Source organism: Vibrio sp. PID17_43 (assembly GCF_002608565.1).
Lineage (GTDB): Bacteria > Pseudomonadota > Gammaproteobacteria > Enterobacterales > Vibrionaceae > Vibrio.
Map to the genome: position 1 here is coordinate 1 of NZ_LIXM01000007.1, position 115,343 is coordinate 115,343.

A 115,343-nucleotide genomic window follows, 5' to 3' on the forward strand; every position below is an offset into this window, starting at 1 on the left:
CCGGATATGGACCGGACTAGAAAAGATAAAGGCGTATGAATTTCTCCATACGCCTTATGGAATTTGGTGGCCCCTCCCAGACTTGAACTGGGGACCAATCGATTATGAGTCGACTGCTCTAACCACTGAGCTAAGGGGCCTTGTTAGGTCAACGATTATAGGGGAAGCGTTGCAAGGTGTCTAGCCACAAGGTAGGGAAATTGCGCTTAGTTTTTATTCGCTTAGCACTGCAAATAATAAAAAAGGTGACCTAAGGTCACCTTTTTGATGCAAATTACTGCGATTACTCGTCTAGGAAGCTGCGCAGAGTCTCTGAACGGCTTGGGTGACGCAGTTTACGTAGTGCTTTCGCTTCGATCTGACGGATACGTTCGCGAGTAACGTCGAACTGCTTACCCACTTCTTCTAGAGTGTGGTCAGTGTTCATGTCGATACCAAAGCGCATACGAAGAACTTTTGCTTCACGTGGCGTTAGGCCTGCAAGTACGTCTTTTGTTGCCATTTTCAGGCTTGTCGCCGTTGCGGAGTCTAGCGGCAGTTCTAGTGTCGTATCTTCGATGAAATCACCTAGATGCGAATCTTCGTCGTCACCGATTGGTGTCTCCATTGAGATTGGCTCTTTAGCGATTTTCAGTACTTTACGAATTTTGTCTTCTGGCATTTGCATACGCTCTGCCAGTTCTTCCGGTAGCGGTTCACGGCCCATCTCTTGTAGCATTTGACGAGAGATACGGTTTAGTTTGTTGATCGTTTCGATCATGTGTACCGGAATACGAATCGTACGTGCTTGGTCCGCGATTGAACGAGTGATTGCCTGACGGATCCACCACGTTGCGTAAGTCGAGAACTTGTAGCCACGACGGTATTCGAACTTATCTACCGCTTTCATCAGACCGATGTTACCTTCCTGGATCAGATCCAAGAACTGTAGACCACGGTTGGTGTATTTCTTAGCGATAGAAATTACCAGACGTAAGTTCGCTTCAACCATCTCTTTCTTCGCACGGCGAGCTTTCGCTTCACCGATAGACATACGACGGCTGATGTCTTTGATACTTTGTACTGTTAGAGACGTTTCCTCTTCAATCATCCTTAGTTTGGTGATTGAACGGCGGAGATCTTCTTCACTACGCTTGATCTTCTCAGCGTATGGCTTATCTGATGCTAACACTTCATCTAACCAAGCTTGGTTTGATTCGTTGCCAGTAAATAGCGCGATGAACGATTTCTTCGGCATTTTGCCGTATTCAACCGCCGCTTTCATGATCAAACGTTCTTGAGTACGAACGCGATCCATAGCGGTACGCAGTTCATTCACAAGGTGATCGAACTGTTTTGGTGTTAGACGGAATTCTTTGAATACGTCTAGCATCAATTCGTTAGCAACGGTCGCTTTCGGGCTGTCATAGCCGTGTTCGTTAATTGCTAGCTGAAGGTTTTGGTACGTGCTGCGTAGCTGGTTGAATTTCTCAAGCGCTAACTCTGGGTCAATACCAACATCTTCTTCAGATTCGCCTTCTGAATCGTCGTCGCCATCCTCATCTTCATCGACATCTCCGTCGTCTTCATCTTCTAGTTGAGATTCAGACAGTTCAGAGCCGATGTGCGTTGCCGTTGGCGCAGTTGTATCTTCTGCGTCAGGATCAACAAATCCAGAGATTAGGTCAGTAAGACGCAGTTCTTCTGCTTGAACTTTATCAAACTGTTCAAGAATGTATGGGATAGTGCCAGGGTATTCCGCAACAGACGATTGAACTTGGTTAATACCTTCTTCAATACGTTTTGCGATATCGATTTCGCCTTCGCGTGTTAGTAGTTCTACAGTACCCATTTCACGCATGTACATGCGAACTGGGTCTGTTGTACGACCAATTTCACTTTCTACGCTAGAAAGTGCAGCAGCAGCAGCTTCAGCTGCATCTTCATCGGTAATATTTGTGTCATCGTTCAGTGCGAGATCATCAGCATCAGGAGCAGTTTCTACTACCTTGATACCCATATCGTTGATCATCTGAATGATATCTTCTACCTGTTCTGAATCTACGATTTCAGCAGGTAGGTGGTCATTTACTTCGGCGTAGGTCAGATAGCCTTGTTCCTTGCCTTTAATAACAAGTGACTTTAGCTGTGACTGCGGATTTTGATCCATAGACGGTATCCAACTTCGTAATCTGGTGAAGGAATCAGTATGCGAAATGCAAACCACTTACTATAACAAATTAAATTGTTGCTGACTAATTAATCAGGGTTACGCTTTCAAGTCTCTCATGATTAAATCTTGAAGCTCCCTTTTTTCTTCGGTTGATAAACCGACACTTCTTGCTTTGGCCTGCAGGTTTTCAATTTGTTTTTCTACACACTGGGCAATAATTTTGTCCAGTGAGTCAAAAAATATTTCTTCTTGATTGTCTTCATCGAGGGGAATATCCCAGCTCGCAAGACGAGACAGAAGGGTCTCATTCTGGTTGTTACGCCAATGCTCTAATAATTGGCCTGTATTGATATGGGGATGCGCCTGACATTTATCAAGTACATCAACAAATAAACTTAGACCTGGTATGGATAACTCTCTAACGGTAGAGAGATCCGGTACCATTTGAGCATAGCTCGGATTTTGAATAAGTAGAGCGATAACCTCGCGCATTGGAGTACGTTTAATCTCCTTGTGCGGTTGAGGTCGAGATTCACTGCTCTTTCTACGTGATTGACGCAGGTTGTTGTCAAAGCCCGTGCGCTCATCAAGCAGTTTTTCAAGTAACTCCTGAAAGTATGGGTCAGGAATTTTGTCTATCAAGGCACTGGCGTAAGCTCGCAGTGCTGATTTCCCCTCATGGTTACCCAGATTGATTTGGTGCAGTTCAATCAGGTTATCAAATAGGTAGCTTGATAGCGGGGTTGCTTGCTCAATCTGTTGTTCAAATGCCGCTTTGCCATATTTACGAACATAGCTGTCCGGGTCTTCACCGTCAGGCAAGAATAAGAACTTCAGAGTGTTGCCTGTTTTTAGGTACTGAAGTGCGTTCTCCAATGCGCGCCAAGCGGCTTCTTTACCGGCGCGGTCACCATCGTAACAACAGACAACGGTGTTGGTTTGACGAAACAGCAGTTGAACGTGGTCGCCAGTAGTGGAGGTACCCAGCGAGGCGACAGAGTAATCTATGCCATATTGCGCAAGTGCTACAACATCCATATACCCTTCAACCACCAAGATTCGTGGTGGCTCACGATATGCCTGTAATACTTCATAAAGGCCGTAAAGTTCTTTGCCTTTATGAAAGATTGGCGTTTCTGGTGAGTTAAGGTATTTCGGTGTGCCATCGCCAAGTACGCGACCACCAAAACCAATCACTCGGCCACGACGATCGCGAATAGGAAACATAATACGGCCACGGAAGCGGTCGTAACGGTTGCCTTTATCGTTTTCAATCAACATGCCGCCAGTGACGAGCATGTCCTGATTGTCTTTTTGTTGGCCGAAGTTTTTACGTACCAAGTCCCACTCATCAGCGACGTAGCCGATGCCAAATTTCTGCACTATTTCACCAGACAGTCCGCGATCTTTTAGGTACTCAATGGCCACTTTGCTGGCTGGCTGTTTGAGTTGATTGCGATAAAACTGAGCAATACTGCCCATTAAATCGTAAAGACTGCGTTTTTCACTGCTGTTGGCTTGTGGGCCGGAATTCGATGGGCCGCTACCACCGCTGCGTTGTTCACGTGGTACATCCAAACCAAGATAAGAGGCCAGTTCTTCAATGGCTTCGACAAAGTCTAAACGTTCGAACTCCATGATGAAGTCGATGGCATTACCGTGCACGCCACAGCCAAAGCAGTGATAAAACTGTTTCTCTTGGCTTACGCTGAATGAAGGGGTCTTTTCGTTATGGAAAGGGCAACAAGCGCCGTAGTTTTTTCCTTTTTTCTTAAGTTTTACGCGTGCGTCGATGATATCGACAATATCAAGCCGAGCTAGGAGGTCATCAATAAAACTACGTGGGATGTGTCCAGCCATAAAACCTAACAAAAAAAGAAAACAGTGAGCAGAGAGATGGAACCAGCTTGAGAATGGCTGATTGTCTTCCATTCATCCAGATACAAACAAGCCGTGCGCTCCAAAGGATAGCACGGCTTGCTGCAATTGGGTGGGGTGTTAAGCTAATTTAGCGCGAACTAAACCGCTCACTTTACCCATATCTGTACGCCCTTGAATTTGCGGTTTCAGAACGCCCATTACTTTGCCCATGTCTTGCATGCCAGCTGCGCCAGATTCAGCGATTGCATTCTCGATAAGAGTTGCAACTTCTTCATCGGTCAGTGGTTGAGGCATAAAGTCCTCAAGAACGGTAATTTCTGCTTGTTCCGCATCAGCAAGATCTTGACGACCCGCTGCTTCAAATTGCGTGACAGAGTCGCGACGTTGTTTAACCATTTTGGTCAGCACAGCAATAATGTCGTCATCGTTCAGAGTAATCTGTTCGTCAACTTCACGTTGCTTAATTGCTGATAGGGCTAAACGAATAGTACCAAGGCGCAATTTGTCCTTGGCTTTCATCGCTAATTTTTGCTCTTCTTTGAGTTGATCAATCAGAGCCATAACTAAATTCCTACCGGAGCTCAGTTATTAGTACAGGCGAACGCGACGAGCGTTTTCGCGAGCTAGCTTCTTAGCGTGACGCTTTTGAGCTGCTGCTTTAGCGCGTTTGCGAACTGTAGTTGGTTTTTCGTAGTGCTCACGACGACGCACTTCAGAAAGGATACCTGCTTTTTCGCAAGAGCGCTTGAAACGACGTAGTGCAACGTCGAACGGTTCGTTTTCACGTACTTTAACTACTGGCATATGCCTTTCACCTCAGGGGTTATTCGTTAACGCTGGCATTCAATGGACCAAATCACAAATGTTTGATCACTTACCAGCTTGATCAAAAATGGTGCGGAATTTTAATCCGATCACTACAGCTTTGTAAAGTGTTTTATCGCTTATTGTCTGTACAAAATTTGTTTGAAGTGGAAAGGCAGGGTAATATGACGCTCAAATTTCCCCTAGACAGAAAACATACTGAGAAAACCATGCGCATTATCGGTATTGAAACCTCTTGTGACGAGACGGGCATCGCGATTTATGACGATGAGAATGGTCTGTTGTCACACAAGTTGTATAGCCAAGTAAAGCTACATGCAGATTACGGTGGCGTTGTGCCGGAACTGGCTTCACGTGACCACGTTAAGAAAACGATTCCTCTTATTAAAGAAGCGCTAAAGGAGGCCAATCTAACCCCGAAAGACATTGATGGTGTGGCGTACACCGCTGGTCCAGGTTTAGTCGGTGCTCTGTTGGTTGGCGCGACCATTGGTCGTAGTATCGCTTACGCTTGGGGAGTGCCAGCGGTGCCGGTTCACCATATGGAAGGCCATTTGCTTGCTCCTATGCTAGAAGACAATCCACCGCCATTTCCATTTGTGGCGGTATTGGTGTCGGGTGGCCACTCTATGATGGTGGAAGTAAAGGGCATTGGGGAATACAAAATCCTCGGCGAGTCGATTGATGATGCAGCAGGTGAAGCTTTCGATAAAACTGCGAAGCTGATGGGCTTGGATTACCCTGGTGGACCGTTGCTATCCAAGCTGGCAGAAAAGGGCACGCCGGGTCGCTTTAAGTTCCCACGCCCAATGACGAACGTACCCGGTTTGGATATGAGTTTCTCTGGCTTGAAGACCTTTACTGCGAATACCATCGCGGCAAATGGTGATGACGAGCAAACTCGTGCTGATATCGCGTTAGCATTCGAAGAAGCGGTATGTGCAACGCTGGCAATCAAGTGTAAGCGTGCACTAGAGCAAACAGGCATGAAGCGTATCGTGATTGCTGGTGGTGTCAGTGCGAATCGTCGTCTGCGCGCAGAGCTTGAGAAGCTAGCGAAGAAAATCGGTGGTGAAGTGTATTACCCACGCACTGAATTCTGTACCGACAACGGGGCGATGATCGCTTATGCTGGCATGCAGCGTTTGAAGAATGGTGAAGTGGCTGATATGTCTGTAGAGGCGCGTCCTCGCTGGCCAATCGACCAACTAACGCCTATTGCGTAACGGCGATTAAAGTGAATGGTTAATGCGAAAGGTCTCTGAAATAAGAGGCCTTTTGTTTATGTTTCTTTGGAACATGATTTTGGTGATGGAACGGTTCATACCAAAAGAAAATGGAAATATGCATGAATAAATTTGAAATTGAAGGCCAGCAACTTGCTTATTTAGATATCGGCGAAGGTCCGGTGCTGTTGTTTGGTCACAGTTATTTGTGGGATAGCCAAATGTGGGCGCCTCAAATTGAAGTATTAAGTCAATCTTATCGTTGTATCGTGCCGGACTTATGGGCGCATGGCGAATCAGAAGCCGCCCCAGTGTCAACCCACTCTTTGGTGGATTACGCTCAGCATATGTTAGCGTTGATGGATCATCTCGAGATCGAACAGTTCTCTGTTGTTGGGTTATCTGTTGGTGGAATGTGGGGCGCAGAGTTGACATCACAAGCGCCGCAACGAGTGAAGTCATTGGTACTGATGGATACGTTTATCGGCCTTGAGCCGGAAGTGGCGCATAAGAAGTATTTCGCCATGCTGGATACCATCAGTCAAGTTCAGGCAGTTCCTGCGCCTATCGTGGATGCTGTGGTGCCTCTGTTTTTTGCCAATGATGCGGAGCAAACCAACCCTGAGATGGTATTGTCGTTCAAACAAAGCCTTGAAAATCTGAAAGGTGAGCGTGCGGTTGAAGTTGCTCGCATTGGTCGAATGGTGTTTGGTCGCCGTGATGTGATAGAAGACTCTGAAATGTTTGCTTTGCCAACCTTAATTGCGGTAGGTCGTGAAGATAAACCACGCCCGGTATTTGAGTCTTACTTGATGAGTGACTGCATCACTGGCAGTAAGTTAGTAGAAATTCCGCAAGCGGGCCACATTAGTGCGTTAGAGCAGCCAGAATTTGTGAATCAGATGCTATTGGACTTCCTAAATCAAGTACATGCTTAATTTCACCCTATGCATTTAACGCTTTAAATAAAGCTCGGCATTACGCCGAGTTTTTTTCTGCCAACTTCTTCTCACCGATTTTAGGCTCTTCACCAGACAACAATCGGCGTATGTTTTGGTGATGCTTAAACACAATCAAACAGCACAGCATGGCGACAGGCAATGTGTATTGTGGTTTGAACATCCAAGCGTAAAAAGGGGTCACCAACACCGTGACTAAGGCTGCGAGGGAAGAGTAGCGGAACAAAATGGCCACAGATAGCCAAGTGAGCATCACAAGGCCGGTTAGATCTAAACCGATAGGTGCGATCGCGCCCAATGCGGTCGCGACGCCTTTACCACCTTTAAAATGGAAGAAAATCGGATACATATGGCCTAAGCAGGCGGCAATGGCAATAACGCCAAGGATAATTGGGTCGATACCCAAGAAGTAACCACTCCAAACAGGAATGGTGCCTTTGAGCATATCGCACAGCAATACAGACACCGCAGCGCCTTTACTACCAATGCGCAAGACATTCGTGGCTCCTGGGTTATTGGAGCCGACTTTGCGTGGGTCTGGCAGTTTTAGTAAACGACAGATCAAAACCGCACTGGAGATCGAACCCAGCAAATAGGCAGCCATTGTCATTATCAGTGCCAGTGCGTCCATAGAAGTCCTTGATGGATTGGAAATTAATGCTCAGTTCCCGCGTAGTTGCTATCATAGCGCGAATCGGTGATGAGCAAAATCACTCTCTGCGATAGAGCTTGCATAATAGTCGTTCTTGTATATAAAGAGTCGTCGCAGTTTATACCCAAGTAACTTTTTATTTCTAAGTGTTTTGCTCACGAGCACTTAGGTTGCTTCGGTATAGAATATTACGATCAAATTACCCTTATCGGGTATCCGACCTCTGGGATTAAAGGACATAAGATGGCCCTAGATAAAGTATTTATTGAGCAGTTAGAAGTGATCACCACGATTGGTGTGTACGATTGGGAACAGCAAATTAAGCAAAAATTAGTACTAGATATCGAAATGGCACACGATAATAAGCCCGCGGGTAAAAGTGATGACGTTCAAGATGCGCTTGATTACTCACAAGTGAGCCAAGCGGTACTCAATCATATTGAAAATGGTCGTTTCTTATTGGTAGAGCGCGTTGCAGAAGAAGTCGCAGAGTTGATCATGCAACGTTTTTGTGTGCCTTGGGTAAAAATTCGTTTAGCGAAACCTGGCGCGGTACCTCAAGCACGCGCCGTTGGCGTGGTGATTGAACGAGGTCAGGCATGGTAAAAGCTTATATCGGCGTTGGTACCAATATAGATAGAGAGCAGCATTCGCTTGCCGCTTATCAAGAGTTACAGCAGCTTGGAACGAATCTCCACATATCGCCGATATATGAATGCGAGCCAGTTGGCTTTAGCAGTCAGAATTTTTATAACTTCGTGATCAGTTTTTCCACGGAGTTATCACTCGACGTGTTAAGTGACCGCTTACGCGAGATTGAGTTTAAGTGGGGACGCGAGAAAAATGCGCAAAAGTATCAGGATCGAACCTTAGATCTCGATATCGTTTTGTTTGGTGATTGTATTTCGCAGCAAAAACCTGAGCTGCCTCGCAGTGATATATTCAAATATCCTTTTATCACAAAGCCCTTGTATGATCTGGAACCTTATTTGGTGATCCCCGGAGATGGGCGCACTGTTGCCGATATCTGGCAGGCGATGCAGCCTACAGGAACGCTCAGACCAGTTTCTTTTTCACTTTAATTTTGAGTTATTTACATGAGTTACTTTGAAGCTTTTATCTTGGCTCTGATTCAGGGGCTGACAGAGTTTTTGCCAATATCCAGCTCTGCGCACTTGATCCTGCCTTCCGCTATTTTGGGTTGGGAAGATCAAGGTTTGGCGTTTGATGTTGCCGTTCACGTCGGTACCTTGATGGCAGTAGTGATCTATTTCCGCCAGGAAGTGATCACGCTATTTCAAGCGCTGTTTGCATCGATCTTTAAAGGCGATCGCAGTAAAGAAGCCAAACTTGCATGGATGATCGTGATCGCGACGATCCCGGCGTGTGTGTTTGGCTTGTTGATGAAAGACATCATCGAGGTTTACCTGCGCAGCGCGTATGTGATCGCGACCACAACCATCATTTTTGGTTTACTGCTTTGGTGGGTGGACAAGAACGCAGAGCTAGTAGCGGATGAGTACCAAACGGGTTGGAAGAAAGCGTTATTTATTGGTATAGCACAAGCGTTGGCGATGATACCGGGTACTTCTCGTTCAGGAGCTACCATTACCGCAGCACTTTACCTAGGCTTTACTCGTGAAGCGGCAGCACGTTTCTCATTTCTAATGTCGATCCCAATCATCACTTTGGCTGGTGGTTACTTGGGTATGAAGCTAGTGACCAGTGGTGAACCTGTGCATGTTGGCTTCTTGCTGACGGGTATCGTGACTTCATTTATTAGTGCCTACATCTGTATCCACTTTTTCTTGAAGATGATTTCACGCATGGGCATGACGCCATTTGTGATTTACCGTCTGATTCTAGGTTTTGGTTTGTTTGCAATCTTACTGAGTGCATAACCAACCGATCTATCAAGAATCCCGGATGAATTGAAAATGCCCACTCAGCTGAGTGGGCATTTTGGAGTCACTTATGTGGGGTGGATTCGGGATTATTTAGTGCAACGTTGACCGCTTCAATACGACGTTTTTCCTGTTCGTCACGGATTGCCGGGCCTTTGAACCCATCCTGGATAATGGCCTGAACATTAATAGATACCGCTGCTTGATAGGCACGCATAAACAACGCCGCTTGCGGGTAAGATTCACCTTCCAACCCTTTACGGCCTGCGTGGTCGGCTTGGCAGCAAATCAAGATGTCTTGCAAGCGTTCGGGCTTTCGCCACACATCAAATTTGTTAAGAATCTTGATGATAGTTTGTGGTTTGAGTTCGGTGGCGCGGTGGATATTGGAGTGTTGTTCGCACACCATTAAAGCGAGATCGCGAAACTCATTTGGCACGCGAACTCGTTCACATAGTCGCTTAATTAACGTTAAGCCGGTATGGCAATGCATCTTATGACTTGGCCATTCGCTTTTCGGTGTGACACCTTTACCTAAGTCATGCACTTGCGCTGCAAAGCGAACCGGCAGTGAATGGCTTAGTTTTGCTGCTTGCTCTGCGACCATTAAGGTGTGAATGCCAGTATCAATCTCAGGGTGCCACTTTTCAGGCTGAGGTACACCAAATAGAGCATCGATTTCTGGTAAAACAACGGCTAAAGCGCCGCAGTTTCTGAGTACAGACAGAAACACATCGGGACGAGGCGTTGAGAGTGATTTGTACCACTCTTGCCACACACGTTCAGCGGTGAGTGTACTCAGTTCACCAGAGCTCGTCATCTCCTCCATCAGTTGCATTGTTTCTTCCGCGACGGTAAAGCCTAGGTCTGACAATTTAGCTGCAAAGCGAGCAACTCGCAGAACGCGCAACGGATCTTCGATAAATGCATCGGAGACATGACGCAGTACTTTTGCGGTGAGATCTCGTTGACCACCGTATGGGTCATACAGTTTGCCGTCGTCATCCATCGCCATCGCATTAATGGTGAGATCGCGACGGATAAGGTCTTCTTCGAGTGTCACATTTTGATCAAAGAAGCATTCAAATCCCGTGTAACCAGCACCAGATTTTCTTTCGGTTCGTGCAAGTGCGTGCTCTTCTTTATTTTTAGGGTGAAGGAATACAGGAAAATCTTTACCAACGGCCGTGTACCCCTGGGCAAGCATGATCTCTGGTGTCGCACCAACCACTACCCAATCTTTGTCATAGCTGTTAATTCCGAGTAACTGATCTCGGACGGCGCCACCTACTAAATAAACTTGCACGAATTACCTCTTAATTTATCGATATGACGTTGGACATTGTAGCAAGCAATGGTACTTTTCTTTACTCCTAAGAGCAGATGCGCTGTGGTTTCGCCCATATCTGACTCTATGCGACCGTTTTTTAGCTGGAGATCCTAATGTATAAGGACTTTTTCGGGTTTGTTGAACTGCCATTTTCGATCGTTCCAAACTCGCGTTATCTGTACCTGAGCCAACGCCATAAAGAGGCCATTACGCATCTTCAGGCGGGGTTAGGCGATGGTGGTGGTTTTGCCATGCTGACAGGCGAAGTCGGGACAGGTAAAACGACGGTCGCAAAAGCGATGTTGGCGAACTTAGATGAAAACACCAAAGCGGGCTTGATTCTCAACCCTACATTTTCTAGCCGTGATCTACTAGAAGCCATCTGTGATGAGTTTAACGTAGCGTATCCACAAGATGCGACATTAAAGCAGCTTAACCAAACGATTCATGGCCACCTGCTGGACAATCACAAGTTCGGCAGGCAAACCCTGTTGGTCATTGACGAAGCTCAGCACTTGGCTGCGGATGTGTTAGAGCAGTTACGTCTGCTGACCAATCTAGAAACGGACACCAGAAAACTACTCAAAGTGCTACTGGTGGGTCAGCCAGAGCTACAACGTTTACTGCAAACCACTCAGCTGCGTCAGCTTGCGCAACGTATTACCGGACGTTACCACTTACTACCGCTGGATGAGAAGGAAACAGTAGATTACATTACTTTCCGTCTGCATACAGCCGGTGGTGACAAGCAACTGTTTGACCGCAGTTCAACCAAATTGATAGCGAAGTACAGCCACGGCATTCCACGCCTTATCAATCTGATTTGTGATAAGTCGCTGAATATGAGTTATTACAAAGGCAATGTGGTGGTCGATAAGCAGACGGTGCATCAAGCTTGTGAAGAAGTGATGCAGTTTCAAGCGGATATTTACCAACAAGATAAACCCGTTCAGAGTTTCGAATGGCCAATGTGGGGATCGGTGGCCGTTGGCATATTGGCCGCGTTGGGCATTGGGTGGGGAGTAACGCAGCAGGTGTCACTTAAATTGCCTTTGGCGACTAAGCCCGTCGAAGTTGCTCAAGTGGTCCAGCACATAGCCTCCCCAATGGTGAATGAACAATTGACGAATGAGCAGCGCGATACTTTGTTGGAGCAGGCACAATCGAGTTTAGTGGTAAACGAACTTTATAAACTATGGGGTTATCAGGCTTCGGTGCGTGATAACTTATGTTTGTCAGAGCCGCAATCGACCATGCGCTGTGAACGAAAAATGGCGACTTGGGCGCACTTAGTCCAACAGAATCGCCCTGTGATTCTAGAGCTTAACTACCAAGGCCAAGTTGGCTACGTCATTTTGTATGCGATTGGTGATAACAAAGTCGAAGTACTCAATGGCAGCCAACGTCTACGTTTGCCAGTTTCATGGCTTAAACCGTTGTGGCAAGGCAATATCATTGAGTTATGGCAAGCGCCACTTAAAGAGACATTACGTTTGGATATGCAGGGTCCAGCCATTGAAGTATTAGATGAACTGTTAGCCCAAGCCGTTAATGAACAGCCGCTGGAGTCCGATATTTTTGATCGCGCTTTAAAAGAGCGCGTCGAACTGTTTCAACGTTGGCAAGGCATTGCGGTTGATGGCATTGCAGGTCAGCGTACATTAGAACGCTTACAACAGAGCATACAGCCCAATGCACCAGTGTTAGAGAAAATCCGCGGGGAGGAAGCATAATGCTGATGATGAAACATGTAGGGCTCTTCCTGTTACCTGTCAGTTTAACCGCAGTTGGCGTAGCCTGGTATCTGGATTTATTTGCTCAGGCATCGCCAGAACCAGTTAGGGTGACGCAAGCTGCCCCTGTGGTTGAAACCGCGCCAGTGGTCGTAAAGCAGACGTTTGAAAGTTTAAGTTATCCAGAAACGCCAATGCTTGCTCATTTGCCACGCGAATGGCCAACGGCAGAGCTACCAAGCGATATGGGCACTTTTAACGACGCACAATACACCAGTCATGAAACCGTACCAGGCGAGTTGACTCTGTTAGAACGCCCTCATCAGGCAGGGAAAAATGCGTTGGATCTATCGCTTGATGATCTTGACCTTTCCTCGTTAGCTCCAGATTTGGCGTTAAAAGTCGAAAATGCATTGGCCAATACAGAGCAACCAGATAGCGCCTCTGTCCAAGTGAACGATTTAGAACGTAACGCGCAGCAATGGTATGGACGTTTGCCTGCACTAAACCTGCAAACCCATATGTACGCCAGTGATATCAAGCGCCGCTGGGTGAAAATCAACAACGTAGAGTATCTTCAGGGTGATGTCGTTGATGGGCAAGTAACATTGAAAGAGATTCGGCCACAAGCGGTGATTGTCGAGTTCCAAGGTGAGCAGATTCGAATCCCAGCACTCTATGAGTGGAAAGGGTAATCTCGTTACTTGAATTGCAAATAGAAAAAAGCCAGTCGAATATCGACTGGCTTTTTTATTCAATCAGCGTTGGTGATTATGCCCAACCTGCTGGCGATTTCTTTCTACGTGGAATGAGAAGAGGAAGAATCAAACCAAACAGAAGGCCAAGGCCTGCCACACCACCACCGTAAGTGAAGTACTTCAGCAGCATGTCATCTTTTTGCGTGTCTAGCTTAGCGCGGAGTTCGCGGTTTTCTGTTTCAACAGATGTTAGCTGGTCGCTGATCTCTGAGTATTTCTTCTCTAGATCAGAAATTTGTTGGCTGCGCGTTTCTAATGAGGTGACGAGACCCGCTTTTTCTGTGTCTGAGTTGTGGCGTGCGTTTGCCAGTTGCTCTTTCACTTCTTTCAGTTCTTTCTCTACGCGAGGAAGACGAATCGCCATGCTCTCTTGGTTAGTAACAAACTTGCTTTGAACCCAGCCTGTACGACCACGAGCGTCACGAACTTGTGTGTATCCCGTGTCTTTGTTTGTTTGGAGAAGTTGTACTTTTGTGCCTGCGTTAACACTGCCCATAATACGGTAAGTGTTGTTTGGACCAGAGTGCATAAAAGTGAATAGGTCATCAGAAATGTAACGGTCTGCCGCTAGTGCTGCTGGCGCCGCTAGCAAAGTAAACAAAACTGTGATGAATAGTTTTTTCACAATAAATCCCTTAACGATTTTCTTGGATACAGCTTTGGCACCGATTGGAGCCGGAAATAGACGAATATTATGCAGTTTCAAACTGCGGTGCAACAAAGAAGGGAGGCAAAGCCTCCCTTTCTGTGCGTTTGAGTCAATAATGACAAAGCGCTTACATTGTATTGACGTAGAGCTTTACACCAAAGCAGTCTTACGCGAACATCGCTTGGATGCCGTAGAAGAACACAACCGCCAATAGCGCACCTGCTGGCAGTGTCACAATCCAAGATGCTACGATGTTACGTACTACGCCTAGGTTAAGTGCTGCAATACCGCGAGCAAAACCAACACCTAGAACTGCACCAACAAGGGTTTGTGTGGTAGAGATAGGTAGACCAGTACCTGACGCGAGAACTACCGTACATGCAGTTGCTAGCTGAGCGGCAAAACCACGGCTTGGTGTCAGTTCAGTGATACCGGTGCCAACCGTTGCCATTACTTTGTGACCAAGTGTTGCTAGACCAACGACGATACCGAAACCACCTAGAGGAAGAATCCACCATGCGATGGTGCTTTTCGCTGTGACTTCACCCATGTGTTCAACAGTCGAAACAACCGCAGACAGTGGACCGATCGCGTTAGCTACGTCGTTTGAGCCGTGAGCAAATGCCATCGCACACGCTGTGATAACCATCAGTACGCTGAAAATGCTTTCTACGCCAGCAAAACCGTGGTCTTCTTCGCGGTTAGCAAATTTCTTCTGAATGTAGAAGTAACCACCGGCCATTACCACTGCAGATACGATAGCTGCCCACATCCACGCTTCGCCATTGGTTAGGTGCAGGCCAACGTGCTTTAGACCTTTCTTGATCGTTACCAGTGCAATCACCATGGTAGTGATGAACATGTAAACTGGTACGAAACGTTTCGCGTTGATCAGCGGGTTTTCAGTATCAAAGATCAGGCGCTGTGCACTGACGAAAATGAGGTAAGCAAAGAAGCCTGAAATAACAGGTGTAATGATCCAGCTACCAACAATCCCTTGAACGCTGCTCCAGTCAACGGCTTCTGTACCGACAGACACACACGCAAAACCGATGATTGCACCGATGATTGAGTGAGTGGTAGATACAGGCCAGCCCATGTAAGAAGCAAGCAATAGCCACGTACCAGCAGCAAGAAGCGCTGACATCATACCGTAGACAAGAATGTCTGGTTGGCTAGCAAATAGAGATGTTTCGATAACACCTTTACGGATAGTGTCGGTTACTTCACCACCTGCAAGATATGCACCCGCAAATTCGAAGATCATCGCAATGATGATCGCTTGTTTTACGGTTAGCGCTTTTGAGCCGACTGATGTACCCATCGCATTAGCAACGTCATTCGCGCCAATACCAATTGCCATCATAAAACCAAAAATCGCTGCAACAATAATCAGGACAGTGCCGTAGTTCGCAAGGATATCCATCGTAGTACCTAGTTGTTTTATAACAAGCGGAGCAAAATTTTACGCGCATCAGTCCATAAGACGGTGAAAATAATCATCGTCCATCTGACAGGCGTTAGTCGTGCTCTTCGTTATGTCGTTAACTTATGTTTTAAGATCGAGATAGCATGACTTCCAAACGAGCACCTACGCGCTGCGCTTGGTCGGCAATACCACCTACCCATTCAAGAATCTTGTACAAGAACATGACATCAATAGGGTTCAATTCAGATTCAATCGCCATCAATTGTTGGCGCAGTTCAATCTGCATTGTATCGGTGTCATCTTCAATTTCGTCCAACTGATGAATCATTTCAGCAACGAGCGTTACTTCGCGGCCTTTGAAGCCGGTCTCTAGCAGTTCATCAAGTTCATTAATTACTTTTTGCGCCTGGTTAGCAGCATCAAGACAACGTTGAACGTAAGCGAGGAAGTTTGGTTGGAGAGTCTCAGGAATGACAAGCTGACGACCATATACACGGCCAGCAATGTCTTTTGCCAAGTTAGCAAGTTTGTCCTGCTGAGTCAGAAGCTCAAGCATGTCAGTACGGTCTACTGGCAGGAACAAACCGCGAGGCAGTTTTAGACGGATCTCACGCTTTAGCACGTCCGCTTCTTTCTCTAGATGAGAAATTTGAGCACGGATTTCAGATGCTTTTTCCCAGTCACCTTTTGAAGAGACTTCAAAAAATTTAACTAGGTGTGAACAACATTCGTTGACACACACAACGTGGCGTTGCAAAGGCTTAATAGGGGACTTTGCAAATAACCCCATAATTGTATTTACTGGCATGGTCATTCAACCTAATAGCTATAACCTTAAAAAAACATACACCATTTCTTGGCGAAATGTTGAACGGATGGCTATAAAGGCGCGCATGGTAACGCATAAAATGGCTCTTTAAAACTGTTTTAGATCATCATTCCGTTGATATTTCTTTCTTGCCGAGTGGGAAATTAGGCAATATCCTGTTTCTATCTGCTTTGAAAGGTATAGCTATGGAAACCGAGATAGAACTGAAGTTTTTTGTTTCTCCTGAATTTTCAGAAACTTTAAGAAACAAAATTTCTGAAACAAAAGTTCTTCAGCACAGTTGTCGTGACTTGGGTAACACTTATTTTGATACGGCTGATAAATGGCTACGAAAGCACGACATTGGTTTAAGAATTCGTCGCTTTGATGATGTATTTATTCAAACAGTAAAAACCACTGGGCGCGTTGTTGCTGGCCTTCATCAAAGACCAGAATACAACGCTGAGCACACGAGTAATAAGCCAGAGCTCACACTTCACCCATTTGATATTTGGCCAGTGGGGAAAGACGTTGCGACGTTACAATCTGAGCTTAGCCCTCTCTTTTCTACCAACTTTACTCGTGAACAGTGGTTGATTGGTATGCCTGATGGTAGCCAAATTGAAGTGGCTTTTGACCAAGGTGCAGTGATCGCCCAAGGTGAAGACGGAGAAGAGAAGCAAGATTCTATCTGCGAAGTCGAGCTAGAACTAAAATCGGGTCAAACTGATGCGCTATTTACCCTAGCTCGCAGCCTATGTGAGACGGGAGGAATGCGCTTAGGTAACTTGAGCAAAGCGGCTAAAGGTTATCGTCTTGCCTCCGGTTACTCAGGAGACGAGGTTAAACCACTGGCTTTAGTCAACACCAGCACGACGGACACGGTAGAATATTGCCTCATTAACTCATTAGAGCATGCTCTATCGCATTGGCATTACCACGAGCAAATTTATACTGAGCGCGATTGCGTTGAGGCATTGCGTGAAATCGCGAATGCAATCCGTTTTATTCGTCAAACGTTGACGATCTTTTCCAGTATAGTGCCACGCCGTGCCAGTGCAATCTTACGCCAGGAGCTCAAGTGGTTGGAAGAAGAGCTTGTGTGGTTAGATGAACATGCCCATTTGGAAGAGCTGTTAGATGATAAAGGAAATGTGCTGCGAAAATTGGATGCACGTAAGTTCCTTGTCTCTGAATTGACCGCTCAACTTGAAGAGTTACCGAGCCGTGAAGAAGTGCTGACGTTATTGAGTTCCGCACGTTATACCGGATTGTTGCTTGATTTAAGCCGTTGGATCTTAACCCGTGGTTGGCAGCCATTCTTGGACGAAAAAGCGCGCGAGAAAATGTCGAGTAACATCCAGCCATTTTCGGTGGCGCAGCTGGACCGCACGTGGGCAGAGCTGATAGAGGCTTTTCCTTCTGAGCGTGAGCTATCAGCACAAGACTATGTGGATCAGCGTTATCGTTTATTGCGTAACCTCTATACGGGGATTGGTTTTGCGAGCTTGTATGACGCTGAAGAGCGTAATAGCTTTCGTTTACCTTGGGCGGATTTAGTCCATGGTATTGATGATCTACTGATGCTTAATCACTTGTTGCCATTGGTTGGTATGCTTGAGGGGGAAGAGCAAGAGCAGTTAGAGCGCTGGCTAACCCGCCAAGAGCGCTCCATCTTGCATGCGATGGATCAAACGCGCGCCATCAGTGTTGAAGTTGAGCCGTATTGGCAAGAGTAATGATAAATAAAAGAGAATAGGTCCTTTGGGGCCTATTTTTTTGTCTGTTGTTTTTGCTCTTGCAGCGCCTGTTCGATGCTTTGCAGTCGATTTATGATCTGTTCCTGCTTATCAAGAACCGCTTCCAATGCCTTCTCTTTGTTCTTCAAGCGGTGATCTTGCTGCTCAGTCTGTGCAGTGAGAATTGAAGTAATTAAACCCGAAATCATACCAAAGATGCCGACACCACATATGATGATCAGCACCGCGAGCAGTTTACCTGCCGTCGTGATGGGATAATGGTCGCCGTAACCGACCGTTGAAATCGTCACAAATGCCCACCACAAGGCATCGGCACCAGTCTGAATGTTCGCCTCTGGGTTTTTCCCTTCGATAAACAGCATGGCGCTGGAGCCAAGCGTAATCAACACCACCATCAGTAACAAGATGGAAGCCAGAGTGGTTTCTCTGCGGTTGCGCTTTAACTGGATAAGGATATGTTTGGAAGAGCGTAGCATCAGTATCACACGTAAAATATGAAACAGGCGAGCGAAGCGCAAAGGCTCAACCATTGGGATGCTCGCGACAAAATCGATCCAGTGATGTCTCAAAAACTGCCTGCGATCTGTGGCTCGGATCAAATCAATGCTGATCTGCAGTATAAAAATGCTACAGATTATAAAATCTAGACCGATAAGCACTTGACGGGTTTCGTGATCAATTGGGAAAAACAATAGGCCAGAGATCACAAATAGTGCCATAAAAGACAATATTAGTGATAGCAGCCCCATCGGTTTTGTGCTGTTTTTGATATCATTGTTTTTCATACGAAGCTCAAAATAAATCGCGTAATGAAAGCTAAGCGCGAAGGTAAGTATAAGTAATATAAAGACTCGGTGGAGAACTGACAATGGAAAAGCTGGCATTTAAGCCGTGGGAAAGGGTGATATCCGACATCAAACTCGTACCTAAAATGGTCATGTTGATGGTCTTCAGTACGATCTTGATTGTGTCGAAACAATTATGGGACGCGAATACTTTTTATAATGCCCTTCTTGCCGCAACCCAGAATGAGCAAGTGGCTCAACAACACTACGATGCTTACCTAACTCAAGTCGCCTGGCAAACGGCGATATTAATTGCTGTGTTTTTGGTTTTGTTACTCGCAGCGGCACGAGTGATGCTGCGCCAAACTCAATACTTGAGTGATGCGATTAAACTGATGGCGAGTAAAGATCTCTCGGTTTCATTCGGCATGGACTGTAAAGATGAATACGGTGATGTGGCTCGTGAACTAGAGAAAACGCGTCGTCAATTGCATGATGTGATTCAGTTACAAGTCCATGCTTCTGATGAGTTAGCCACGTTAACAGAAGTGATGACACTAAGCATGTCAGAAACGAAAGAGTCGGCTCAAGATGAGTTTAACGAGATAGACCAGCTGGCTACCGCCATGAGTGAGATGTCTTCTACGGTTCAGACGGTAGCGGAACACGCTCAAGTCGCTTCTTCTCTGACGGAGCAAGCCTCGACTCAAGCGGTGACTGGACAGAAATTCTTGCAAAGAACGATGTCTAAGATGAGCGAACTCTCTTCCGATATCTCTTCCTCTGCGAATGCCGTTAATCAAGTTGAAGAGCGTGTTGAAGCGATTGGTAGTGTCGTTGGTACGATTCAAGGTATTTCTGAACAAACCAATTTACTCGCGTTGAATGCCGCGATTGAAGCGGCCCGAGCAGGAGAAGCAGGACGTGGCTTTGCCGTGGTAGCGGATGAAGTTCGTAACCTAGCGCAGCGCACTCAGCAAGCCACCATTGAAATTCAAGAGATGATCTCTCAATTGCAAACCAGTGCAGAATCGGCTGTTGAGTTGATGGAGAAAAGTGTCGTGGAAGCGGCAGAAGGCGTTGAGTTGGTGTCGAATGCTGGCACGGAGCTCGATGGCATCGTTGGACAGGTGACTCAAATTAACGACATGAACTTCCAAATCGCAACCGCATCGGGCCAGCAAAGCAGCGTGGCAGAAGAGATGAGCCAGAACTTAACCAATGTTCGTGAGCTTGTCGAAGCCTCTGTTGTGGTGATGACTGAGTTACTTGAAACCTCTGAAATGATGCAAAACAATGCGGGTGAGCTAGATAGGAAGATTAAATCTTTCCAAGTCTAAGCCTGACAACCATTGATTAAACGCCCACAAACCTTTTGTGGGCGTTTTTATTTACCCTAACTCTGGTATAAATAGAGGGGGCTTTCAAACAAGGAAGAAAAATGCAACTGCCTTCGTCACTGATTTCTGTTGCCGATTCAGCGCTTCAATATGCAGAACAAGCGGGATACACCCAGCAATGGCCAACCGAAATTGCTGAGCAATTTCATTTCGTCTCTGGTTTAAGTAAGTTCATCACGGAGACGGTTCATCGAGATGAGAAGCTTGCCCAAGCGTTGCCAACCATGTTGGCCGAAAACAGTCGACTACACGCTTATCGAGCGCATCTCGCTGCATTATTAGCCGAGTGCCAAGATGAAATGTCAGGACACCGCGTGCTGCGCCAATTTCGTAATCGTGAAATGGTCTATATCGCATGGAAAGATTTCACCCACACTTGGACGTTAGAAGAATCATTGAGTCATCTGTCCCAATTAGCAGAAGCGATGATTTTCGAAACCTACCAATGGCAATACAAGATCTGCTGTAACGAGTGGGGCACGCCAACCAATGCCGAAGGTGAAGCGCAACCGATGCTGATCATCGGCATGGGTAAGCTCGGTGGTGGAGAGCTGAACTTCTCTTCTGATATCGATCTGATTTTCACTTACCCAGAAAACGGTGAAACTCAAGGTGCACGACGCAGTATTGCCAATGCGCAGTTCTTCACTCGTTTGGGACAACGCATTATTAAGGCACTCGATCAGCAAACCTTTGATGGCTTCTGCTATCGCGTTGATATGCGTTTACGCCCATTTGGTGAGAGTGGTCCATTGGTGATGAGCTACGCGGCGTTGGAAGACTACTACCAGGAACAAGGCCGGGACTGGGAGCGCTATGCGATGATCAAAGCGCGTGTCATGGGCTGCGAAATGTACCCGCAATACCAAGAACTACGCCAAATGTTGCGTCCATTTGTGTTCCGCCGCTACATCGACTTTAGTGCGATCCAATCGTTGCGCCGTATGAAGTCGATGATCAGCAGTGAAGTGCGCCGTCGAGGATTAAATAACAATATTAAGTTGGGGGCGGGCGGCATTCGCGAGATCGAGTTTATCGCCCAAGTATTCCAACTGATTCGTGGTGGCCGCGAACCCTCATTGCGAGGGCGTGGTTTGTTAGAAACGCTGCGGGCAATTGGTGAATTAGGTCTGCTAACAAAAGTGGAAGTCGAACATCTAAAGTTGGCCTATAAGTATTTACGGCAGTTAGAAAACCTGTTGCAAGCGATGGCGGATAAACAAACCCAAACCTTACCCGATAGTGAGGATGAACGCTTGAAGTTAGCGATAGCGATGCGTTTTGCTCATTGGGACGATTTAGCGGCTCAAACCCAACAGCATATGGCCAATGTGCACCATGTGTTTGAATCTTTGATTGGTGATGACGAAGAGGACGAAACCGAAGCAGTTGCGCGCCATTTTCATGAGTTATGGGACATGGCGACGAAGCAAGACGTGATTGAGCTTGTTCTGCAACAAGACATTAAAGTTGAGAGGTCCGAAGAACTCGCCAAGATCATCATGCAGTTCAAAGCCGATCTGGCGAAGAAAACCTTAGGGCCACGTGGTCGTGAAGTACTGACGAAGCTAATGCCGAAAGTGTTCTCTGCGGTATTTGCACACCCGGATGCGCAGTTTGGTTTGCCACGCGTATTGCATTTACTGCATAACATTTGCACTAGAACCACCTATTTAGAGTTGCTGGATGAACATCCTGCGGCGCTGGTTCAGCTCGTGCGCTTGTGTACCGCAAGTCCGATGATTTCTGAACAGTTGTCTCGATACCCGATCTTGCTTGATGAGCTGATTGATCCGCAACATTTGTATAATCCTATCCCGCTCGATAGTTACCGGACGGAGTTACGTGATTTTCTTGCTCGTATTCCTGAAGATGATATGGAGCAGCAGATGGAAGCACTGCGTCAGTTCAAGCAAATCTGCATCTTGCGCATTGCTGCCGCAGACATTGCGGGAGTGTTACCCGTAATGAAAGTGAGTGACCACTTAACCTACCTCGCAGAGGCTATTGTCGAAGCAGTAGTAAGCCAAGCATGGCTACAAGTATCGGAAAAATATGGAGAGCCAACACACGTCAAAGATCGTGAAGGCAAAGGCTTTGCAGTGATTGGTTATGGCAAAGTGGGGGGCTGGGAACTGGGTTACAACTCCGATCTCGATATTGTGTTCATGCACGATTGCCCAGTAAATGTGTACACCGATGGCAAGAAAGAAATTGATGGGCGTCAGTTCTACCTTCGCCTAGCGCAGCGCATCATCCATATTTTCTCTACCCGCACCGCATCAGGTATTTTATACGAAGTGGACACTCGATTACGTCCCTCTGGCGCTTCAGGTTTGCTGGTTAGCCCAACCGATGCGTTTGATGATTATCAGCATCAAGATGCGTGGACGTGGGAGCACCAAGCGTTAGTGCGCGCTCGCATGATTTATGGTGATGACCCGCTAGCAATCGCTTTCCACAACACTCGTCACGATGTTCTCTGCAAAGAACGAGAGCAAGAGATACTGAAGAAAGCGGTAGTGGAGATGCGTGAAAAAATGCGTGACCATCTTGGTGGAAAAAAAGCGGGACGTTTTATGCTCAAGCAAGATCAAGGTGGCATTACGGATATTGAGTTTCTCGCCCAATACTTGGTCCTTAACTACAGTCACACTAAGCCGAAGTTAACGCGTTGGTGCGACAATGTGCGTGTCTTTGAGACCTTGATTGGTCAAGGCGTGATGGACGAAGATCAAGCGATGCAACTCACACGTGCCTATACATCAATGCGTGACGAAATTCATCGACGTAATTTGCTTAACTTGGACGCGGACGTCGCTGAAGATAAGTTTGTTGCAGAAAGAGAGTGGGTGAAGCAAGCTTGGAATCAATGGCTTGCCTAAGTACAAGGTTCTGCCTAGATAAGGGCTGTGTTAAACTCACCATGATTTAATTTTTGGAGACCAATAATGAAACCAATTCTACCTGATTACAGCAGCGCTGGTGTGCTCATCATCGGTGATGTCATGCTAGATCGTTACTGGTATGGCCCAACGGGACGAATCTCTCCTGAAGCGCCTGTGCCTGTTGTAAAAGTAGAAAACAATGAAGAGCGCCCGGGTGGTGCTGCGAACGTCGCGATGAACATTGCCTCATTAGGTGGGCACGCTCACATTGTTGGTCTGACGGGCATGGATGAACCGGCGAAGGTACTAACGGAAACGCTAACGTCTTTAAAAGTAAAGTGTGACTTCGTCGCATTACCTGAATACCCAACTATCACCAAACTGCGTGTGATGAGCCGTGGTCAACAGTTGATCCGTTTAGATTTTGAAGACAAGTTTGAAAACACCGATCCTGAACCTGTGCTGTCACGCATGGAAATGGCGTTGCCTAACGTGCAGGCGGTGCTCCTGTCTGACTACGCAAAAGGCTCTTTAGAGCATGTTCAGGCTTATATCCAAAAAGCTCGCGCGGCGAACGTGCCAGTATTCATTGACCCGAAAGGTGTTGATTTTGAACGCTACCGTGGCGCAACGCTGCTGACACCAAACATGAAAGAGTTTGAAGATGTGGTCGGTAAAGTGAAGTCGGAACAAGACCTGGAAGAAAAAGCCCTTGCGCTGGTTGAAGAGTTTGACTTTGAAGCTTTGTTGGTCACACGCAGTGAAAACGGCATGACATTGATTCGTCGTGGTCAGAAGCCATTCCACCTGCCAACACAAGCAAAAGAAGTGTACGACGTGACAGGTGCAGGCGATACGGTGATTTCTGTATTAGCATCGTCAGTCGCTGCGGGTAAATCCTTTGAAGAAGCGTGTGCACTCGCAAATGCTGCTGCTGGCGTCGTGGTGGGCAAACTTGGTACCTCAACGCTGTCTGAGATTGAATTGGCAGAAGCGGTTCACGGTAGCCAAGACACCGATTTTGGTGTGATTTCGGAACAAGCATTGATTGACGCGGTGAAGAAAGCGCGCGCGAAAGGTGAGAAAGTGGTCATGACCAACGGTTGTTTCGACATTCTTCATGCGGGGCACGTTTCCTACCTAAATCATGCTGCCCAGCTCGGTGACCGTCTGATTGTTGCGGTGAATACGGATGAGTCTGTTAAGCGTTTGAAAGGTCCGGGCCGTCCTGTAAACCCGACGGATCGCCGTATGGCGGTATTGGCTGGACTTGGCGCAGTGGACTGGGTGGTTCCATTCAGTGAAGATACGCCACAGCGTCTGATTTCCGAAGTACTGCCAAGCTTGCTTGTAAAAGGTGGCGACTACAAACCAGAAGAGATCGCTGGTGGTAAAGAAGTGGTTGCTGCTGGTGGTGAAGTGCGCGTCTTGAACTTTGAAGACGGCTGCTCAACTAGTGAAATCATCAATGCGATTAAAGGTGGTAAAGGGTAAGTTTTTTCTCGCTAACCTAATGAGTAAAGGTCGCTTTTGAGTGACCTTTTCTTTTTTGTGGCGCTGAACTAGAAACGAACGCGATGTGATCCTCCCCCTTTTTAAGGGGGGGAGTTAGAGGGGGTTAATGTCCGAAGAGCGGCCCCCTCCCTAACCCTCCCCTTAGAAAGGAGAGGGAACAAACTTTGAACCCAGTGATAATTAAAGCGTAAAAAACGCCAGCGAGAAAACTTACCGGCATTTGTTCATTTCAACCTGATGTTTAGCTTGCTGGCTTTAGGCCTGCGTCAATATCGAGTATATCTTGCTCGCTCAGTGTCCCCACCGCTTGGCGTAGTTGCAGAACGCTTAAGATGTAGTTGTAACGTGCATCAGACAGGTTTTTGTTTGCATTGTACAGACTTTGAGTTGAATCTAGTACGTCAACGATAGTACGTGTACCCACATCAAAGCCGGCTTCTGTTGCTTCTAAAGCGGCTTTAGCAGAAATAACCGTTTGTTCGTAAGCTTTTAGCGCACCAATCGAGGCGTTGATGTTGTTATTCTGTGCACGAACATTGGAGACGACACTGCGGTATTCTTTTTCTAGATTTTCACTCGCAGAGACGTAATTGAATTCAGCCTGTTTTGTCAAAGAGGTGATTTTGCCACCAGTGTATAGCGGGACAGCAAGATTGACGCCTACATTGAAATTATTGGTCGTACCATCACTGTCGTCACTTTGAGAAATATCAGCATAATTGTAGCCACCATCTAGCGATAGCGTCGGCAGGTGACCAGAACTTGCAAGTGCGATGTTTTCGCGTGCAATATCTTGTGCTATGCGTGTTGATAAAAGGCTTAAGTTTTTGCTTTTCGCTTCATCGATCAGCGCATTGATAGGGGTGTTCGAAGGGCTAGCTGAGAAGCGTTTAGTATCAAGCTGATCCAGTGTTTTTGGTTCTTGTCCTGTAATTTCACGAATGGCTTCATAACTATTGAGTAGATCATTTTGAGCTAGAATTTCATTTGCTAATACAGAATCATACTGCGCTTGTGCGTCATAAACGTCAGTGATTGCTGATAGACCGACTTCAAAGCGCTGTTTAGTCTGCTCTAACTGGCGGCCAACTGCGGCTTTTTCCGCACGTACAAAGCCAAGGTTATCTTGAGCACGCAGTACTTCGAAATACGCTTGTGATACACGAAGGATTAAACCTTGTTGGGTCGCCGCGTATGACGCGTCGGCCTCGCGTGCCGTTTTTTCTGCGATATCAAGGGTTATCCAAGACGTACGGTTGTAAAGCTCTTGAGATAAAGCGACACCAGCAGACAATGTGTTTTTGTCATTAGAGCGATTATTTCTGACACTATCTAAATCGGTATCTCCGCGAGTTAAATTATATCCCGCCGTTAGATTGATTTGTGGTAACAGGGCACTGCGGCTAGATGTGATAGCTTCAAATGCCGCATCACGTTGTGCAGCAGCACTAAGCAGTTGTGGGTCATTTTGTTTGGCTAAGTCATAGATCTCAGTAAGAGAGTCAGCCCATGCAGACGTGCTCATGCTACCTAGCGCTGCACTAATAAATAGTGGAAGCAGTTTTTTCATTTTCCATTCCCGCGGTCAATAGATTGTTTAATTCTCAGTAGTTTAACTCAATTTGAGCGATATTTACTCTAAACATTGTACTTTTTTACACATAACCATCCAGCTGTACGATAAGCATTTAATGAATAGGTTTAAAATAATTTATAACTATTGTACAAAAAGTTGAGCCAAGTCCTTTGAGCATGCGAATAAGAATGAGTAAACTACAAGATTCACTCTGAGAGGTGTTCGATGCAACAATGTGACAAGCAACAGAACGAGTTTACCCCACAAGATGTGGACATAATCTCAAAGGAAACCGTCTTTAAAGGCTTCTTTAAAATGGTGAAATACCGTTTTAAGCATAGATTATTTGCTGGTGGTTGGAGCGGTATTGTTGAGCGAGAAATGTTCGAACGTGGGCATGCGGCAGCGATGCTACCGTATGACCCGGTGACGGATCAGGTTGTGATCATTGAACAGATTCGCGTAGGGGCATTAGAGCATCATTCCCCATGGCAGTTGGAAATTGTGGCTGGCATGATTGATCGTGAAGAATCAGCTGAAGACGTCATTCGTCGTGAAGCGGAAGAAGAAGCGGGTATACAAGTGAAGCGGATTGCAGCGGTAACCTCTTATTACCCTTCTTCTGGTGGCTGCTCTGAAAAACTAGATGTTTTTGTCGGCGAGGTCGATGCATCTAAAGCGCATGGCATTCATGGTTTAGACTATGAAGATGAAGACATTCGAGTCCATGTGATCAGTCGCGAAAAAGCGTATCAATGGGTGAAAAGTGGAAAATTTGAAAATGGTGCATCTATCATTGCTTTGCAATGGTTGCAATTAAACCACCAAGAATTGAAAACACAGTGGGGATAAGCCCCATCGATGGAGAGTAAGTAATGGTGCAAGTGGCGGATAAACAGCGATATCATGTCGACTTAGCGGGTCTGATGAGAACATATGAGACTAACTATGCTAAGCTCAACGCGCTGCTGCCTGCTTGTGCCGAAGTGGGTGATGTTCGTTGCTATCAGGCTGCAAACATGGTTTATCAACTGACCGTGAATGAAATCACAAAATACACCACGGTTGTTGAGATATGTCAGAGTGATGACACACCAGTATTTCCTTTACCGAAGATGTCTGTCAGGCTTTATCACGATGCGAGAGTCGCTGAAGTCTGCTCGAGTGGAGATTTCTCTCGCATAAAAGCTAAATATGATTATCCCAATGATCAGCTGATGCAAAAAGATGAAAAGCATCAACTTAATACCTTCCTTGGCGAATGGCTGACGTTTTGTTTACGAAGTGGTATCAGTAGGACACCGCTTGCTTTCAATTAATCATCACGCCTTCACGGGAAAAATAATAAAAAACAATATAGTGGACGAGTCAGGTTTTCATTTTGCAATCATCGAGTGACAGCATCAAACTACTACAAATTACGGATACTCATCTGTTTGCCGCAGACGAGGGAAGCTTGCTGAGCGTAAGAACCGCCGATAGTTTTACCTCCGTGGTACAAGAAGTTCAACACCGTCAGGTGCCGTTTGACTATATTTTGGCAACAGGTGACATTTCACAAGATCATAGTGCAGAGTCCTATCAGCGTTTTGCTGAGGGAATTGCTCCGCTAGAAAAAGACTGTTTCTGGCTGCCGGGCAATCATGACTACAAACCCAATATGGGCAGCATACTGCCTTCTTTGCAAATACAATCGGTAGAACATCGACTTCTGGGGGAATGCTGGCAGTTGGTTCTATTGGATTCACAAGTCGTGGGTGTACCACACGGTCGTTTGAGCGACCAGCAATTGTCGCTACTAGAAGAAAAGCTAACTGAAAATCCGCAGCGGTACACTTTGGTGCTATTGCATCATCATCCACTTTTGGTTGGCAGTGCTTGGCTTGATCAACATACGCTTAAAGACGCGGAAGCATTTTGGCAAATTGTTGAAAGGTTTGAGAATGTGAAAGGCATTTTGTGTGGCCATGTTCACCAAGATATGAATGTTCTCCATAATGGCATTCGAGTGATGGCAACGCCTTCGACTTGTGTGCAGTTCAAACCAAACTCCGATGATTTTGCGCTTGATGTACAATCACCAGGATGGCGTGAGTTAGAGCTGCATCGCAATGGTGAGATAACCACGCAAGTCAGTCGCTTAGCAGATGGCTTGTTCTTGCCTGACTTTTCTTCCAACGGATACTAATCAACTATCATGCCCGAACCTTATGTTCGGGCTTGCTTTTCGTGTGAGGCTTTTATGAGTAAACCCTCGTTATTATTGTACATCCATGGTTTCAATAGTTCGCCGCTCTCAATGAAGGCAAACATCATGAAAGCATTCTGTGAGCAACATCGCCCAGATATCAAGGTCATTATTCCTCAGTTACCGTGTTTTCCTCTGCAAGCCGCTTTGTGTTTATTAGAGATCATTGATCGACATAAACAAGACTACAGCATCGGTGTCGTTGGCAGCTCATTGGGCGGTTATATGTCGACATGGCTGAACGCTAAGTTTGGTTTTCGCGCAGTGGTAGTTAACCCGGCAGTTAAGCCATATGAGCTTTTATTAGATTACTTAGGTGATCAAACCAACCCATATACGCACGAAAGCTATACACTTGAAGCACATCATATTGACGAATTAAAAGCTCTTGATGTACAAAGCATCGCGTCACCTCAATCTTTCTGGTTGTTACAACAAACAGAGGATGAAGTGTTGGACTATCGCCAAGCAGTAGAAAAGTTTGCTGATGCTAAGCAAACGGTAGAAGAAGGCGGTGATCACAGTTTTGTTGGATTTGAACGCTATCCTGCGCAAATCATTGAATTCCTAAAACTGTAAATTGAAGAGGCGATGGGCATAGGCTCATAGTTTTTATTGATATATCCAAGCGTTTCTTGACATAGACGGCATGCTTTCCGACTATGTTTTGCCGAAAAAATCTTAAGGGTATGAAGCCCTGACTACTTTGTTATGCACGAATTTATCGATGGGTAAGTATGCAGACGGAGTAGTTTTTTCGTTTCTCGAGTAGGGCTTACCAGTGGGTGAGGCTCGGGTTACAAGTAAACTTTGAGAACAATTCCGTATTATGACTGAACAATATAATGCTGGTGCCATTGAAGTACTAAATGGCTTGGAGCCAGTACGTCGCCGACCAGGGATGTATACGGATACAGCGCGCCCAAACCACTTGGGCCAAGAAGTTATCGATAACAGTGTCGATGAAGCGCTAGCCGGACATGCCTCAAAAGTACAAGTCATCTTACATGCGGACCAATCACTAGAAGTGATCGATGATGGTCGCGGCATGCCAGTTGATATCCACCCAGAAGAGAAAGTATCAGGCGTTGAACTGATCCTATGTAAGCTTCATGCTGGTGGTAAATTTTCCAATAAGAATTACCAATTCTCTGGTGGTCTGCATGGCGTTGGTATTTCGGTAGTAAATGCGCTGTCTAAGCGTGTTGAAGTGACCGTTCGCCGTGATGGTCAGGTATATGACATCGCTTTTGAACATGGTGACAAGGTTTCTGACCTCACCGTAACGGGGACGTGTGGCCGTCGTAACCGTGGTACGAGTGTGCATTTCTGGCCAGATGCAAAGTATTTTGATTCAGCGAACTTCTCTGTGACTCGCTTGGTGAACAACCTACGAGCGAAAGCGGTGTTGTGTCCTGGTCTAGAAATTACCTTCACGGATAAAGTGAACGGCAAAGACTACAAGTGGTTTTATGAGGATGGTTTAAAAGACTATCTGGCAGAAGGCGTTAAAGGCTACCCAGTCATGCCTGAAGAGCCTTTTACTGGTGAGTTTTCAGCAGAGACTGAAGCGGCAAACTGGGCGGTAATTTGGCAGCCTGAAGGCGGTGAGATGATCACCGAAAGCTACGTTAACCTGATTCCAACCGCGCAAGGTGGCACGCACGTTAATGGTCTGCGTCAAGGCCTACTTGATGCGATGCGTGAGTTCTGTGAATTCCGCAATCTGCTTCCTCGTGGCGTGAAGCTAACCGGTGATGACGTTTTCGACCGCTGTTCATACGTTCTGTCGGTTAAGATCCAAGATCCTCAATTTGCTGGTCAGACCAAAGAGCGTCTCTCTTCTCGTCAAACCGCAGCATTTGTTTCTGGTGTGGTAAAAGACGCTTTCAGCCTATGGTTGAACGAGAAGCCACAACTGGCAGAGCAGCTGGCTGAAGTCTGTATTGCTAACGCACACCGTCGTATGCGCGCGAGCAAAAAAGTCGTACGTAAGAAAGTCGCGTCAGGCCCAGCACTGCCAGGTAAGTTGACTGACTGTTCGGTACAAGACTTAAATCGTACTGAAATCTTCTTTGTAGAGGGTGACTCGGCGGGCGGCAGTGCAAAACAAGCGCGTGACCGTGAATTCCAAGCGGTGATGCCACTACGCGGTAAGATCCTGAATACGTGGGAAGTATCTGCAGACCAAGTGCTTGCTTCCCAAGAAGTGCATGATATCTCTGTTGCATTGGGTATTGATCCTGATAACGACAATCTCGATGGTCTACGTTACGGTAAAGTGTGTATCCTTGCCGATGCGGACTCGGACGGTCTGCACATCGCAACACTGTTATGCGCACTGTTCACGCGTCACTTCCGTGCTCTTGTTGAGGCGGGTCATATCTATGTGGCAATGCCACCTCTGTATCGTATCGACTGTGGTAAAGAAGTGTTCTATGCCCTAGATGATGACGAAAAAGATGGTGTCCTTGAGCGATTATCGAAGAAGAAAGCCAAAATCAACGTACAGCGATTTAAAGGTCTGGGTGAGATGAACCCACTTCAGCTGCGTGAAACAACCATGGATCCAAACACACGTCGTTTAGTTCAGTTAACCATTGATGACGCTGATGCGACTATGGAGATGATGGACATGCTGCTTGGTAAGAAACGAGCAGATGATCGCCGTGCTTGGCTTCAAAATAACGGCGATATGGCAGAGGTTTAACGGATGTCTACAGAAATTACCTACGATGGCGTTGAACAATTGCCGATGCGCAAGTTCACCGAAGACGCTTATCTGAACTACTCGATGTACGTCATTATGGATCGTGCATTGCCATACATTGGCGATGGTTTGAAACCGGTTCAACGACGCATCATTTACGCGATGTCGGAGCTGGGTCTATCGGCATCAGCAAAATACAAAAAATCCGCGCGTACCGTTGGTGACGTACTGGGTAAATACCACCCGCACGGTGACTCAGCGTGTTACGAAGCAATGGTATTAATGGCACAGCCGTTCTCTTACCGTTATCCTCTGGTAGACGGTCAGGGCAACTGGGGTGCGCCGGACGACCCGAAATCGTTCGCGGCAATGCGTTATACCGAAGCAAAACTGTCTAAGTTTGCTGAAGTACTGCTAGGTGAGTTAGGCCAAGGTACGGTGGAATGGCAACCAAACTTTGATGGCACGATGAAAGAGCCACAAATGTTGCCTGCACGTTTGCCTCATATCCTGTTGAATGGTGTCACGGGTATTGCGGTTGGTATGGCGACAGATATCCCACCTCACAACGTTCGTGAAGTGGCAGAGGCAACGATTCACCTTATCGACAATCCGAAAGCGGAATTGTCTGATGTGATGGAGTATGTAAAAGGTCCTGACTACCCAACGGAAGCTGAGATCACGTCGCCTAAAGCAGAGATTGAGAAGATCTACCGTAACGGTCGCGGTAGCATTAAAATGCGCGCAGTATGGCATAAAGAAGGTGCCGATATTGTCATCACTTCTCTGCCTCACCAAGTATCGGGTGCGAAACTGCTTGAGCAAATCGCCAACCAAATGCGTGCGAAGAAACTGCCGATGGTTGACGATCTTCGCGATGAATCGGATCATGAAAACCCAACTCGCATCGTGGTGGTACCAAAATCAAACCGCGTCGATTGCGACTTGTTGATGAACCACTTGTTCGCATCAACGGATCTTGAGCGCAGCTACCGAGTTAACTTGAACATGATTGGTCTCGACAATCGTCCCCAAGTTAAAGGCCTGGTACAGATCTTGTCAGAGTGGATTGAATTCCGTCGCACAACGGTACGTCGCCGCTTACAGTACCGCCTAGATAAAGTAATGGCTCGTCTACACATCTTGGAAGGTTTGTTGATTGCTTACCTAAACCTAGATGAAGTGATTGAAATCATTCGGACAGAAGACGATCCCAAAGCAGTACTGATGGCTCGTTTCGGGATTACCGATATTCAAGCGGATGCGATTTTAGATACCAAACTTCGTCACTTAGCAAAACTTGAAGAGATGAAGATCCGTGGTGAGCAAGACGAGCTAGAGAAAGAACGTGAGAAGCTAGAGCAACTACTGGGTTCAGAGCGTCGTCTAAATACACTACTGAAGAAAGAAATCAAAGCAGATGCTGAGAAATACGGTGATGACCGCCGCTCTCCAATGGTTGAACGTGCAGAAGCAAAAGCGCTGACTGAGCGTGATCTAGTACCAAGTGAGCCAATTACGGTTGTGCTTTCAGAGAAAGGCTGGATTCGTCACGCGAAAGGTCATGATGTGGATGCAGAAGGCCTAAGCTACAAGTCTGGTGATAAATACCTAGCGCATGCGCGTGGTAAGAGTAACCAGCAAGCAGTGTTCTTTGGCAGTGATGGCCGAAGCTACTCACTTGAATCGCATTCATTGCCGTCTGCGCGAAGCCAAGGTGAGCCAATTACTGGTCGCTTGAATATCACTGCTGGCAGCAGCATTCGTCAAGTGTTCATGGGTGAAGAAGAGCAGTTATGGCTGGTGGGGTCTGACGCAGGTTACGGTTTTGTTTGTAAAGGCTCTGATTTGTTGTCGAAGAACCGCAGTGGTAAAGCATTAGTCACTCTACCTGCTAACTCAGAAATCATGACACCGAAGACAATTGAAGACTTGGATTCGGATGAAATCTTAGCGATCACTAACCAAGGGCGTATGTTGCTGTTCCCAATTAAGGACCTGCCGCAATTGGCGAAAGGCAAGGGGAACAAGATCATTAACATTCCTGCCGCAAAAGCGAAAGAGCGTGAAGAAGTATTGTCGCATTTGATGGCGTTGCCACAGGGCGCTTCTCTGACTCTGTATGCAGGGAAACGCAAGCTAGGGCTGAAACCTGCTGATCTGGATAACTTCCGTGGTGAGCGCGGTCGCCGAGGCGGCTTATTACCAAGAGGTTTACAGCGCGTAACGCAAGTTGAAGTTGAACTGGGTACATCTCAGAAAGCAGAAGAACCTAACGAAAGCGAATAATGCGAACAAATAAAAATCCCAGCCAATGGCTGGGTTTTTTTTATGCTTCTTGCTTGTCTTCGGCGATGGTGACTTTTAGATTTATCTTTTTGCCTTTGCGGATAATACCGACATCGACAGTCGTCCCGGGACGTAAGTCAGTAACAATATCCATGACGCTTTGGCGTCCCTGAACTTTGGTACCGTTAATGCTAATAATGATGTCTTGTGGCTCAAAGCCTGCGGTGCTTGCTGGGCCGTTTGGATCAATGCCGAGCACGATGATGCCACCAATATGTTCATTACCAAGTAAGCGAGCCGTTACTGCATTGATATCCTGCCCATCAATGCCAATATAGCCACGAATGACTCGGCCATCGGCAATGATCTTCTGCATGATCTTATTCGCCAATGGGGCTGGAATCGCAAAAGAAATACCATAAGTTTCTAAGTCAGTCGCTTGTTGGAAAGAGGCCGTGTTGATGCCAACCAACTCCCCTTGAGTATTCACTAAGGCTCCCCCTGAGTTACCTTCATTGATAGCGGCATCGGTTTGGATAAAGGCTTGGCGACCATCACTAATTGATGAACGGCCTGTCGCAGAGATAATACCGAAGGTGGTAGTTTGACCTAAGTTATATGGATTGCCGATAGCCAGTACCACATCACCAACTTGAGGTTTGTATTCCGGGTTGAGTGGAATGACCGGAAGATTCGACCCTTCTACACGCAAGATGGCAATATCGGTTCTCTTATCTGTACCAACTAACTGTGCAGCCGCAACGCGACCATCTTGCAGTGCGACGACAATTTGATCAGCTTGAGCGACAACATGGTAGTTCGTGATGATGTAGCCTTTTTCGCTGACGATCACGCCAGAGCCTAGACCTTGCGTCGATAGCTTACTGCGATCATTTTCCACGTACTTACGGCTGTAGATATTAACCACGGCCGGAGCGGCTTTTCTTACTGCCTGGTTAAAAGAGACTTCAAGTGAAGCGATATTGTGAGGCTTCGGATCGACGAGATCGGCAGGAATGAGGTTGCTACGCAGTGATGGAACGGCGAGTAACACAATAATGGCCGTTGCTAAGCCTAAAAAGACAGAACGTAACAAAAAGCTAAGCATATCCTCTCCATGCATAGATGCCTAAAATGGCATAGAAAAATGAAGGATAGCATTACATTGATGAATAACAAAAGAGCAGCATGATTCCATACTGCTCTTTAGAGAGGTGATTCAAATGATCAACGTACGACTTGGTAGATAGTTTGATCGCCTCGTTGGATATTTAGAGCTAATACCCCTTTGTAATTTTCAGCAATTGCTCGTAGGTCAGCTAAGTTCTTAACGCGTTTGCGATTTACACCAATTATGATGTCCCCTTGCTCGAGTTTGAACTGTGCCGCCGGAGAGTTCGCTTCCACACTGGTGATTTTAACCCCTTGTATCGGATCGCTAGAGGTTGTATTACCTAACACCGCGCCTTTTAGACCTTCATGCAAGTTTTCTGCTTTGGCTTTCACCGTGTTTGACTTGCCGAGCGTGACGTCAAAGTTCTTGCTCTTTCCATCACGAATTACGCCAAGCGTAATCTCTTTACCAGCACCTAAGGTTGCCACCTTTGCTCGTAGTTCGGAGAAGGTATTGATGGATTTTCCGTTGATTGAAACAATCACATCCCCGGCTTGTAGACCCGCTTTAGCGGCGGCACTGTCAGGTACCACTTGGCTAACGAAAGCGCCTTTGCTTGATTCATAGCCCAGCGCTTTTGCGAGCTCTGAGGTCATTTCGCCCCCTTGAACACCTAGCATGCCGCGTTTCACTTCGCCAAATTCAAGGATTTGCTCGGTGAGGCTTTTCATCATATTGGATGGAATCGCGAAGCCAATACCGACATTACCGCCATTCGGGCCTAGGATCGCTGTGTTAATACCGATCAGTTCGCCATTGAGGTTAACCAAAGCGCCGCCAGAGTTACCGCTGTTGATAGCCGCGTCCGTTTGAATGAAGTTTTCAAAGTTCTCGACATTCAAGCCGCTGCGCCCAAGCGCTGAAACAATACCAGATGTTACCGTTTGGCCTAAACCGAATGGATTACCGATAGCCACTGTAAAATCCCCTACACGCAGTTGATCAGAATCGGCAACATGAATCTGAGTAAGGTTTTTGGCTTTTTCGAGTTTTAGTAGCGCAATGTCAGACATTTCATCACCGCCAACCAGTTTAGCATCGTACTCACGGCCGTCATGGAGGCGTACCCGAATATCATCCGCGCCTTTAATGACATGATAGTTGGTTACGATCTGACCTTTCTTCGCATCAATGATGACACCTGAGCCTAAACCACGGAAAGGGCGTTCTTGAGTTTGTTCTACCGGAAAGTCCGGACCAAAGAAAAATTGAAATTGGTCTGGAATTCGGCGGGATTGCACTTGCTTACCTTCCACTGCAATGCTCACAACCGCCGGGGTCACTTTTTCTAGCATTGGGGCAAGGCTAGGCAACTGCTGGCCATCAACACTGAATGGAAGAGCTGCAGAAGCGGAAATAGGGGTGATGATTGCACTTAAGCTCAAAGAGAGAACGGTTAGTGCAAGCAAAGGTTTTTTCATCCAATTACTCCTCTAGATAACGGGTCTGCCAAAAAGAAATATTCGAGTTTGTCGCTGTCGAATTCTAAGCTGCATAAAAACAGCCTGAGAGTCTATGCGTCCTATTTTTATATAGGGGCGGTTCGAATAATCACAAGGTAAAGGCAGTTCACTGCAAGTTAGAGATGAGTTATTTCTGAAAAGTTCAAATAGGGTCAATACAAATTGATAAAAAAGTCTCTGTATTGACCCTAAGGAAGGCAGGCATCGTTATGATGCTTTAGCGGTAATGACTTCAGGCGCTTTGATGATTTCTTTTTCTTGAACCTTCAACAGCCCTGTTGCGCCATTAGCGTAATCTTTTGGTTGCTTATTGGCATCAGGCTGATCTTCTTCAATTTGTTCCGAAGACATCGCCGCTTTTTTATCGAATGGGTTATCTTGTTCAGGCAAGTTAGGCAGAAGCTCTGAAGAGGTCTTTGCCATATGCTGGTACAGCTTGGTGTAATCTTTACCTAGGGTATCTAGCATCTCTGCTGTTTGTGCAAAATGATCGACCAGCTCTTGGCGTTGCTGTTCTAATTCAAATTTGGCAGCTTCCAGCTCCTTTTGTACAGACTTTTGTTTTTTGTATTCTGGTGTGGTTAGTCGACTAATGATGACGCCTACGATGGTACCGACCAGCAAACCCACAATGGCATAAATCCAAGGCATAACTGCTCCTTACAGTTGTTTTAACAAGTCTATTACTACTTAGTTACATGCAGTGCTTGACCATGTTACTATGGCTTGCACAGTCGATAAAGAAAATTAGCGGTATGTTTTCGGGGACTGATAACTACTTCTCTCTTATCTCAAAACTGACCCTGAGGTGACAATTTGCACCGTCCCTCTGATATGACCCAATGCGATGACACCATTAGAACGATATAAAAAAGACATAGCAGACCATGGATTCCAGCGTGATGATGCCCAATATAATGCGGTTGTTGCTTTAGATAAGCTCTATCATGCGATATCGGATTATCAGTCTGCACCGATTCCTCAGCTTAGCACTTGGCAGAAACTTCTTGGAAAAAAATCTGAGTTACCCGAACCACCCAAGGGATTGTACTTTTGGGGAGGTGTAGGGCGGGGCAAAACTTATCTCATGGATGCCTTTTTTGATGCTTTGCCAACCGAAAGAAAGATGAGGGTGCATTTTCACCGTTTTATGTATCGAGTTCATGATGAGCTCAGGCGTTTAGGGGATGTTGAGAACCCCTTGTCGAAAGTAGCGGAGCAATTTAAGAAAGAAGCTGATGTAGTTTGCTTTGATGAGTTTTTCGTTTCTGATATTACTGATGCGATGATTTTGGCCACGTTATTGCGAGAGATGTTTAAGCGACAAATGATCTTGGTCGCAACGTCCAATATCGAACCGCAATACTTGTATCGTAATGGCCTGCAACGAGCTCGTTTTCTTCCAGCCATTGCCATGATCCAAGAGCGTTGTGACGTGCTCAATGTAGACAGTGGGGTGGATTATCGTCTTCGTACTTTAGAGCAAGCTGAAATTTATCATTATCCTTTGGATGAGCAGGCATCGATTAACCTTAAGAAGTATTACCACCAGTTGGTTGGTGAGAGAAAAGTGGCAAGCAACGTGATTGAGGTTAATCATCGTGAAGTTGCGGTTATTGAAGTAAGTGATGGCGTATTGCATGCCTCTTTTGAGCAACTTTGCCAAACTGCACGAAGCCAGAACGACTACATTGAACTCTCGCGTATCTACCATACGGTCTTATTGGCGGATGTGAAACAGATGGATCGCAAGATTGATGATGCGGCAAGACGCTTTATCTCTCTTGTCGATGAGTTCTATGAGCGTAACGTAACATTGATTATCTCAGCAGAGGTCCCGATGGCGTTGCTTTATGGGGAAGGGCAGTTAGAGTTCGAGTTTAAGCGTTGTCAGTCTCGATTAACCGAGATGCAGAGTCTTGAGTACTTAAGTCGAGAGCATTTAGCTTAAAAAAGTTAAGAAAAAAATAGTGATTGAGCGCAAAAAAAGGTGATTTTTTCTTCGCTCTTCTCTATAATCCTGCAACCCACCGTTACTGCAGACCTGATTATCGAAGTTACTTCGACATAATAGGTCGAGAGTACCAACGACTCGAAGGGGTGATGACTGGGCTCTTAGACAGTGTGGGAGCACTCTACGGTGTTCCTTAAAGTTTAAATTTTAATTAACGGGTTATTATTAGCATGAAAACTTTCGTTGCTAAACCAGAAACTGTAAAACGCGACTGGTACGTTGTAGACGCTGAAGGTAAAACTCTTGGCCGTCTAGCAAGTGAAATTGCATCTCGCCTACGTGGCAAACACAAAGCTGAATACACTCCACACGTTGACACAGGTGATTACATCATCGTTATCAACGCTGAGAAAGTTACTGTAACTGGTAATAAAGCTAAAGGTAAGATTTACTACCGTCACACTGAATTCCCAGGTGGCCTAAAGTCAATCAGCTTCGAGAAACTGATTGATCGTAAGCCAGAGATGGCTCTTGAGCTAGCAGTTAAAGGTATGCTACCACGTGGTCCTCTAGGCCGTGCTATGTACCGTAAGCTGAAAGTTTACGCTGGCGCTGAGCACAACCATGTTGCTCAACAACCTCAAGTACTAGACATCTAATCGGGGATTTCGAAAATGGCAGAGAATCAATACTACGGCACTGGCCGTCGCAAAAGCTCAGCTGCACGTGTTTTCATCAAACCAGGCAGCGGCAACATCGTAATCAACAAGCGTAGCCTTGATGAGTACTTCGGTCGTCCAACTTCTCGCATGGTTGTTAAACAACCTCTTGAGCTAGTTGAACTAACTGAGAAACTAGACCTATACGTTACTGTTAAAGGTGGCGGTATTTCTGGTCAAGCTGGTGCTATCCGTCACGGTATCACTCGTGCTCTTATGGAATATGATGAGTCTCTACGTCCTACTCTACGTGCAGCTGGTTACGTTACTCGTGACGCTCGTTGCGTTGAACGTAAGAAAGTTGGTCTACGTAAAGCACGTCGTCGTCCACAGTTCTCTAAGCGTTAATTTCCACTTATTGGAAATTATGCTGTTCCAGGCTTGTTCTGGAAACTGTGCATCAAAGCTCGGCTATATGCCGAGCTTTTTGTTTTTTGTGTTCAAAACACCCTTATCTTATTACACTCATGTGTAGTACTGTCTATTTAATGTTCTCGTAACATTTATTGGGCTAATTACCGTATTTTTCTTATTTGGCGTGCTACATAGGTCATGGCGACAAACAAGGCTCTTTCTGCGTATATTTGCTATTTCTTCCGACCTAATTTCTTGAAAACAACCCAAATAAAAGGCGTGTTCTGGCTTTTTGGAATGTTATTCCTCTCGCTTTCTTGTTTCAAATCACATCTATTTTTTAGAATTTTACTGCTTTTGTGACGGCGTGGGCGATTTGCCTCACAATTGTTACGAAAAGGTAGCTTTATCTTGTCAAAAAGTAGGGTTTTCTTTATCATTTCCCCCCAATAATTAGAACTAAATTCATTATTTGTTAGCCATGCTCTTATAAGCGGAATAATAACGATCCAAAGGGAGCAAATGGGAGAATGTTTGGATGAGCAACGCGCCTTTAAATAACGGTCGCAGGCGTTTTCTAACCGCTACAACGGCAGTTGTTGGTGGCTTAGGGGCAGCTGCCGTCGCCGTTCCTTTTATCAAATCATGGAATCCGAGTGCCAAAGCAAAAGCGGCGGGTGCACCGGTGGAAGTGGATATCAGTAAAATTGAAGCCGGTCAGATGGTCCGTGTTGAGTGGCAGGGGAAACCTGTATGGGTAGTTCGCCGTACTCAAGAAGTGGTCGATAACCTTAAGAACATTGATGGGCAGCTTCGCGATCCACAATCAGAAATGGAACAACAGCCAGTTTATGCTCAGAACGAGTACCGCTCGATTAAGCCTGAGTATTTTGTGGCCGTTGGCTTTTGTACTCACTTAGGTTGTTCTCCAACCTATCTACCTGATACGTTCGCAGAACAAGTTCAAGGCGTTAAGTCTGGCTTCTTTTGTCCTTGTCATGGTTCAAAGTTTGATATGGCTGGCCGAGTGTTCCAGGGTGTACCTGCACCACTGAACCTTGTGGTTCCTAAGCACATGTATTTGAGTGACACGAAGCTCATTATCGGTGTTGATGAGGGAGACGCATAATGCAAGCACTATTAGACTGGGTTGAAAAACGACTTCCGGCAATGAATGCTTATAAAAAGCATTTGTCTGAATACCCAATGCCAAAGAACTTTAACTTTTGGTACCTTTTTGGTTCTTTGGCAATGTTGGTACTGGTTAACCAAATTCTTACAGGTATTTGGCTGACGATGAACTATGTTCCTTCTGGTGAAGGTGCGTTTGCTTCTATCGAATACATCATGCGTGACGTTGAGTACGGTTGGTTACTGCGTTACATGCACTCGACTGGCGCGTCAGCGTTTTTCGTTGTTGTTTACTTACATATGTTCCGTGGTTTGATTTACGGTTCATACCAAAAGCCTCGTGAGCTATTGTGGATCTTCGGTATGTTGATCTTCTTGGTTCTAATGGCAGAAGCCTTCATGGGTTACCTGCTACCATGGGGTCAGATGTCATACTGGGGTGCTCAGGTAATCATTTCGCTGTTTGGAGCGATTCCAGTGATTGGTGATGACCTGACGCTTTGGATCCGTGGTGACTACATCATCTCTGGTGCAACACTGAACCGTTTCTTTGCACTGCACGTGATCGCACTACCTATTGTTCTGCTACTTCTTGTTGTACTGCACGTATTGGCTCTGCATGAAGTGGGCTCAAACAACCCTGATGGTATCGAGACTAAACTACCAAAAGGCTCAATGGGTGATGATTACAAAACGCAATTCAAGTTCCATGAGTACTACTCGAATAAGTACGACATCATTGATTCGATTCCTTTCCACCCATACGGTACGGTGAAGGACTTGGTGGGTGTGGCCGGTTTCTTATTCTTCTTCTGTTACGTGTTGTTCTTTAACCCAGAAATGGGTGGGTACTTCCTTGAGCCGCCTAACTTTGAAGCTGCAAACCCACTGAAGACACCTGAGCACATCGCTCCAGTATGGTACTTCACGCCGTTCTACGCAATTTTGCGTGCGGTTCCTGACAAACTATTGGGTGTCATCCTAATGGGGGCGTCAATTGCCGTACTGTTTGTTCTCCCTTGGCTGGATCGCTGTAAAGTACGTTCGTACCGTTACCGTAGTAAAATCCACCTATTAAATATTGTTCAGTTCACTATCGCCTTTATCGCTCTGGGCATTTTGGGGGCACTACCGGCAACGCCGCTGTACACGATTCTGTCTCAGATCTTTAGCTTGTGTTACTTCATGTTCTTTGTTCTGCTGTTTTTCTACAGCAAAAATGAAGCAACCAAACCTTTACCAGAGAGGGTGACATTCAAATGAAGAAGTGGATTGTAATTCTATTTGCTATGTTGCCATCTCTCGCGATGGCAGCGGGGGCCAGCGTGCCGCTAGACAAAGCGAACGTTGACCTATCGGATAAAGCCTCGCTGCAAAACGGTGCGAAGTTATTCATGAACTACTGTTTTGCTTGTCACTCAACGCAATACCAGCGTTACGAGCGTGTCGCGACAGACTTGGATATTCCCATTGACCTGATGAAGGAAAACCTAATTTTCGATCCTGAAGCGAAAGTGGGCGACCTGATGGTTAATGCGATGCCAGCGAAGCAAGCGGGTCAGTGGTTTGGTGCTCCGCCACCAGATCTGACGTTGGTTGCTCGTGTTCGTGGTGCGGATTGGCTCTATACGTACCTTCGTTCTTTCTACACCGATCCATCTCGTCCATTTGGCGTGAACAACTTGGTATTCCCAAGTGTTGGTATGCCACATGTGTTAGAAGAACTACAAGGTATTCCAACTCCGGTATACGGAACAAAAGTCGTCGACGGTGAAGAAGTTCAAGTGGTGGTTGGCATTGAAACCGATGGTACTGGTGAACTTAGCACTGGCGAATACGATAAAGCTGTCGGTGATTTGGTCAACTTCTTGGTTTACTCTGGTGACCCAGTTCAGCTAGAGCGTCATGCACTTGGTTGGTGGGTCATGGGCTTCTTGGTATTGCTGACGATTGTTGTTGTGATGCTTAAGAAAGAGTATTGGCGTGATGTGCATTAATTGTGCTATCATACCGTGCTAATTCCCAATTTTAATTGATGGATAATGGAGGCTTAGCCTCCATTATTTTTATTTGTAAGTGTACTGGAGGGCTCTATGGCTGTAGCTGCCAATAAACGTTCTGTGATGACTCTTTTCTCAAGTGCATCAGATTTGTATAGCCATCAGGTTCGCATCGTACTTGCTGAAAAAGGCGTAAGTGTAGAGGTCGAGCTTGTTGATGAAGCAAACCTTCCTGCTGAGCTTGTAGAGCTAAACCCATACAAGTCAGTGCCAACTCTTGTTGACCGTGAGCTTGCTCTTTACGATTCAAAAATCATCATGGAGTACTTGGACGAGCGTTTCCCTCATCCACCTCTAATGCCGGTTTACCCTGTTGCTCGTGGTAACAGTCGTTTGATGATGTACCGTATCGAACGCAACTGGTACTCACTGGCTGAAAAAGTAATGAAAGGCAATGCTGAAGAATCAGAAAAAGCGCGTACCAAACTACGTAATGATCTTCTGACTCTAGCGCCAATTTTTGCTGAATACGAATACTTCATGAGTGAAGAATTCAGCCTAATTGATTGTTACCTAGCACCACTATTGTGGCGTTTACCTCAACTAGGTATTGATCTTGTTGGTCCTGGCTCAAAAGAAATTAAGGTTTACATGAACCGCGTATTCGAACGCGACTCATTCTTGGCTTCTCTAACGGAAGCAGAACGTGAAATGCGCCTAGTTCGCTAAGCGACTCAGTAACACGTTATGGATATTGCAAAAATGACGGCTCGCCGCCCATATATGCTTCGTGCATTTTATGATTGGCTAGTAGACAACGACTTAACTCCCCACCTGGTTGTTGATGCAACCATGCCAGGTGTGCGCGTACCAGTGGAGTTTATTCAGGATGGTCAGATTATCTTGAATATTGCGCCACGTGCTGTAGGCCACTTAGAGTTGGGGAATGATGCGATTACGTTCCAGGCTCGCTTTAGTGGTCGTCCGCACTCTGTTATCGTGCCAGTGTATGCGGTTCAAGCTATCTACGCGCGTGAAAACGGCGCAGGCACTATGTTTGAGCCTGAAGAAGCGTATACGAACATCGAAGATGAAGCGATGGTTGAAGAAGAGCAAGCGTCGACATTTACGACAGTAAGTGATGAGCCTTCTGAAATGGTTGACTCGACATCGGATGAGGAGCAAGCGCCTCGCCCGAAAGGTAGACCAAGTTTACGAGTAATCAAATAACAAAAAAGCAGCGTGTAACGCTGCTTTTTTTGTTTGGTTAGACAGACACCGTCTGGATAGACTTACAGATTAGCTGTGCTGTTTTCTACAGACTCAGTCTCACCATATTGAAACCCCTTGATGACCTGTTTCACACCTGAAATATTACGTGCGATTTCTATTGCTCGTTCCCCCTGCGCAGGAGTGACATAACCAAAGAGGAAGACTTCACTGTCTTCCGTAATTACTTTAACTTTTATCCCATTAAGTTCACTGTCGGTGAGTAGAGATGATTTTACTTTGGTGGTTATCCAGCTATCGTTGCTGATTTGGGTAACGGTTAATGGCTCTTTGAGCTTGATTTGGTTGTGAACATTTTTTACCCCTTCGACTTCTCTCGCTCTGCGTTCCAGTTCATTGTTCCACTCTTGTGTTGGGGCCTGGCCCATTAACACAACCGTTCCGTTATAAGAACTGGCCACAACGCGAACTTTGCCTTTAAAAGGGGCTTTGTTACCAATGGCAGCAACCTCGAATTCGATATTGTTGTCTTGCCAGATTTGTTTGGTCGAACGAGTATCAGTGACAATGTTCGCTGTGGTGGCAGCACCAGCAATAAACAAACCAGCACAGCCACTCATGTTGAGTACGGCACACAAAATGACAAAACTACGTATCATAATTCTAACTCTTAATATCCATTATTCTTCGTGAGCAGGGAAAAGCACTTGGTCTATCAAATCACATAAACAGTGAAGCGTAACCATATGTACTTCATGAATACGTGCTGTGCGGTGAGATGGAATTCGAATCTCAACATCATGTTCACCTAATAAACCCGCCATCTCGCCACCGTCTTTGCCGGTTAATGCGATGATGGTCATATCACGCGTTACGGCGGCTTCCATTGCTTTGATGACGTTTTTGCTATTACCGCTAGTTGAGATGGCTAGCAGGATATCCCCTGGCTGGCCAAACGCACGCACTTGTTTTGAGAAAATCTCTTGGTAGTGGTAGTCGTTGGCTACGGCGGTTAGGGTGGTGTTATCTGCCGTCAGTGCCATCGCTGGTAAGCTAGGACGCTCGGTTTCAAATCGGTTTAAAAGGCATGAAACAAACTGCTGAGAGTTCGAGGCGCTCCCCCCGTTACCGCAACACAAGATTTTATTGCCATTGAGCAGGCTCGAAACCATGGCTTGAGCTGCATGAGTAATGGCATCTGGCAGCGCTTCGGCTGCCGCTATTTGAATTTGAATACTTTCTGTAAAACTGTCTTTAATGCTGTCTAGCATCACTTATCCTTCAGATATTGCATTTTGTATCCAGTTGATATCTCGACCATTATCATGAATGGCTATCACATCAAACCGATAATCTATATTTTGTGCAGCGCGTCTTTTCTGGCTAAGCCAAATCTGTGCGGTTTTGACCAGTTTACGCATTTTTGTACGGGTGACCATTTCTGCTGCTGAACCAAACTTATCGTTCTTGCGATATTTGACCTCAACAAAGACGATAGTTTCACCTTGTTGGAAGATTAAATCAATTTCTCCGACTTTAGTCAGAAAATTTTGATCAAGAAAGTGTAAGCCCTGGCGTTGCAAATATTGCTTCGCCAGGGTTTCATATTGATTGCCTATTTGTCGTTGACTAAAGAGCCCCACGCTCTGCCCAGCTTAGCTCGCGTTGCACAACACAGTTATTGTCGATACTGAGTGTACCGGTCTGGCCGTCAACGGTGTGACCTAGAACGACTTTCATTTTAGGAAGCTCGCCAATCAACTTGTACGCGTCCATCCCCAATGCCTCTAAGCGTTTTTCCATGTTGGATTGCTCAGACCAAAGCTCACTCATTTGTGCCGTGATGCTTGGGTCTGCTTGGATGAGAAGTGGGATGTCGCTGTAAGTGACGCCAGTGAGATCTTCATATGTCGTACCGCCACTGTTGCTCCGTGAGTTGGAGAACAATTTTGGTGGCTTAGCGTCAGGGTTGATCGCCACTTCAATAAACGGTTTTATCAACGTGAGCTCAGAGCTTTTTGCTACAATATAGACCGCATCGACATCGCGACGACTACGTGGTTGGCTTTCTAGTGGGATACCCATGAGAGATTGCATTTGAGCAATACGCTGCTGGCTCTCCTGTAGGCCGAACACCTCGTTGATGTTCTTTTGCAGTTGGCGTTTGTCACCAAAGTAGTTGGTGGCGACTTTGTTAGAACTATATTTGTCCCATTCTTGATTAAACGCATCCACAACACGCTGACCGTAACTGCCGCTTGGAGCTAGAATCATCGGGAATTTGTACCCCTGACTGAACAGGTATTTTGCTGCCTGCGCTACTTCTTGTTCCGGAGATAAAGCCAAGTAGCACATGTTGGTACCAGGTTGGACGTCTTCAGGAATGTTCAATGCAAGAGCAGGGATCGCCACGCCAGTCTCTGACCCATCCAGTGTTGATTGCAGCCGTTCGACGTTTTCTTTTTGCAAAGGACCGACAACAAAGTCGATGTTTTCGCTGATCAAACGCTGCTTAATTTGCTCAGCATTGTATGCGTGTGTATCGATAACGGTAAGCGTTGAACTTGGATCCCGATGAGTGTCATTCATCATCGCAAAGATAAAACCATCCCGAATAAGCTGAGCTTGCGGCGCAAATTTACCCGTTAACGGGAGCAATAGTGCGGTGTTGCTTGGCTTGACGATGTTCAAAGACAAGATATTTTGGATCTCAGCGGGCGTGTATACCGCTGCCGGGTGGGAGGGGTTTTCGCTCAACCAGCGCTCTAGAGTATTCTTGAGCTGAGGGATATTGCCCGATAAGGTTTTGGCGTAAATCGCCAGTTGTAGCCAGCCATCTAATACGTCTTCGTTTGGATCGGTATGAAGCGAGGTGAGCTCGTTTTCTGAGTAGCTGTTGAGATTCATCCAAATGCGGCTAGAGATGTCACGTTGCTCTGCTGATGAAGAGTATTGACCTAAGGCAACCAGTTCACGGTTAGCGTCAAATGGCTGGTTTAAGTTTTGGTATGCTTCTGCGCGTAGTGAGTAGTAGTCTTTCCATTGCTCACTTGGCAGTTTCCACCAAGGTTTGAAGTTGAGTTGCTGCAGCAACTGTGAGTAATTGCCTTGTTTATGCTGCATTGTCGCGCGAGTCAGTTGCCACTCCGCCTGCTGAACTTCCGTCAATTGCTGACGAGCAAGACGTTTGATAAGCCGTTCCGCTTGGTCGAAGTCGTTAGCTTGAATCGCAGCCTTGGTTGCCATGATCAACCAGTCGTTTTGTAAGCTACCTTCGGTGCTATCCGCTTGAATCATGTAGTTCTGAACAGACTGGGTAGGCTCAAGTGTTATATCGACGCTGCCAGGCTGTCGAGGACCTGAAGAACAGGCGGCGAGCGTAATTGCCAGTGCAACAGGAGTGAGTAAGCGTGGTACACTGAGTCTCTTATGGTTCATCATTGCCGTGAGTTCTCTATAATTTTGTACAAAATTGTCTCTATATTAATCGTTGAAGTGATGGTAAACAAATGACAGATAAAAATAAGTTGCCGAATGAGGGGCCAACTCTCTACATCGTACCGACGCCAATCGGAAATTTAGCGGATATCACTCAACGTGCTATCGAAGTTCTGTCGAATGTGGACATCATTGCCGCTGAGGATACTCGACATACAGGCAAATTACTGTCTCACTTCAATATCCAAACCAAAACCTTTGCGTTACACGATCATAATGAGCAGCAAAAAGCACAGGTACTGGTTGAAAAGCTACTTTCAGGTCAGTCCATTGCACTGGTCTCTGACGCTGGTACGCCGCTAATCAGCGATCCAGGATACCATTTGGTGACAAAATGTCGTCAAGCGGGCGTAAGAGTTGTGCCGCTTCCCGGTGCATGTGCGGTTATCACCGCGTTAAGTGCATCTGGTTTGCCATCGGATCGCTTCAGCTTTGAAGGCTTTCTACCACCGAAAAGCAAAGGTCGTAAAGATAAGTTTCTTGAGATTGCTTCAGTTGAGCGCACTTGTATTTTTTATGAATCGCCACATCGTATTTTAGACTCTTTACAAGATATGTTAGACGTTCTTGGGCCAGATAGGGAAGTGGTATTAGCTCGAGAGTTGACGAAAACCTTTGAAACCATTCAGGGAATGCCACTTGGTGAGTTGATTGGGTGGGTAAAAAGTGACGGCAACCAGCAACGTGGTGAGATGGTGCTTTTGATCCATGGATATCGTGATTCTAGTGAAGAAACGCTACCGGATGAAGCGACTCGTACACTGGGTATTTTGACCAAGGAGTTGCCTCTTAAGAAAGCGGCGGCCTTAGCGGCGGAAATCTACAACCTAAAGAAAAACGCGCTATATAAGTGGGGGTTGGAACATTTAGGCTAACCTCATTGAGATAGTCAGTTTCATTTTGCAAAAAGGGTTGGTGTGAGAGCATCGGCCCTTTTTCTTTGGCTGTTCATTTGTATTTGTCTAAAATATCGCCAATTGATTCATTCATTTCATCATATCTGTGATCTCACTAGACTCTGAGTGGATAACTCTATACAATCCGCCCTTGGAGCTGACTGGGTAGTCGCTGCTTTGTTGATGTCCTTCGGGAGACTGACAAAGGGGAGGAAAGTCCGGGCTTCATAGAGCAAGGTGCCAGGTAACGCCTGGGGGGCGCAAGCCTACGACAAGTGCAGCAGAGAGAAGACCGCCGATGGCCCCTATTTTCGAGTAGTGGTGCACAGGTAAGGGTGAAAGGGTGCGGTAAGAGCGCACCGGACGACTAGTAATAGTTCGTAGCAGGGTAAACTCCACCTGAAGCAAGACCAAATAGGCCTCCACATTGCGTTGCTCGCGTAAGGAGGCGGGTAGGTTGCTCGAGCCAGTGAGTGATTGCTGGCCTAGACGAATGGCTACCGCCGCGCAAGCGGAACAGAACCCGGCTTATGTGTCGGCTCCACCTATTCGAGACCCATCACTACTTTGGTAGTGATGGGTTTTTTGCATTTTATTGACGCAAACCATGTCATTACCAATAAACTTGGCGCTGAATCACGTCTAACTTTAGACTTGTGGTGGCGATGATGTGGGAAATCAGTACACTAAAGAATCGCTTCAAGATCATTCAACGAGAAAGCTATGACCGAAACATTTCAACATATCTCAGTGTTATTAAATGAATCCATTGATGGCTTGGCTATCAAACCCGACGGTATCTATATCGATGGAACATTTGGCCGTGGCGGTCACAGTCGAACTATCTTGTCGAAATTAGGTGAAAATGGTCGACTGTACAGTATTGATCGTGACCCTCAAGCGATAGCTGAAGCGGGCAAGATTGATGATCCTCGTTTTACCATTATTCACGGACCATTCTCAGGAATGGCAAAGTACGCAGAAGAGTACGGTTTAGCCGGCAAAGTCGATGGGGTTCTTTTGGATCTTGGCGTGTCTTCACCTCAGCTAGACGATGCAGAGCGTGGCTTTAGCTTTATGAAAGATGGCCCGTTAGACATGCGTATGGATCCAACTTCTGGCATCCCTGTCTCTCAGTGGTTGAGGGAAGCTGACCTTGATGACATCACTTGGGTGATTCGTGAGTTTGGTGAAGACAAACATGCACGTCGCATTGCTAAAGCCATCGTGGCATACCGTGAAAACGAAGAAAACGAGCCAATGGTTCGTACAGGTCAACTAGCAAAATTGATTTCAGATGCGGCACCAAAGAGCTTTAAAGAGAAAAAGCACCCGGCGACGCGTGCTTTCCAAGCATTCCGTATTTACATCAACAGTGAGCTAGAAGAAATTGATACGGCACTAAAAGGTGCGGCGAGCATTTTAGCGCCTGAAGGCCGCTTGTCAGTGATCAGTTTCCACTCATTGGAAGATCGCATGGTGAAACGCTTCATTCGTAAAGAGAGCAAAGGCCCTGAAGTGCCACACGGTATTCCAATGACGGAAGCGCAAATCCGTGCGCTTGGTAGTGCGAACATGAAAGCCGTTAGCAAAGCGATCAAACCCACTAAGCAAGAAATTGAGCTTAACCCTCGTTCGCGCAGCTCTGTGCTAAGAGTTGCTGAAAAGCTGTAATTGTTATGACGAAATCCACTCCCAATCTTGCTAAGTTGATTGCAATAGATCTGTTTACTGTCGGTCGCTGGTCACTTGTGCTGATGCTACTGATATTCGCATCTGCGATGGGAGTGGTGTTTGCGACTCATCACGCACGCCAAGCGATCACCGAGAAAGATCATACATTCGTTGAGCGTGAGCAGCTTGACAGTGAATGGCGCAATCTAATGTTAGAAGAAACCGCCCTCGCGGAACACAGTCGCGTCCAAGATCTTGCCAAAATCGATCTTGAGATGAAACGTCCCGATGGCGATAAAGAAGTGGTTATCACGCTAAAATGATGGGAAAGAAAGCCAAATCTAAACAAGGAAACCCGAGTACTTCTGCTGTGAAAGAAAAAATTGCAACGGAGAAGCCGCAAGTTAAAAATGAAGCGGTCAGTACAGAGCCTGAGGCATTTTTAATTCGTTGGCGTTTTCATTTGCTATTGTTTTTTGTCTTTTGTGCTTTCGCCCTACTTGTGGGGCGTGTGGCTTATATCCAAATTATCGAGCCTGATAATCTTATTAAGCAAGGCGATCTCCGTTCTATCCGTGTCAAGGCTATTCCGTCTGCTCGAGGTATTATCTCTGACCGCAATGGTGAGCCTTTGGCCGTCAGTGTCCCTGTGGAAGCCGTTTGGGCGGATCCGAAAACCATCTTTAAAGAAGGTGCGTTAGAGCAAACCCAAAGCTGGTATGCGCTAGCCGATGTACTTGGCCTCAATCGCCAAGGCTTAATTGACAAGATTAAACGCAACGAAAAGCGTCGTTTCATTTATCTTCAGCGCCAAGTCAGTCCTGCTATGGCCAAATATATTCGTGAGCTCAAATTGCCCGGCGTCGGTCTTAAGTCCGAATCTCGTCGTTATTACCCTGCAGGCGAAGTCAGTGCTCACCTAGTCGGCGTTACCGGTATTGATGGTCATGGTTTGGAAGGCGTTGAACGCAGTTACGATAAATGGCTAACGGGTGAGGCGGGCAAAAAGATCATTCGCAAAGACCGTTATGGCCGAGTGGTAGAGAACATCGCACTTGAGGAGAAGCAAGAAGGTAAGCCGCTTAAACTCACAGTGGACCAACGTTTACAAGCGATTGCGTATCGTGCAATCAAGCAGGCCGTTGCGGATCACCGGGCGACCTCCGGCTCTGCGGTGATGTTGGATGTTAAAACGGGCGCAGTGCTGGCGATGGTGAACGCGCCATCCTACAACCCGAATAACCGCAGCGACTGGCAAAGCTACAAAATGCGTAACCGGGTCATCACTGACTCAATGGAGCCGGGTTCGACGATTAAGCCATTTGTGATTCTGGCCGCCTTAGAAAATGGAGTGGCAGATGAAAACACCATTGTGGATACCGGTAATGGTATTCTTCAGCTTGGTGGTAGCCGCGTACGTGATGTCTCTAAAGTAGGCAAAGCGAGCCTAACTCAGATCCTGAAAAAGTCGAGTAATATCGGTGTGACCAAGTTGGCAATGCAAATGCCAGTTGAAGCGTTGTTGGGACTCTATAGTTCAGTGGGGTTGGGGGAGCTTTCAGGTTTAAATCTAGTCGGTGAAGTGACGGGCATTTTCCCTAGCCGTTCACGTTGGTCTCCAATCGAACGCGCCACCATTTCTTTTGGTTACGGTTTGTCGATCACACCAATTCAGCTTGCTCATGCTTACGCGACCTTAGGAAATCTGGGTAAATATGAGCCTGTGCATATGATTGAAAGTAATGATATGGGTATGTCGCGCCAAGTCGTAAGCCATGAATATGCTCGTCAGGTGCTTGATATGCTTGAAACGGTTACTCAAAAGGGCGGTTCAGCTCGAAGAGCGGCGGTGCCTGGTTATCGGGTAGGGGCAAAAACGGGTACTTCACGTAAAGCGAGTGCAGGTGGTTACAGTGATGAATACATTACTTATACGGCAGGCCTTGCTCCAGTCAGTGATCCCCGTATTGCACTTGTTGTTATCGTCAACGAGCCGCAAGGCGATGATTACTACGGTGGCTCAGTAGCGTCCCCCGTTTTTTCTGAAATTATGAAAGGTGCGCTGCAAATCCTGAACGTTGCGCCAGATGAAAATAAATTCCAGCCGCATGCTAAGTAGTGTGCAGCAAAAAATGTTAAGAAAACCTGAGCTTAAGCTCGGAGAACAAATATGACCAAAGCCATCAGTATGGACGTATTGCTTTCCCCTTGGGTGGATTGCCCTAGCTTGTCGTCCGTCCTCGTCTCAGAACTAGAACTTGATAGTCGAAGAATTCAACCTGGTACAACATTTGTCGCCATTGTTGGCCACGTTGTGGATGGACGTAAGTTTATCCCAACAGCCATTCAGCAAGGCGCGAATGCGGTTATCGCTCAAGCCTGCGATGTAAAAACGCATGGTACGATTGAGATTATGGATGACGTACCCGTTATTTACCTCGATGCATTGGACAAATGCTTATCTCAAATCGCTAGTCAGTTGTATCACTATCCAAATATGGATCTGATTGGTGTCACTGGCACTAACGGTAAAACCACCATCACCCAATTGATTGCGCAGTGGATTGATTTAGTTGGTTCAAAAGCCGCTGTCATGGGCACGACGGGTAATGGTTTCCTTGATAACTTGCAAGAAGCCGCAAACACCACTGGCAATGCGGTTGAAATTCAAAAAACATTGTCTTCGCTCGCTGAGCAAAAAGCGCAATACACAGCGCTTGAAGTTTCTTCACACGGTTTGATTCAAGGTCGTGTGAAAGCGCTGTCGTTTGCCGTAGGCGTTTTTACGAACTTAAGCCGAGATCACCTTGACTACCACGGTACGATGGAAGAATACGCCAATGCAAAGTTAACCCTGTTTACTGAACATCAATGTGAACACGCGATCATCAATGTTGACGATGTAGTCGGTGCTGCGTGGGCGAAGCAATTAAGTAATGCACTTGCTGTGTCGTTGAAGCCCCATTGTGAGTTTGAGCAGGCTGTTTTTGCGAATCATATTGCTTACGCAGAGTCCGGCATTATGATTGAATTTGATGGCAAGTTCGGTTGCGGTACGCTTCATGCCCCTTTGATTGGTGAATTTAATGCGGCAAATTTGATGTTGGCGTTCACAACCTTGTTGAGTCTCAATTTTGACAAGCAAGCTTTACTGGCAACAGCAGGCCAATTGCAGCCAGTGCTTGGTCGGATGGAGCTGTTTCAAGCCGATGACCGCGCTAAAGTGGTTGTGGATTACGCTCATACGCCAGATGCACTAGAAAAAGCACTGCAAGCGCTGCGTGTGCATTGCCAAGGGCAGTTGTGGGCTATCTTTGGCTGTGGTGGTGACCGCGATGCAGGTAAACGTCCAATGATGGCAGAAATTGCTGAGCGTTTAGGCGATAAGGTGGTTCTGACCGACGATAACCCACGCAGTGAAGACCCTGTTCTTATCATGAAAGACATGCTAGCAGGGCTTGCTACACCTGCCGATGCGATTGTGCAGCATGATCGCTTTAAAGCACTTTCTTACGCTCTTGAGCATGCTTCTCCACAAGATATCATCCTGTTGGCTGGTAAAGGCCATGAGGATTACCAAATTCTAAATAGCGGAACCATTCATTACTCTGATCGAGAGTCCGCCATGCAACTATTGGGGCTTTCATCATGATTACCGTATCACTCTCTCAAATTGCTGACACCACTCGCGGTGAATTAATTGGTCATGATCTGACGATCGATTCTGTATCGACCGATACTCGCACTATTGAACAAGGTGCGCTGTTTGTTGCCTTAGTTGGCGAACGTTTTGATGCGCATGACTTTTGTCAGCAAGCGGTTGAGTTGGGTGCCGGTGCGCTACTGGTGCAAAAACGTTTAGAGATAAATGTGCCTCAAGTAGTCGTGGTCGACAGTAAAGTCGCAATGGGTGAGTTGGCTTCATGGGTTCATCAATCTTGTCAAACGCCAACGGTGGCGATCACCGGTAGTTGTGGCAAAACGACAGTGAAAGAGATGGTGGCCAGTATCCTACAGTTGAAAGGTAAAGTGCTGTTTACTGCGGGTAACTTCAACAATGATATTGGTGTACCGCTCACGTTACTGCGCTCACAGCAAGACGATGATTACGCGGTGATTGAGTTGGGGGCTAACCATATCGGTGAAATTGCTTATACAACGCAGTTGGTTAAACCAGATATCACCTTGGTAAACAACGTGGCAGCGGCACATCTCGAAGGTTTTGGCTCTATCGATGGCGTGAAGCAAGCTAAGGGTGAAATTTACCAAGGGCTTTCTTCTGGAGGGGTAGCGATTGTTAACCTCGATAGCAATGGTGAAGATAAGTGGCAAACTGTGTTGGCAGATAAAAAAGTCATTACTTTCTCGCCAACGAACACAGATGCCGATTTTTACGCGTCTAACATTGTGATGAACACAGCGGGTGAAGCAAGCTTTAACCTACATATCGCAGCAGATTCACAAGAAATTGAACTGTCTCTGGGTATCATAGGTCAGCACAACGTGGCGAACGCGATTGCGGCTTCTATCATTGCGCTACAAATGGGAGCAACGTTAGAAGAGATTCGGGCTGGCCTTAAGCACTTAAACAAGGTTAAAGGCCGTGTTGAGGTGGAAGAGCTGAGCGATAAGATTAAGCTGATTGATGATAGCTACAACGCAAGCGTTCCAGCGATGAAGGCGGCGGTTGATTTGCTGGGGGCATTCCAAGGTCAACGTTGGTTGATTTTGGGTAATATGGCGGAATTGGGTGAGGAAAGTCTTGCACTTCATCGCCAAGTCGGGGAACATGCTGCCCCACAAAAATTTGAACATGTTCTCACGTATGGTGCAGACGCGAAGGTCATTAGTACACTTTGTGACGGTATCCATTTCGAGACCCATCAAGAAATGATTGACTACATCAAGCAGCATTTAGATCAAGCCGCTCCTGAGTGCCATACAATTTTGGTGAAAGGGGCAAACGGTGCTCGTATGTTTGAAGTCGCTGCTGCTTTGAAGGAGTATTATTAATGATTATTTGGCTTGCCGAGCTGCTACAGCCATACCTGTCTTTCTTCCGTTTGTTTGAATACTTGTCTTTTCGAGCAATATTAAGCGTACTGACTGCACTAGGCCTGTCTCTTTGGATGGGGCCTATCATGATCAAGCGTCTTCAGATGCTACAAATTGGTCAGGTTGTCCGTAACGAAGGACCAGAATCTCACTTTAGCAAACGTGGTACCCCAACGATGGGCGGTATCATGATTTTAGCGGCAATCTCTATCACGATTCTGTTGTGGGCTGATTTGTCCAACCCTTACGTTTGGGCTGTGCTGGTTGTGTTGCTTGGTTATGGCGCAGTTGGCTTTGTCGATGACTATCGCAAAGTGGTGCGTAAGAACACCGATGGTTTGATCGCGCGTTGGAAATACTTCTGGCAGTCATTGATTGCGTTTGTTGTCGCTTTTGCACTGTACGCCTATGGCAAAGATACGGCTGCAACTCAGCTAGTGGTGCCATTTTTTAAAGACATCATGCCGCAGCTTGGCTTGATGTACATCATTCTGACTTACTTTGTGATTGTTGGTACCAGTAACGCGGTAAACCTAACGGATGGCCTAGACGGCTTGGCAATCATGCCAACGGTGCTGGTTGCGGCTGGTTTTGCCTTCATTGCATGGGCGACGGGTAACGTTAACTTCTCTGAATACCTACATATACCATACCTACCGCACGCTTCTGAGCTGGTTGTTGTATGTACGGCAATCGTTGGTGCTGGTCTTGGTTTCTTGTGGTTCAATACCTACCCAGCACAAGTATTCATGGGCGATGTTGGCTCACTAGCATTGGGTGGTGCTCTAGGGACCATTGCAGTTCTGGTTCGCCAAGAGTTGGTTTTGGTGATCATGGGTGGTGTATTTGTAATGGAAACGCTATCGGTTATCCTACAGGTCGGTTCTTACAAATTGCGTGGTCAGCGTATTTTCCGCATGGCTCCTATCCATCACCACTACGAACTTAAAGGCTGGCCAGAACCTCGCGTCATCGTGCGCTTCTGGATTATTTCTATGGTTCTTGTTCTGATTGGTCTAGCGACACTGAAAGTGCGTTAATCGCACTTTCCAATAACTTTCTAAGAATAACAGATACGGTGTGATCAAATATGGAACGTTGGCAAAACATACATAAGGTCGTCATTGTAGGGCTCGGTATTACCGGGCTCTCTGTCGTTAAACACCTAACAAAAACACAGCCGCAACTGGCGGTTAAAGTCATCGATACGCGTGCTAACCCACCAGGTGCTGAGCGTTTACCTGAACAGGTAGAGTTGCACAGTGGTGGTTGGAATAGCGAATGGTTAGCTGAAGCCGACTTGGTAGTGACCAACCCAGGTATTGCCTTAGCTACGCCAGAAATCCAAACAATAGTTGCGAAAAGCACACCTGTTGTTGGCGATATTGAGTTGTTTGCTTGGGCAGTAACGAAACCAGTTATCGCGATCACTGGCTCTAATGGCAAAAGCACGGTCACTGACTTGACGGGCGTGATGGCGAAAGCCGCTGGACTAACCGTTGGCGTTGGCGGCAATATTGGAGTGCCTGCTTTAGATTTGCTAGAGCAAGACGCGGATTTGTACGTGCTTGAGTTATCGAGTTTCCAACTAGAGACTACGTCGAGCCTGAAGCTTAAAGCCGCCGCGTTTCTAAACCTTTCTGAAGATCACATGGATCGCTATCAAGGCATGGCGGACTACCGACAAGCGAAGTTGCGTATTTTTGATAATGCCGAGCTAGCAGTCGTTAACCGTGATGACCAAGAAACCTACCCTGATAGTGACATGCCGTTGATGACGTTTGGCACTGATGAGCGAGCTTATGGTTTGGAATCAGATGCCGGTCGCACTTGGTTGCTTGATCACGGCCAGCGTGTGATTGCTAGCGATGAGCTCAAACTGGTCGGTAAGCACAACTTGGCGAATGCCTTGGTCGTGCTCGCTTTACTCAAGGCCGCAGGTATTGACTATCACAAAGCGTTACATGCACTGAAAACTTACACGGGTTTGACGCATCGATGCCAGGTGGTTGCGGATAATCGTGGCGTAAAATGGGTGAATGATTCCAAAGCAACTAATATTGCTAGCACGATGGCCGCACTTTCCGGACTAGAATCGAAGGGCAAACTGTATTTGTTGGTTGGTGGGGTTGGTAAAGGCGCAGATTTTTCGCCGTTAAAGCCTATCTTCACTACGTTGAATCTGCAACTTTGCTGCTTTGGTACCGATGGTGATGCCTTTATGCCACTGCACGAATCGGCAACTCGTTTTGACAGCATGGAAGATGTGATTCAACAAATATCTTCGCAGTTAAAACCTGGCGATATGGTGATGCTCTCTCCGGCATGTGCTAGCTTTGATCAATTCGATAACTTTATGGCAAGGGGCGATGCCTTCGCTAATCTTGCTCAAAAATACGCATAATTAAAGGTCACACATTTCGTGGTTTTAGGTAACGTTAAACGCAGCATTGGCACTTGGCTTAAGCATCCAGCACCAGAGGCGCTCTTTGATCGTCAGTTGGTATGGATTGCGCTAGGTTTGATGTTAACTGGCTTGGTGATGGTGACCTCTGCATCGTTTCCCATCAGTTCTCGACTGACGGATCAGCCATTCCACTTTATGTTCCGTCACGCTCTATTCTTGGTCGTTGCCGTTTCAGCATCTTCGGTTGTCCTTTGTAAGCCCTTAGACTTTTGGTTTCGGAACTCTAAATACATCGTTGGGATATCGGTTGCACTGCTTGTCATTGTTTTAGTTGCAGGTAAGTCTGTTAATGGTGCTTCTCGATGGATCCCCGTTGGACCAATTAATTTACAGCCGGCAGAGATTGCCAAGCTCTCTCTGTTTATGTTTATGTCTGGATACTTGGTTCGTAAACAGGATGAAGTTCGTCAGACATTCTTTGGTGGCTTCATTAAACCAATAATGGTTTTTACGGTATTTGCGGTATTACTCCTGCGTCAACCTGACTTAGGTACGGTTGTTGTGATGCTGGTGACCCTGTTTGGTATGTTATTTATCGCGGGGGCCAAGTTAACGCAGTTTTTGGCGTTAATGATTGCAGGGATAGTTGCTGTTGTAGGCTTAATTTTGATTGAGCCTTATCGTATGCGACGTGTCACGTCATTTCTTGACCCATGGGAAGACCCATTCGGCAGCGGCTATCAATTGACACAATCGTTGATGGCATTTGGCCGAGGTGAATGGTTTGGTCAAGGTCTGGGTAACTCGATTCAAAAATTGGAATATCTACCCGAAGCCCATACCGACTTTGTGTTCGCGGTGCTCGCAGAAGAACTCGGCTTTGCCGGCGTTGTATTGGTATTAATGCTGATCTTCAGTTTAGTGTTAAAAGCGGTTTATATCGGTAAGCGAGCCTTCGAAGCGGGCGAAATGTTTGGTGGTTATTTAGCATTTGGCATTGGTATTTGGTTTGCTTTCCAAACCTTAGTTAACGTTGGTGCGGCAGCAGGCATTGTGCCAACCAAGGGGCTCACCCTACCTCTGATCAGCTATGGTGGCTCAAGCCTATTAATCATGTCTATTGCAGTTGCCATATTGCTGCGTATCGATCACGAATGCCGTTTAAAGCGCGGTCAGAAAGAACAACAAGACGATGAAGAAAAATAAACGTTTGATGGTGATGGCCGGTGGTACTGGTGGTCACGTTTTCCCAGGCTTGGCCGTAGCGAAGCAGTTGCAACAGCAAGGTTGGGAGATTCGCTGGTTAGGTACCGCGGATAGAATGGAAGCGGATTTAGTGCCAAAACATGGCATTGAAATCGACTTTATCAAAGTAAAAGGTCTACGAGGTCAAGGCGTTAAACGTCTTCTTGCGGCACCATTTCAAATTGTTAATGCCATCATGCAGGCTCGTGCTCACATGAAACGTTGGCAGCCAGACGCTGTGCTTGGCATGGGCGGTTACGTGAGTGGCCCTGGTGGTATTGCGGCTTGGATGAGCGGAATTCCTGTTGTGCTGCATGAGCAAAATGCCGTCGCAGGTCTCACAAACCAATGGCTATCGAAAATCGCTAAGAAGGTGTTTCAAGCTTTCCCTGGCGCGTTTCCAAAAGCAGAAGTGGTTGGTAATCCAGTACGTGAAGACGTAACCCAGCTCGATGCTCCTGCTGCACGCATGCAAGAACGACAAGGTCCAATTCGTATTCTTGTGATGGGTGGTAGCCAAGGTGCACGCATTCTTAACCAAACGCTGCCAGAAGTGATGGCAAAATTGGGCGATGATTACTGTATTCGTCATCAAGCGGGTAAAGGTTCCGCGGAAGAAGTGAATGCGGCATACCAAGCGAATGGTGTGGCGAATGCAGAAGTAACAGAATTCATTGACGACGTAGCAGAAGCTTATGCATGGGCTGACCTTTTGGTTTGTCGTTCAGGAGCGTTAACCGTTTCTGAAGTATCAGCGGCGGGCGTGGGGGCTATCTTTGTTCCGTTTATGCATAAAGACCGTCAGCAAGCACTGAATGCAGACCACTTGGTGGATTGTGGTGCGGCGAAAATGATTGAACAACCAGATTTAACCGTTGAGTCACTGACTCAGCAGATCCAACAATTGGATCGACAAGCTTTACTTACAATGGCTGAGCAAGCGCGTGGCGCTGCAAAATTGAATGCTGACCGAGTTGTCGCACAAGCCATTGTTGCTTTGACCGAAAAGCGTTAACGAATTATTGAGAATAGAATTGATGACAATCCAACATACACAAGACTTAGCTCAAATTCGCGCAATGGTGCCAGAGATGCGCCGCGTGAAATCCATCCACTTCATCGGTATTGGTGGTGCGGGCATGAGCGGCATTGCAGAAGTACTGTTGAACGAAGGCTACCAAATCACAGGTTCTGACCTATCAGAAAACCCTGTGACCGAGCGTTTAGTATCAAAAGGTGCAACGGTATTTATTGGCCATCAAGCCAGCAATGTTGAGAATGCCAGTGTTGTTGTGGTTTCAACCGCGATTAACGAAGAAAATCCAGAAGTGATGGCGGCGCGTGAATTGCGTATTCCTATCGTCCGCCGCGCAGAAATGCTGGCTGAGTTGATGCGTTTCCGTCATGGTATTGCTGTTGCGGGTACGCACGGCAAAACAACGACTACGGCACTTGTAACGCAAATCTATTCTGAAGCAGGCCTTGATCCAACGTTCGTTAACGGCGGGCTGGTGAAGAGCGCTGGCACGAATGCACGTCTAGGTTCAAGCCGTATTCTGATTGCTGAAGCAGATGAGAGCGATGCGTCATTCTTGCACCTGCAACCCATGGTGAGCATTGTCACCAATATTGAAGCGGATCATATGGATACTTATGGAGGTGACTTCGAAACATTGAAGCAAACCTTCATCGACTTTTTGCACAACCTACCATTTTACGGCCAAGCGATTGTGTGTATCGACGATCCAGTCATTCGTGAGTTGATTCCACGTATCAGCCGTCAGGTGATCACTTACGGTTTCTCAGAAGATGCAGACGTACGCATTGAAAACTACCGTCAAGAAGGTCAGCAAGGTAAGTTCACCGTGGTTCGTGAAGGTCATGCGAATCTAGACATTACATTGAATATTCCAGGTCGCCACAATGCACTGAATGCTTCGGCAGCGATTGCGGTAGCCACAGAAGATGACATCAGTGATGAAGCCATTCTTAAAGCGATGGCTGGTACTGAGGGGACTGGGCGCCGTTTTGACCACCTTGGGGAGTTCGATACCGGTAATGGTCTAGCTATGTTGGTGGATGACTATGGTCATCACCCAACAGAAGTAGGTGTAACGATTGATGCCGCACGTAGTGGTTGGCAAAATAAGCGTTTGGTGATGATTTTTCAGCCGCATCGCTACAGTCGAACGCGTGATCTTTACGATGATTTTGCCAATGTACTTGAGCAGGTTGATGTATTGATCATGTTGGATGTCTATGCGGCAGGAGAGAAACCCATTGCTGGCGCTGATGGTCGTGCGCTATGTCGCACAATTCGCAGTCGTGGCAAGGTAGATCCCATTTTTGTTCCTGAAATTGAACAACTACCATCAGTTTTGGCTAATGTTATACAAGACGGCGACTTGATCTTGACTCAAGGGGCGGGCGATGTTGGTAAAGTAGCGAAGCAACTGGCTGTTCTTGAGCTGAATGTTAATAAGATGCTCGGTTAACAGCGATGATTGATACAAAGCACAGATAAAGACCTAGATCTCGATTTTGTATCAAGAACGTTGTGATTTATCACTATCAGTGTTTGATAGTTTACAAGAGCTCAGTATAATCCCAAGGTTAAAGTCAATGCTTTTATTAGTGTGTAATAACACGATAAAAAGCACAGGACAAAAATCAGGAAACGAAGACGTTGTTGAATATTGCACTGAATGAAGAGCGGCTTAACACGGAGAATCACCGTGGTCGCCAAGAGAAGATCTTGGGTGCGCTATTTTTCGTTATCGTGATGACAATAATTAGTTCTGTTTTGTACTCAGCGATCAGTTGGATGTGGGATGACCAAAGGTTACCTCTTTCCAAAATCGTACTTCAGGGAAAGCTGGAGTATGTCACAGCAGACGATGTTCAAGCAGCGTTTGGCAGTATTGATCACATTGGAACCTTCATGTCACAAGACATTGATGTGTTGCAACAAAGTGTAGAGGTCCTTCCTTGGGTAGCCCATGCGGCTATTCGAAAGCAGTGGCCAGACACGGTAAAAGTATTTTTGACAGAACATCACCCCGTCGCCATTTGGAATGGCATCGAACTGTTGGACAACAATGGTTTGGTATTTGAAGGGGATGTCGGCCTACTAAAGGAAGAGAAAGTTAAGCTATATGGACCCACTGCAACCGGGCCGGAAGTCTTGCAAACCTATCGTGAACTTCGACCTAAATTTCAGCAGCTGGGTCTTGCAATATCGTCTCTAGTATTAAACGAGCGACGAGCTTGGCAAATCATCCTTGATAACGGTATTCGACTAGAGCTCGGTAAAGAATCTTTGGATGAGCGAATAGAGCGTTTTTTCTCACTCTATCATAAGCTTGGAAGCGACACGCAAAGAATCAGTTATATCGATCTTAGGTACGATACGGGAGCCGCGGTTGGTTGGTTTCCTGAACATGAGTTAGAACAAGAGAGTACAGATGACTAAGGTCGCCGATGACAACATTATTGTTGGTCTTGATATAGGCACTGCAACCGTTTCAGCTCTAGTGGGTGAGATTCTACCAGATGGCCAAATAAACATTATTGGTTCAGGTAGCAGCCCTTCACGCGGCATGGATAAAGGCGGCGTGAATGATTTGGAGTCGGTTGTTAAATCAGTACAACGCGCGATTGATCAAGCAGAGCTAATGGCCGAATGCCAAATTAGCCGTGTATTCATTTCGTTGTCTGGTAAGCATATCGCAAGCCGAATTGAAAAAGGCATGGGCACCATATCTGATGAGGAAGTGTCTCAAGAAGATATGGATCGCGCTATCCATACCGCAAAATCGATTAAAATCGGTGATGAACAGCGAATCCTACATGTGATTCCGCAAGAGTTCACCATCGACTATCAAGAAGGGATTAAAAACCCACTTGGTTTATCTGGAGTGAGGATGGAGGTTAGCGTCCATTTGATCTCCTGCCATAATGATATGGCACGCAATATTATTAAGGCGGTAGAACGCTGCGGCCTTAAAGTGGAGCAACTTGTTTTTTCTGGGCTTGCTGCAAGTAATGCGGTAATCACCGAGGATGAAAGAGAGCTTGGGGTTTGTGTGGTTGATATTGGCGCTGGAACAATGGATGTATCCATTTGGACTGGTGGCGCATTACGTCACACTGAAGTGTTTTCTTACGCAGGAAATGCTGTCACTAGCGATATTGCTTTTGCTTTTGGTACACCAGTGAGTGATGCCGAAGAAATAAAAGTAAAATATGGCTGTGCCTTGAGTGAACTAGTCAGCAAGGATGACACGGTTAACGTACCAAGTGTCGGTGGACGACCTTCACGCAGTCTGCAGCGTCAGACTTTGTCAGAAGTGATTGAGCCGCGATACTCAGAGCTTATGGGACTGGTTAACCAAACTATCGACTCAGTACAAGCAAAATTGCGCGAAGAAGGCATTAAGCACCATCTTGCCGCAGGTGTTGTTCTTACCGGCGGTGCTGCGCAGATTGACGGAGTGGTAGAGTGTGCGGAGCGCGTATTCCGCAATCAAGTAAGGGTCGGCAAACCGCTCGAAGTCAGCGGCTTAACTGATTATGTAAAAGAGCCGTACCATTCTACGGCAGTTGGATTACTTTATTACGCAAGAGATATGCAGTCTAGTGACGATAGCGATTATAATGAACCTAAGCGTTCTTCCGCATCTGTGACTAACTTTTTCGGTAAATTGCGTAATTGGATAAGAAATGAGTTTTAACCTGAGTTGCAGGATAAACGGAGACAACACATGTTTGAACCGATGATGGAAATGTCTGACGATGCAGTAATTAAGGTCGTTGGAGTTGGTGGTGGCGGTGGTAACGCCGTTGAACACATGGTGCGTGAATCCATCGAAGGAGTGGAATTCATCAGCGTCAACACTGATGCGCAAGCACTTCGTAAGACAAGCGTTGGTAATGTCATTCAAATCGGCGGTGATATCACTAAAGGTCTGGGGGCAGGTGCGAATCCACAGGTCGGCCGTGAGGCTGCTCTCGAAGATAGAGACAGAATTAAAGATTCCCTAACTGGCGCCGACATGGTGTTTATCGCCGCAGGTATGGGTGGCGGTACAGGTACAGGCGCTGCACCTGTTATTGCTGAAGTGGCTAAAGAGCTTGGCATTCTAACGGTAGCGGTAGTAACGAAACCGTTCAGCTTTGAAGGCAAGAAGCGTTTGGCATTCGCTGAGCAAGGTATTGATGAGCTGTCTAAGCATGTTGATTCTTTGATCACGATTCCAAACGAGAAGCTACTTAAAGTTCTTGGTCGTGGTGTAACGCTATTAGAAGCTTTTGCAAGTGCGAATGATGTTCTTAAGAACGCGGTTCAAGGTATTGCAGAGCTCATCACTCGTCCCGGCATGATCAACGTCGACTTCGCAGACGTACGTACTGTGATGTCTGAAATGGGTCACGCAATGATGGGTAGTGGCATCGCGAAAGGCGAAGATCGTGCAGAAGAAGCAGCGGAGATGGCAATTTCTAGCCCACTTCTGGAAGATATCGATCTAGCGGGCGCTCGTGGTGTCCTTGTTAACATCACTGCAGGTCTTGATATGCGTCTTGATGAGTTTGAGACAGTGGGTAACACAGTGAAAGCATTCGCATCTGACAATGCCACCGTGGTTATCGGTACTTCTCTAGACCCAGACATGACTGACGAAATCCGTGTAACAGTGGTTGCTACGGGTATCGGCAATGAGAAAAAGCCAGACATCACATTAGTTGCTGGTGGTAAAGCGAAAGTTGCACCAACGCCTGCTCCGCAACAACAAGCGGTGCTACCACAAGTTGAGGAAAAACCGGCACAAGTTTTACAAACTCAAGTGCAAGAGAAACCGCAGGTAACTCCTCAGCCAACAAACACTGTTTCTTCTTCTGTATCTGTGGGTCAAAGCTCTGCAGCACCGAAACAAGAGAAAGAGAGTGGTTATTTAGATATCCCAGCATTTTTGCGTCGTCAGGCTGACTAATCTTTAATCCATAAATTTGACAGAGTTCAAAATTATGGTAGCATTCACGGTCGACGTTACAGGCGGCCGTGTTTTGTAGCATTTTTTAGAGAGGCAAGCAGATGATCAGACAAAGAACTCTGAAAGAAATAGTGAAAACAACTGGTGTGGGTCTCCACTCTGGTCGTAAAGTGACACTTACTCTGCGCCCAGCTGCTGCAAATACAGGCATTATTTACCGTCGTACAGATGTAAATCCACCTGTAGATTTTCCAGCTGATCCGGCATCTGTTCGTGACACTATGTTATGTACAGCATTGGTTAACGACGAAGGTATTCGCATTTCAACGGTTGAACACTTGAATGCAGCACTTGCTGGTATGGGTATCGACAATATTATTGTTGAAGTTGACGCACCTGAAATTCCAATTATGGATGGTAGCGCAAGCCCGTTCGTATATCTGCTGCAACAAGCTGGTGTCGAAACGCAAAATGCGCCAAAGCGTTTTATCCGTATTAAGAAACCAGTTCGTTTTGAAGACGGCGATAAATGGGCTGAATTTGTACCATTTAACGGCTTCCGTATGGACTTTGAAATTGACTTTAACCACCCTGCGATCGAGTCAGACGAGCAACGTCTTCTGTTTGATTTCTCATCTCAAGGTTTCGTTCGTGAGATTTCTCGTGCGCGTACGTTTGGTTTCATGCGTGATATCGAATACCTACAATCTCAGAACTTAGTTCTGGGTGGTAGCTTTGATAACGCAATCGTACTGGATGATTACCGTATTCTTAACGAAGAAGGCCTACGCTTTGAGAATGAGTTCGTAACACACAAAGTATTGGACGCGATTGGTGACCTTTACATGTGTGGTCATGCCATCATCGGCGAATTCCGAGCGTACAAATCAGGTCATGGTTTGAACAACCAACTTCTACGTGCCGTTCTTGCTGATCAAGAAGCATGGGAATGGACAACATTTGAAGAAGAAGCGGGTTCACCGGTTGCTTTTGCAGAACCAAACATGGTTCTAGCATAATACTAAATGCGCAGACGTAAATAGATTAAGAAAGCCAGGCAATGCCTGGCTTTTTGCTATCTGTAAATAAGTCGTTTAAAAAAACGCTCATTTGTTGCTCTTCTTTTCTGCCATGTCAGCGAGACGCTTTAAACGCTCTTTAATTTTAGGCGGAGCGATATCTGCAATGATCATTAATGAGTTAGCCGCCGCTTCAGTGAGAGGTGGGCGTTTTGGCCGATCATCATGTTCAAAGCGATTTCGGTACAAAGAAGGGTTAATTCTCACCTCAACACTCATGAGTTTGGCGTAGCCTTGTGTACGCAGTTTATTGAGGATCATTAAACGATCGTAATCGACCTTCATTTTGATCGCAGCACTAGAGACATCAATCAACAAGTGGCCATTGCGAATATTCGCTACTCGGCAATGATCGGCGGTGCCTTTCGGTAAGATCGATTGTAGAGCTTGGTTTAGCTGTAAGATCTCTCCAGCATGCTGTTGAATCTGCTTAAACTGAGATTCAGCAATAAGATCGTCTGTAGCTGTTGGGCGATGATCACGCATAGGCAAAATCTAATTTTGTTGAGATATTGGTATTCTAGAGCAGCTTTCCATCTAGGTATAGTTTACATTATTGTCTTTATTACCCAATTGCCCTCGAAATTAACGCAAAAAGAGGTGCTTTTTAGGTAGAAATACACGCTAAGTATATCAAGATGATGATAATTGTACTGAGAATATCGATTTCGAATCTCAATGTATGAGCAAATACTGGCTAATCCGTCACCACTTTGATTAAAAACTTCAGAGTGCTTCAAACAAATACGTCTATTAATGGTTGTATGGATGAAAAATCCTTACACTAAGCCACATTGTTTCAAAATTTGGCCTTGAAATGCGGATGTTTGAACTCAATATCTTTGTTAAATGATTTATCTCAGTATTCTTAGTTCAAAATTGGCAGAGACTGAAGGCATTACGAGTAGATCGGGAACGGTCTGATTAAAGAGAGATTCACGAAAAATGATAACTAAGCTACTGACAAAAGTGATTGGCAGTCGCAACGACCGAACACTGCGCCGCCTTAGAAAAATTGTAAAAGAGATCAATAACTACGAACCAACATTTGAAGCTCTATCTGATGAAGAGCTAAAAGCGAAAACTGTTGAGTTCCGTGAGCGCCTAGAGCAAGGCGAAACTCTTGATAAGCTACTTCCAGAAGCTTTTGCTACGGTTCGTGAAGCATCTAAGCGTGTTTACGGTATGCGCCACTTCGACGTACAGCTAATCGGTGGTATGGTTCTGAACGGTGGCCAAATCGCGGAAATGCGTACTGGTGAAGGTAAAACTCTAACTGCAACTCTTCCTGCTTACCTCAACGCACTACCAGGTAAAGGCGTGCACGTTGTTACGGTGAACGACTACCTTGCAACGCGTGACGCAGAGACAAACCGTCCTCTGTTTGAATTCTTAGGTATGACCGTTGGCATCAACGTGCCAAACATGCCTCCTCAGGCAAAGAAAGAAGCTTACCAAGCCGATATTCTTTACGGAACCAACAATGAGTTTGGTTTTGACTACCTTCGTGACAACATGGCTTTCCGTAATGAAGATCGTGTTCAGCGTGAGCGTTTCTTTGCCGTTGTCGATGAAGTGGACTCAATTCTTATCGATGAAGCTCGTACTCCTTTAATTATCTCTGGTCCAGCAGAAGACAGTTCAGATCTATACACACGTATTAACCTACTTATTCCGCAGCTTCAGAAACAAGATAAAGAAGACTCAGAAGAGTATCGTGGTGACGGTCACTACACTGTGGATGAGAAGTCTAAGCAAGTATACCTGACTGAAACAGGCCAAGAATTTGTCGAAGAACTGATGGTGAAAAATGGCTTGATGGAAGAGGGTGACACACTTTACTCTCCAACGAACATCAGCCTACTGCACCACGTGAACGCAGCACTTCGTGCACACGTATTGTTCGAGCGTAACATAGACTACATCGTCAATGACGACGGTGAAGTGGTTATTGTTGATGAACACACGGGGCGTACGATGCCAGGCCGTCGTTGGTCTGAAGGTCTTCACCAAGCGGTTGAAGCGAAAGAAGGCGTTAAGATTCAAAACGAAAACCAAACACTGGCATCGATCACATTCCAGAACTACTTCCGTTTATACGAAAAACTGTCAGGTATGACAGGTACAGCGGATACCGAAGCATTCGAATTCCAATCGATCTACGGTCTAGAAACGGTGGTTATTCCAACTAACAAACCGATGGTCCGTAACGATATGCCAGATGTGGTGTACCGTACTGAAGCAGAGAAATTTGCGGCAATCATCGAAGATATTAAAGAGCGCGTAGAAAAAGGTCAGCCGTCTCTTGTTGGTACGGTTTCTATCGAGAAATCAGAGCTATTGTCTAACGCACTGAAGAAAGCGAAGATTAAGCACAACGTACTGAACGCGAAATTCCACGAGCGTGAAGCGGAAATTGTTGCAGAAGCAGGTACGCCAGGTGCGGTCACCATCGCAACGAACATGGCGGGTCGTGGTACAGATATCGTGTTAGGTGGTAGCTGGCAAGCAAAAGTGGAAGCACTGCAAGATCCAACTAAAGAACAAATTGATGCGATTAAAGCTGAGTGGAAGCAAGTTCACGATCAAGTGCTAGAGTCTGGTGGTCTACACATCATTGGTACTGAGCGTCACGAATCTCGTCGTATCGATAACCAGCTACGTGGTCGTTCTGGTCGTCAAGGTGATGCGGGCTCATCTCGTTTCTACCTATCAATGGAAGATTCACTACTACGTATCTTCACATCAGATCGTATGGCTAGTCTTATCCAAAGTGGTATGGAAGAAGGCGAAGCGATTGAATCTAAGATGTTGTCTCGTTCAATTGAAAAAGCACAGCGTAAAGTGGAAGGACGTAACTTTGATATTCGTAAACAGCTTCTTGAATACGATGACGTGGCGAACGATCAACGTAAAGTGGTCTATGAACTTCGTGATGAGTTGATGAGTATTGATGACATCAGCGAGATGATCGAACAAAACCGCGAAGACGTTATGACCGCTATCATTGATGAGTACATCCCGCCACAGTCTTTAGAAGATATGTGGGACGTGGAAGGTCTTCAAGAACGTTTGAAAGCGGACTTCGATCTTGATGCGCCGATTAAGCAATGGCTTGAAGAAGATGACAAACTGTATGAAGAAGCACTGCGTGAAAAGATCATTAATCTAGCGGTTGAAGTATACAAAGTGAAAGAAGAAGTCGTAGGCGCTCAAGTTCTGCGTAACTTTGAAAAATCGGTCATGCTTCAAACACTGGATACGCTATGGAAAGAGCACCTAGCGGCGATGGATCATCTTCGTCAAGGTATTCATCTACGTGGCTATGCACAAAAGAACCCGAAACAAGAGTACAAGCGCGAGTCGTTTGAATTGTTTGAAGGCCTACTAGAAGCGCTGAAAACCGATGTGATTACGGTATTGTCTCGAGTTCGCGTTCAGCAGCAAGAAGAAGTTGAGCGTATGGAAGAGCAACGTCGTGCGCAAGCTGAAGAAGCCGCTCGTCGTGCGCAAGCTCAACATGCAGCGGCACAAAATCCACTTGTGGAAGATGAAGCTGCTGCGGAGGGTTCAAACCAACCAATGGTTCGTGATGAGCGTAAAGTGGGACGTAATGAGCCTTGTCCATGTGGCAGTGGTAAGAAGTACAAACAGTGTCACGGTCAAATTAACTAATTGAGTTTGATTATGTATTAAAAAGAGTCGCTTAGGCGGCTCTTTTTGTATCGATAGATCTAGGGATAAACCCATGAAAAGAATTCACATTGTTGCAGCGATCATTTTCAACCAAGAAAGGTCGCAAATTTTTATTACTAAGCGTCCCGATGATAAGCACAAAGGTGGCTTTTGGGAGTTCCCCGGCGGTAAAGTTGAGCAAGGTGAAAGTGTTGAGTTAGCGATGGCTCGTGAACTGGAAGAAGAGATCGGCATTACGATCACCGAGCAATCTCTGTTTGAACACCTTGAATATGATTACCCAGATAAGTCATTGAAATTTGATTTTATTTCTGTAACGCAGTTTGATGGTCAACCTTATGGAAAAGAAGGGCAGCAAGGTCGTTGGGTTGAAATAGGCGCATTATCAAACTATGCCTTCCCAGAAGCGAACGTACCGATTCTGGAGCGAGTGATTAAAGAGTTTTCTTAACTCACAGCGAACTGTCTTGTGGTTAACACGGGATATTGTTAGTTTAAAAAGATTCAGTGAAACGAAAGAAAACGAGAGTAAGCCTCGTTATCCAGAGAAGGAGAGAAAGCGCAATGGTTCGTATTGCAATCGCAGGTGCTGCAGGCCGTATGGGTCGTAACCTAGTTAAAGCATCACACCTAAATCCAGAAGCATCCGTTACTGCGGGATCTGAACGTCCTGAGTCTTCATTAGTTGGTGTCGATGTGGGTGAGCTTTGTGGGGAAGGTAAAATTGATGTCTTCTTGACCGATGATCTTGCTAAGGAAATCGACAACTTTGATGTGATCATCGATTTTTCCTCTCCAGTCAGCACGTTAGCTAACCTTGAACTGTGTAAACAGCATGGTAAGAGCATTGTGATTGGCACAACAGGCTTTAGTGAAGCAGAGCGAGCATTGATTGAGGACGCGGCAAAGCAAGTCCCTGTTGTTATGGCTCCTAACTATTCTGTTGGCGTGAATCTTGTCTTCAAGCTACTAGAAAAAGCCGCCCAAGTAATGGGTGACTACTGTGATATTGAGATTGTAGAAGCGCATCACCGTCATAAAGTTGATGCCCCATCTGGTACTGCGATTGGTATGGGCGAAGCGATTGCAGGTGCGATGGGCAATAAGTTAAGCGATGTTGCCGTTTACGCTCGTGAAGGTATCACAGGTGAACGTACCAAAGACGAGATCGGTTTTGCGACGATTCGTGCTGGTGATATCGTGGGGGAACACACGGCAATGTTTGCTGATATTGGTGAGCGTGTCGAAATCACTCACAAAGCGACCGATCGTATGACTTTCGCAAACGGAGCAGTAAAAGCAGCCGTGTGGTTAAATGCTAAGCCATCAGGTTTTTATAGCATGACCGATGTGTTGAGCTTAAATGAGCTTTAAGTACATAATCATTCACCGGCGCAAGCCGGTTTTTTTATGTTTATCGAAAATGATGTAAAAAAATCTAGTAAGATTTTTGGCCTTTTTGGGGTAGGTTAAGTGTAATTTATGTGGCTTTTGTGGTTGTTTTTGCTTGAAGCGCCTAAAAGTTTGGTTTGTTTTTTTGGTGATGAACGTTTGCGTGATGATCACATAAATTTTTGTGAACTGTAATATGTTCAATTTTGTAAAATCTATAAAAGTGTCATCATGCTAGGTCTAATTTTAGATAAAACTTATTTTTTTAAGGCTCTTTGCTTGAAAATGGATTTACCTGCTAGAAAGCAATGATTTATTTTTCGAACGGTATTGACACTTTCTAAGTCCATCCTTAGAATACCGCCAATTTGTCAAAAATACCTGTTTATGTAGATATTCAAGGTAAAGGAAGGCAGGTTTGCAACTTAATTTATTTTTTATGCATTTTTATTCTGGAGGTTGTCTTGGGTAAATTAGCACTGTTAGTCCTAGAAGATGGGACAGTGTTCCGCGGTGTGTCCATTGGAGCAGATGGTATTTCCGTTGGTGAAGTTGTTTTTAATACCTCGATGACGGGGTACCAAGAAATTCTCACTGATCCTTCCTATTCTCAACAAATCGTTACTCTTACTTATCCTCACATTGGCAATACCGGAACCAATTCCGAAGACGAAGAATCCTCTTCAATCCACGCTCAAGGCCTTGTGATTCGCGATCTCCCTCTTATCGCTTCTAACTTCCGTAATGAACAATCCCTTTCTGATTACCTTAAGTCGCAAAACATTGTCGGCATTGCAGATATCGACACGCGTAAGCTGACTCGTATCCTACGTGAGAAAGGTGCGCAAAACGGTTGTATCGTTGCGGGCTCTTCTATAGACGAAGCCCTAGCATTAGCGAAAGCGAAAGAATTCCCTGGCTTGAAAGGAATGGATCTTGCGAAAGAGGTTACAACAAAAGAAGCGTATCAATGGAAACAAGGTTCGTGGACGCTCGAGGGTGGACTTCCTGAAGCGCAAGACGACAGCGAGTTGCCATATCACGTTGTTGCCTACGATTTCGGCGCAAAGCGTAACATCCTGCGTATGTTGGTGGATCGCGGCTGCCGCTTAACGGTTGTGCCTGCTGAAACTTCAGCAGAAGAGGTGCTGGCTCTAAATCCTGATGGCGTTTTCTTATCAAACGGCCCAGGTGACCCAGAACCATGTACTTACGCCATTGAGGCGACCAAAGTATTTCTAGAGAAAAATTTACCAATCTTTGGTATCTGTCTTGGCCACCAAATTCTTGCGTTAGCATCAGGTGCTAAGACGGTGAAGATGAAGTTTGGCCACCATGGTGCGAACCACCCAGTAAAAGATTTGGATCGTAATGTTGTAATGATTACGTCTCAAAACCACGGTTTTGCAGCAGACGAAGCAACACTACCTGAAAATCTACGCGCGACTCACGTATCGCTATTTGACGGCTCTCTGCAGGGTATTCACCGTACAGACAAGCCAGCATTCAGCTTCCAAGGTCACCCAGAAGCGAGCCCAGGTCCAGAAGACGCGGCACCGCTATTTGACCACTTTATCGAACTAATCAAAAAACACAGCGCTTAATTCGGAGTAGTAGATAATGCCAAAACGTACTGACATTCAAAGTATTCTTATTCTTGGTGCTGGTCCGATTGTAATCGGTCAGGCATGTGAGTTTGACTACTCTGGCGCACAAGCGTGTAAAGCTCTGCGTGAAGAGGGTTACCGAGTTATTCTGGTGAACTCTAACCCTGCAACCATTATGACTGACCCAGATATGGCCGATGCGACTTACATCGAACCAATCCAATGGGAAGTGGTGCGTAAGATCATCGAAAAAGAACGCCCAGACGCAGTACTACCAACAATGGGTGGCCAAACGGCACTGAACTGTGCGCTTGATCTAGAAAAACACGGTGTTCTTGCGGAGTTCGGCGTCGAGATGATTGGTGCAACCGCAGACGCGATCGACAAAGCGGAAGACCGTTCTCGTTTCGATAAAGCGATGAAGTCTATCGGCCTTGAGTGTCCACGAGCAGATACTGCAAAAACCATGGAAGAGGCATACAAAGTTCTCGATATGGTTGGCTTCCCATGTATCATTCGTCCATCTTTCACCATGGGTGGTACTGGCGGTGGTATTGCGTACAACAAAGAAGAATTTGAAGAAATCTGTCGTCGTGGTCTAGATCTTTCTCCTACCAATGAACTTCTTATTGATGAGTCACTTATCGGTTGGAAAGAGTACGAGATGGAAGTGGTTCGCGACAAAGCAGACAACTGTATCATCGTATGTGCGATTGAAAACTTTGACCCAATGGGTATCCACACAGGTGACTCCATCACGGTTGCTCCAGCTCAAACGCTGACAGACAAAGAATACCAACTAATGCGTAACGCTTCTCTAGCGGTACTGCGTGAAATCGGTGTTGAAACGGGTGGTTCAAACGTACAGTTTGGTATCAATCCGAAAGATGGTCGCATGGTTATCATTGAGATGAACCCACGTGTATCTCGTTCTTCTGCGCTAGCATCGAAAGCAACAGGTTTCCCTATCGCGAAAGTGGCAGCGAAACTGGCGGTTGGTTTCACGTTAGATGAGTTAATGAATGACATCACTGGTGGCGCAACTCCAGCATCATTCGAGCCAACCATCGACTACGTAGTCACTAAAATTCCTCGTTTTAACTTCGAGAAATTTGCCGGTGCTAACGACCGCCTGACTACTCAGATGAAGTCAGTTGGTGAGGTAATGGCAATCGGTCGTAACCAGCAAGAATCTCTACAAAAAGCGCTACGCGGCCTAGAAGTGGGCGCGACTGGCTTTGATGAGATGGTCGACCTAGACGCACCAGACGCATTGACGAAAATTCGTCATGAACTGAAAGAAGCAGGCGCAGAGCGTATTTGGTACATCGCAGATGCATTCCGTGCGGGTATGTCAGTTGATGGCGTATTCAACCTAACGCAAATCGACCGCTGGTTCCTAGTTCAAATAGAAGACATCGTTAAGCTTGAGCAAGATCTTAAAGCGAAAGGCTTTGCTGGTTTGAACAAAGAAGAGCTTAACAAGCTGAAGCGTAAAGGTTTTGCGGATGCGCGCCTATCTAAGATTCTAGGTGTTGCGGAAAGTGAAATCCGTCGCCTACGTGACCAGTACGACATCCACCCAGTTTACAAGCGCGTAGATACGTGTGCGGCTGAGTTCTCATCTGATACGGCTTACATGTACTCATCTTACGATGATGAGTGTGAAGCGAACCCAACAGACAAAGAGAAGATCATGATTCTAGGCGGCGGTCCAAACCGTATCGGCCAAGGTATTGAATTTGATTACTGTTGTGTACACGCATCACTAGCACTACGTGAAGATGGCTACGAAACCATCATGGTTAACTGTAACCCTGAGACCGTTTCAACAGACTACGACACGTCTGACCGTCTGTACTTCGAACCAGTAACACTGGAAGACGTACTAGCAATCGCTCGTGTTGAAAAGCCAAAAGGCGTTATCGTTCAATACGGTGGTCAAACACCACTTAAACTGGCTCGCGCACTTGAAGCGGCTGGCGTGCCAATCATCGGTACGAGCCCAGATGCCATCGACCGTGCAGAAGACCGTGAGCGTTTCCAAGTTGCGGTTGACCGTCTAGGTCTTCTACAGCCAGAAAACGCAACAGTAACCACGATGGAGCAAGCGGTAGAGAAATCTCGTGAAATCGGTTACCCACTGGTTGTGCGTCCTTCTTACGTACTGGGCGGTCGTGCGATGGAAATCGTATACGATGAGCAAGACCTACGTCGTTACTTCAACGAAGCTGTTAGCGTATCAAACGAATCTCCAGTACTACTAGATAGCTTCCTAGATGACGCAGTTGAAGTGGATATTGATGCTATCTGTGACGGTGAGCGAGTGGTTATCGGCGGTATCATGGAGCACATCGAGCAAGCGGGTGTTCACTCAGGTGACTCGGCATGTTCTCTTCCTGCATACACGCTAAGCCAAGAAATCCAAGACGTCATGCGTGAGCAAGTTGAAAAACTAGCGTTCGAGTTGGGTGTTCGTGGTCTGATGAACACGCAGTTCGCGGTGAAGAACAACCAAGTATACCTAATCGAGGTTAACCCTCGTGCAGCGCGTACGGTACCGTTCGTATCGAAAGCAACGGGTGCACCAATCGCTAAGATTGCTGCTCGTGTCATGGCGGGTCAATCTCTAGAGTCTCAGGGCTTTACGAAAGAAATCATCCCGCCATACTACTCTGTAAAAGAAGTGGTACTGCCATTCAACAAGTTCCCGGGTGTTGACCCACTGTTGGGCCCAGAAATGCGCTCTACTGGTGAAGTTATGGGGGTTGGAGCAACGTTTGCGGAAGCTTACGCGAAAGCAGAGCTTGGCTGTGGAAATGTGTACCCAGAAGGTGGCCGTGCACTACTGTCTGTTCGCGAAGGCGACAAAGAACGTGTTGTTGACCTTGCATCAAAGCTATCTAAGCTTGGTTACCAGCTAGATGCAACACACGGTACAGCAGTCATTCTTGGCGAAGCGGGCATTAATCCACGTCTAGTAAACAAAGTACACGAAGGTCGTCCTCACATTCTTGACCGTATCAAGAACAATGAGTACACCTACATCGTGAACACTGCCGCAGGTCGTCAAGCGATTGAAGATTCTAAAGTTCTACGTCGCGGTGCACTAGCAGAGAAAGTGAACTACACGACAACGCTAAACGCTGCATTCGCAACTTGTATGTCACACACAGCAGATGCGAAGAGCACAGTGACTTCGGTTCAAGAGCTGCACGCAAAAGTGAAAGCGAGCCTAGAAGCGTAATAGATAAAAATCAGTAAGCCCGAAAAATAGGGCTTATATGACAACCTCATTGCCCGCTCATCTGAGCGGGCTTTTTTGATCTCATGAGAATTAATGAAAATCTGGAATAGGTTAGTGTCTTGAGTTTCCTTTTTCTCGTTTGTGAGGCGGTGTTATCGTTGCCTTCTTTTCGTTACACATTTTTACCAGGACGCATAAGTGGAAATCACTTTTGAGATTTTAATTGGATTGTTTTTTGTCGCATCAGTCGCTGGATTTATTGATGCTATGGCTGGTGGCGGCGGTCTATTGACTCTACCTGCTCTGCTGGCGGCGGGGCTAAGCCCAACTCAGGCGCTGGCGACCAACAAGCTACAAAGTTCATTCGGCAGTTTTTCAGCCAGTTGGTACTTTGTTCGTAATGGTATCGTGAGCTTGAAAGAGATGCGCCTTGCCATTTTATGTACTTTTATTGGCTCAGCCATTGGTGCTGAAGCGGTGCAGTATATTGATGCTGGAATATTAACTAGCCTTATTCCAGTATTGCTGATCGCGATTTCACTCTACTTCTTATTTGCTTCAAACTCGAAAGCCGCAGGCGGAGATCGGAAGCTTTCTGAAGCTATGTTTGCGTTATGCGTTGGTGGTGGCGTTGGCTTCTATGATGGCTTTTTTGGCCCAGGAACGGGGTCTATTTTTGCACTTTGTTTTGTTGCGCTTGGTCATTTCTCGTTAGTCGATGCAACTGCCCGAACTAAAATACTGAACTTTACCTCAAACATTGCGGCGCTGCTGTTTTTTATTCTGGCTGGTTTGCCAGTATTGGAAATCGGTTTCACCATGGCTATAGGGGGCTTTATTGGTGCTCAGCTAGGTGCCAAAGTCGTGGTGACTAAAGGCCAAAAGTGGATTCGACCTCTAGTAATTACCATGTCTATGCTGATGGCGATGAAACTTCTTTGGCAACAACATCAGCAATGGCTTCTATCACTGTTTTAATTCGTTCGCTGCGATACGCATTATGGCGTAAGCAGATGTGAATCGGGCGAATCAGCGGTGATAGCTCGTCAAATGCATAGCAATACTCAGGTGCAATGTTTAAAGTTTTTACTATCGATTTGGGGATTAAAGCTGGTGCCATTCCACCCAGAGCCAACTGTGCGGCAGCAGTGTATGAGTCCATCTCCATTAAAGGCTGAATGTCGTGTTTGGACAACACAGCTTGCTGGTAAGTATTGGCTGGATTATTCAAATCATTGGTGAGAATCGTCTTTGGCATTTCAGTGAGCTTATGTTTACTGATGATAGAGAAAGGCTCATCCGCTAGATGAAAACTCATCAAACCATGATGTGGAGGTAAGTAGCCCGCGCAAAATCCCAGCGTGGCTTTGCCTGATTTAACGTTTTCAACGATTCGTGGCGTATGGTTGGTTGAAATTCTGAGGTAAGGATCTTGGGTCAAGCGCTCTTCCATGATCAAGCTGAGGTAACCTGCAACTAACGTTTCTGAGCAATCCATTCGAATCAACGATGTATCTTCGAGTTCTTGTTGATCGTGAATTTGACCACGTAATTCGTTAAAGGTTGGTTCAATGATACTGATCAGTGCAACAGCATCAGAGGTTAGCTTAATGTGGCGTCCACAGGGCTCAATCAGTTTCTTACCGAGCTTTTTTTCTAGATTCGCAATGCGTTTGCTCACGGCTGATTGGCTGATGTAGAGCTGACTGCCAGTGCGACTCATGGTTTTTTCTTTGCTCAGTACTAATAGCGTTTCAATGCCTTCCAGTAACATTATCTATCCATGAAAATGGGGAATAGTCACACCAATATAACCAAGCTTTCGGTCAGATGCTAATCGTGTGTTGAGAAATAAAAAGAGCCGATTTTTAGGTCGACTCTTCTCGAGAAACTTGCGATGCTGATTACTTATCGATTGATGGCAAAGGTTGGCAGTGACAAGTGCCAGCGAATTGCGCCCAGACGGATCATCAGCGTTGATATCACCCCAGCGAGTAAGGCTACAGAATGATCGTAACCCATACTTAATGCTGTGGTATGGAAAATGCCACCAATGATACAAGCCGTTGCGTAGACTTCACTTCTCAAGACCATAGGGACTTCACGAGCTAGCACGTCTCGAATGATGCCCCCGCCACAGCCGGTAATTACGCCCATGATCACTGCAACCATGCCTGATGCGTTATAGGCGAGAGCTTTCTCTACACCGATACCAACAAACACCGCCAAACCAATCGCATCACATACAGGAAGTACCCACCAAGGTAGGCGTTTAGGACGACGAACCAGAATCATAGTCAGTAAACAGGTGATGAAAATGACCCAAAGATAGGTGGTGTCAGTGATCCAGAATACCGGGGTTGCACCGAGCGCCATATCGCGAATGGTGCCACCGCCAATTGCGGTGACGCTACCGAGTACGATCACTCCGAAAGGGTCCATCTTTAATCGGCCTGCGAGTAAAACACCAGAAACCGCAAAGACAGCAGTACCGAATAAATCGATCATATAAAGCAGCATGGAGTCCATGTTACTTAGTACCTTTTAAACAAATTGTGGGGAACAGAAATAGGGTGGAAATTTTACGGGATTTCCAATGAAAACGTTAGCGTTTTTGCCGCACGCTTTCAAAGTGTTCACACACCTCTGTGATCGCGTTTAAGGTTCTTGGGGTCGGGCGGTTGATCAAATCGGCATTCAGAGACCAAACATGGCCATTTTTAAGCGCGGGGATGTCGTTTTTCCAGGCAACCCACTTACCATCATCACTCATTGCATGGCGAGAAGTGAACAGCACTTCAGGCTGGCGAGTCATCACTTGCTCGATGCTGACTTGCGGGTAAGGAGCAATGCCTTTGGCAAAGATATTCTCACCACCACAGAAGGTGAAAACTTCACTTGGCCAATTATTGCCCGTAACGGTGATGATCGGCTTTTCACTCAACTGATAGAAGTAGCGGACTTTCTCTTCGGTATTGTACTTTTCTTTTAACGCTTTCAGTTGTGCACGAAAATTTGCGGCGCTCTTTTGTCCTACTTCCGGTCTTTCACTGTACTGGCTGAGCTGTTCAATATTTTTGGCAATATCTTCTAGCGTCCCCGTTGTTGAAGAGTAAATAGGGATGCCAAATTGTTTGAGCTTCTCAAGTTCTTTGGCAGGATTCCCTGCAGGCCAAGCGATAACCAAATCGGGCTGAAGAGCAATGATGCGTTCAAGTTTGATACCTTGGTAGTTTGATACTCTTTCTAGGCCTTTAGCTTGCTCTGGGTAGTCACTCATCTCACTGACCGCTATCAGTTTGTCTCCAAGACCTGCGGCATAGGCGATTTCCGTTGCGTGTGGCGCCAGACTGATGACGCGTTGAGCGGGTTCATTGGCAAAAGAAGCGGCAGAGAAGAAAAGAGGAAGAGCAAAGCAAAGTTTGTTCATCATAGTCCTTGATAAATGAGTCCGAGGATAAGGCTTTGGATAACGATCCAAGCCAAAATACGCCATACAATGAGGGTTTGGATTTGTGCCAAATGAATAGCAGATGGTGCGATACGACCACCAATTTTTGCTCGTTCAGCTCTTTGACCTTGGTACAGTGCTGGGCCGCCAAGTGACAATTGAAGCTTGTTACCAATCGAGCACAACAACCAAGCTGGTCCTGGAAGCGGCCAAGATTTCGCTTGTTGAAGCATGGAGGTGGAAACACTTGATAGGTTTTTCCCCATGCTAATGAACATGGCAAATAAGCGTAAAGGAACAATCTCCAATCCAGCCGTTAGCTGAATAGCAGGCTTACCAAAAGGTGAATACTGGCGGCGACTTGGGGACCAAGCGCGAGCGAGCTCTGCCGTTAGGCGATACATTAATGCGCCAATTCCACCAGTAAATCCATACCAGAACAACACGCACACAACGTTACGTCCGTAGCCCATGATGATGGTCTCTGCACCTGCTTTACCAATCCCTAAGAGCGATAAGCTGTCTGTATCGCGGTTAAGGTAAGGCTTGAGTAGTGCTCGGCACTGCACTTTGTTCTCATTCGACATTGCAGTGACGAGTTGTTTAGCAAGTGATTCGTTGTTTCGCCAGTCAAGAGCAATAAGCAGTAATGCCAGCTCAAATAAGGGCGCTTGCCAAACTAAGGGCTTCATCGCGAGCAGTAATATCAAACAGGGTACAAGCATAAGAAGCAGTGCGAGCCCGCCAGAGAGAACGCTTTGTGAGTAGTTGTGGTTGTTATTAACTTTATTCGCCAGTTGTTCTGCGAATTTATGCCACAAAGTGACGGGATGCGCAGCGTGTGGAATGGGGATTAATAAGTGGAATAGTAATGCGCCCCACATGACGAGGAGCGCACCGTTGGCATAGATCTGTTGAAAGGTTTCTTCCATGAAATCTGAGAGACTTACTTAGTCAGTTCCAACATTTTGAACACCATTTCTGAAGAGCTTTTCGCTGCTAGCGGTAGGAATTCTTCGAAGCTCATTGGTGACTCTTTGTCTGCTACGTCAGAGATAGCACGAACAACAACAAACGGTGTGTTGAATTGATGGCAAGTTTGAGCGATAGCAGATGCTTCCATCTCTACTGCGATAACAGATGGGAAGTGTTTACGAATGAACTCTTGGCGTTCTGCAGTGCAAACAAACGCATCACCAGTACAGATAAGACCACGAACTGCGTGAGTGTTTTCCATTTGAGCCAGTGCTTTTTCCGCAAGATCCATTAGCTTCTCATCTGCTTTGAATGCTGCTGGTTGACCGGCCATTTGACCCATTTCGTAACCAAACGCAGTTACGTCTGCATCGTGGTGACGAACTTCTGTTGAGATAACAACGTCGCCTAAGTTTAGGCTTGAGTCAAAACCACCCGCTGAACCGGTGTTGATCACTACATCTGGTTGGTATTCATCAAGAAGAATAGTGGTGCCAACAGCTGCCGCTACTTTACCGATGCCAGACTGAAGCAGTACCACATCTACGTCGTTAATTTGACCAGAGAAAAACGTACAACCTGCTTTGTTTACGGTTTGGCAGTTTGTCATAGCTTCTTTCAGGATGGTGACTTCTTGTTCCATCGCACCGATGATACCAACTTTCATAACACTCTCTTTGGGTAAAATTTGTAAGTTGGCGAGAGTATACCACTCTGCACCAAGATGTGGTGCTATTTGATTAATTTGGCCGTGGTTAGCAGAGAACGCAATTGGTCTGCGCGTTTGCGATTGACGCCAAAGTCTGAATAGCCGACACGAGATTCGGAACGAACAATGAGCTGGTCGCCTTCGATCTTAAGCTCTAAATCGTCCACAAAGCGCATGATTTTAGATGTGCATTCAATACGTAGGTAATTGCCTTCTTTGAGGGCTGTCTTCGCCCCCGGCAGTTCAAGCGCCACTTGCTCAATCGCATCGATGTTCGCTGAATCAGTTAGGGTAAATGGCGTTAGATTATATTCTTCACGCGTGTCTTGGGTGGAAACGCAGTTTGGTTTGTCACCACAAGGTGATTGAGAACGATCTGTCATGGTTGTGACTCCTTGGCTACAAGCGGTTAAGCCGAGCAAAGTGATGGAAAGGAGAGCGACTTTTTTCATTATTCTATTCCTTATATTAGGAATTTAATTATATGTAATAAAAGAAAAAAGGATCCAACAATAGGATCCTTTTTGAGATGTTAGGTGTGATTAAACTTCGAGGTAATCGAGAATGCCTTCCGCCGCTTTTCGACCTTCATCAATTGCAGTCACGACCAGATCAGAGCCTCGTACCGCATCCCCGCCAGCGAAGATCTTTTCGTTGCTGGTCTGGAATTGGAACGCTTGTTTTGCAGGGGCTTTGATACGACCCCACTGATCCAAATCGACATCAAACGGTGCTAACCAGTCCATTTTGTGTGGTTGGAAACCAAATGCCATGATCACGATGTCTGCCGGTAGAACGTGCTCGCTGCCTTCGACGGGCTCTGGACGGCGGCGACCTGCTTCATCAGGTTCGCCAAGTGCGGTTTTCACCACTTTGACACCCGAGACTTTGCCTGATGCATCCACTTCAATCCCCAAGGGCTGCAGGTTGAACATGAACTTTACGCCTTCTTCTTTGGCATTTTTCACCTCGCGGCGAGAGCCTGGCATGTTGGCTTCATCACGACGGTAAGCACATATAACATTTGATGCGCCTTGGCGGATAGAGGTACGAACACAGTCCATTGCGGTATCACCACCACCCAATACCACGACGCGCTGTTTCGCCATGTCGATAAATGGCTGGTCGTGTTCTAAGCCCATCACTTTGTAAGTATTGGAAATCAAGAATGGCAGAGCATCGTAAACGCCCGGCGCGCCCTCATTTTCTAATCCAGCACGCATGTACTGGTAAGTACCAACCCCCAAAAAGACGGCATCGTACTTATCAAGCAGCTCTTGCATGTACACATCTTTGCCTACTTCGACATTCATACGGAACTCTACGCCCATCTCGGTAAAGACGCGGCGACGGTTTTCCATCACGCCTTTTTCAAGCTTGAATGAAGGAATACCGAAGGTCAGTAGACCTCCAATTTCAGGATAGCGGTCAAATACGACAGGTTTCACGCCATTGCGCACAAGTATATCGGCGGCGGCCAAGCCTGCTGGCCCTGCACCAATGATGGCAACCTTTTTATCGGTCCATTCCACTTTGGACATGTCAGGCTTCCAGCCCATTTCGAACGCTTTGTCGGTAATGTATTTTTCAATGTTACCGATGGTGACAGCGCCAAAGTCATCATTGAGGGTGCAAGAGCCTTCACACAGACGATCTTGCGGACAAACTCGACCACAAACCTCTGGCAAGCTGTTGGTTTGGTGTGACAGCTCAACGGCTTCAAGGATACGACCTTCATTGGCAAGTTTTAGCCATTGAGGGATGTAGTTGTGGACTGGGCACTTCCACTCACAATATGGGTTACCACAATCCAAGCAGCGATCCGCTTGCGCGGTCGCTTGTTGCTTGGTAAACGGTTCATAGATTTCAACGAACTCGATCTTACGAATTTTGATGGGTTTCTTCGCAGGATCAACGCGCTGGACATCGATAAATTGGTAAACGTTCTGGCTCATGATTCAAACATCCTCCATGATTACTGGGCTTGAACGCGCAGTTCTGCGGCGCTACGACTTTGGTGACCAAGCAGGGTGCGTAAGTCTGCTGCTTGTGGTTTCACCAAGTAGAACTTTGGAATCCATTCATCAAAGTTCGCCAAGATATCTTCTGCGTAGCTTGAGCCGGTTTCTTCAAGATGCTCAGCAATCAGACCACGTAAGTGCTCTTGGTGGATGTAGAGATCCGACAGAGAAATTGCTTCAATTGATTCGCTGTTCACGCGACCTTGGAAGTCTTGGTTCTCATCCAATACGTAAGCAAAACCGCCAGTCATGCCCGCACCAAAGTTGACGCCTGTCGCGCCAAGAATGGCGATGATACCGCCGGTCATGTATTCACAGGCGTTATCGCCTGCACCTTCAATGACGGCAATCGTGCCTGAGTTACGCACGCCGAAACGCTCACCTGCTTTACCTGCAGCGAACAGTTTGCCGCCCGTTGCGCCATACAAGCAGGTGTTACCAATGATGGTCGCTTCATTACACTTAAACGCCGTGCCAAGGTGAGGCTTGATCACGACCTTACCACCAGCCATGCCTTTGCCGACGTAGTCGTTCGCATCACCAGTGAGGTAAAGCTCTACGCCACCCGCGTTCCAAACACCAAAGGATTGCCCTGCGGTTCCATCTAGGTACAACTTGATTGGCGTTGCCGCCATGCCTTGGTTGCCGTAACGCTGAGCAATTTCACCCGATAGGCGAGCGCCGACAGAACGGTCGGTGTTGATCACGTTGTAAAAGAAGCTTGCTGATTGACGTTTCTCAACTGCTTGCAATGCGTCTTCAACGATCTTCTGGTTTAGCTCCGCTTTATCAAATGGTTTGTTTGGCTGTGTCCAGTAAAGGGGATGTCCCTCTGGAGAGACTGGCGCTTCGAGAATATTGGAGAGATCCAACTTTGATTGTTTCGCTGTCAGACCTTCAACGGTTTCCAACAAATCCGTACGACCAATCAAGTCAGTCAGTTTTTCAGCCCCAAGTTCCGCGAGCAATCCACGCACTTCGTCCGCCAGACCAATGAAGTAGTTCATTACCATTTCCGGTAGACCTTTGAAGTACTCTTTACGCAGTGTCTCGTCTTGAGTTGCAACTCCAGTTGCACAGTTGTTGAGGTGACAAATACGTAGGAACTTACAACCCATTGCCACCATTGGCGCAGTACCAAAACCGAAGCTTTCTGCACCTAGAATTGCCGCTTTAACCACGTCTAGGCCGGTCTTTAGACCACCATCTACTTGCAGGCGGATCTTATGGCGCAGACCATTAGCAACCAGTGCTTGTTGTGTCTCCGCCAGTCCCAACTCCCAAGGGCTACCAGCGTATTTCACTGAAGTTAGCGGACTTGCTGCGGTACCACCGTCGTAGCCGGAGATGGTAATGAGATCAGCGTAAGCTTTCGCTACCCCCGTTGCGATGGTGCCAACGCCTGGCTCAGAGACTAACTTCACTGAAACTAGCGCATTGGGGTTGACTTGTTTCAGGTCGAAGATCAGTTGGGCTAAATCTTCAATAGAATAAATATCATGGTGCGGAGGAGGGGAGATCAGAGTAACCCCTTGTACCGAATAACGCAGCTTAGCGATTTCGGCTGTGACTTTGTGTCCTGGCAGCTGGCCACCTTCTCCCGGTTTCGCACCCTGTGCAATCTTGATTTGCAGTACGTCCGCATTAGTTAGGTAATGAGGCGTTACACCAAATCGACCTGAAGCAATTTGTTTGATGCGCGAATTACGCTCAGTACCGAAGCGACGAGGATCTTCACCGCCTTCACCCGAGTTAGAGTAACCACCAAGGCGGTTCATCGCTGTTGCAAGCGCTTCGTGCGCTTCTGGGCTAAGTGCACCAATCGACATTGCTGCCGAGTCAAAGCGTTTGAACAGTTCAGTGCTTGGCTCGATTTGCTCAAGTGGTAGCGGTGAATCTGATTTTTTCAGCGACATTAAGTCACGCAGCATGGCAACAGGACGTTGGTTTACCTGTTTAGCAAAGCTCTGATAATCGTTGCTTTCACCTGATTTCACTGCGGTTTGCAGTGTGCCGACCACATCTGGGTTGTATGCGTGATATTCGCCACCGTGGACGTATTTCAGTAAACCGCCATGCTCGATGGCTTTACGTTTCGCCCAAGCTTTACGGGAAAGGTTGTACAAGTCTTGTTGGAAGTCGTCGAAGTTCGCACCCTCAATGCGAGTGGTTACGCCTTTAAAGCACGAGTCGACCACTTCTTGGCTCAAACCAACGGCTTCAAACAGTTGTGAGCAGCGGTAAGAGGCGATGGTCGAGATACCCATTTTCGACATGATCTTGTACAGACCTTTGTTGATGCCTTGTTGATAGTTTTGCATCACATCGCGATAGTATTTTTCTAGTGCTTTATCATCAATCAGTTTACCTAGCGTTTCATACGCAAGGTATGGATAAACCGCAGTGGCACCAAAGCCAAGCAAGACCGCAAATTGGTGTGGGTCACGTGCTGTGGCGGTCTCAACAACAATGTTGGCATCACAACGTAGGTTCGCATCGATCAGGCGAGTTTGAACCGCACCGACCGCCATTGCTGCAGGAATTGGCAGTTTGCCTTTGACCAACGCGCGATCCGAAAGCACCACTAGTACCGTGCCTTCACGGACGACTTGTTCTGCTTGATCACACAGTTCATCAATGGCTTGTTTTAGATTTTTCTGCTGTGGGTCATAGTTGATATCGAGAATGGTATTACGGTAGTGATCGTCACCAAGCTCGAGTAACTGTTGCATGTCGGAATAAAGCAACACTGGCGAATCGAAGGTCACTCGATATGCGTGACCATCGGTTTCACAGAAGACGTTCATCTCCTGACCGATGCTAGTCGCCAGTGACATTACGTGTTTCTCACGCAGAGGATCGATTGGCGGGTTGGTTACCTGGGCGAACTTCTGGCGGAAGTAATCAGTTACCAAGCGCTCTTTAGAAGACAGAACGGCGATTGGGGTGTCATCACCCATAGAGCCGACCGCTTCTTGGCCCATATCACCAAGGACACGCAGTACTTGATCGACTTCTTCATTGCTCATGGCGAATTGCTTTTGATAAGTCTTAAGCAAATCTTCATCAAAGCTGCGCTCGCCCACTTGATCTTCAGGTAGCTGAGCAAAAGGTGTGAGCTTATGAACGTTGTTCTCCATCCATTTGCGATAAGGGTGACGAGATTTCAGATCGTTATCGATCTCGCGAGACTGCCAAAGTTTACCTTTACGGGTGTCTATAACCAGTAGTTCACCCGGACCAACGCGTCCTTTCTCGGCAACTTCATCGGGAGCGTAATCCCAAATCCCCACCTCAGATGCTAGGGTGATCAACTTGTCTTTGGTAATCACATAACGAGCAGGACGCAGACCATTTCTATCGAGGTTACAGGCAGCGTAACGGCCATCGGATAGTACGATACCTGCCGGGCCATCCCATGGTTCCATGTGTTTGGAGTTGAAGTCGTAGAACGCTCGCAGATCCGGATCCATGTCTGGGTGATTTTGCCATGCTGGTGGCACAAGCATGCGCATGGCACGGAATATATCCATGCCGCCAGCTAAAAAGAGGTCTAGCATATTATCGAGGCTGGAAGAATCTGAACCTGTCTCGTTAACAAATGGTGCTGCCGTTTGTAGATCTGGCAACAGTGGTGATGAGAACTTGTAAGCACGTGCTCGCGCCCATTGGCGGTTACCTTCAATGGTGTTGATCTCACCATTGTGAGCAAGGTAACGAAACGGCTGAGCCAGTGGCCAACGTGGCTGAGTATTGGTTGAGAAACGCTGGTGGAACAGGCAGATAGCGGATTCCATGCGTAGATCAGCAAGATCAAGATAGAAGCGTGGTAAGTCTGCAGGCATACACAAACCTTTGTACACCAAAACCTGTGTAGACAGGCTACAGATGTAAAAATCTGGATCTTCTGTGATTTGTTTCTCGATGCGACGGCGTGCGATATAGAGGCGACGTTCAATGTCACGCTCGCGCCAACCTGCCGGTGCAGAGATAAAGACTTGCTGAATATTTGGAAGCGAATCAGCGGCAATAGGCCCGAGGACTTCGGAGTTGGTTGGAACCTTACGCCAGCCTGCAATGGTTAAGGTTTCTTGGGCGAGCTCTTTATTGACGATGTTTTTAGCGAGCTGAGCTTTCACCGGATCTTGGTTGAAGAAAATCATCCCTACGGCGTATTGCTTACCAAGATTGAAACCACTTTCTTCGGCGATAAGGCGTAAATAGGAGTCGGGCTTTTGAAACAAAAGACCACAACCATCACCGGTTTTGCCATCGGCGGCGATACCACCACGGTGAGTCATGCGATCAAGTGCAGAAATTGCTGTACGTACCAACTTGTGACTTTGTTCGCCTTCCATGTGCGCGATTAAGCCAAATCCACAGTTGTCTTTCTCAAGACTTGGATCATAAAGAGCCATTGCAATTCTCCCTTTGCTTATCTGTCATCCCTACAGATATATCAACACTGCTCAAGTTGATAACGATGACTAACTACGCGTCACTTTCTAAGTTTTATGTATTTCTATTCAATAAAATTCGTTAAATATATTAACAAAAGTTGTGCGTTTTATTTGCACCAAATTCACAACCTATAGCTTATTGTAAAAAAGGTCAAGTTATTAGTGAATCATCGCGCGAATATGCGATTTACCATTTAATTGGCTAAAATAATTCAAGTAATTCAGCGATATAGGCTATTTAATGTTACGGGGTCCTAACATTTGGTCTTGAGGGAAATAAAAAAGACCAGCACAAAATGCTGGTCAAAATATAAAGATTGGAAGGAACGGTCTTCTTTCCTGATAATCAGCCATCTATAGTGCTGATGGCTGGATTTACGGCTCGAAAAGAAGAAGTGAGCGAACTCTGTTTACGTAGAAAGCATCAATGAATCTGCTTTTGCTTCTAGGTTTGTGCCACCCATTAGGTAACCATCGATAGCACGGGCACATTCACGACCTTCGTTGATGCAACGCACAACCAGAGATTGGCCTGTTCGCATATCACCTGCAGCAAATATACCTTCTTGGTTAGTGGCAAAACCTTGTGTTGCTACGTTACCGCGATCATCTAGCGCGATATCCAGTTGAGCAATCACCCCGGTTGGCTCTGGGTGTAGGAAACCCATCGCAAGGAATGCCATATCACATGGGATCACACGTTCACTGCCTTCTACTTCTTTGAAGCTTGGGCGCTCGCTTGGCTTAGCATCTTGCCAAACAATATCGGCCAGACGAAGGCCAGTGACTTCGCCTTTGTCATTACCAATGAATTCTTTGGTCAGGATGTTCCAGTGACGATCAACGCCTTCTTCGTGAGACGTCGACGTACGTAGGATCATCGGGTACTGTGGCCATGGCATATTGGCAGGGCGCTTCTCTGGTGGAATCGGCATGATTTCAACCTGAGTGATGCTTGCTGCGCCATGACGGTTGGAGGTACCTACACAATCAGAGCCAGTATCGCCACCACCGATGACGACCACATGCTTACCTTTTGCATGGATCTCTTCTGTTTTGAGATCCATGTTGTTAGCACGACGGTTGTTCTGTCCTAGGAATTCCATCGCAAAATGAACGCCTTTTAGCTCGCGGCCTGGAACTGGTAAGTTACGAGGAACGGTTGAGCCACCAGTCAGTAGAACCACATCGAATTCTTGACGCAGTTGCTGGGCATTCACATCAACACCAACGTGTTGGTTAACTTTGAATTTGATGCCAGCCTCTGCCATCAGATTGATCTTACGATCAATCACATCCATTCCCAGTTTGAAGTCTGGGATCCCAAAACGCAGCAGACCACCTACTTTCTCGTCTCGCTCGAATACCGTGACGGTATGACCTGCGCTGTTTAGCTGCTCAGCAGCCGCAAGACCCGCAGGGCCCGAACCAATGATCGCAACGGTTTTACCAGTGCGAGAACGCGGTGTTTTTGGTTTGGCATACCCTTCACGATACGCCGTTTCTACGATGGTTTTCTCGATATTACAGATGGTGATTGGGTCTTGGTTGATGCCAAGTACACAAGCACTTTCACATGGAGCAGGGCAAACACGACCAGTAAACTCTGGGAAGTTATTGGTCGAGCTTAGAATGTTCCATGCTTCTTCCCAGCTATCACGATAAACTGCGTCGTTAAACTCTGGGATGATGTTACCGATAGGGCAGCCGCTATGACAAAACGGCACGCCACAATCCATACAACGAGAAGCTTGAGTATTGATCTTGTCACCAAACTCCTCGTTCAGAACGAACTCTTTGTTGTTCTTGATGCGTTGAGCTGGGTCGACCTTCTGTGGAAGTTCACGACCATGCTCTAAAAATCCAGTAGGCTTACCCATTATACTGCCTCCGCTTGAGTTTCGTTTCCTTGAGACTGTGCTTCAGCTTTACGTTTTTGAAGAACCGCTTTGTAGTCACGCGGCATCACCTTAACCATAGAGGCTAGGCTAGCTTCAAAATTGTCTAGGAAAGACTGAGCGACTTCACTTCCTGTGAATTGAACATGCTTAGTTAGCATGTCGAGCAATAGATCTCTGTCTTCTTGCTCGATTGGATCTAGGTCTACTAGCTCTGGGTTCAGTTTTGACTCAAAGTCGCCTGATTTATCCCATACGTAAGCCACACCGCCACTCATGCCTGCGGCAAAGTTACGACCTGTTGAGCCAAGGATAATTGCTGCACCACCAGTCATGTATTCACAACCGTGGTCACCAACGCCTTCTACAACCACTTTCGCGCCTGAGTTACGAACACAGAAACGTTCACCAGCCATACCGCGAATGAAAGACTCACCTGAAGTTGCCCCGTAGAAACAGACGTTACCAACCACGATGTTGTCTTCCGCGACAATGCTCGACTTCGCATCTGGGTATAGCACTAGCGTGCCGCCAGACAAGCCTTTACCCCAGTAGTCGTTGGCATCACCTTCAACTTCGAATGTCACGCCCTTAGCTAGGAATGCACCGAATGACTGACCAGCAGAGCCTTTGAACTTAACGTTCATTGGTTGAGGCAGGCCTGCGTCTTTGTACACTTTCGAGATTTCGTTCGACAGCATGGTACCCGCAGAGCGGTCTGTGTTGACGATAGGGAACTCGGCATTTACCGCTTCACCTTTCTCTAGAGCAGGAATGGCGGCTTGAATCAGTTTGCGATCCAAGACATCTTCTAAGTTGTGGTTTTGCTGTGTTTGATTGAACACGCCATCCGCTTCGCGCGCTTGTTCAACGTGAAGAACTGGTGATAGGTCAAGATTCTTGTATTTCCAATGAGATACATCTTGGCGAACTTTTAGTTTTTGTCCTTGACCAACCATTTCGTCGATCGTACGGAAACCAAGTTCAGCCATGATTTCACGTAGACCTTGTGCCATGTACTGGAAGAAGGTTACGACGTCTTCTACGCGACCATCAAAGCGTTCGCGAAGTGTTTTGTTCTGAGTTGCGATACCAACAGGACAGGTGTTCTTATGACACTTACGCATCATGATACAGCCTTCAACCACCAACGCTGCGGTTGCTACGCCCCATTCTTCTGCACCTAGTAGTGTTGCGACTGCAAGGTCACGAGGTGTCTTCATCTGACCATCTGCTTGAACCACGATACGATTACGTAGACCATTCTTCAGTAGCGTTTGGTGAGTTTCTGCCAAGCCAAGCTCCCAAGGAAGACCGGTATGACGGATTGAAGACATTGGTGATGCACCCGTACCTCCGTCGAAACCTGCGATAAGCACAACGTCAGCTTTCGCTTTCGCTACACCAGAAGCTATCGTACCTACGCCAGCTTCCGATACCAGCTTCACGTTCACACGGCCTGCGCGGTTCGCGTTCTTCAAGTCGTAGATCAGCTGAGCCAAATCTTCGATTGAGTAAATATCGTGGTGTGGCGGTGGCGAGATCAGACCGACGCCAGGCGTCGAGTGACGTGTTGCACCGATCCAATCATCAACTTTATCACCCGGTAGCTGACCACCTTCACCTGGTTTCGCACCTTGAGCCATCTTGATTTGCAGCTCTTCAGCGTTAGTTAGGTAGTAAGAGGTTACGCCGAAACGACCTGAAGCCACTTGCTTGATTGCAGATCGTTCCCAATCGCCGTTCTCTTTGCGCTCAAAACGCATTGGGTCTTCACCACCTTCACCAGAGTTCGACTTCGCGCCAAGGCGGTTCATCGCAACAGCCAGTGTGGAGTGTGCCTCGTAAGAAATAGAACCGAATGACATAGCACCTGTCGCGAAGCGTTTCACGATGCTTTCAATTGGCTCGACTTCGTCGATAGAGATAGAACCTGCTGGGTTCTTAATGAACTCAAGTTGGCTACGCAGGGTTACCGCGTTGTCGCCTTGCTTATCTACTGCTGTCGCGTACTGCTTGAACTGCTCGTAGTTCTTGTTGCGCGTAGACTCTTGCAGTAGAGAGATAGTTTCTGGGTTGAAGAGGTGCTTCTCACCACGTTGTTTCCATTGGTAAACACCGCCAACATCCAACATTTGAATTGGGATTTCGCGTTGTGGGTAACCGATGCGGTGACGGATCAGCACCTCTTTGGCGATATCATCAAGGGTTAGACCCTGGATACGAGAAACCGTACCTGTGAAGTATTTGTCTACCACTGATTTGTGGATACCCAAAGCTTCAAAGATTTGCGCACCATGGTACGACTGTAGCGTAGAGATACCCATCTTCGAGAAGATCTTCAGAAGACCGCCATTGATCGCTTTACGGTAGTTGTTGAATAGGTCGCGAGGGTTCGCTTCTGGATCCAACTTCTTGGTGCGTTGTAACTCAACGATGGTTTCAATAACCAAGTATGGGTTAACCGCATTCGCACCGTAACCAAGTAGCGTTGCAAAGTGGTGCGTTTCACGCGCATCACCGGTTTCAACCACGATGTCACACTTCGCACGTAGACCTTTACGGATTAGGTGGTGGTGTACTGCGCCAACCGCCAACATTGCAGGGATCGCCGCATGGTTTGAGTTCACTGCACGGTCAGTTAACAGGATGATTGAGTAACCATCGATAACTGCGTCTTCTGCGTATTGGCAGATACGTTTTAGTGCACGCTCAAGTTTGCCTTGATCTTCACTAGCTTGGAATACAATATCCAGTGTCTTCGCTTGTAGGTGCTCGTTATCGATCGCACGCAGTTTTTCAAGCTCAGAGTTCGCCAGAACAGGCGATTCCAATTCGACTTTCTGACAGTGAAGTGGGGTTTCAGTCAGAAGGTTTTGGTCTTTACCTAAGTAAGTATTCAGCGACATGACCATACGCTCACGGATCGGATCGATCGGTGGGTTGGTTACCTGTGCAAACAGCTGCTTGAAGTAGTTTGAAAGATGCTGAGATTGGTGAGATAGAACCGCAAGCGGCCAGTCGGCACCCATTGCTGATAGTGGCTCTTTCGCGTCATTCGCCATTGGGACGATGATTTCGTTTACTTCTTCACTGCTCACACCGAAAGCTTGTTGACGGTGTAGCAAACGCTCAGGAGAAGGTTGGCTGAATTGGTTGCTTGCGTCTGGCAGCTTCTTCAAGCTCAGTAGGTTGTCTTCTACCCATTTCTCGTAAGGCTGGGCCGTTGCGATGGTGTCTTTGACTTCTTCATCAGAGATGATGCGACCTTGCTCTAGGTCTGCAACGAAGATACGACCTGGTTGTAGACGACCGCGGAATTCAACGTTCTCTGGCTCAATATCCACCACACCAGATTCAGAAGCCATTACTAGGAAGTTGTCTTTGGTCACTGTGTAGCGAGAAGGGCGCAGACCGTTACGGTCCAGTGTCGCACCAACTTGAACACCGTCAGTAAAACATACTGAAGCTGGGCCATCCCATGGTTCCATGATGTTCGCGTGGTACTGATAGAACGCGCGACGTTTAGGATCCATGGTTTTGTTTTCTTGCCATGCTTCCGGGATCATCATCATCAATGCATGTGGCAGGCTGCGGCCAGAAAGCACTAGGAGCTCAAGTGCCATATCAAAGTTAGATGAATCTGAACTGCCTTCCTGACAGATAGGAAGCAGCATGTCGATTTCAGCCTGAGTGAACAGATCTGATTCTAGGATTGCTTCACGGGCTTTCATCCAGTTCAAGTTACCGCGAACTGTGTTGATTTCACCGTTGTGTGCAATGTAACGGAAAGGCTGTGCAAGACGCCATTTCGGGAAGGTATTGGTAGAGAAACGAGAGTGTACCAGTGCCAGTGCGGTCACCATGGTCGGGTTTTGCAGATCAAGGAAGTACTGAGGTACTTGCTCTGTCGTCAACTGACCTTTGTATACCAATGTCTTGTAAGACATTGAGTTAATGTAGAAGTCGTCACCAATATTTGAAACGCTTTCTAGGCAAACACGTACCGTGTAGTTACGAAGTACGTACAGTTTGCGCTCTAGCTCTTCAGGTGTGATGCCAGGACCACCAGAGATAAACACATGCTCAAACTGAGGCTCTGTGCTTAGCGGATCTGCACCGATCATTGAGTTATCGGTTGGCAGTACACGGTAGCCGATAACTTCAAGGTCTAGACGCTGTGCGTTGCGTTCTAGAATGTCACGGCATTGTTCGCGTTTGTATTCGTCTTTCGGGAAAAGAACGACACCAACCCCATACTTTTCAAACGAAGGCAGTTTAATGCCTAGCTTAACGGCTTCTTCTAATAGGAATTCATGAGGTTTTTGTAGCAAGATACCCGCACCGTCACCGCTGCATGGGTCACAACCTTGACCACCTCGGTGTTCCATGCGAGCCAGCATATCCAATGCTTGAGTCACGACTTCATGAGATTTACGGTTTTTAAGGTGAGCAACAAAACCGATACCACAAGCGTCATGCTCCAGCTCCGGAGTGTACAGCCCCTGTGAATTTTGCTCTCTATCTACCATAGATACATCCTTCCAGTTCAATGTCGACGCAAGAATCCCGGACAGATCTCGACTGCCTTAGGTGCGCTCTGTGCGTCTTGTCCTTTATATTTATGATTCGCCACTGGCCGAGGTTGACCAGTCTTGATTCCTTTCCGTATCTCGCAGGAAAAGTATTGCGAGAAAAACAATCCTTGGTGATATCCCTTTATTTATTACCACAATTTAGTGACTTATATAGGTGGGAACGAGATAACACCGACAATTCCCGTAATTGATGTCGTCTTTTTAATCACAAAAATTACGAGATTGTGTAAGTATCCTACAATTTAGTGACTTCGTAATGCAACGAAAAGTCGCTTTTGTGAGCTAAAAAAATTGTTTAAATATGCACTTTTTGTTTAACATTTGCGCAACAATGCATGCTTTGAATTGTATTTATGCAGGTTTATTGATTTCACACCACTCATGCATCGTTTGAATTGACTAAAATTGTTTGTTTTTTCTTGCAGGGATGTAATTTACTTACATTAATCGTAGTGAGATGCATTACGGTTTACAATTGGTGAGAATCTATGCAGTTACATGAATTGGTCAATACGTTAGGCCAAGACCTTCAGCGTCGTTATGGCGAAAAAGTCCATAAATTGACTTTGCACGGCGGCTTTAGTTGCCCAAACCGCGATGGTACCATTGGTCGTGGTGGTTGTACGTTTTGCAATGTGGCGTCTTTTGTTGATGAAGATGTGCAAATCAAAGGTATCCATGAGCAATTGAAAGATCGCGCCGGTGAGATCCACCGCGCTAAAAAGTACCTGGCATATTTTCAGGCATACACCAGTACCTATGCTGAAGTGCAAGTTCTTAAGAACATGTATGAAGAAGCGCTCAAGGCGGCAGATATTGTCGGTCTGTGTGTGGGGACGCGGCCAGATTGCGTGCCAGATGCCGTGCTTGATTTGCTTTCTGATTATGTGAATCAAGGCTATGAAATCTGGTTGGAACTGGGGCTTCAAACGGCCAATAACGAGACACTTAAACGCATCAACCGCGGCCATGATTTTGAATGTTATGCCGAGATCACCAAGCGTGCCCGTGCTTTAGGCATTAAGGTATGTACTCACCTGATTGCGGGCTTACCAAAAGAGACGCGCGTCGATAATGTCGAGACGATGCGAAAAGTGCTTGAAGTGGGCACGGATGGCGTCAAATTGCACGGATTGCACATTGTTGAGGGTAGCACCATGGCAAAGGCATGGCGTGCTGGTAAACTGGAAGCGCCGGAGCTGGAAGAGTATGTCGCGGTTGCTTCTGAATTGATCCGCATGACCCCCCCAGAAGTGGTCTACCACCGCGTTTCATCTGCGGCACGTCGACCAACCCTGCTATCCCCCCTGTGGTGTGAAAACCGTTGGTTAGCGATGACAGAAATTGGTCGTGCACTCAACAAAGAAGGTGCGCAGGGCAGTTTAGTTGGCAATCCCTTTGTCTACTCTAAGCCAGAATTAAAGATAGATTGAGTAAGTAGAGCGATCAACCGGTGGTCGCTTTGCATTTTAAAGGTTTATCTCCCTCATTTCCTCCCTTTGCCCTTGAGACGGAATCCGATGGGCGACAATTTCTATTTAGCGATAGTTTCTGCGCTTAGGCCGACCAAATTAAGATGGTTGGCCAATGCGTATCTGCGCGGCCTTAAATTATTGCTGATGCTTTGTGACCATTTGCTATAAGTTGAAAATAGACAGTTTAAATTGGCGTATTAAACACGCTAAACTGCATGTACTTTGGTGATTCCTCTTTGCTGGCCCTGAAGCATCTTCGATCACCAATATGTAATTCAGAAAAATTAAACAGACTGCACCTAAATGAACGGTTGTTTAAGCCTATCTAAATCCAAACGCTCAGGGCTCTATATCTCGCTTGTTCCATGGAGTAGTGAATGAAGCCCATGAAAAATCTCGCTCAGTATTACGTAGACTTACTCGTTAGGCTGGGGATTGTCCGTTTCTCAATATTATTGGCATTGGCATTAGTCGCATTGGCTGTTGTTGTTCAAGTCGGTATTACCTTGGCATTACAAGGCAATGTCGATGATATTGATATTGTCCGCTCTGTCTTTTTTGGTTTACTTATTACGCCTTGGGCGGTGTACTTCCTTTCCGTGGTTGTTGACCAGTTAGAAGAGTCTCGTCAGAGGCTAACTAAGCTGGTCGCTAAGCTTAAAGACATGCGCTCTCGTGACCAAGAGTTGAACTTTCAACTGCAGCAGAACATTGAAAAACTTAACCAAGAAATTGAAGAGCGTATTAAAGCCGAAGAAGGGCGTGAAGAAGCGATGCAAGATCTTGAAAATGAGGTCTTTCAGCGTGAACGCACTCAGTTAGAGTTGGCTGAGCGAACAGCATTATTGCGTTCTTTTATCGATGCATCTCCGGATCTGATTTATTACCGTAATGCCGATGGCGTGTTCTCTGGTTGTAACCGTGCGATGGAAGAATTAACAGGCAAAAAAGAGCATCAATTAGTGGGATTGAGCCCTTGGGATGTCTATAGCAAAGAAGTGGCGGAACACATTGTCGACACTGACCAGCAAGTGTTCGATGACAATCAGGCAATCACTTACGAGCAGTGGCTTGAGTACCCTGATGGTCGCAAGAAGTACTTCGAGTTGCGTAAGGTGCCTTTTTATAGCAAGGATGGGCGCCATTTAGGCTTGGTCGGCTTTGGTCGTGATATTACAGAACGTAAGCGTCATGAAGAGTCATTAGAAAAAGCCAGTCGTGATAAAACCACCTTTATCTCTACGATCAGTCATGAACTGCGCACGCCACTGAACGGCATTGTCGGTTTGAGCCGTATGCTGCTAGATAGTCCGTTGGATGATGAACAGCGCAAGCACATGCAAACGATCAATGTTAGTGCGATTACCTTAGGTCATATATTTAACGATATCATTGATATGGATAAGTTTGACCGTCGTAAGTTGGAGTTGCTACCTGCCCCTTTGAACTTTGAAGACTTTGTTGCTGAGGTTGAGAGTCTCTCGGCATTAATGGCTGAACAGAAAGGATTGCGTTTTGATCTCGAGCGTTTGAGCACGCTACCTAAAGCGATAGAAGTGGATGCTACCCGCTTGCGTCAGGTGATCTGGAATCTGGTCAGCAACGCGATGAAATTCACCAAAGAGGGCGGAGTGGTCATGACCGTCAGTGCTGAAGTCGATGAAGATTACGCGACCATTATTATGGAAGTCGAAGATACCGGTATCGGTATACCAGAAGAAGAGCTCGATAAGATCTTTGCGATGTACTATCAAGTAAAGTCAGGCAAAGATAACTTGCATGCGGTTGGGACCGGTATTGGTTTGGCCGTATCAAAACAGTTGATCAATATGATGGAGGGTGATCTGACTGTTGCGAGTGAAGAAGGCTTCGGTAGTACCTTTACCGTGTCGATTCATGTACCGATTGTGGCGTTAGAAAAGCCGGTTATCGATGCGAAACGTGATAACGTGCATCTAAATATCTTTATGGTTGAGGATATTGAACTTAACGTGACAGTCGCCAAATCACTGTTAGAGAGCCTGGGTCACACCGTTACTGTTGCGATGACGGGTGAAGAGGCGCTAATTAACTTTGTTCCTAATGAATACGACTTAGCGCTACTCGATATCCAATTGCCGGACATGACCGGTTTTGATGTGGCGAAGTACTATCGTGAACACTACGATAATTTGCCGCCACTGGTGGCACTGACGGCAAACGTCATGAAAGACCGCCGCGAGTACCTAGATAATGGAATGGACGATGTAATCAGCAAACCGCTTGCGGTACAAGCCCTTCAAGCTGTGATTGATAAGTTCTTTGTTGAGTGCGTTGAGTGTGAGAAGGAAGTGGTTGTGGAGTCAGAAGTGGTAGAAGAGGTTACGCCAACCCCACCTCCTGTCATCAACACCCATTTGCTTGATCTGGATATGCTAGAGTCTTATGTGGATATCGTTGGTGTTAAGCCAGTGTTCGACAGTATTAAGATATTCGAAGATATGATGCCAGCGTACATAGGGGTTCTGGACTCAAACATGACCGCAAAAGATCAAGATGGAATCGTGTCGGAAGCACATAAAATTAAAGGGGCTGCGGGTTCGATTGGTTTAAAACACATTCAAAGTGTCGCGCAGAAAGCACAATCGCCAGATATGCCAGCTTGGTGGGAAAATATATCCGATTGGGTAGATGAAATTAAAAACGAGTATCAAAATGATATTCAGGTACTAAAAAGTTGGTTGGAACAGAGGAAATAATATGAAGAGACTGTTATCTGCAACACTAGCAATTGCACTGCTGGCAGGTTGTAGTTCTGCTCCACAAATTGTTTGGCAGGAAAATAGCCAAGTCACAATGAATCAAGTGAGCATTGAGCTTAAGAGTAACCTTTGGGTGAACCTAATGCCAACCATTGGTGAAGTGCAAGAACAGAACGTACACGGTGCTTTGTATTTACAAGCAAACAAAGATTTGCCTGCGAACTTGACGGTTGATGCTCTGATCATTAAACAAGGTGACTCTGAGTGGCAGATAAATGGTGACTTGCTAGAACTACGTACGCACAGTGAAAACCAATGGGAAGTGGTGTTTGTGTGGCAGATTGAAGCTAATATGGAAAATCCAGTTGATATTGCACTGCTACTTGACGATGCTGGGAAACAAGCTTGGTTAGTCGAAAAAGGCATCCGAATCGACAAGGTGTACTGAATATACCAAATCGAAGGTAGAAAAAGGGCTTGCTCATGGAGCAAGCCCTTATTATTTGTTCTGGGGCAGATTAGTCTTCTAGATCGCCACAGAAGCGGTAACCTTCACCGTGAATAGTCGCGATGATTTCTGGCGTACCTGATACAGATTCGAAGTGCTTACGAATACGACGGATCGTTACGTCTACAGTGCGGTCATGTGGTTTAAGCTCACGACCAGTCATCTTCTTAAGAAGATCCGCTCGAGTTTGAATCTTACCAGGGTTCTCACAGAAGTGCAGTAGTGCGCGGAATTCAGAACGAGGTAGTTTGTAGCTATCACCAGCAGGGCTCACTAGCGAGCGACTGTTGATGTCTAGCACCCAGCCGTTAAACTCGTATTTTTCTACCGAACGTTTCTCTTCTTGCACTGCATTGCTGCTCATAGAGCGGCTCAGTAGGTTACGAGCACGGATAGTCAATTCGCGAGGGTTGAATGGTTTTGTGATGTAATCATCAGCACCAATTTCAAGACCTAGGATCTTGTCTACTTCATTGTCACGACCAGTTAGGAACATCAGTGCGATGTTCGCTTGCTCGCGTAGTTCACGAGCTAGCAGGAGGCCATTTTTGCCTGGAAGATTAATGTCCATAATGACCAAGTTGATTGCATTTCCTGACAATACTTGGTGCATCTCTTCACCGTCACTGGCTTCAAAAACAGCGTATCCCTCTGCTTCAAAAATACTCTTAAGAGTGTTACGAGTTACTTGCTCATCTTCTACGATAAGGATCTGCGGGGTTTGCATTGGCGGTACCTAAATTTGTGACAAAATTGTGCTAATAGAATAAATTCTAGGCAAAAATATAACATACAGGTAATGTGATTTTGATAATAAATCAACTTGTTCAAAAAAACACTTCTTTCAGCTATTCGCCTTCCGTGGAATTTTGCCAACTCACCAGTATCCAATGGCGACGTTTATTCTAAAGGGCTTGTTTACCGTTCAACTCCTATCTGACAGGGACTTTAGAACGTGAACACCCTAAGACATGGTGCGGATTTTATATTGTTAACAGCATGCTAACAATGCTCAAATGTTAATTCCATGCAGTTTGTTGATTTACATCAATTGATGAAATGTAACAGTTATTAATTGCTTAAAGGTTATGATAGAAAAAAGTAACGTGAGCATAGACGCAAAGTTATGGAATGCTTATGCAGGTTCAGTGTTTCGGTTTAAGACTCAATGGCAGGTTTCAAGCTATGCAGTGATAACCGCTTGGAACCCTAATAGTAATCAGCGGTCAAAAGAAGAGAATTGCATAAGTAATCAGGCGTTAGAAAAACAGCTAAACCACGTCAATTATGTGCCAGTTACCGTTGGTGATGATTCGTTTGAGTGGTATGAAGAAAGCTATGCGGTTGAACTTTCACCAGCGGAAGCCATTATTTTGGCTAAAACGTTTGATCAAAATGCCATTTACTATGTTGTCAATGGCGTACTCTACCTCATCGCCTGCGTAGAACCTTTGGTACGGAAAAAGATTGGTGCAATCGAGGAGAGACTGGTGTAGCAAAATACGATTCGCTGGAGCGCTGCTCGGGCGATAAAATTCATGGAGGATATATGAGAGACATAACCCCCGATATTTGCGATCAATTTGAAGAGCAAGTGATGTTACTGAATTTGCCACTGCAGAGCTTTGGTGGACGTTCGGCGTTCTTTGGTGAAATTGTCACGATACGTTGTTATCACGATAATTCAAAAGTTCGCGAAGTTTTGGAACAAAATGGGACGGGAAAAGTGCTTATTGTGGATGGGCATGGCTCGTGCCAAAAAGCATTACTTGGCGATCAGCTCGCTATGCTCGGTGTTGAAAATGGCTGGGAAGGCATCATCGTTTATGGCGCAATACGTGATGTGGCACAGCTCTCTCAAATGACGATTGGCGTCCAAGCGCTCGGAACTTGTCCCTTTAAAACCGAGAAACGAGGTATGGGAGAGGTGGATGTAACGCTTACCATGCAGAACCAAATCGTTCAGCCAAAACACTACGTTTATGCGGATTTAAATGGGGTGTTGACTTCTAAAGAGGTGTTTGACGTTTAGAAACGAAAACCTAATCCAACTTCAAAGCCTTGTTGCCAGTCTTGATAATCTAATGTTGCGTGAAGATCTAAACTCTCGGTGATCTTTACTCGGCTCGATACTTCGGCAGCAAGGTTGCGATCTTCTTCGCGCACGCCCTCCACCGTTTCACCTTTGTATGAACGAACGGTACTCTTTACGGTTACGCGATCATTAAAGTGATAGCTGATCCCACTGAGAAAACCACTTTGGTTTTGAGTTGGGGAGTTGTTCACACGAGCGCCAACGTAAAGATCAACAGAATCAAACAGTTCGTATGAGTAACCACCATCAATATTCCACACATCGAAATGGTCGTTTTGGAAGTTTTCACTTGAAATGAAAAGTTTGTGAGGTGATGACACCGTTTTGCCTGGAAGATAAGGTAGGACATTGGCCAAGGAAATGCTAGGCACAATAGATAGCAACAGAAAAATCCATTTTTTCACGTCGACCACTCCTTATGTCTAACTTTGTTATTAGTATTAGCTGAAAGCTTTCACTATTAAAGCATAGAATATGAAAGCTAGCTCATTAATTTGACGATATGTTTGATCCTATAGGGCTTGATCACGATTTACTTGTGTTGAATTGCATTAGAGAGTGATCAATTCTTTGATCTTGTCCTTTGCTGCCAAGCTCAGCCATCTTTGAGTTAAACTCTTTTTCTTTGTAGGAAGCGTACTCACATACGTACAGAAAAATGAATTATCGGCAAAGTGCTTTCTCGTGATTGTTCTTTAATTTCAATAGGGTTACTTAGAATAAACCGCTGAAAGACCGAAGAATAGACAACTTTTTATTGACTCGGCATGGGAAAGTCGGTAAACGTAGAGTTAAGTAAACGCGAAATTATCGTTGAATATTTATGACACCTAGTAACTTAGTAGCAATAACCATGACCATTATTATTACCGACACATCGCATGTTGGGGCAGGCTGCTGAGCGAAAGAAATTCAAAAAAAAGGCCTGTATCCAACAAGATACAGGCCTTTTTTTATGCTTTTTTAAACGAAATTTAGACAGAATTAAGCAGATACATCGGAGGAAGGGATGCGAGTATTGAAGTTTGGCGGTTCATCACTAGCGGATGCAGAGCGCTTTTTAAGAGCTGCGGATATTATTGCGAATAACGCTCAACAAGAAGAAGTAGCCGTTGTGCTATCGGCTCCGGGGAAAACGACGAATAAGCTTGTTGCCGTGATTGAAGGAGCACTACGTAACGGAGAAGCTGAGCTACAAATTAATGAGTTGGAAGAGTCATTTAAAACACTTTTAGCCCAGATCCAAACGGTATTGCCGGGTATTGACGCCGCGGCATACGATAACCAAGTCAAAACCTCACTTTCCCAGCTGCGCCAGTTTGTTCACGGTATTAACCTTTTAGGCATGTGCCCAAATAATGTCAATGCACGCATCATTAGCAAAGGTGAGCGTATTTCTATTCAGTTGATGAAAGCAGTGCTTGAAGCCAAAGGACAGCCAGCAAGCCTGATTGATCCAGTTGAATACCTATATGCGAAGGGCGACCACTTAGAAGCAATGGTCGACGTTGAAGTTTCTACTCAAAACTTCCGCCAAAAACCACTGGTGCAAGGTCATGTAAACATCATGCCTGGTTTTACCGCCGGGAATGAAAAAGGCGAGTTGGTTACCCTAGGTCGTAATGGATCTGATTATTCTGCAGCGGTTCTTGCAGCGTGTCTTCGTGCTGATTGCTGCGAAATTTGGACAGATGTAGACGGTGTTTATAACTGTGACCCACGCTTAGTTGAAGATGCTCGCCTGCTTAAATCTCTTAGCTACCAAGAAGCGATGGAGCTTTCTTACTTCGGTGCATCCGTTCTGCACCCGAAAACCATTGCACCCATCGCACAATTCCATATCCCATGTCTGATCAAAAATAGCTTCAACCCACAAGGTGCGGGCACGCTGATTGGTCAGGACACGGGTGAAGATAACCTAGCTATCAAAGGCATCACGACGCTAAACGACCTGACAATGGTCAACGTATCAGGCCCTGGCATGAAAGGCATGGTGGGCATGGCAAGCCGTGTTTTTGGTGCCATGTCTTCTGCAGGTGTGTCTATTGTACTTATTACTCAATCCTCTTCTGAGTATAGCATCAGCTTCTGTATTGAAGCGGAAGATAAACTAAAAGCGCAGCAGGTACTTGCCGAAGCGTTTGAATTGGAATTGAAAGATGGCTTATTAGAACCTGTAGAGTTCATTGACGACGTGTCTATCGTGACGCTAGTGGGTGATGGTATGCGTACTTCACGTGGCGTCGCTTCTCGCTTCTTTTCTTCTCTTGCTGAAGTGAACGTCAACATCGTAGCGATCGCACAGGGGTCATCTGAACGTGCTATTTCAGCGGTTATCCCAGAAGATAAAATCTCTGAAGCGATCAAAGCGTGTCACGAAAACCTATTTAATTCAAAGCACTTCCTCGATGTCTTCGTTGTTGGTATTGGCGGCGTTGGTGGTGAGCTGGTGGATCAGATTGAACGCCAACAAGCGAAGCTTGCGGAGAAAGGCATTGTGATTCGCGTATGTGGCTTGGCAAACAGCAAAGGTCTTCTACTTGATAGTGAAGGTCTGCCTCTAGAGCATTGGCGTGACCGTATGTCGGCAGCAACTGAAGAGTTCAGCCTAGCGCGTCTGATTTCTTTGGTTCAGCGTAACCACATCATCAACCCAGTATTGGTTGACTGTACTTCAAGTGAAGATATCGCAAACCAATACGCTGATTTCCTAGCTGCTGGCTTCCACGTGGTGACGCCAAACAAGAAAGCAAACACAGCAAGCATGACTTACTATCATCAGCTTCGCGATGTTGCGCGCAGCTCACGTCGTAAGCTGATGTACGAAACAACCGTAGGCGCTGGTCTACCGGTAATCGAAAACCTGCAAAACCTAATCTCAGCTGGTGATGAACTTGAGCGCTTCAGTGGCATCCTTTCTGGCTCTCTATCTTACATCTTCGGTAAGTTAGATGAAGGTATGAGTTTAAGTCAAGCAACCAACATCGCTAAGCAAAACGGCTTTACGGAACCTGATCCTCGCGACGATCTATCAGGTATGGACGTGGCGCGTAAGCTGCTTATCCTTGCTCGTGAAGCGGGTATGTCGCTAGAGCTAGAAGACGTTGTGGTTGATCAAGCTCTGCCACCAGGCTTTGATGATTCAGGCAGTGTTGATGAATTCATGGCGCGCTTACCAGAAGCGGATGCGTACTTTAAAGAGCTATCAGCTAAAGCGGCAGAAGAGGGCAAAGTGTTGCGCTACGTTGGTGAAATCGTTGATGGTAAGTGCACAGTCAGCATTGCAGCCGTGGATGAAAATGACCCAATGTTTAAGATCAAAGACGGTGAAAATGCACTGGCATTCTACAGCCGCTACTATCAACCAATTCCACTCGTGCTGCGTGGTTATGGTGCGGGTACTGAAGTAACGGCAGCTGGCGTATTCTCTGATGTGATGCGTACTTTAGGTTGGAAGTTAGGGGTATAACCACAATGAGTTCAAGTGATATGGGTGTTGTAGTTTATGCTCCAGCATCAATAGGTAATGTAAGCGTTGGTTTCGACGTTCTGGGGGCGGCAGTGTCCCCAGTTGATGGTACATTATTGGGTGACAGTGTCTTGGTTAAATCTGGGCCTGAGCCGTTCAGCCTAAAGACGGCTGGTGATTTTGTTGAGAAGTTACCAACCGAGCCAAAAGAGAACATCGTTTACGATTGTTGGGTAGTGTTTGCCCGTGAGCTAGACAAAAAAGGCATCGAGCTAAAGCCACTTGAAATGACGCTAGAAAAGAACATGCCAATTGGCTCAGGTTTAGGCTCAAGTGCTTGTTCTATCGTTGCTGCGTTAGATGCATTAAACCGATTCCATGGTCAGCCGCTTAACGAGACAGAGTTACTGGCGCTGATGGGAGAAATGGAAGGCAAGATCTCTGGTGGGATTCACTACGATAACGTCGCGCCGTGTTACCTTGGTGGTGTGCAATTGATGCTTGAAGAGTTGGGCGTCATCAGCCAAGAAGTGCCTTGCTTTGACGATTGGTACTGGGTGATGGCGTATCCGGGCATCAAAGTGTCCACAGCGGAAGCGCGTGAGATCCTACCATCTCAATACCGCCGACAAGATATCATTGCTCATGGTCGTCACCTTGCGGGCTTTATTCATGCGTGTCATTCTGGTCAGCCAGAACTTGCTGCAAAAATGATCAAAGACGTGATCGCAGAACCGTATCGTGAGAAACTGCTTCCAGGGTTTGCGAATGCACGTCAATACGCCGCATCTGCGGGTGCACTGGCAACGGGTATTTCTGGCAGTGGTCCGACATTGTTCAGTATTTGCAAAGAGAAAGATGTCGCTGAGCGAGTTGCTCGCTGGTTAGAACAGAACTACGTACAAAACGAAGAGGGATTCGTCCACGTTTGTCGTCTCGATAAGCAGGGTTCGAAAGTAACAGGAAGTGAGCTATGAAGCTTTACAATATAAAAGAAAATGATGAACAAGTTTCCTTTGGCCAAGCCGTTCGCCAAGGGCTAGGCCGTAACCAAGGTCTATTTTTCCCATCGGAATTACCAAAATTTGAAGACGTTGATGCGCTACTGGCAGAAGACTTTGTCTCTCGTAGCACGAAAATCCTATCAGCACTGATTGGTGATGAGCTGACGGAAGAGCAAGTAAACGCATTGGTTGATGCTGCATTCCAATTCCCAGCACCAATCAATCAAGTGAAAGACGGTGTTTACGCATTGGAGCTTTTCCATGGTCCAACGCTCGCATTTAAAGACTTTGGTGGACGCTTTATGGCGCAATCACTTGCAGCCGTTTCGGACGGCGGCAAAATCACCATTCTGACGGCGACTTCTGGCGACACTGGCGCAGCCGTTGCACACGCTTTCTACGGTATGGAAGACATCAACGTTGTGATTCTTTACCCTAAAGGTAAGATCAGCCCACTGCAAGAGAAGCTATTCTGTACGCTTGGTAAGAACATTCATACCGTCGCGATTGATGGCGACTTCGATGCGTGTCAGGCGCTTGTTAAGCAAGCTTTTGATGATGCAGCACTGCGTGAAGAGATCGGTCTGAACTCTGCAAACTCAATCAACATCAGCCGCTTGATGGCGCAAATCTGTTACTACTTTGAAGCCGCGGCGCAAATGAGCAAGCAAGAGCGTGAAAACCTAGTGGTGTCTGTACCAAGCGGTAACTTTGGTAACCTAACCGCAGGTCTACTGGCAAAAGCACTGGGTCTGCCTATTAAACGCTTTATCGCTGCAACTAATGCGAATGACACTGTGCCACGTTACCTAGAAACGGGTAAGTGGGAGCCAAAACCAACGGTTGCAACGACATCAAACGCAATGGATGTAAGCCAACCAAACAACTGGCCTCGTATCGAAGAGCTATGCCGCGTGAAAGAGTGGGGCTTGGAGACGCTAGGTAAAGGTGCGGTTTCAGATGAGCAGAGCGCACAATCTGTGAAAGATCTTTACTCACTCGGCTACCTATGTGAACCGCACGGTGCGATTGCTTACTGCGTTCTCGAAGAGCAACTGCAAGAAGGTGAAACTGGTCTGTTCTTATGTACTGCTCACCCTGCGAAGTTCAAAGAAGTGGTGGATGATATTCTACAGTCAGACATCGATCTTCCAGCTCCGCTAGCAAAACACGCTGCGATGGAACTGCTATCAGAAGATCTTGACGCAGACTTTGATGCATTGAAACAAGTGTTGCACCGCGTACAGTAAGTAACAAAAGAGGAACAACTAAAAAAGGTGGAGTGCGATCTCCACCTTTTTGTTCAAAGAAAAACGGCGCTCTCAGAGCGCCGTTTTTAAAATCTTACTGACGAATGTCTCTATTATAGAGACTCAGTAAACGTACGAGCGATTACGTCACGTTGCTGCTCTGTAGTTAGCGAGTTGAAACGTACTGCGTAACCAGAAACACGAATGGTCAGCTGTGGGTAGTTCTCTGGGTGAGCCACTGCGTCTTCTAGCGTTTCACGCTTAAGAACGTTCACGTTTAGGTGTTGGCCACCTTCGATGCGTGGAGCCGTTTCGATTGCCACTTCACGGCTTTCGTATTCACCTAGATCGCTGATTGCGATAACTTGGTCAGCGTCGTAGCCAGTCGCCGCAGCCACACAACGTGCTTCGTTCTTCTCGCTATCTAGTAGCCAGATTGAGTTTAGTAGTTCGTCGTTAGCTGCTTTAGTAATTTGGATACCTTGGATCATTACTGTCTCCTAGACCACTTCTGTGGTGATTATTGGTGTTAATTTTCGATTTTTTGTTGAGCTAGGTATTATATAGCTAATATCCACTATATTAATATTGATTTAGGTCAAAAAACCACTAAAAACCTTAACTTTTAGGGGGTGATTTTCTTGAGTTAAATCAATAAAACGTTTGAAAACATACTGTTTACAATTTATTTGATAATATAAAAAATATTTAAAAGTTAAATTTGTTGTAAAATTACTGCATTTTTGGTTTAAAATTTAACCATAAGTATGTAACGCTCTGTATTTTGGTAACCACACTGAAAGTCAAAAGTGATTAAATGACAAACATGAAAAACAAGTTCGGAAACAAATTTATTGGTGCGCACGTGTCTGCTGCGGGTGGTGTCGATCAAGCCCCTTTGCGTGCGAAAGAAATTGGTGCAAATGCGTTTGCTCTGTTTACGAAGAATCAGCGCCAGTGGGTAGCAAAACCATTGGAAGAAAAAACCATTCGAGCATTTAAAGCCAATTGCAAGATGCTAGGCTTTAGCGCAGAACATATTCTTCCACACGACTCTTACCTGATTAACTTGGGCGCGCCCGAAGAAGAGAAGCTCAGCAAATCACGCGCGGCCTTTATTGATGAAATGGAGCGCTGCAATCAGCTCGGTTTAACGCTGCTAAATTTCCACCCAGGCAGTCACTTAAGAAAAGTCTCTGAGCAGGAGTGTTTGGCGACGATCGCAGAGTCGATCAACCTCGCACATAAAGCCGTGCCAAATGTGATTGCTGTCATTGAGAACACGGCTGGTCAAGGAACCAATCTTGGCTGGAAGTTCGAACAGTTAGCTGAAATCATCGCTCAAGTGAAAGACAAAGAGCGCGTTGGTGTATGTCTCGATACTTGCCACACCTTCACGGCGGGTTATGACCTACGCACCAAAGAAGATTGTGAGCATACTTTCGCTGAGTTCGATCGCATCGTTGGCATGCACTATTTAAGAGCAATGCATCTTAATGATTCAAAAGTGGCGTTTGCGAGCAAGGTCGATCGCCACCATTCACTGGGTAAAGGTGAAATTGGTTGGAGTTGTTTTGAGTACATCGCGAAAGATCCGCGCTTCGATGGTATACCACTGATTTTAGAGACAATTGAACCTGATCTTTGGCCGCAGGAAATCCATGCATTGCGCCAGTTTTACATGGAGGAAATGGTGAATAGTTAGTGCAACAGTAAAGTTGGCATCCTTCTTTCTTAGTGACAATGGTTGAGCTGTTTACTGCTCTGCTCAATTCGCTTCTATACTATCCAAATGGGGCTGCACCAGTTAGGAGGATGACACTATGTCTCGAGCTGCTTCTTTTACTCTCGCAACACACGGAAAGCGTGTATTACGCTTACCTACACCCAACCGACATATCTCTGGTCAAGGGCACTTTCGGACTCCGCAGAAACACTAATTGATATTACTGCTCTTAAGTTGATAGGAAGTTTTGTTAGAATGTTGGCAAACTTTAGGGCAGGAATACTCCATGAATCAGTCACTCATTTGGCACGATGTAATCGGCGAAGAAAAACAGCAAAGCTACCTTATTGATACGCTAAATTTTGTTGAAGCAGAACGCGCGTCTGGCAAAGCGATTTTTCCTCCAGAAGACGATGTATTTAACGCATTTTGCTTGACTGAGTTCAATGATGTGAAGGTGGTTATTTTAGGGCAGGATCCTTATCACGGTCCAAATCAGGCGCATGGTTTGTGTTTTTCTGTGTTGCCAGGCATTAAAACGCCCCCATCTTTGGTGAATATGTACAAAGAACTAGCCCAAGATATTGATGGGTTTCAAATTCCGCAGCATGGTTTTTTGCAAAGTTGGGCTGAGCAAGGTGTGTTGCTGCTTAATACGGTATTGACCGTAGAACAAGGTAAGGCGCATTCGCACTCAAAAATCGGTTGGGAGACATTTACCGATCGAGTCATTGAAGCGATCAATCAACATCAGCATGGAGTCATATTCTTACTTTGGGGAGCACACGCACAGAAGAAAGGACGTTTTATTGATCGTTCTAAACATCATGTGCTTGCCGCGCCTCATCCATCGCCGTTGTCTGCTCATCGAGGCTTCTTCGGCTGCCAGCATTTCTCACAAGCTAACCAGTTATTGATAGAGCAGGGCAAGGAGCCTATTAATTGGCATTTACCCATGAAGGCATAAGACAATATATTTTTAGCTTAAGAGGCTGCCGAGAGTAGAGCTACCATAGCATTACTGTTGTTGTTTTTTTGAACGGCGTCGACGCTGATATTCTGTTTCTCATATACACTTAATAAAAGTAGGTGCTAAGGAGAGACGCTATGATGCTCGAAAGAATCAGACGTGAACACGGCTATATGGTTCGTTTGTTGGCGATATTGCGCCACAAACTGAAGGAGATACAGCAAGAACATCCCATCAACTACTCGTTGGTGAGTGAGATTGTGGATTACTTGTCTAATCATTCTGAGAAGATCCATCACCCTAAAGAAGACATTCTTTATCATTACTTTCTTGAGCATTATGGGCAGCAAAAAAACATAGAAAACTTGGAATTAGAACACCAAGAACTTGCTGAAAAGACTAAGCAGTTTGCACTTGTCGTTGATATGATTTTACAAGACGCTGTCGTTCCTCAGGAGATGTTTGCTCGACAGTTAGAAGATTTTATTACCAGTCAAAAGCGTCACCTCGACATGGAGGAGAGAAAAATCTTACCATTGATAGAGGCATTGTTTACGACAGAAGACTGGCAATATGTCGAAAGTCAATGGCAGGAAAATGAGGACGATCCAGTCTTTGGCGACACTATCGCGGATCGCTATAAACAGTTAGCTGAACGTGTTCGCCAGAATGACAAGGAGTTCGTTTGACCTGCAGTTTGCGTCAAGTGAACGTTTGCCATTGTTGTGGTTTATTTTGTGCCTTTCTTATTTGGTGAGAAATTATCTAAATTTTAAACTTAGTAAACATGGCAGAAAACTAAAGCATATTCTTACTAGGTGAGAATATGCTTTATTTAGGTGATTTTAGGCTGGTTAACCTTAGTCGTTTCATCTATTTATAAATGAAAAAGGCACCGTCAAGGTGCCTTTTGTCTGAATTAAAGTTTGATATCCTCTAAGGATATATCGTGACAGACATCCAGTTCTTTTAACTCCTTGAGCAGGTTACGTCTGTCGTTCATTTCCTCAATCTCACGCCATTTTCGCTTGATTCGTTTATTTCGAGGGCGAGTTGCAGAGCTAGTATCTAGGTCAAATGCATCATCGAGTTGAAAGTCTTCCATAAGCCACCTTACCTTTTATATCCAAACTAGTCAGTGTGGAGCTTTTTTATTACCATAATCACTGTAAGGGTAACCATGATATATTTCGCATTTGTGTCTCTAAGGTGACACTTTCATGTAAAAACACACACAGAATCACACTTTTTATGTATATGAAATGGAGAGAAAATAAGCGAACGAGCGCAAGAAAACGATTAAATAGTACGATCGCGTTTGTTAATTTGAGTCCTATAATGTGTACCTTACCCAAGGGAGACTGTTGCATAAAGCCGACTCAATGATGTGCCGTTTAATACCCACTTCCCCGACAGGTTAGAATTTGGCGCATCACTTGTGGTTGCTAGCTTTCCCTCATACCTATGTAATTCTACTTTCCTCATTCAGTACTGGGCGACACGTTGCTGTTTTGTTGGTTTTGTATTTCCATTTGAGTGCGCTTCGGTTGTTGTTGTGTTTTTTCTTTGTACTCTTATGGTGAAAAGTAACATTGATGCCTCACCTGTTGCATATTGATTTTTGCTTGTTGAGGCTGCATTATCCGCCCGTCAAAAAATACGCGGGTACGTAAAATGGATGCATGAAGCGACGTTTACGATTCTAGATTGCGCAATAAACATTATTCAAAAAGCTAAGCACACTTTGACACTTAGCAGGCAATCTGGTGGATGGCTTGGACGCACAGACCGGCGCAACTCACTTTGAGGTACACATGACAGACTTAATCAATTTGATGAACGATCTCCTTTGGGGGTCGATTCTGGTTTATCTTCTTGTTGGTGTAGGGATCTACTTCACCGTTCGATTGGGATTCATTCAATTCCGCCATTTTGGCCACATGTTCTCGGTTCTTAAAAACAGCCGTAGAGCAGACAAAGCAGGTATCTCTTCTTTCCAAGCACTTTGTACCAGTCTTGCTGCACGTGTCGGCACTGGCAACATGGCTGGTGTTGCTGTCGCTCTAACTGCAGGTGGCCCTGGGGCAATCTTCTGGATGTGGTTGATTGCCATGCTAGGTATGGCCACGTCGTTTGCGGAAAGTACGCTAGCACAGCTATACAAAACCAAAGACGATGACGGAAATTACCGTGGTGGTCCAGCATACTATATGGAAAAAGGCTTGGGCATGCGCTGGATGGGCGTGTTGTTCTCAATTTTCCTTATCATCGCTTTTGGTTTGGTATTTAATGCCGTTCAAGCAAACTCAATCGCTAATGCAATGAGCACCGCATTTGGCTGGGATGACCTATATGTGGGTATCGCGGTAGTGCTACTTTCTGCGGTGGTTATTTTTGGTGGTATTAAACGTATCGCAAGAGTCGCTGAGCTGGTGGTTCCTATTATGGCACTGGCTTACTTAGTACTTGCGTTGTTCGTGATGTTCTCTAATCTAGACAAGCTACCAGACGTGCTAATGCTTATCTTCAAGAGTGCGTTCGGTCTGCAAGAAGCAGCAGCTGGTGGTCTGGGCTACGCAATTGCACAGGCGATGATCAACGGAATCAAACGCGGTCTATTCTCGAACGAAGCGGGTATGGGTTCTGCGCCAAACGCAGCAGCATCAGCAACGCCTTACCCGCCACACCCTGCGTCTCAAGGTTATGTACAGATGCTAGGCGTGTTCATGGATACGATTGTTATCTGTTCTGCGACGGTAGCGATCATCCTGATGTCAGGTGAGTACGTTGGCCAAGCAACGGAAGTAACAGGTATCGAGCTAACTCAGCGCGCATTGAGCTCACAAGTGGGTGATTGGGGAAGCATCTTTGTTGCGGTAGCGATCTTCTTCTTCGCGTTTACGTCAATCATTGCAAACTACTCATACGCTGAAACGAACCTAATCTTCCTCGAGCACAACCACAAAGCAGGTCTAGGCATTTTCCGTATCGTTGTACTAGGCATGGTGATGTTCGGTGCACTAGCTTCTCTACCAGTGGTTTGGTCACTCGCTGACGTCTCTATGGGTTTGATGGCGATAGTGAACTTGGTGGCAATTATACTGCTGTCAGGCATCGTGATTAAGTTGGCGAAAGATTACAACCGTCAATTAGATGAAGGTAAAGTACCAACGTTTGATGTCAACGATTTTCCTGAGCTTAAATCTCAGCTAGAAGATGGCATTTGGGACAACACAAAGAAAGAAGACTAAGTGACGTCCAATCATCGTTGAAAGCTATCAACACGATTCAAAAAGCCATGCAGACAATGCATGGCTTTTTTTGTACCCTAATGGAAAATAAAATTAGGGAAGTTAAAGTCATGCTTATCGTCGTTTCTCCTGCTAAAACGCTTGATTACGAATCACCACTCGCGACCGAGAAGTTTACTCAACCAGACTTGGTTAGCTATTCAAAAGAGCTGATCGAGGTATGCCGTAAGTTAACACCTGCCGACGTGGCATCACTGATGAAAGTAAGCGATAAGATCGCTGATTTGAATGTGGGCCGTTTCCAAGAGTGGAGTGAGACCTTCACTACAGATAATGCGCGCCAAGCGATTCTTGCGTTTAAAGGTGATGTGTACACTGGTCTTGAAGCAGAAACCCTTTCTGATGCCGATTTCGATTACGCTCAAGATCACTTACGCATGCTGTCTGGCTTATACGGTCTGCTTAAGCCGCTTGATTTGATGCAACCATACCGTCTTGAGATGGGCACTAAGCTTGCGAACGATAAAGGCAGCAACCTTTATCAGTTCTGGGGGAACGTGATTACCGATAAGCTGAATGAAGCCATTGCAGCACAAGGCGATAATGTTCTGATCAACCTCGCATCGAATGAATACTTTAAAGCGGTCAAGCCGAAGAATTTGGATGCGCAAGTGATCACGCCAATCTTTAAAGATTGTAAGAATGGTCAATACAAGGTGATCAGCTTTTATGCGAAGAAAGCACGCGGCATGATGGCGCGTTACATCATTGAAAACCGAATAAAAAGTGTCGCGGACTTAACTCAGTTCAATACGGCGGGTTATTATTTCGTAGAAGAAGAGTCGACACCAACAGATTTGGTGTTTAAGCGCGAAGAGCAAAACTGATCACGCGATGGATTCTTATCGGCGATAGAGATAAAAAAGGGTTGGCAGTGCCAACCCTTTTGCTTTTGTTATTAGAAATTAATTCGCACGATTATTTCTTCTTCGCGACTTTCTTTTTCACTGTTTTTTTCTTGTCGTCTTTTTTCTTTTTCTTCTTAAACACAGGTTTCTTGTGCTTAGGGCGCATCTCTTTAACGAAGCGCTCTTTGATGTCTTCTTTCACGTAACGCGCCACGCGATCCAGCATTGGTTGGTCGTGCGCTTCTACGATAGAGATTGCGTTACCCTTTTTACCTGCGCGCGCTGTACGGCCAATGCGGTGAAGGTATACGTCAGCAGTGCGAGGCATGTCGTAGTTGATTACGTGTGATACGTCTGGCAAATCGATACCACGAGCAGCCACATCGGTTGCCAGTAATACGTTTACGGTGCCGTCACGGAAGCGAGAAATTGCGTTGTTACGACGATCTTGTGGCATTTCACCTTGAATCCAAGAGCATGGGATTTGTGCACTTTCTAGCTGTGCACGAAGCTCACCCAGACGCTCACGAGTCTTCAGGAACACGATGGTACGCTCTGCCTGCTCTGTGATGATGTGTTTTAGCAGGGCAAGTTTATGCTCTGCGTCATCAGCACGGTGGTACCACTGTGCGATCTTCTTACGTTCACGCAGTGGTGATTTCGCGTCGATCTCTGCGGGTTCATTCAGTAGATCGGCGGTAAAGCCTTCGACACCTTTACCTTCTAGTGTGGCAGAGAAAAGAAGGGTTTGCTTACGCCAGCGACATTCGTTAGATAGGCGGTCGACGGTAGGCGCAAAGCCCATATCTAGCATGCGGTCTGCTTCGTCCAGAATTAACCATTCAATGGCACGACAATCAAAACGTTCAGCATCAATGTATTCACGCAGGCGTCCAGGAGTTGCCACCACGATGTCTTGCGTGGTCGCTAGGATGTTTGCGTGCTCTTGGTATTGAACACCACCCGTGATGGTGAAGATGTTTAGCTTGGTATTTTTTGCCAGTGCGCGAGCTTGATCCGCTACCTGCATCGCAAGTTCACGAGTTGGTGTTAGGATCAGAATACGCGCAGGTCCAGGTTTACGACGTGGGAAATCTTGCAGATATTGCAGTGCTGGCAGTACGAATGCCGCCGTTTTACCAGTACCAGTTGGTGCAGACGCTAGAATGTCACGACCATCTAACGCTTGTGGAATCGCTTCTGCCTGAATTTTAGTTGGGCGCTCGTAGCCCATCTCTTCAATGGCTTCAAGTAAGTTTGAGTCTAGATCAAGTTCAGCAAAGGTTCTGATCACAATGAGTTCTCCACAAGCAAAGCTTGGTTAATGGTTCGCGAAAGCAGCATAGATTTTAAAAGGTCGCATATTATAAAGTGATTAGTGATAAGGATCACATGTTATTTCACATCTTAAGATAAAACTCGTGAGTTAGCTGGATAAAATCCTCGCTGTACCCCGCATCTGTGTGGATAAGCAACTGTGATTCTTGAGTATCACAAGGTTGCTTTGCTAATTCAAATAGTACGCGGTGCACAGGCTTTTTCTGTGATGGTTGCACGCGACAGATGCGTGATAGGTACCATCCTTGTTGTTTTGCTAAGGTCATAAACTGTTCGCCTTCCGTAATCGGCAGCACAAAACTGGCCGTTCCATTTTGCGAAAGTAATTCATAACAGCGTTTGAGTAATGCATCGTGCTGCAAGGTATCTGTGTGTCTTGCGGTAGCACGTTGGCTCTGCTTCGATTGCTCTCCACTGTTAAAGTAAGGGGGGTTACAGATAATGTGTTGAAATGTGTGTGGAGCTTCAAAGCTCAATACATCGGCGTGCAACAAAGACAGCCTATCTCGCCAAGGAGAGTGGGCAAAATTGTCACGTGCGGCGTCAATCGCCGTTTTTTCAATATCTACGGCGGTAATTTTTGCTTTGGTAAAGCGCTGAGCACACATCAGCGCGAGTAACCCCGTTCCGGTTCCAATGTCGAGAATATTTACTTCACGATGGCTTTGAAACCATGCGCCTAGTAGAACACCATCGGTGCTAACGGGCATGCCACTTTCACTTCCGTCGATAGTAAATTGCTTAAATTTGAAGCCCTTAGTTTTGAATGATGGATTATTCATGATGTTTCGCACTTGCTCAATATTTAAGTTAATTTTGCTGTTGTTTCGTAATTGTACAGGGTCTTGTTTTGTTGGTTATCAAATTGTTTTGTAATTTACTTGGTGTAAAAGACTGCCCTATTGCCAAATGTTAGATGTATTAACTGCTTTTAGCTTCCGTAGGTAAATTAATATGGTGTTTTTTTCTTTAAGGTTGCCAAATGATGAGTCTTTCGTCATTATTCGGCGAAATATAATAGATTAAACCACGAGTATCTATTTACTTTAGATAATCAAAAGTGGTCTATGCATACACAACATTCATTAATTAGAAGTAAGGGTTATCTGTGAAGCAGACGTTAAAACTAACAGATATTATCGCAGTAGGCTTTATGCTATTTGCGTTCTTTTTGGGTGCCGGCAACATCATTTTTCCACCACTAGCAG

General features: G+C 46.2%; 95 protein-coding genes, 1 tRNA gene, 1 other RNA gene and 1 other annotated feature (1 of these 98 running past the window's edge). Of the genes, 61 read left to right on the top strand and 36 right to left on the bottom strand.

Translation table 11 applies throughout. The annotated features are described in order from the left end of the window. Positions 1-64: 64 nt before the first annotated feature. The 5 genes from AK965_RS06280 to rpsU all read right to left on the bottom strand — a co-directional run bounded on the left by AK965_RS06280 (position 65) and on the right by rpsU (position 4,837). Positions 65-140 (bottom strand) — tRNA-Ile (locus AK965_RS06280). Between the two features lie 143 nt (positions 141-283). Next, the gene (rpoD, locus tag AK965_RS06285) at positions 284-2,149 is read right to left on the bottom strand and encodes an RNA polymerase sigma factor RpoD (RefSeq protein WP_099078819.1); all 1,866 of its coding nucleotides are present in this window, start codon (positions 2,147-2,149) and stop codon (positions 284-286) included. A 99-nt stretch (positions 2,150-2,248) separates the two neighbouring features. Then, positions 2,249-4,012 (bottom strand): DNA primase, encoded by a 1,764-nt coding sequence (gene dnaG / locus AK965_RS06290; protein ID WP_099078952.1) that lies wholly within the window; start codon positions 4,010-4,012, stop codon positions 2,249-2,251. Positions 4,013-4,150: 138 nt separating this feature from the next. Continuing rightward, positions 4,151-4,594 (bottom strand): GatB/YqeY domain-containing protein, encoded by a 444-nt coding sequence (locus AK965_RS06295; RefSeq protein WP_099078820.1) that lies wholly within the window; start codon positions 4,592-4,594, stop codon positions 4,151-4,153. Positions 4,595-4,621: 27 nt separating this feature from the next. Next, positions 4,622-4,837, bottom strand: coding sequence for a 30S ribosomal protein S21 (gene rpsU, locus AK965_RS06300; RefSeq protein ID WP_001145625.1), 216 nt, complete (start codon positions 4,835-4,837; stop codon positions 4,622-4,624). A 230-nt stretch (positions 4,838-5,067) separates the two neighbouring features. Here rpsU and tsaD point away from each other — a divergent pair, with 230 nt between their 5' ends. Beyond that, positions 5,068-6,084 carry a tRNA (adenosine(37)-N6)-threonylcarbamoyltransferase complex transferase subunit TsaD gene (gene tsaD, locus AK965_RS06305; RefSeq protein WP_099078953.1) on the top strand — a complete coding sequence of 339 codons (1,017 nt, stop codon included), beginning with the start codon at positions 5,068-5,070 and terminating at the stop codon, positions 6,082-6,084. A gap of 122 nt (positions 6,085-6,206) precedes the next feature. Then, positions 6,207-7,022, top strand: coding sequence for an alpha/beta fold hydrolase (locus tag AK965_RS06310; protein WP_099078821.1), 816 nt, complete (start codon positions 6,207-6,209; stop codon positions 7,020-7,022). Positions 7,023-7,062: 40 nt separating this feature from the next. Here the strand turns inward: AK965_RS06310 and plsY are convergent, their stop codons facing one another. After that, positions 7,063-7,674 (bottom strand): glycerol-3-phosphate 1-O-acyltransferase PlsY, encoded by a 612-nt coding sequence (plsY, locus tag AK965_RS06315; protein ID WP_099078822.1) that lies wholly within the window; start codon positions 7,672-7,674, stop codon positions 7,063-7,065. Positions 7,675-7,938: 264 nt separating this feature from the next. Here plsY and folB point away from each other — a divergent pair, with 264 nt between their 5' ends. From folB to AK965_RS06330, 3 genes are read left to right on the top strand one after another with little or no spacing between them, the layout of a single operon-like run. After that, positions 7,939-8,301, top strand: coding sequence for a bifunctional dihydroneopterin aldolase/7,8-dihydroneopterin epimerase (folB, locus tag AK965_RS06320; RefSeq protein WP_099078823.1), 363 nt, complete (start codon positions 7,939-7,941; stop codon positions 8,299-8,301). After that, a complete protein-coding gene (gene folK / locus AK965_RS06325) occupies positions 8,295-8,777 on the top strand; it encodes a 2-amino-4-hydroxy-6-hydroxymethyldihydropteridine diphosphokinase (RefSeq protein WP_099078824.1) in 483 nt (160 codons plus the stop codon). Before folB ends, folK begins: the two co-directional genes overlap by 7 nt. A 15-nt stretch (positions 8,778-8,792) precedes the next feature. After that, positions 8,793-9,596 carry an undecaprenyl-diphosphate phosphatase gene (locus AK965_RS06330; protein ID WP_099078825.1) on the top strand — a complete coding sequence of 268 codons (804 nt, stop codon included), beginning with the start codon at positions 8,793-8,795 and terminating at the stop codon, positions 9,594-9,596. A gap of 67 nt (positions 9,597-9,663) precedes the next feature. Here AK965_RS06330 and AK965_RS06335 read toward each other — a convergent pair whose 3' ends face one another. Beyond that, positions 9,664-10,905 carry a multifunctional CCA addition/repair protein gene (locus AK965_RS06335; RefSeq protein WP_099078826.1) on the bottom strand — a complete coding sequence of 414 codons (1,242 nt, stop codon included), beginning with the start codon at positions 10,903-10,905 and terminating at the stop codon, positions 9,664-9,666. A gap of 137 nt (positions 10,906-11,042) precedes the next feature. Here AK965_RS06335 and AK965_RS06340 point away from each other — a divergent pair, with 137 nt between their 5' ends. Further along, the gene (locus AK965_RS06340) at positions 11,043-12,662 is read left to right on the top strand and encodes an ExeA family protein (RefSeq protein WP_099078827.1); all 1,620 of its coding nucleotides are present in this window, start codon (positions 11,043-11,045) and stop codon (positions 12,660-12,662) included. Further along, positions 12,662-13,357, top strand: a complete 696-nt coding sequence (locus AK965_RS06345) for a general secretion pathway protein GspB (protein WP_099078828.1) — start codon at positions 12,662-12,664, stop codon at positions 13,355-13,357. Before AK965_RS06340 ends, AK965_RS06345 begins: the two co-directional genes overlap by 1 nt. A gap of 76 nt (positions 13,358-13,433) precedes the next feature. Here AK965_RS06345 and AK965_RS06350 read toward each other — a convergent pair whose 3' ends face one another. From AK965_RS06350 to AK965_RS06360, 3 genes are all read right to left on the bottom strand, one after another. Beyond that, the gene (locus AK965_RS06350) at positions 13,434-14,045 is read right to left on the bottom strand and encodes a TIGR04211 family SH3 domain-containing protein (RefSeq protein WP_099078954.1); all 612 of its coding nucleotides are present in this window, start codon (positions 14,043-14,045) and stop codon (positions 13,434-13,436) included. A 190-nt stretch (positions 14,046-14,235) separates the two neighbouring features. Next, positions 14,236-15,495 (bottom strand): inorganic phosphate transporter, encoded by a 1,260-nt coding sequence (locus AK965_RS06355; protein ID WP_099078829.1) that lies wholly within the window; start codon positions 15,493-15,495, stop codon positions 14,236-14,238. A 130-nt stretch (positions 15,496-15,625) separates the two neighbouring features. Next, positions 15,626-16,306 (bottom strand): TIGR00153 family protein, encoded by a 681-nt coding sequence (locus tag AK965_RS06360; RefSeq protein WP_172438090.1) that lies wholly within the window; start codon positions 16,304-16,306, stop codon positions 15,626-15,628. Between the two features lie 206 nt (positions 16,307-16,512). On the opposite strand from AK965_RS06360, the gene AK965_RS06365 reads away from it, so the two are divergent. Then, the gene (locus AK965_RS06365; protein WP_099078831.1) at positions 16,513-18,045 is read left to right on the top strand and encodes an inorganic triphosphatase; all 1,533 of its coding nucleotides are present in this window, start codon (positions 16,513-16,515) and stop codon (positions 18,043-18,045) included. Positions 18,046-18,077: 32 nt separating this feature from the next. On the opposite strand, the gene AK965_RS06370 is transcribed toward AK965_RS06365, so the two are convergent. Then, positions 18,078-18,851 carry an ion transporter gene (locus AK965_RS06370; protein WP_367379302.1) on the bottom strand — a complete coding sequence of 258 codons (774 nt, stop codon included), beginning with the start codon at positions 18,849-18,851 and terminating at the stop codon, positions 18,078-18,080. Positions 18,852-18,934: 83 nt separating this feature from the next. Between AK965_RS06370 and AK965_RS06375 the strand changes: the two genes are divergently transcribed. The 3 genes from AK965_RS06375 to hldE all read left to right on the top strand — a co-directional run bounded on the left by AK965_RS06375 (position 18,935) and on the right by hldE (position 24,633). Continuing rightward, on the top strand, positions 18,935-20,191 hold the full coding sequence (locus AK965_RS06375) for a methyl-accepting chemotaxis protein (RefSeq protein WP_099078833.1): 1,257 nt from the start codon (positions 18,935-18,937) through the stop codon (positions 20,189-20,191). 101 nt (positions 20,192-20,292) lie between these two features. After that, positions 20,293-23,136, top strand: coding sequence for a bifunctional [glutamate--ammonia ligase]-adenylyl-L-tyrosine phosphorylase/[glutamate--ammonia-ligase] adenylyltransferase (glnE, locus tag AK965_RS06380; RefSeq protein ID WP_099078834.1), 2,844 nt, complete (start codon positions 20,293-20,295; stop codon positions 23,134-23,136). A gap of 66 nt (positions 23,137-23,202) precedes the next feature. Further along, on the top strand, positions 23,203-24,633 hold the full coding sequence (hldE, locus tag AK965_RS06385; protein ID WP_099078835.1) for a bifunctional D-glycero-beta-D-manno-heptose-7-phosphate kinase/D-glycero-beta-D-manno-heptose 1-phosphate adenylyltransferase HldE: 1,431 nt from the start codon (positions 23,203-23,205) through the stop codon (positions 24,631-24,633). A gap of 262 nt (positions 24,634-24,895) precedes the next feature. Here the strand turns inward: hldE and tolC are convergent, their stop codons facing one another. Further along, positions 24,896-26,224, bottom strand: a complete 1,329-nt coding sequence (gene tolC, locus AK965_RS06390) for an outer membrane channel protein TolC (protein ID WP_099078836.1) — start codon at positions 26,222-26,224, stop codon at positions 24,896-24,898. Positions 26,225-26,455: 231 nt separating this feature from the next. Here tolC and nudF point away from each other — a divergent pair, with 231 nt between their 5' ends. The 6 genes from nudF (at position 26,456) to parC (ending at position 33,477) form a co-directional block, all read left to right on the top strand. Next, positions 26,456-27,082, top strand: coding sequence for an ADP-ribose diphosphatase (nudF, locus tag AK965_RS06395; protein WP_099078837.1), 627 nt, complete (start codon positions 26,456-26,458; stop codon positions 27,080-27,082). 23 nt (positions 27,083-27,105) lie between these two features. Next, complete coding sequence (locus AK965_RS06400; RefSeq protein WP_099078838.1) at positions 27,106-27,549, top strand: DUF1249 family protein; 444 nt, start codon at positions 27,106-27,108, stop codon at positions 27,547-27,549. Positions 27,550-27,611: 62 nt separating this feature from the next. Next, positions 27,612-28,418 (top strand): 3',5'-cyclic-AMP phosphodiesterase, encoded by an 807-nt coding sequence (cpdA, locus tag AK965_RS06405; protein WP_099078839.1) that lies wholly within the window; start codon positions 27,612-27,614, stop codon positions 28,416-28,418. 54 nt (positions 28,419-28,472) lie between these two features. Then, entirely contained in the window at positions 28,473-29,057 is a 585-nt protein-coding gene (gene yqiA, locus AK965_RS06410; RefSeq protein WP_099078840.1) for an esterase YqiA, read from the top strand. Positions 29,058-29,307: 250 nt separating this feature from the next. Beyond that, positions 29,308-31,188 carry a DNA topoisomerase IV subunit B gene (gene parE, locus AK965_RS06415; RefSeq protein WP_099078841.1) on the top strand — a complete coding sequence of 627 codons (1,881 nt, stop codon included), beginning with the start codon at positions 29,308-29,310 and terminating at the stop codon, positions 31,186-31,188. A gap of 3 nt (positions 31,189-31,191) precedes the next feature. Continuing rightward, positions 31,192-33,477 (top strand): DNA topoisomerase IV subunit A, encoded by a 2,286-nt coding sequence (gene parC / locus AK965_RS06420; RefSeq protein WP_099078842.1) that lies wholly within the window; start codon positions 31,192-31,194, stop codon positions 33,475-33,477. A 40-nt stretch (positions 33,478-33,517) separates the two neighbouring features. On the opposite strand, the gene degS is transcribed toward parC, so the two are convergent. The 3 genes from degS to zapG form a co-directional block, all read right to left on the bottom strand. After that, positions 33,518-34,585, bottom strand: coding sequence for an outer membrane-stress sensor serine endopeptidase DegS (gene degS / locus AK965_RS06425; protein WP_099078843.1), 1,068 nt, complete (start codon positions 34,583-34,585; stop codon positions 33,518-33,520). A gap of 119 nt (positions 34,586-34,704) precedes the next feature. Beyond that, positions 34,705-36,072 carry a Do family serine endopeptidase gene (locus AK965_RS06430; RefSeq protein WP_099078844.1) on the bottom strand — a complete coding sequence of 456 codons (1,368 nt, stop codon included), beginning with the start codon at positions 36,070-36,072 and terminating at the stop codon, positions 34,705-34,707. 249 nt (positions 36,073-36,321) lie between these two features. Continuing rightward, the gene (gene zapG / locus AK965_RS06435) at positions 36,322-36,765 is read right to left on the bottom strand and encodes a Z-ring associated protein ZapG (RefSeq protein ID WP_099078845.1); all 444 of its coding nucleotides are present in this window, start codon (positions 36,763-36,765) and stop codon (positions 36,322-36,324) included. A 196-nt stretch (positions 36,766-36,961) separates the two neighbouring features. Here zapG and zapE point away from each other — a divergent pair, with 196 nt between their 5' ends. The 8 genes from zapE (at position 36,962) to sspB (ending at position 43,502) form a co-directional block, all read left to right on the top strand. Continuing rightward, positions 36,962-38,065 (top strand): cell division protein ZapE, encoded by a 1,104-nt coding sequence (gene zapE, locus AK965_RS06440; RefSeq protein ID WP_099078846.1) that lies wholly within the window; start codon positions 36,962-36,964, stop codon positions 38,063-38,065. 233 nt (positions 38,066-38,298) lie between these two features. After that, positions 38,299-38,727, top strand: a complete 429-nt coding sequence (gene rplM, locus AK965_RS06450; RefSeq protein WP_099078848.1) for a 50S ribosomal protein L13 — start codon at positions 38,299-38,301, stop codon at positions 38,725-38,727. Between the two features lie 15 nt (positions 38,728-38,742). Next, entirely contained in the window at positions 38,743-39,135 is a 393-nt protein-coding gene (gene rpsI / locus AK965_RS06455) for a 30S ribosomal protein S9 (RefSeq protein ID WP_005436094.1), read from the top strand. A gap of 544 nt (positions 39,136-39,679) precedes the next feature. Further along, positions 39,680-40,270 (top strand): ubiquinol-cytochrome c reductase iron-sulfur subunit, encoded by a 591-nt coding sequence (gene petA / locus AK965_RS06465; protein WP_099078850.1) that lies wholly within the window; start codon positions 39,680-39,682, stop codon positions 40,268-40,270. Further along, complete coding sequence (locus AK965_RS06470) at positions 40,270-41,535, top strand: cytochrome bc complex cytochrome b subunit (RefSeq protein WP_099078851.1); 1,266 nt, start codon at positions 40,270-40,272, stop codon at positions 41,533-41,535. Before petA ends, AK965_RS06470 begins: the two co-directional genes overlap by 1 nt. Beyond that, positions 41,532-42,269: a cytochrome c1 gene (locus tag AK965_RS06475; protein WP_099078852.1), complete on the top strand. Its 738-nt coding sequence runs from the start codon at positions 41,532-41,534 to the stop codon at positions 42,267-42,269. Before AK965_RS06470 ends, AK965_RS06475 begins: the two co-directional genes overlap by 4 nt. A 96-nt stretch (positions 42,270-42,365) precedes the next feature. Beyond that, entirely contained in the window at positions 42,366-43,001 is a 636-nt protein-coding gene (gene sspA, locus AK965_RS06480; RefSeq protein WP_005372897.1) for a stringent starvation protein SspA, read from the top strand. 18 nt (positions 43,002-43,019) lie between these two features. Next, positions 43,020-43,502, top strand: a complete 483-nt coding sequence (gene sspB, locus AK965_RS06485) for a ClpXP protease specificity-enhancing factor (protein WP_099078853.1) — start codon at positions 43,020-43,022, stop codon at positions 43,500-43,502. 62 nt (positions 43,503-43,564) lie between these two features. On the opposite strand, the gene AK965_RS06490 is transcribed toward sspB, so the two are convergent. The 4 genes from AK965_RS06490 to AK965_RS06505 are packed head-to-tail and all read right to left on the bottom strand — an operon-like array spanning position 43,565 to position 46,943. After that, positions 43,565-44,161, bottom strand: a complete 597-nt coding sequence (locus AK965_RS06490; protein WP_099078854.1) for a BON domain-containing protein — start codon at positions 44,159-44,161, stop codon at positions 43,565-43,567. Positions 44,162-44,182: 21 nt separating this feature from the next. Then, complete coding sequence (locus tag AK965_RS06495) at positions 44,183-44,773, bottom strand: phosphoheptose isomerase (RefSeq protein WP_099078855.1); 591 nt, start codon at positions 44,771-44,773, stop codon at positions 44,183-44,185. 3 nt (positions 44,774-44,776) lie between these two features. Beyond that, positions 44,777-45,145 carry a YraN family protein gene (locus tag AK965_RS06500; protein WP_099078856.1) on the bottom strand — a complete coding sequence of 123 codons (369 nt, stop codon included), beginning with the start codon at positions 45,143-45,145 and terminating at the stop codon, positions 44,777-44,779. Then, on the bottom strand, positions 45,132-46,943 hold the full coding sequence (locus AK965_RS06505) for a penicillin-binding protein activator (RefSeq protein WP_099078857.1): 1,812 nt from the start codon (positions 46,941-46,943) through the stop codon (positions 45,132-45,134). Before AK965_RS06505 ends, AK965_RS06500 begins: the two co-directional genes overlap by 14 nt. Before the next feature lie 68 nt (positions 46,944-47,011). Between AK965_RS06505 and rsmI the strand changes: the two genes are divergently transcribed. The 16 genes from rsmI to lpxC all read left to right on the top strand — a co-directional run bounded on the left by rsmI (position 47,012) and on the right by lpxC (position 65,286). Then, complete coding sequence (rsmI, locus tag AK965_RS06510; protein ID WP_099078858.1) at positions 47,012-47,875, top strand: 16S rRNA (cytidine(1402)-2'-O)-methyltransferase; 864 nt, start codon at positions 47,012-47,014, stop codon at positions 47,873-47,875. A 174-nt stretch (positions 47,876-48,049) separates the two neighbouring features. Continuing rightward, positions 48,050-48,443: RNase P RNA component class A (gene rnpB / locus AK965_RS06515), an RNA gene on the top strand. Positions 48,444-48,619: 176 nt separating this feature from the next. After that, positions 48,620-49,570, top strand: coding sequence for a 16S rRNA (cytosine(1402)-N(4))-methyltransferase RsmH (gene rsmH / locus AK965_RS06525; protein ID WP_099078859.1), 951 nt, complete (start codon positions 48,620-48,622; stop codon positions 49,568-49,570). A 5-nt stretch (positions 49,571-49,575) separates the two neighbouring features. Beyond that, on the top strand, positions 49,576-49,893 hold the full coding sequence (ftsL, locus tag AK965_RS06530; RefSeq protein WP_099078860.1) for a cell division protein FtsL: 318 nt from the start codon (positions 49,576-49,578) through the stop codon (positions 49,891-49,893). Then, positions 49,890-51,689 (top strand): penicillin-binding transpeptidase domain-containing protein, encoded by a 1,800-nt coding sequence (locus AK965_RS06535; RefSeq protein ID WP_099078861.1) that lies wholly within the window; start codon positions 49,890-49,892, stop codon positions 51,687-51,689. The genes ftsL and AK965_RS06535 overlap by 4 nt, the downstream gene beginning before the upstream one ends. A 51-nt stretch (positions 51,690-51,740) precedes the next feature. Continuing rightward, on the top strand, positions 51,741-53,222 hold the full coding sequence (murE, locus tag AK965_RS06540) for a UDP-N-acetylmuramoyl-L-alanyl-D-glutamate--2,6-diaminopimelate ligase (protein WP_099078862.1): 1,482 nt from the start codon (positions 51,741-51,743) through the stop codon (positions 53,220-53,222). Beyond that, entirely contained in the window at positions 53,219-54,583 is a 1,365-nt protein-coding gene (gene murF, locus AK965_RS06545; protein ID WP_099078863.1) for a UDP-N-acetylmuramoyl-tripeptide--D-alanyl-D-alanine ligase, read from the top strand. Before murE ends, murF begins: the two co-directional genes overlap by 4 nt. Then, a complete protein-coding gene (mraY, locus tag AK965_RS06550; protein WP_099078864.1) occupies positions 54,583-55,665 on the top strand; it encodes a phospho-N-acetylmuramoyl-pentapeptide-transferase in 1,083 nt (360 codons plus the stop codon). The genes murF and mraY overlap by 1 nt, the downstream gene beginning before the upstream one ends. A 50-nt stretch (positions 55,666-55,715) precedes the next feature. Then, entirely contained in the window at positions 55,716-57,029 is a 1,314-nt protein-coding gene (murD, locus tag AK965_RS06555; RefSeq protein WP_099078865.1) for a UDP-N-acetylmuramoyl-L-alanine--D-glutamate ligase, read from the top strand. An 18-nt stretch (positions 57,030-57,047) separates the two neighbouring features. Continuing rightward, positions 57,048-58,238: a cell division protein FtsW gene (gene ftsW, locus AK965_RS06560; RefSeq protein WP_099078866.1), complete on the top strand. Its 1,191-nt coding sequence runs from the start codon at positions 57,048-57,050 to the stop codon at positions 58,236-58,238. Continuing rightward, a complete protein-coding gene (murG, locus tag AK965_RS06565) occupies positions 58,225-59,292 on the top strand; it encodes an undecaprenyldiphospho-muramoylpentapeptide beta-N-acetylglucosaminyltransferase (protein WP_099078867.1) in 1,068 nt (355 codons plus the stop codon). The genes ftsW and murG overlap by 14 nt, the downstream gene beginning before the upstream one ends. A gap of 22 nt (positions 59,293-59,314) precedes the next feature. Next, on the top strand, positions 59,315-60,772 hold the full coding sequence (gene murC, locus AK965_RS06570; RefSeq protein WP_172438091.1) for a UDP-N-acetylmuramate--L-alanine ligase: 1,458 nt from the start codon (positions 59,315-59,317) through the stop codon (positions 60,770-60,772). Positions 60,773-60,963: 191 nt separating this feature from the next. Further along, positions 60,964-61,749: a cell division protein FtsQ/DivIB gene (locus tag AK965_RS06575; protein WP_099078869.1), complete on the top strand. Its 786-nt coding sequence runs from the start codon at positions 60,964-60,966 to the stop codon at positions 61,747-61,749. After that, positions 61,742-63,010 (top strand): cell division protein FtsA, encoded by a 1,269-nt coding sequence (gene ftsA, locus AK965_RS06580; protein ID WP_099078870.1) that lies wholly within the window; start codon positions 61,742-61,744, stop codon positions 63,008-63,010. The genes AK965_RS06575 and ftsA overlap by 8 nt, the downstream gene beginning before the upstream one ends. Before the next feature lie 30 nt (positions 63,011-63,040). After that, positions 63,041-64,267: a cell division protein FtsZ gene (gene ftsZ / locus AK965_RS06585; protein ID WP_099078871.1), complete on the top strand. Its 1,227-nt coding sequence runs from the start codon at positions 63,041-63,043 to the stop codon at positions 64,265-64,267. A 101-nt stretch (positions 64,268-64,368) separates the two neighbouring features. Further along, the gene (gene lpxC, locus AK965_RS06590) at positions 64,369-65,286 is read left to right on the top strand and encodes a UDP-3-O-acyl-N-acetylglucosamine deacetylase (RefSeq protein ID WP_099078872.1); all 918 of its coding nucleotides are present in this window, start codon (positions 64,369-64,371) and stop codon (positions 65,284-65,286) included. Positions 65,287-65,373: 87 nt separating this feature from the next. Here lpxC and AK965_RS06595 read toward each other — a convergent pair whose 3' ends face one another. After that, positions 65,374-65,832 carry a DUF721 domain-containing protein gene (locus AK965_RS06595; protein WP_099078873.1) on the bottom strand — a complete coding sequence of 153 codons (459 nt, stop codon included), beginning with the start codon at positions 65,830-65,832 and terminating at the stop codon, positions 65,374-65,376. A 459-nt stretch (positions 65,833-66,291) separates the two neighbouring features. Here AK965_RS06595 and secA point away from each other — a divergent pair, with 459 nt between their 5' ends. The 6 genes from secA to AK965_RS06625 all read left to right on the top strand — a co-directional run bounded on the left by secA (position 66,292) and on the right by AK965_RS06625 (position 76,266). Then, on the top strand, positions 66,292-69,021 hold the full coding sequence (gene secA / locus AK965_RS06600; protein ID WP_099078874.1) for a preprotein translocase subunit SecA: 2,730 nt from the start codon (positions 66,292-66,294) through the stop codon (positions 69,019-69,021). 73 nt (positions 69,022-69,094) lie between these two features. Further along, a complete protein-coding gene (mutT, locus tag AK965_RS06605) occupies positions 69,095-69,493 on the top strand; it encodes an 8-oxo-dGTP diphosphatase MutT (RefSeq protein WP_099078875.1) in 399 nt (132 codons plus the stop codon). 113 nt (positions 69,494-69,606) lie between these two features. Then, positions 69,607-70,416 (top strand): 4-hydroxy-tetrahydrodipicolinate reductase, encoded by an 810-nt coding sequence (dapB, locus tag AK965_RS06610; protein WP_099078876.1) that lies wholly within the window; start codon positions 69,607-69,609, stop codon positions 70,414-70,416. 482 nt (positions 70,417-70,898) lie between these two features. Continuing rightward, a complete protein-coding gene (carA, locus tag AK965_RS06615; RefSeq protein ID WP_099078877.1) occupies positions 70,899-72,038 on the top strand; it encodes a glutamine-hydrolyzing carbamoyl-phosphate synthase small subunit in 1,140 nt (379 codons plus the stop codon). A 16-nt stretch (positions 72,039-72,054) separates the two neighbouring features. Then, positions 72,055-75,288 carry a carbamoyl-phosphate synthase large subunit gene (gene carB / locus AK965_RS06620; RefSeq protein ID WP_099078878.1) on the top strand — a complete coding sequence of 1,078 codons (3,234 nt, stop codon included), beginning with the start codon at positions 72,055-72,057 and terminating at the stop codon, positions 75,286-75,288. Positions 75,289-75,486: 198 nt separating this feature from the next. Then, the gene (locus AK965_RS06625; RefSeq protein WP_099078879.1) at positions 75,487-76,266 is read left to right on the top strand and encodes a TSUP family transporter; all 780 of its coding nucleotides are present in this window, start codon (positions 75,487-75,489) and stop codon (positions 76,264-76,266) included. Here AK965_RS06625 and AK965_RS06630 read toward each other — a convergent pair. From AK965_RS06630 to gltB (AK965_RS06675), 10 genes are all read right to left on the bottom strand, one after another. Further along, positions 76,202-77,062 carry a LysR family transcriptional regulator gene (locus AK965_RS06630; RefSeq protein ID WP_099078880.1) on the bottom strand — a complete coding sequence of 287 codons (861 nt, stop codon included), beginning with the start codon at positions 77,060-77,062 and terminating at the stop codon, positions 76,202-76,204. The genes AK965_RS06625 and AK965_RS06630 overlap by 65 nt on opposite strands. A 134-nt stretch (positions 77,063-77,196) precedes the next feature. Continuing rightward, positions 77,197-77,817 (bottom strand): TRIC cation channel family protein, encoded by a 621-nt coding sequence (locus AK965_RS06635; protein WP_099078881.1) that lies wholly within the window; start codon positions 77,815-77,817, stop codon positions 77,197-77,199. A 76-nt stretch (positions 77,818-77,893) separates the two neighbouring features. Continuing rightward, positions 77,894-78,718: a vitamin B12 ABC transporter substrate-binding protein BtuF gene (btuF, locus tag AK965_RS06640; protein ID WP_172438092.1), complete on the bottom strand. Its 825-nt coding sequence runs from the start codon at positions 78,716-78,718 to the stop codon at positions 77,894-77,896. Continuing rightward, a complete protein-coding gene (locus AK965_RS06645) occupies positions 78,718-79,671 on the bottom strand; it encodes a cobalamin biosynthesis family protein (RefSeq protein WP_099078883.1) in 954 nt (317 codons plus the stop codon). Before AK965_RS06645 ends, btuF begins: the two co-directional genes overlap by 1 nt. 14 nt (positions 79,672-79,685) lie before the next feature. After that, positions 79,686-80,381 (bottom strand): 5'-methylthioadenosine/S-adenosylhomocysteine nucleosidase, encoded by a 696-nt coding sequence (mtnN, locus tag AK965_RS06650; protein ID WP_005447825.1) that lies wholly within the window; start codon positions 80,379-80,381, stop codon positions 79,686-79,688. 65 nt (positions 80,382-80,446) lie between these two features. Further along, a complete protein-coding gene (locus tag AK965_RS06655; RefSeq protein WP_099078884.1) occupies positions 80,447-80,875 on the bottom strand; it encodes a DUF1499 domain-containing protein in 429 nt (142 codons plus the stop codon). 90 nt (positions 80,876-80,965) lie between these two features. Beyond that, complete coding sequence (locus tag AK965_RS06660) at positions 80,966-82,378, bottom strand: FAD-dependent oxidoreductase (protein WP_099078885.1); 1,413 nt, start codon at positions 82,376-82,378, stop codon at positions 80,966-80,968. 20 nt (positions 82,379-82,398) lie between these two features. Continuing rightward, the gene (gene gltB, locus AK965_RS06665; protein ID WP_099078886.1) at positions 82,399-86,862 is read right to left on the bottom strand and encodes a glutamate synthase large subunit; all 4,464 of its coding nucleotides are present in this window, start codon (positions 86,860-86,862) and stop codon (positions 82,399-82,401) included. Between the two features lie 452 nt (positions 86,863-87,314). Continuing rightward, positions 87,315-88,784 carry a glutamate synthase subunit beta gene (locus AK965_RS06670; protein WP_099078887.1) on the bottom strand — a complete coding sequence of 490 codons (1,470 nt, stop codon included), beginning with the start codon at positions 88,782-88,784 and terminating at the stop codon, positions 87,315-87,317. Continuing rightward, positions 88,784-93,334 (bottom strand): glutamate synthase large subunit, encoded by a 4,551-nt coding sequence (gltB, locus tag AK965_RS06675; RefSeq protein WP_099078888.1) that lies wholly within the window; start codon positions 93,332-93,334, stop codon positions 88,784-88,786. Before gltB (AK965_RS06675) ends, AK965_RS06670 begins: the two co-directional genes overlap by 1 nt. Positions 93,335-93,888: 554 nt before the next feature. On the opposite strand from gltB (AK965_RS06675), the gene AK965_RS06680 reads away from it, so the two are divergent. The 3 genes from AK965_RS06680 to AK965_RS06690 all read left to right on the top strand — a co-directional run bounded on the left by AK965_RS06680 (position 93,889) and on the right by AK965_RS06690 (position 98,064). Continuing rightward, positions 93,889-94,833: a TIGR01212 family radical SAM protein gene (locus tag AK965_RS06680; RefSeq protein ID WP_099078889.1), complete on the top strand. Its 945-nt coding sequence runs from the start codon at positions 93,889-93,891 to the stop codon at positions 94,831-94,833. 419 nt (positions 94,834-95,252) lie between these two features. After that, complete coding sequence (gene arcB, locus AK965_RS06685; RefSeq protein ID WP_099078890.1) at positions 95,253-97,613, top strand: aerobic respiration two-component sensor histidine kinase ArcB; 2,361 nt, start codon at positions 95,253-95,255, stop codon at positions 97,611-97,613. A gap of 1 nt (position 97,614) precedes the next feature. Then, complete coding sequence (locus AK965_RS06690) at positions 97,615-98,064, top strand: lipoprotein (protein ID WP_099078891.1); 450 nt, start codon at positions 97,615-97,617, stop codon at positions 98,062-98,064. 70 nt (positions 98,065-98,134) lie between these two features. Here the strand turns inward: AK965_RS06690 and arcA are convergent, their stop codons facing one another. Then, positions 98,135-98,851: a two-component system response regulator ArcA gene (arcA, locus tag AK965_RS06695; RefSeq protein ID WP_099078892.1), complete on the bottom strand. Its 717-nt coding sequence runs from the start codon at positions 98,849-98,851 to the stop codon at positions 98,135-98,137. A 361-nt stretch (positions 98,852-99,212) separates the two neighbouring features. Here arcA and AK965_RS06705 point away from each other — a divergent pair, with 361 nt between their 5' ends. Next, complete coding sequence (locus tag AK965_RS06705; protein ID WP_099078894.1) at positions 99,213-99,620, top strand: DUF3293 domain-containing protein; 408 nt, start codon at positions 99,213-99,215, stop codon at positions 99,618-99,620. A 53-nt stretch (positions 99,621-99,673) separates the two neighbouring features. Further along, positions 99,674-100,156, top strand: a complete 483-nt coding sequence (locus tag AK965_RS06710) for a putative 4-hydroxy-4-methyl-2-oxoglutarate aldolase (protein WP_099078895.1) — start codon at positions 99,674-99,676, stop codon at positions 100,154-100,156. On the opposite strand, the gene AK965_RS06715 is transcribed toward AK965_RS06710, so the two are convergent. Further along, positions 100,153-100,623 carry a ribonuclease regulator gene (locus AK965_RS06715; protein ID WP_172438093.1) on the bottom strand — a complete coding sequence of 157 codons (471 nt, stop codon included), beginning with the start codon at positions 100,621-100,623 and terminating at the stop codon, positions 100,153-100,155. The two genes, AK965_RS06710 and AK965_RS06715, sit on opposite strands and share 4 nt — an antisense overlap. A 431-nt stretch (positions 100,624-101,054) precedes the next feature. Then, positions 101,055-101,175 (top strand) — a sequence feature (Thr leader region). Between the two features lie 53 nt (positions 101,176-101,228). Here AK965_RS06715 and thrA point away from each other — a divergent pair. Genes thrA through thrC form a run of 3 tightly spaced genes read left to right on the top strand, consistent with a single transcriptional unit; the run spans position 101,229 to position 105,942 of the window. Further along, complete coding sequence (gene thrA, locus AK965_RS06720) at positions 101,229-103,688, top strand: bifunctional aspartate kinase/homoserine dehydrogenase I (RefSeq protein ID WP_099078897.1); 2,460 nt, start codon at positions 101,229-101,231, stop codon at positions 103,686-103,688. 20 nt (positions 103,689-103,708) lie between these two features. Beyond that, positions 103,709-104,665, top strand: coding sequence for a homoserine kinase (gene thrB, locus AK965_RS06725; protein WP_099078898.1), 957 nt, complete (start codon positions 103,709-103,711; stop codon positions 104,663-104,665). Beyond that, positions 104,662-105,942, top strand: a complete 1,281-nt coding sequence (gene thrC / locus AK965_RS06730; RefSeq protein ID WP_099078899.1) for a threonine synthase — start codon at positions 104,662-104,664, stop codon at positions 105,940-105,942. The genes thrB and thrC overlap by 4 nt, the downstream gene beginning before the upstream one ends. Positions 105,943-106,055: 113 nt before the next feature. On the opposite strand, the gene grcA is transcribed toward thrC, so the two are convergent. After that, positions 106,056-106,433, bottom strand: a complete 378-nt coding sequence (gene grcA, locus AK965_RS06735) for an autonomous glycyl radical cofactor GrcA (RefSeq protein WP_099078900.1) — start codon at positions 106,431-106,433, stop codon at positions 106,056-106,058. 326 nt (positions 106,434-106,759) lie between these two features. On the opposite strand from grcA, the gene nfo reads away from it, so the two are divergent. From nfo to AK965_RS06755, 3 genes are all read left to right on the top strand, one after another. After that, positions 106,760-107,647, top strand: coding sequence for a deoxyribonuclease IV (gene nfo / locus AK965_RS06740; RefSeq protein WP_099078901.1), 888 nt, complete (start codon positions 106,760-106,762; stop codon positions 107,645-107,647). A 307-nt stretch (positions 107,648-107,954) separates the two neighbouring features. Then, positions 107,955-108,635: a uracil-DNA glycosylase gene (gene ung / locus AK965_RS06750; protein ID WP_099078903.1), complete on the top strand. Its 681-nt coding sequence runs from the start codon at positions 107,955-107,957 to the stop codon at positions 108,633-108,635. A gap of 140 nt (positions 108,636-108,775) precedes the next feature. Continuing rightward, complete coding sequence (locus AK965_RS06755) at positions 108,776-109,327, top strand: hemerythrin domain-containing protein (RefSeq protein ID WP_172438094.1); 552 nt, start codon at positions 108,776-108,778, stop codon at positions 109,325-109,327. 230 nt (positions 109,328-109,557) lie between these two features. Here AK965_RS06755 and AK965_RS06760 read toward each other — a convergent pair whose 3' ends face one another. Then, entirely contained in the window at positions 109,558-109,743 is a 186-nt protein-coding gene (locus AK965_RS06760) for a DUF3545 family protein (RefSeq protein WP_099078905.1), read from the bottom strand. A gap of 709 nt (positions 109,744-110,452) precedes the next feature. Here AK965_RS06760 and AK965_RS06765 point away from each other — a divergent pair. Together AK965_RS06765 and yaaA are read left to right on the top strand one after the other, a co-directional pair. Next, the gene (locus AK965_RS06765; protein ID WP_099078955.1) at positions 110,453-111,889 is read left to right on the top strand and encodes a sodium:alanine symporter family protein; all 1,437 of its coding nucleotides are present in this window, start codon (positions 110,453-110,455) and stop codon (positions 111,887-111,889) included. A 110-nt stretch (positions 111,890-111,999) separates the two neighbouring features. Continuing rightward, positions 112,000-112,776 carry a peroxide stress protein YaaA gene (yaaA, locus tag AK965_RS06770; protein WP_099078956.1) on the top strand — a complete coding sequence of 259 codons (777 nt, stop codon included), beginning with the start codon at positions 112,000-112,002 and terminating at the stop codon, positions 112,774-112,776. A 91-nt stretch (positions 112,777-112,867) separates the two neighbouring features. On the opposite strand, the gene srmB is transcribed toward yaaA, so the two are convergent. Together srmB and AK965_RS06780 are read right to left on the bottom strand one after the other, a co-directional pair. Further along, a complete protein-coding gene (gene srmB, locus AK965_RS06775; protein WP_099078906.1) occupies positions 112,868-114,091 on the bottom strand; it encodes an ATP-dependent RNA helicase SrmB in 1,224 nt (407 codons plus the stop codon). A 106-nt stretch (positions 114,092-114,197) separates the two neighbouring features. Beyond that, positions 114,198-114,917 carry a tRNA1(Val) (adenine(37)-N6)-methyltransferase gene (locus tag AK965_RS06780; protein WP_099078907.1) on the bottom strand — a complete coding sequence of 240 codons (720 nt, stop codon included), beginning with the start codon at positions 114,915-114,917 and terminating at the stop codon, positions 114,198-114,200. A 326-nt stretch (positions 114,918-115,243) separates the two neighbouring features. Between AK965_RS06780 and brnQ the strand changes: the two genes are divergently transcribed. Further along, on the top strand, positions 115,244-115,343 hold the 5' portion of the coding sequence (gene brnQ / locus AK965_RS06785) for a branched-chain amino acid transport system II carrier protein (RefSeq protein WP_099078908.1). 1,214 nt of this gene lie beyond the right edge of the window; the window shows 100 of its 1,314 coding nt (coding positions 1-100); it begins with the start codon at positions 115,244-115,246; the stop codon falls past the right edge of the window.

Excerpts from the sequence above, each read along its gene's own strand:
- rpoD (WP_099078819.1), bottom strand. The coding sequence starts at position 2,149 with ATGGATCAAAATCCGCAGTCACAGCTAAAGTCACTTGTTATTAAAGGC.
- dnaG (WP_099078952.1), bottom strand. The coding sequence starts at position 4,012 with ATGGCTGGACACATCCCACGTAGTTTTATTGATGACCTCCTAGCTCGG.
- AK965_RS06295 (WP_099078820.1), bottom strand. The coding sequence starts at position 4,594 with ATGGCTCTGATTGATCAACTCAAAGAAGAGCAAAAATTAGCGATGAAA.
- rpsU (WP_001145625.1), bottom strand. The coding sequence starts at position 4,837 with ATGCCAGTAGTTAAAGTACGTGAAAACGAACCGTTCGACGTTGCACTA.
- tsaD (WP_099078953.1), top strand. The coding sequence starts at position 5,068 with ATGCGCATTATCGGTATTGAAACCTCTTGTGACGAGACGGGCATCGCG.
- AK965_RS06310 (WP_099078821.1), top strand. The coding sequence starts at position 6,207 with ATGAATAAATTTGAAATTGAAGGCCAGCAACTTGCTTATTTAGATATC.
- plsY (WP_099078822.1), bottom strand. The coding sequence starts at position 7,674 with ATGGACGCACTGGCACTGATAATGACAATGGCTGCCTATTTGCTGGGT.
- folB (WP_099078823.1), top strand. The coding sequence starts at position 7,939 with ATGGCCCTAGATAAAGTATTTATTGAGCAGTTAGAAGTGATCACCACG.
- folK (WP_099078824.1), top strand. The coding sequence starts at position 8,295 with ATGGTAAAAGCTTATATCGGCGTTGGTACCAATATAGATAGAGAGCAG.
- AK965_RS06330 (WP_099078825.1), top strand. The coding sequence starts at position 8,793 with ATGAGTTACTTTGAAGCTTTTATCTTGGCTCTGATTCAGGGGCTGACA.
- AK965_RS06340 (WP_099078827.1), top strand. The coding sequence starts at position 11,043 with ATGTATAAGGACTTTTTCGGGTTTGTTGAACTGCCATTTTCGATCGTT.
- AK965_RS06345 (WP_099078828.1), top strand. The coding sequence starts at position 12,662 with ATGCTGATGATGAAACATGTAGGGCTCTTCCTGTTACCTGTCAGTTTA.
- AK965_RS06355 (WP_099078829.1), bottom strand. The coding sequence starts at position 15,495 with ATGGATATCCTTGCGAACTACGGCACTGTCCTGATTATTGTTGCAGCG.
- AK965_RS06360 (WP_172438090.1), bottom strand. The coding sequence starts at position 16,306 with ATGCCAGTAAATACAATTATGGGGTTATTTGCAAAGTCCCCTATTAAG.
- AK965_RS06365 (WP_099078831.1), top strand. The coding sequence starts at position 16,513 with ATGGAAACCGAGATAGAACTGAAGTTTTTTGTTTCTCCTGAATTTTCA.
- AK965_RS06370 (WP_367379302.1), bottom strand. The coding sequence starts at position 18,851 with ATGAAAAACAATGATATCAAAAACAGCACAAAACCGATGGGGCTGCTA.
- AK965_RS06375 (WP_099078833.1), top strand. The coding sequence starts at position 18,935 with ATGGAAAAGCTGGCATTTAAGCCGTGGGAAAGGGTGATATCCGACATC.
- glnE (WP_099078834.1), top strand. The coding sequence starts at position 20,293 with ATGCAACTGCCTTCGTCACTGATTTCTGTTGCCGATTCAGCGCTTCAA.
- hldE (WP_099078835.1), top strand. The coding sequence starts at position 23,203 with ATGAAACCAATTCTACCTGATTACAGCAGCGCTGGTGTGCTCATCATC.
- tolC (WP_099078836.1), bottom strand. The coding sequence starts at position 26,224 with ATGAAAAAACTGCTTCCACTATTTATTAGTGCAGCGCTAGGTAGCATG.
- nudF (WP_099078837.1), top strand. The coding sequence starts at position 26,456 with ATGCAACAATGTGACAAGCAACAGAACGAGTTTACCCCACAAGATGTG.
- AK965_RS06400 (WP_099078838.1), top strand. The coding sequence starts at position 27,106 with ATGGTGCAAGTGGCGGATAAACAGCGATATCATGTCGACTTAGCGGGT.
- yqiA (WP_099078840.1), top strand. The coding sequence starts at position 28,473 with ATGAGTAAACCCTCGTTATTATTGTACATCCATGGTTTCAATAGTTCG.
- parE (WP_099078841.1), top strand. The coding sequence starts at position 29,308 with ATGACTGAACAATATAATGCTGGTGCCATTGAAGTACTAAATGGCTTG.
- parC (WP_099078842.1), top strand. The coding sequence starts at position 31,192 with ATGTCTACAGAAATTACCTACGATGGCGTTGAACAATTGCCGATGCGC.
- degS (WP_099078843.1), bottom strand. The coding sequence starts at position 34,585 with ATGCTTAGCTTTTTGTTACGTTCTGTCTTTTTAGGCTTAGCAACGGCC.
- AK965_RS06430 (WP_099078844.1), bottom strand. The coding sequence starts at position 36,072 with ATGAAAAAACCTTTGCTTGCACTAACCGTTCTCTCTTTGAGCTTAAGT.
- zapG (WP_099078845.1), bottom strand. The coding sequence starts at position 36,765 with ATGCCTTGGATTTATGCCATTGTGGGTTTGCTGGTCGGTACCATCGTA.
- zapE (WP_099078846.1), top strand. The coding sequence starts at position 36,962 with ATGACACCATTAGAACGATATAAAAAAGACATAGCAGACCATGGATTC.
- rplM (WP_099078848.1), top strand. The coding sequence starts at position 38,299 with ATGAAAACTTTCGTTGCTAAACCAGAAACTGTAAAACGCGACTGGTAC.
- rpsI (WP_005436094.1), top strand. The coding sequence starts at position 38,743 with ATGGCAGAGAATCAATACTACGGCACTGGCCGTCGCAAAAGCTCAGCT.
- petA (WP_099078850.1), top strand. The coding sequence starts at position 39,680 with ATGAGCAACGCGCCTTTAAATAACGGTCGCAGGCGTTTTCTAACCGCT.
- AK965_RS06470 (WP_099078851.1), top strand. The coding sequence starts at position 40,270 with ATGCAAGCACTATTAGACTGGGTTGAAAAACGACTTCCGGCAATGAAT.
- AK965_RS06475 (WP_099078852.1), top strand. The coding sequence starts at position 41,532 with ATGAAGAAGTGGATTGTAATTCTATTTGCTATGTTGCCATCTCTCGCG.
- sspA (WP_005372897.1), top strand. The coding sequence starts at position 42,366 with ATGGCTGTAGCTGCCAATAAACGTTCTGTGATGACTCTTTTCTCAAGT.
- sspB (WP_099078853.1), top strand. The coding sequence starts at position 43,020 with ATGGATATTGCAAAAATGACGGCTCGCCGCCCATATATGCTTCGTGCA.
- AK965_RS06490 (WP_099078854.1), bottom strand. The coding sequence starts at position 44,161 with ATGATACGTAGTTTTGTCATTTTGTGTGCCGTACTCAACATGAGTGGC.
- AK965_RS06495 (WP_099078855.1), bottom strand. The coding sequence starts at position 44,773 with ATGCTAGACAGCATTAAAGACAGTTTTACAGAAAGTATTCAAATTCAA.
- AK965_RS06505 (WP_099078857.1), bottom strand. The coding sequence starts at position 46,943 with ATGATGAACCATAAGAGACTCAGTGTACCACGCTTACTCACTCCTGTT.
- rsmI (WP_099078858.1), top strand. The coding sequence starts at position 47,012 with ATGACAGATAAAAATAAGTTGCCGAATGAGGGGCCAACTCTCTACATC.
- rsmH (WP_099078859.1), top strand. The coding sequence starts at position 48,620 with ATGACCGAAACATTTCAACATATCTCAGTGTTATTAAATGAATCCATT.
- ftsL (WP_099078860.1), top strand. The coding sequence starts at position 49,576 with ATGACGAAATCCACTCCCAATCTTGCTAAGTTGATTGCAATAGATCTG.
- AK965_RS06535 (WP_099078861.1), top strand. The coding sequence starts at position 49,890 with ATGATGGGAAAGAAAGCCAAATCTAAACAAGGAAACCCGAGTACTTCT.
- murE (WP_099078862.1), top strand. The coding sequence starts at position 51,741 with ATGACCAAAGCCATCAGTATGGACGTATTGCTTTCCCCTTGGGTGGAT.
- murF (WP_099078863.1), top strand. The coding sequence starts at position 53,219 with ATGATTACCGTATCACTCTCTCAAATTGCTGACACCACTCGCGGTGAA.
- mraY (WP_099078864.1), top strand. The coding sequence starts at position 54,583 with ATGATTATTTGGCTTGCCGAGCTGCTACAGCCATACCTGTCTTTCTTC.
- murD (WP_099078865.1), top strand. The coding sequence starts at position 55,716 with ATGGAACGTTGGCAAAACATACATAAGGTCGTCATTGTAGGGCTCGGT.
- murG (WP_099078867.1), top strand. The coding sequence starts at position 58,225 with ATGAAGAAAAATAAACGTTTGATGGTGATGGCCGGTGGTACTGGTGGT.
- murC (WP_172438091.1), top strand. The coding sequence starts at position 59,315 with ATGACAATCCAACATACACAAGACTTAGCTCAAATTCGCGCAATGGTG.
- ftsA (WP_099078870.1), top strand. The coding sequence starts at position 61,742 with ATGACTAAGGTCGCCGATGACAACATTATTGTTGGTCTTGATATAGGC.
- ftsZ (WP_099078871.1), top strand. The coding sequence starts at position 63,041 with ATGTTTGAACCGATGATGGAAATGTCTGACGATGCAGTAATTAAGGTC.
- lpxC (WP_099078872.1), top strand. The coding sequence starts at position 64,369 with ATGATCAGACAAAGAACTCTGAAAGAAATAGTGAAAACAACTGGTGTG.
- AK965_RS06595 (WP_099078873.1), bottom strand. The coding sequence starts at position 65,832 with ATGCGTGATCATCGCCCAACAGCTACAGACGATCTTATTGCTGAATCT.
- secA (WP_099078874.1), top strand. The coding sequence starts at position 66,292 with ATGATAACTAAGCTACTGACAAAAGTGATTGGCAGTCGCAACGACCGA.
- mutT (WP_099078875.1), top strand. The coding sequence starts at position 69,095 with ATGAAAAGAATTCACATTGTTGCAGCGATCATTTTCAACCAAGAAAGG.
- dapB (WP_099078876.1), top strand. The coding sequence starts at position 69,607 with ATGGTTCGTATTGCAATCGCAGGTGCTGCAGGCCGTATGGGTCGTAAC.
- carB (WP_099078878.1), top strand. The coding sequence starts at position 72,055 with ATGCCAAAACGTACTGACATTCAAAGTATTCTTATTCTTGGTGCTGGT.
- AK965_RS06630 (WP_099078880.1), bottom strand. The coding sequence starts at position 77,062 with ATGTTACTGGAAGGCATTGAAACGCTATTAGTACTGAGCAAAGAAAAA.
- AK965_RS06635 (WP_099078881.1), bottom strand. The coding sequence starts at position 77,817 with ATGGACTCCATGCTGCTTTATATGATCGATTTATTCGGTACTGCTGTC.
- btuF (WP_172438092.1), bottom strand. The coding sequence starts at position 78,718 with ATGAACAAACTTTGCTTTGCTCTTCCTCTTTTCTTCTCTGCCGCTTCT.
- AK965_RS06645 (WP_099078883.1), bottom strand. The coding sequence starts at position 79,671 with ATGGAAGAAACCTTTCAACAGATCTATGCCAACGGTGCGCTCCTCGTC.
- mtnN (WP_005447825.1), bottom strand. The coding sequence starts at position 80,381 with ATGAAAGTTGGTATCATCGGTGCGATGGAACAAGAAGTCACCATCCTG.
- AK965_RS06655 (WP_099078884.1), bottom strand. The coding sequence starts at position 80,875 with ATGAAAAAAGTCGCTCTCCTTTCCATCACTTTGCTCGGCTTAACCGCT.
- AK965_RS06660 (WP_099078885.1), bottom strand. The coding sequence starts at position 82,378 with ATGAGCCAGAACGTTTACCAATTTATCGATGTCCAGCGCGTTGATCCT.
- gltB (WP_099078886.1), bottom strand. The coding sequence starts at position 86,862 with ATGGCTCTTTATGATCCAAGTCTTGAGAAAGACAACTGTGGATTTGGC.
- AK965_RS06670 (WP_099078887.1), bottom strand. The coding sequence starts at position 88,784 with ATGGGTAAGCCTACTGGATTTTTAGAGCATGGTCGTGAACTTCCACAG.
- gltB (WP_099078888.1), bottom strand. The coding sequence starts at position 93,334 with ATGGTAGATAGAGAGCAAAATTCACAGGGGCTGTACACTCCGGAGCTG.
- AK965_RS06680 (WP_099078889.1), top strand. The coding sequence starts at position 93,889 with ATGCAGTTACATGAATTGGTCAATACGTTAGGCCAAGACCTTCAGCGT.
- arcB (WP_099078890.1), top strand. The coding sequence starts at position 95,253 with ATGAAGCCCATGAAAAATCTCGCTCAGTATTACGTAGACTTACTCGTT.
- AK965_RS06690 (WP_099078891.1), top strand. The coding sequence starts at position 97,615 with ATGAAGAGACTGTTATCTGCAACACTAGCAATTGCACTGCTGGCAGGT.
- arcA (WP_099078892.1), bottom strand. The coding sequence starts at position 98,851 with ATGCAAACCCCGCAGATCCTTATCGTAGAAGATGAGCAAGTAACTCGT.
- AK965_RS06705 (WP_099078894.1), top strand. The coding sequence starts at position 99,213 with ATGATAGAAAAAAGTAACGTGAGCATAGACGCAAAGTTATGGAATGCT.
- AK965_RS06710 (WP_099078895.1), top strand. The coding sequence starts at position 99,674 with ATGAGAGACATAACCCCCGATATTTGCGATCAATTTGAAGAGCAAGTG.
- thrA (WP_099078897.1), top strand. The coding sequence starts at position 101,229 with ATGCGAGTATTGAAGTTTGGCGGTTCATCACTAGCGGATGCAGAGCGC.
- thrB (WP_099078898.1), top strand. The coding sequence starts at position 103,709 with ATGGGTGTTGTAGTTTATGCTCCAGCATCAATAGGTAATGTAAGCGTT.
- thrC (WP_099078899.1), top strand. The coding sequence starts at position 104,662 with ATGAAGCTTTACAATATAAAAGAAAATGATGAACAAGTTTCCTTTGGC.
- grcA (WP_099078900.1), bottom strand. The coding sequence starts at position 106,433 with ATGATCCAAGGTATCCAAATTACTAAAGCAGCTAACGACGAACTACTA.
- nfo (WP_099078901.1), top strand. The coding sequence starts at position 106,760 with ATGACAAACATGAAAAACAAGTTCGGAAACAAATTTATTGGTGCGCAC.
- ung (WP_099078903.1), top strand. The coding sequence starts at position 107,955 with ATGAATCAGTCACTCATTTGGCACGATGTAATCGGCGAAGAAAAACAG.
- AK965_RS06755 (WP_172438094.1), top strand. The coding sequence starts at position 108,776 with ATGATGCTCGAAAGAATCAGACGTGAACACGGCTATATGGTTCGTTTG.
- AK965_RS06760 (WP_099078905.1), bottom strand. The coding sequence starts at position 109,743 with ATGGAAGACTTTCAACTCGATGATGCATTTGACCTAGATACTAGCTCT.
- AK965_RS06765 (WP_099078955.1), top strand. The coding sequence starts at position 110,453 with ATGACAGACTTAATCAATTTGATGAACGATCTCCTTTGGGGGTCGATT.
- yaaA (WP_099078956.1), top strand. The coding sequence starts at position 112,000 with ATGCTTATCGTCGTTTCTCCTGCTAAAACGCTTGATTACGAATCACCA.
- AK965_RS06780 (WP_099078907.1), bottom strand. The coding sequence starts at position 114,917 with ATGAATAATCCATCATTCAAAACTAAGGGCTTCAAATTTAAGCAATTT.